Below are 115343 nucleotides of genomic sequence, written 5' to 3'. Positions count from 1 at the left end.
GCCGCCGCAGCTCGTCCCCGTCCAGACATTCCACGGCATAGCCCAAATCCGCCAGCTTTTCCGCCAAAGCCAGAGCTGTTGTGGTTTTTCCGGCGCTGGGCAGCCCTGTCATCCAGATTGTCCAGCCTTGCTGCTTTTGCTGTTCTCCGCGCTCTTGCTGTTTTCCCTGCTCATGCTGTTCTTGCGGTTCTCCATGCCGTTCTTGCTGCTCTCTCTGCTCTTGCCGCTCCCTTGCCATGAGTCCGCTCCCCCTTGCCTTACTCCGCCTCGCCCTGCTCCGCTGGTTTCGGTTCCGTTCATCCGGTTCCGTTAATTCCGGCTCCGCGCAGGTCCCGGCCCGCATCGCTCTTCGCAATCCGCTCCAGCAGCCTCTCCCCATATATATCCGCCAACCGCAGCTCCGGCAGATGGATGTAGCCGATATAGCAGCCGCAGCTTGTCATTCCGCACGGCCGCCGGCGGGACAGCCCCTCCAGCCCCTCCCGGTACAGATGCCCCAGCACCCGGCGGTCCTGATAACATCTCTTTACCAGGCCGAAGCCTTGGACGTAGAAGACGGACTCGCCTGCCTGGCAGGCTTTGCCGCAGCTTTCGTAATCCTTCAGATTCTTTTCAAAATGGGGATCGATTCCGCCTAAAAAAGAACGGTCGGCCTCCAGATAATAATCCGCCTGATCCTTGAAGGCGTTCACCCAAAGATACACGTCGGCGGGCAGCTCCCGGCGTAGCGAAGCAATGGCCTCGAAAGCGCTTTTTACTCCCACCGCTCCCACACTGAAGGGAATCCCCCTGCTGTGCAGCTCGCCGCAACGGGCCAAAAACGCCGCTTCGCTCACCTGCCCCGGATGATAAGTGGCCCAGAAGGCCGCCTTGTCCGGGTTGAGGCCCTCCGTCCAGGCCAGCCCCGCAGAAAGATTGGTCTGGATGGCCACCTTGTCCACATGCTCCATATGGGACAGCTCCGTCATGGCCGTCTGGTACCAACGATGGATCAGCCCTTCCCCATAAGGGTTAAAAAAGATTTTCAGCCGGTGCCCGGCCTTTCCCTGCGCACCCGCCCAATCCACAAACCGGGACAGCTGCTCCCGGTCCCGGGCAAGAGTTTGCGCACTGTCCGTCTTTTTTCCGAAGGGGCAATAGGGGCAATCGTAATTGCAGGAGGACAAGGCCCCCCGGTAATACAACACCGCCCTCATGCGAAAATAAATCCTTCCATACGCTGCCGCACCTCCGGCGAAATCAGCTCGTCTCCGATGGCATCGGAATGGGCCAGGCCCTCCTCCGTCAGACGAACCGTCTCCTCTATCCGGGTAGCCCACTCCGCCTTCAGCAGCACCTGCAGCTCAGGGCAATCCTCCAGAGCGGAGCTGCCGAACCGTTCCTCGTAAGCGGGAAGCGCCAAACCCTCCTGATGCAGAATAGCCTTCAGAATGTAACGGCGCCTTTCTTCCCGGCCGTCCAGCACAATACCGTAGTCTGCAACATCATACCTCCCGGCGGCGATATAATCCCGGATGATCCGTTCCGAGACCACCCGGCTGACGGCATACCGGGTTGCGTAATGAACCCGGCGGGTATAGGAGCGGGCGCCGCAGCCCAGGCCAACCAGCCCCTCCTCCTGACACCCGTAAGGCAGCACCGCCTTGCCGGAGTGTGCCGGGGGTTTGGCGAACCGCCGCATGGACGATTGAATATATCCCTCCGCCAACAGCCGGTCCCTCGCAGCAATATAGCAGGCCATACGCAGGTCGGAAGCCTCCGGCCGCCTGTCTCCGGGCTTCAAGATGGTATGCTCCCGCGTGTACAGGGGATAGAGGAATATTTCCTCCGGCGCAAAAAGAAGCGCCCGCTCCAGGGAATACAGCCAGGATTGAACCGTCTGCCCGGGCAGCCCGTAGATCAGGTCCAGATTCAGCACCGGAAAATCATAGCGCCGCAGCCTGTCCAGCGCCCGCTCCACCTCCAGCGGCTTTTGCGGACGGTAGATGGCGGCGGACTCCGCCTCCACGAAGCTTTGCACCCCCATGCTCACCCGGTCCACCCGCCTCTCACGGAGAATATCCAGGCGCTCAGGCGTCACCGTATCGGGGGAGGCCTCCACGGAAATGGACGCCTGCGACCGCTCCAGACCCATTACCTCTTCGGCGATGCCAAACAATCTGTCCAGCAGCTCTGGCGCCAGCAGTGTAGGAGTCCCCCCGCCAATGGCAAAACGGGCGAAGGGACGGTGACTGACCAAGGGCGCCCATTGCCGGGCTTGGCGCTCCAGGGCATCCACATATTGCCGGTGCAGCTCAGGCTTCCTGTCCGGCAGCGTAAACAGGTTGCAGAAGCCGCAGCGGGCTCCGCAAAACGGGATATGCATGTATAAAAAGAAGCTTTCCGCCGTTTCCTTCGCCCACAGCTCCGCCAACGGCATTCCCGGCGTCAGCTCCCGGTAAGCGGTTTTGTGGGGATACGAATATAGGTACGACCGGTACGGCTCTGCCCGCATCTCATTCTTCCAGCGGGCAATGGCCGCATCGTCCGACGGTTGGGGAAAATCAGCATGGGACATGGGATGCGTCCTCCTTTCTAAAAAACCGCTAGAGAATGAATTCGCGGTACGGCACCGTCCACACCACTTCATGGGCAAGCCGGTGCCCTTCATAGCCGTCTTCTCCGTAGGCCGTTCCGTGATCGGAGAAGGCCAGGCAAAAAGCAGGCCGTTTGCGGGTCCTCAAGGCCGCAAACAGACGGCCAAGCTGGCCGTCCACATAGCGCAGCGCGGCGCGTTGGGATTCCACCGAATCCCTCTTGACCCCCGGCACATAATAATGGTTGGGTCCATGAATGGCCGAGATGTTCATGAACAAAAAAAGCCGTTCATCCTGGGCGGTTTCCTCCAGCAGCTTCAGGGCATGATTCACCTGGTGCTCCGTGGAGCGGGGATTGGTCACGCCGAAGCTCATGCGCCAGTAGCTTTTCTGAAAATAACCGGGCAGCACACGGGCCAAGGGCACTTTTTTGGTGAAAAAAATAACGCCGCCGATGCAGACGGTCTTATACCCCACCTCCGCTAGACCGGATACAATATCCGGGGTGTCGAACAGCCAGGTGTGGGGATGGGTGGGCTTGCCGGTATTTTTGGAATGAAACAGTCTGATGTGTTCAGGCCCGGATTTGTCGGTGGTGGCGGGTGTGGGCAAAAATCCGCCAAAAAAAGCATGATGCGCCGCATACGTGAAGCTCCCCGGTGTATGCCGCTTTTCCCAATGCCCGCCGCCGCACAGGTTCGGACAATTGGCCTCCTCCAGCACCGCCGCATCATAACGAAGGGTATCCAGGGTAATCATAATAATGTCAAAGTCGCCTACAATCCGGTTCATATCCGTCACTTTGCAATTCCTCCTGCAAGGCCGCGTTCCCTCCAGGAACGGAAATCCGGCAGCCGCTTCATTTCCCAGGCATAGGTGCCATAGCCTTGGTGGTCAACCCGGTACAGAAGATCGCCGAAGGGATTCAGCTCCCCCACAACAGGCGTACAGATGCCATTCCTCAGCAATACGTCCACGCCGGCTACCAAGGAGCGCGGAAAGGCGGACAGGGCCCGCTCCGCGCATTCTCCCACCGCCTGCCGGGTCTCCTCCGAAAGGCCGATTTCCTCCAGGCTCATCCGCTCGCTTTTCAAATGCAGGTTGGTAATGGGGGTTTTGCTCAGTCTGGCGATACTGTGACAGGCCTGCCCGTCCACCACCAACTGCCGGACATCGAAGGCTCTTCCCTGGAAGGTGGCCTTGGCCACCCATTGCTCCGCATGGGCCCCGTGGGCGAGCAGCCAACTCAGCAGTTGCCGGATGGTCTTTTGCTCCGTGTAGCGGTGCGGCTTGATGGCGTTGTAATATACCGGCGGACGGGTCAGGTGCTGCTCCACCCCCAGGGTTGTAACCGCCACCTCTGCCCCCGTTCTCGGATTCAACTGGTACGCCACCACACCGCAAGCCCCGGAGCCGGACGCCAGCTTCACAAATACCCGGTGCATCCCCTTCTTAAGCATGACTTCGCGCAAGGCTTCGTAATCGGGGAGCTCCGCAGGCGCTGCCAGCAGCCTGGGCACGGGAACACCCGCACCGGAGAGTATCCGGTGGGTTACCCGTTTATCGAACATAGCGGCAATATCAGGAGGCGCGTTCACCCAGAACGGGGAGGGCCAAAGCGCCTCCGCTTCACGCTCCAGCCTTCCCAACAGCCGCATGAAGCCGCGGAACCATTGGGAGGGATGGTACAGCCGCCCGGTTTGCTCCCGGAGGGAGCGCGCGTCCTGCTCCCCCAGCGGCTGGGGATCGGGGATGGCCCCGTATGCCAGCAGGCGCTCATCCCGGTGCTCTGCCCGGGCATCCGGCGCTCCCAGGGCAATCAGCAGCCGCTCCACCTGGAAGTCCTCGCCGGGAGCGTCAATCCGCAGCATGGGAGCGATACCCGCAGGCAGGTCAAGCTGCCTGGCAGCCTCGGCAAGTGAGGCGGTCCCTTGCAGCAGACCGGCATACGGAACCACATAAGCCGGCTCCAGCCCCAGCTGCCGCCGCGCTTCCTGCAACCCTGCGGTACGGCGGTTGTCCGGGTTTCCGATGAGAATCAGCCGCTCCATTCTATTCCGTCAGCGCCGGATACCGGTATTCGTCATCCTCGCCCTGGGCGTCGCTGACGTCCACATTGAGCCCGGATTGCTTCCAGCGCTTGATCATTTTTTCCGACATATAATGATGGCTCAAATCAAGACGCTGCAGCTTCTTCACGCGGTCGCTGTTTAACAGCGCCTCCGCCCCCGCATCCGACAGCGTCCCCATGGACAAATCCAAGGTATGCAGCTGGTCAAGAATCGGAGCATCCGCAAGGGCTGCGGCAATCTCATCCTGGATTTCGCTGTCCTTCAGGCCAAGGTAAACAAGCTCGGGAAATTTGCCAGATTTGGCTACCTGAAGAACATCCTCCAATGTTCCGTCGAAGCCGTAGCTGTCCACGCCCAGATACAGCTCCAGCTTTTTCAGACGCGGGAAATGGGCTTGGGCGATGCTGTCCAGCACATCCTTGCCCAGGCCGCCGCAAATGATCACCAGCTCCTCCAGCTTCTCATGGCGGGCCGGATTCAGGCTTAAGCCGGTGCTTCCCTGAATCGTCAATGAGATCAGCTCCGGAAATGCCGTGAGCAGGGGGGCCACATCCGATTGCATGATCCAGGATACCTCACACTCCTCGGAATCCATATCCCCGATGAACAGCTTCCGCAGCTTGGGAAACGCCTCCTTCGCCTGCACCAGCGCCTCTACAACGGAACTGGAGTCGTTCTCATAGGAGCCGCCCCAATCGCCGATGACCAGACTTTCCAGCTCTTTGCTCTCCGGCTGCGCCGCCAGCTCCTCAATCAATTGCTTCATTTGGACGCCATTCTCATAATCCTCATAAGCGACTGTCAGTTTCACTTCGGACATGTTCGTTCCTCCCCAAGGGCTTTGCTGCGAGGCAAGCCAACATCGTAAGATAAGCTTGAACTGTATAGATTATCGTCAAATGCATATGACAAGTTTACCATGTTTTGGAGTTTTCATATAGACGGGGCTTCCTCATCGCATCTCCTAGGCTCACCGCACCATGTATCTTTTTGCCCGGACCCTGGTTCCGTTATTTCGCAAAAATTGGCCCTTTCTTCTCCGGAGAGGACACAGAATCCGTTAAGTGTGAAAAAACGTGGGTTCCCCCTGCCTTTGGGGCAAAATAACGAATCGTCAGTCCGCGAAAATCCAAAAAAGGACCAAACGGGCAAAATAACGGACCCTCTGTCCGCAGCCGCCGAGCCGAGGCGAACTGGACCGAGCCAAGCCCAGTTGGGCCGGGCTGTCCAAGGGAATCTGCGCCCGCCCCGCCGCACACAAAAAAGCCGCCGGCTATAAACCGGCAGCTTCTGATGATGGATGAATTATTTATTGAAAGCTGCTTCCGCAACCTTGATGGAATCCGTCGGGCAGCCGTCCTGGGCGTCCTGAAGATCGTCATAGAGATCCTCCGGAATTTCCGTTACGCCTTTGTTGCCGTCGCCTTCATAAATCACTTCAGCCAACCCATCATCGTCATAATCATAAATGTCAGGTGCTGTTGCGCCGCATGCGCCGCATGCAATACAAGTTTCTTTGTCTACCCAAGTATACTTGGCCATCTGTATCTCCTCCTCAAAGTCATCCTCAACTCAAACTATAATATAAATTCATACAAAGTTCAAATAAAGATGGCGACTCTGTTACAGCCGCGGACTTCCCCTGTATTTCTACTCCTCAAAAAAGCCTTTTTCCTTCATATGATCCTTCTGAAGCGAGGTTCCCCGGATCTTGTGATTGCGGATTAGAGCCGACGGATCGTCGCCCAGCATGCCCGCGGTCAGAATCGCGCTTTCGCCGAACCGGTCCCTGAGCTGATCCATGATCCGGTTCAACTCCTCCTTCTTCGGCTGCCTGTTATAGTCGAACAGGTCCAGCTGTACTGCAGCCTCCGATTTGTCCACCAGATTCTGCAGAGTAATGCCCAGAAGCCTTACCGGCTGGTCTTTTTGCCAATGGCGGTGGAACAGCTTGCAGGCGGTATCGAACACCGTATCCGCATCCTCCGTGGGGGTATCCAAGGTCACCGAGCGGGTGATGGTTTTCATGCTGGGGTTGCGGATGGTAATCTGGACCGTGGACGCCATCAGATGCTGCCTTCTCATCCTGCGGCATACCTGGTCGGCCAAATTCAGAAACACCCGCCGGATATCGGAATCATCCGTGAAATCCTTGGGCAGGGTTGTGGTATGCCCGACGGACTTGCTGGCCTCCTGCTCGGCATTCACCGGCGTTTCATCCTCGCCGTTGGCGGCGGCCTTCAGCCACGAGCCCACAACACCGAAGTGGGCCGTCAGGAAGCTCTCCTCCGCATGGGCCAGCTCCCCGATGGTGCGGATGCCCAGCTTGTTCAGCTTTTCCCCTGTGCGGCTGCCGATGCCGTACATATAAGAGCAGGGTTTGTTCCACAGGAGTCCCGGCACATCCCGCTTCCGGAGGATGGTAATGCCGTTGGGCTTTTTCATATCCGAGCCCATCTTGGCCAAAAGTTTGTTGGGAGCGATGCCGATGGAGCAGGGCAGCCCCAGCTCCGTGCGGATTCTCCGCTGCAGGTCCTCCGCAATCTGGACGGGAGTGCCGAACTGCTTGGACCCGGTAATGTCCAGAAAGCATTCATCGATGGACACGGCCTCCAGCTGCGGCGAGTAGCTATAGGCAATGTTCAGAAACCGGCGGGAAAATTGGCGGTACAAATGAAAATCCGGCGAGATCAGAAGAAGCTCCGGACACAGCCGCAGCGCCTCCCGCACCTGCATGCCGGTTCTTACCCCTTTTCCCCTGGCCGCGTAGGAGGAGGTCACCACAATTCCCCGCCGAAGCTCCACGCTTCCGGCCACCGCACAGGGTTTGCCTTTATATTTCTCCGGCTCCACCGCTTCATGCACCGAGCAATAAAAAGCGTTCATATCGATATGGAGGACAACTCTGCCGTTTTTGGGATAATGGGATTCCGCATCCGTTGTGGGCATTGCCGCGCACCTCCCGAAGCTTGATTTGCGGGCCGACGCCCTTTATACCCAGCATACAATTGCCTGCGGGCGGGGTCAAGAAGCCGCAGCCCCTTCGGTTCCCTGGATTGTTTTACACCCGGAAAATACTTCGGACAAGCTCGCTTCTCCGCATTGCTCCATTAAAATCTTTTTTCTACATATCCCTATCCTCCCCGCAACTATATGTTATAATGAACCATTATACATCCCTACGGGTTGTACGTTGAACATTTGCGAAGGGCACAGGGGGCATTGACGGATGAATCAAGTGAGGATTTTTGACACTACACTGCGGGACGGGACCCAGGGCGAAGGCATCAGTTTGACCGTGGAGGATAAGCTGAAAATCGCACGCAAGCTCGATGAACTCGGTGTCCATTATATAGAAGGCGGATGGCCGGGCAGCAACTACAAGGACATTGAATTCTTCGAGCGGGTCAAGGAGCTTCCTCTGCAGCACGCCAAAATCAGCGCCTTTGGCAGCACCCGCCGCAAGGGCATCCCCGCCAAGGAGGATACCAATCTCAACCGGATTCTGGAGACCGGCGTTTCCGTCGCCTCGATTTTCGGAAAGTCCTGGGACTTTCATGTGGAAACCGCCATTCAGACCACCTTGGAGGAAAATTTGGCGATGATCGCCGATTCCGTCTCTTATCTGAAGAGCCATGGTCTGGAAGTTATCTATCTGGCGGAGCATTTTTTTGACGGATTCAAGCATAATGAAGCATATGCCCTGAACACAGTGAAGGCAGCCGCCGCAGCTGGAGCGGACTGCGTTGTGCTCTGCGATACCAACGGAGGAACCCTGCCGGACGGCATCGCCGCCGCGGTCAGCCGGGTATGCGCGGAGCTGAGCATCCCGGTAGGCATCCACGCCCATAACGATTGCGAGCTGGGGGTAGCCAATACCTTGGCTGCGGTCAAGGCCGGAGCCCGGCATGTGCAGGGCACCTTTAACGGGCTGGGAGAGCGGTGCGGCAATGCCAACCTGTGCTCAGTGATCCCCAACCTTCAATTAAAGATGAATTATCGCTGCGTCAGCGACGCACAGCTGGCCGGACTTACCGGAACGGCCCGGTTCATCAGCGAAATCGCCAATACCCATGTTTCCCCCAACCAGCCTTTTGTAGGGACCTCCGCCTTTGCCCATAAGGGGGGCATTCATGTTTCCGCTATTCTGAAATCGTCCAGCACTTACGAGCATATCGCTCCTGAGCTGGTAGGCAACAAGCAGCGGGTGCTGGTGTCGGAGCTGGCCGGGCAGAGCAACCTTCTGGCCAAGGCGCAGGATTTGAACCTGGATGTCACCCGCCAGACGGATAAAACCAAGGCTGTTATTGAGCAAATCAAAACACTGGAGCATCAGGGCTACCAGTTTGAAGGAGCGGACGCCTCCCTGGAGCTGCTGCTCCGGGAAGCCTTCGGCGAGCTGGAGCATATTTTTACCCTGGAATCCTTCAAGCTGCTGGTTGAAAAATCCGGGGACAATCCCTTTGTTTCGGAGGCCTTCGTCAAGGTGCGGGTCCATGGGGAGGCCATCTTCACCGCCGCGGAGGGAAACGGTCCGGTCAACGCGCTGGACAATGCTCTGCGGAAAGCATTGGTCAAGTATTACCCGGAGATCGCCCATATGCATCTGGCGGATTACAAGGTCCGGGTCATCGACGAGAAGGACGCCACCGCCGCCAAGGTGCGGGTGCTCATCGAGTCCACGGATTACAAGAACAGCTGGAACACCGTAGGCGTCTCCGACAATATTATCGAAGCCAGCTGGCAGGCGCTGGTGGACAGTATCCGCTATTGGCTCATCGGCAAGGAATGTTCGGCTATCGCCGAAGAAGCGCCCATCGGCAAAGCCGGGCTCATCAACCACTGAAGGGCATAACAAGTGCACGATAAAGCCTTTTGACCATATTCAAGAAAAACACCGGGATTCTCTCAAAAGGAGAGCCGGTGTTTTTTCATGTCCGCACACATCACATGCCGATAAGCTTCTGCAGCTTTTTTTCCAGCTCTTCGGGTGTAAGCAGATTGATCACATCCGTTATATTCCCGTTTTTGTCGATGAGAAAGCTGGTGGGAATGGCCTGGAAGCGGTACTTTTGCGCAGCCTCCAGCTTGTAATCCAGAAGCACCGGGAAATGGAACTTGAACCGGGCGGCAAAAGCCTTCATCCGCTCAAAATCATCATTCCCCGTCAGATTTACGGCGTACAGATCCAGCTTATCCTTGTATTTGTCATACAAGCTGGCCAGCGCCGGCGCCTCTTCCTCGCATGGATCGCACCAGGACGCCCAGAAGTTCAGCAGCAGCGGCTTATCCCGGGGACCGCCCACCTGATAGGTTGCCCCATCCAGCGCAGTCAGCTGAAAGGACGGCGCAGCCGTATTCAGCCGCGGCGCAGCCTCCGCTGGCAATGCAGCCTCCTGCTCTTCGCGTGAGCCGTTATGATAAAGGAGCGTACCCGCGAGCAACAGACCCACGGCCAGTCCCACAATGCGGTTGCGGTTCATCATGCTGGGCCTCCTGTCTAGAATGATTCTAACATGATTGCCGAGTTCACCACCGATTATACCACGCTTCTCCAGCATGACGGGATTCCGGTTAGGGCAGGTTATGGGTATCACCCACGAGAAGAGGATTGAACAAGATGGAGAAGACCAAACAAAAGCCTCTGCAGGTTGTATTTGAAAGCCTCATGCCGGAAGAGGAGGGGGAGGCCTCCCAACAAAAGTCGCCCAAGCAGACGGAAAAAGGACATGCCTGGGAGTTCGCGGCCATCGCTACCGTTCCGCTGGTGCTGGTTCTGGGCAATTCCATGCTGATTCCGATCCTGCCGGACATGGTCCGGGAGATGCAAATTTCCGATTTTCAATCCAGCCTGGTCATTACCTTGTTCTCGGTTACGGCAGGGCTGTTTATTCCGGTGAGCGGATTTCTGTCCGACCGCTTCTCCCGTAAAGCCGTGATGATTCCCTCCCTCATTGTATATGGGGCAGCAGGAATTTTGGCCGGCTTCGGGGCCATTTGGGGCTCCTATCCGGTGCTGATCGCCGCCCGGGCCTTGCAGGGCATGGGAGCAGCCGGGACCGCGCCCATTGCCATGGCTTTGGCCGGGGATCTTTTTGACGGAGCCACAGAGAGCAAGGCCTTGGGCTTAACGGAGGCCTCCAACGGCACCGGCAAGGTGCTGAGCCCCATTATGGGAGCGGCGCTGGCTTTAATCGTATGGTATCTGGCCTTTTTTGCGCTGCCGGTTTTCTGCGCTATCTCGCTGTTGGCGGTAATTTTTATCCTGAAGGAGCCCGGCCGGGATAAACCGCCTCTGAAGCTGGGAGAATATACCCGGACCACCCTGAAGCTGATCAAGGAAAAAGCCAAGTGGCTCCTCACCAGCTATCTGGCGGGAGCCTTGGCTTTGTTCGTGCTGTTCGGCGTGCTGTTTTATCTGTCGCAGATTTTGGAGAAGCCGCCTTATTCCATTGACGGTGTGATCAAGGGTCTGGTGCTGGCCATTCCGCTTCTGGGAATGGTCATTACCTCCTATACCACCGGCGCAGTCATCAAGAAGGACGGCATTCTCATGCGCAAGCTGATGCTGTCCGGTCTGGCGCTGATGACCGTTTCCTTAACCGCGGCCATTTTCCTGAACGGCAATATTTACTGGCTGATCGGCCTGCTTACGGCCAGCAGCATCGGCACAGGGCTGCTCCTCCCTTGCCTCAATACCATGATCACCGGCTCGGTGGAAAAAGAGCAGCGGGGCATGATCACCTCCCTTTACAGCAGCCTCCGTTTCCTGGGAGTGGCGGCAGGCCCGCCCCTGTTCGAGCTGATGATGGACCGTTCGGATACGCTGGTGTTTATCACCGTCTCCATACTTGCCTTGGCCGCGCTGGGCCTGGTCTTTTTCCTGGTCAAGCCGGAGGCGGAGGTGGCGTAACCAAATAATTGAGCATCGCCTGCGCCATTTCCGCTCTGGTCGCCGGGGCACCAGGGACGAACCGTCCGTCCTCCCTGCCCTGCATCAGACCAAGCTCTGCCTCAACCCGGACGCTGCCGTTGACTGCGCTGCTGTCGGCAACGTTCCATGGACCTGAAGATAAACGAGTCAGGATTACGGCGATTTCCTGACGGCTGATCGCTGCATCGGGCCCAAAGCTGTCTGCCGTCCGGCCATTGATCAGGCCCCGCCTGTACCAGCCGCGACAGTTCATCGCGATACCAGGCATCAGCCGGCACATCAAAGAATGCAAACATACCAAATCCCCCGTTCCTGAATTGGAATGGGGGACACCATTTTATACCATGATCCGTTACGCTTCGCTCGTCCCGCTGTTCTCCAGGGCGTGTCCAATCGTTATCCTCCACCGGTCTGCCCTCTCCCAGTTCGGCATACACCTCTTGAATCTCTCGAAAAAAAGGGTCTCCATCAGCCGGAAATACATGTTCCGCGTTCCAAAACGCTAAGTGACCGCCCGGTCGCAGCCAATCCCAGGCTCGCTGGTAGCGAACCTTCGGATCAATCCAACGCCAAGCTGTCGCGGCATAGATAAGGCCGTACCGTTCTTCTGAGAATGCAGGCTCCCAATCTTCAAAGTTCGCGTGGATGACCGTCGCGTTAGTCTCCGCCAGATTATGGCGGGCCTGCTTCGCCAAGTTACGGCCCAGTTCGATGGCAGTGATGCGGTAGCCCCGATGTGCGAGAGGAAGAGTAGCTTTACCCGTCGCACAGCCGATTTCGAGCAGTCGATCATCGGGATGAAGCCGAGTCGCCCGGATCAGAGAGTCGAACAGTTCTTCCGGATAGTCAGGCCGCGCTTGCTGGTAGCGCATAGCGGCTTGTTCGAAAGTATCACGCAGCTTAATACGATGATTGGTGTGGGTCATTATAGAGCTATACATTGCTCAAGCCGTTCCACTCGCTCCATGGTATCATTCAGATCACTTTCGATTCCTTTCAACAATCGACGGTTCGAGCGTTTGTCGTGAGCAATGTTCCGGTTAAGCTCCTGGAACCTGTCGTTCATTTCCTGCTTATGGCCGCGGATTTCGGCAATGAGCAATTCCTTGTTAATCTGGGCAGTATCTTCAATGGATTGAAAGCGCACAGCGGCTTCAGCTTGGAAAGCAAGCGTACTTGCCTTGAAGCTGGTCATATCTTCCTTGAACTCCAGCATGTCGGCCTTGAAGCTGGTCATATCTTCCTTGAACTCCAGCATGTCGGCCTTGAAGCTGGTCATGTCTTCCTTAAACTCCAGCATGTCGGCCTTGAAGCTGGTCATGTCTTCCTTAAACTCCAGCATGTCGGCCTTGAACGCCATCATATCCTTCTGGAAATGAAGCAGCTGGTCTTGCGTCGAAGTTACCTTGGCATCTGTCAATTCCAGCTTATGCAGTATGGCTTGAAGCAACTCTTTTTCCGTCACGGGCAGCCCTCCCCTTACTTTTTAGAATACGTTATTTGCGCAGTTCTAGCAATCGGAGTTTCGGCACAATCTTTACACGCTTCTCAACCTGAACGAAAAAAAGCGCCAATCCTCCCTTTATGGGGTAGGTTGGCGCATGCTTTGCGCTTCGTCCATATTGTGCTTTCCTCTAAAAAAGATCATACCATAGAATAGAACAGATAGCTACAATGAGAACGTCATTTTCGAACAGCAGGTAAGATGTGCGCATTTCGCGGCAGATGGCGCTATAGCTGAATGGACACAGATCTAAAATCAGTTCGCTTCCGAAACGGTCAATACATAGCTTTGGCGGTTTGCATGGAGCATCTTTAAATGAATACCGAATATCTCATACAGCGTATTCCGGTTTATCACATCTTCCGTTTTTCCATGGATGACGATCCTCCCTTCCTTCATCCCGATGATTTCATCGCTATAATAAATCGATTGGTTAAGGTCATGCAGAACCATCACAATCGTCATCCCGTAATCCCGGTTAAGCCTCTGCAGCAGCTCCAATATGTGGATCTGATGCCGGACATCCAGATAAGTTGTCGGTTCATCGAGAAATAAAATCTCCGTTTTCTGCGCCAAGGCCATGGCAATGAAAACCCGCTGTCTTTGTCCTCCGGACAGACTATCCATTGGCCGGTCCTGCAAGTCGCGGATTTCCGTCGTCTCCATGGCCCAGTCAATCGTAAATTCATCCTCCTGGCTCAATCCTTTGTAAAACGACCGGTAAGGAGTTCTCCCGTAAGCAACCAGATTTTTCACAGAGATGTCTTTGGGCGCTGTGTTGTACTGGTGGACGATGGCGACTTTTTTGGAGAAGCTCCTTAAGCTGATTTCTTTTATGTCTGTGCCCTCAAGATAGATGGCGCCTGCCGAGGGTTTGAGGTTTTTGGTCATCAATTGCAGCAGCGTTGTTTTGCCGCAGCCGTTGGGTCCGATCAGTGTGGTAATCTTTCCCTTTGGAATTCGAGCGGAAACAGAGACCAGAGTTGGCTCACGGCCATATTGAAAGGATACGTTCTTAACCTCCATAGATTCTCTCGCTCCTTCTCAAAAGGAAGATAAAGAACACCCCGCCGACAACGGCCATCACAATAGCCGCCGGAATCTCGAACGGATAAGCAATTGTCCGTCCCACGGTATCCGCAAACAACACTGTAAAGCTGCCAAGCAAGCAGGAAAAAGGGAGCAATACTTTATGATCCCTGCCAATCAGCAGCCGCGCAATGTGGGGAACGATCAAACCGACAAAGCTGATGGTTCCAACAACAGCCGTGGCAATACTGGCCAATAGCACAGCGATTGCCGATATGATAATTCGCACTGCATTTACATTGACCCCCAGGTTGCGGACTGTCTTGTCCTCCAACGCCAGCAAATTGCATTTCCCCGCGGCAAACAGCGATGCCGTCACCCCAAAAAGCACATATCCCGTCAACATCCGCACATCCGCCCAGGTCTTCATGGTCATGCCGGCGTTGACAATGGAGTTGATCATATTGCGGGAGCTGCTGCCGCCAATATATTGAAGGGCACTTAGCAATCCTGTAAACACCGCATTAATGGCAATGCCCACCAGGATGATCCGCAATGGACTGAGCCCCGATTTCCACGACAATGTATACACCAGCAGACAGGCAACCATGCCTCCGGCGAAGGCGAACATGGGAATGAAGAAAAATAACGCCGGAAAAAGCATCACGGCAGCCGCTGAAAAGAAGCCCGCACCGGCAGAGATTCCGATAATCCCGGGATCGGCCAGAGGATTTTTCATGACCGCCTGCAGCAGCACGCCGGAAACAGCCAGAGCGCCCCCCGCCATCAAGGCGATGAAAATTCTTGGGAACCGCAGATCAAAAATAATCTCCACATCCCGGTTATATTCGATGAATAACCCTTTGTATAAGGCGAGAACGGAAATTTTGATTCCCCCGGTGTTCACCGCCCAGAAAAACAGGCCGGCCAGAAGAACACTCACCACGATAAAAGACAGCCACCTTCTGCTCAACATGTCTCAGTCCTGTTCATATAGAATTTCGCGCAGCTGATTAAGCCCTTCCTGATAGTTCAGGTTGGCGCTCATCCCGAATATCTGGTTGCTCAAATCAAATACCCGCTCCTCCTGAACAGCGCGAAAGTGGCGCCATATATCATTGTCTCTGAATTCCTGCTCGAATGCGGCCATAACCGCCTCAGGCAAAGCGTGGGAGGTGCGCAGGATGATATCCGGGTCCCGCTTGATCAGCTCTTCCGTATTGACGCTGAGCAGCGCCTCCGGGTCATCAAACACATTGACGCCGCCGGCCAGCTTCACAAGGCTGCCCACGTAGGAATGCTCCGTAGCAATCATATACATGCCCGGCAGGCCGAACAAAATGAGGACGGAGGGCTTGTCTTTTCCTTGTACAGAGCTGGCATAGGCATCCATAAATGTCCGGTATTCGCTTATCAGCGCATCCGCCTGCTTCTGCCGGTCATATTTCTTCCCAAGACCGTCAATGCTTCTGAACATGCCGTCCAGGCTCAGCAGGTTGACGAATGTGGACGGTACGCCAATCCGCTGGTAATGGGGCTGCAGGTCCTGCTGCAGGGCGTTGGGCGACAGCACATCTGTGGGATTTAAGGCTTTGACAATCTCGAAGTCCGGCGTCATGGGAGCCCCGACAATCTTCACATTTTTATAACGCTCCGGAATGGCAAAGGCTGTATCGGGTATCCCCACCAAGTCCAAATCCAGCTTATCCAAAATGGTGCACAGGGGCGCCGAGGTGCTGATAATCCGCGGCTCCCCTGTCTGCTCTGTCACCGGGGCGGAGGACCTGACGGCACAGGCGTTGGCCGCCAATAGAACCGCCATGCACAATACCCCGATTATGCTCTTTCTCATATGGCGCCTCCTCATCAGACTCTTTTTGTGCTTCTGCGATACAGATAATAGCTGGCTGCAGCCGCAAGAATGACTGCCGCTCCACCGATGAAGCGGAGGACATTGTCGGAATGTTCAACAAGGGCAGGCGATTCAAGGCTATTCCCTGCGCTGTCAAATTGAGTCAGCCCCTGGTCCGCCAGCCGGGCGGTGCTGCCTGCCATTACTTTCTCTTCTGCCCCGTTGGAGGCCATAGATGCAGCAGCGGCTGCACTCGGAGCAGGAACTTCTTTGGGCTGATTGCCCTGGTCTGCACCGGCCGGCTTGGCCTCTCCGGAGGCTGCCGCAGCAGCCTGTTCCTTGCCCGCTCCGGCGTCTGCCGTGTTTGCGGGAGCTGCCTTGGGCTCCGCCTTTTCCGCTCCAGCCTGGGACTGATTCCCGCCATCCCGCAGCTGGGAGGGGGATTGAACTGGTGCAAGTGGCGGCGTTTCTTCCTTCGTCTGCTGCCCGTTCTCTTCCGGCGGAGACTCGGCTGCCGCGGAGGAGGGGGTGGCCGCTTCGGGAGCGGTCTTGCCGGGAGCATGGGTCTGCTTCCCGGTCTGCTCCTGTTGGCCGGCCTGTTCCCCGTCCGCTTCTACTTGCTTCACTCCCGTCAACTGCTCCACCAGGGCAGGCATTTTGCCCTTCTCCGCATTGCCTCCCGTCAAGCCTGCGGCGAACCCGGAGCCATAGCCGCTGGCTGCTTTGTCCGATGCGGCAAAAGCTCCTTCGTCGGATTTGACCGAGGATACGTCCGGTGTAATAAAGAATATGACATCACGATTCATGGGGCCTACAAAAAAAGTCAGCCTTACCCGCAATTCAAGGGACTCCACTTCAAACCGGTACTCGGTTGTATCGGTTTCCTTGTTTTCCTTGGTTACATCAAAGGGAACCGGCTGATATCCCGTTCCCTTGTTCTTTTCCGCTTGTGTGCTGATGCGCATATCGGTTATATAAGAGCTTAAACCGATGCGGATGGTCAAGTATTGCTGTCCATCCTTCACTTCATATAACATCAATGGCTGGGTTAAGCTTCTGGCCATGGGTTCCCCAATATCCAGATTGGAGCCGCCGTCATCTGTCTTGCCTGTATCCGGGTTCGTATACGAGGTGGAATTGCTCACACTGTAGACACCGTCTGCGAGAGCAAACGCAGGAGCTGCAGCAGCCAGCAATGTGATTACCGAGGCCAGAATAAGGACGAGAAATTTCCCTTGCATTCTATTCACACTCCAATTTTGCAATTGAAAAGACGTTTCACCGCATCTCTCATAATCAGAGCTGCGGTGACTCGTCTACTGCCCATATTTTATTGCATATACTTGCCGTCTGAAATTCCGGTTACTTCGCTTGCGAGGCAAAAAAATCAAGCGCACGTGCGATAATTGCCGTTACCTCAGCTCTGGTAGCCGTTCCCTTCGGGTCAAACCGGTTGTCCTCCCTGCCCTGAACAATACCAGCCTGGCGGGCCAGCCGAACGCTGTCCGCAGCCCACGGGCTAATAGAGTCCGCATCGGCAAATTGCTCTGCAGCGGCATCGGCATACAGCAAAGTCAGATCAATGCCGGCAAATTTGATATAGTTGGCGAAGATCACCGCCAATTGCTCCCGGCTAATCGCCTGATCAGGAGCAAAGCTTCCATCCTCAAATCCGCTGACGATCCTGTTATCCGCCGCCCACGCCACATACTTGGCATAGTATTGATCCGGGTCAACATCCGCAAACGGTACAGTGGTGTAGCTGTCCACCTTCACCTTGGCCAATCTGCCCAGCACGGTCACAAGCATGCCTCTGGTCATGGTCGCATCGGGAGCAAATTGCTTATCGCTTACTCCTTCAAACAACTGCTTGGACACCGCCAGTTGAATCGATTTCTCGGCCCAGTGGCCTGCCGTATCCTCGAACACAATCTTCGCAAGCTCTGCCTCCAGATCAGCCTCTGTTTGCTTTGTTCCCTCTGCGGCAGACTTGATCTTCTCAAAGGAAACACTGATGGTGGCGGCCTTTTGGACCTTTTCGAAGGTATAGGTCTCCTCTGCGCCGACAGACTTGCCGTCCACAATAACATGCTTGATCTTATAGCCTTCATTGGCCTTGATTTTGAACTCCTGATCCTTGCCCTTCTCTACCTTCACCTCGCCGCTGGGGGTAATGGTGCCGCCTTCCCCTGCCTCTGCCTTGATGATAAAGGAAGTGGCAGCAGGCGCTTGAGGAGTTGTAGGCGCAGCCGGAATGGAGCCGCGTTCCAGGGTAGAGGTATTGAACACCAGCCGGAAAATGGGCAAGGACGGCATGGAATCCGTCACCATCGGGACTTCCACCTGCATAAATTGTTCCTTTGTAATGGATTCTACAGGGAACCGGAACACAATTGAATTGCCGCTTTCTATAAATTCCTTGGAGGCTTCAATATAGCTGCCGTTGGCATCGCGGTACCACAGGGTCTTTACTTCCTTCATCGGCAGGGTTTCGGTGCCCTGCATATTTAACGTTACATTAATGACGCCGGAGCTTACGGTAAGCCCCAATTTGCCCGAAATCAACGGATCGCACATGGACGCCTCATCAAGAGCTTCCTTCAGAGCCCTGGCGCTGATGGTGTAGGTGCCGTCAGGCAGATTGTCCGGGTTCAATGGCAGATTTCCTCCGCCTCCGCCCCCGCCGCCTGGAGTCGTAGTCTCCGTCACCGCAATCACATACACGCTAAGATGCTCGGTATAGAAGGTTGCTGTTCGGGCTGTCGGATTGAAGACTGCCTGCACAACCTCCAGCTCCTTCGTGTCCGGATTGTAGTAGAACAGCTTCGCCGTGCCCTTAGCAATTGCTGTCACCTGCGTTTCTGTCAGAGCGACAGCAATCTTAATCTTGCCGCCTAACTGATGGACATCCTTTACGTCCCCATTGGCAAAAATCTGCTGCAGCTTCAGATCAAAATTGTCCACAAGGCTTGTTTTGGTTGTGGAGGTTGTCTGGGCTGACAATGCGGCTGTTACACCTTGTCCGTCCGCATTCTGAACGGATTGCTTGACCAGCTGAAGGCCTGCAATTCCCGCTTCCTTGATCTGCGCCTCCAGCACAGCAACGGGGATGACCACAGCATTCTGCACACTGTTCGCCGCATCCGCCAGCTTGATTTCAACCGCCGCTGCCGCTTTGACCTCTTCCGCCAGTCCAGCCAGCCAAACCTGCAATTTCCCTGCATCAACTTTCGCTTCATTCGGCGTTGACGATTCAACAATTCCTTCCGCAAGCTCAACCGGATTGTCTAAATCCGGCTCTGTCGGATCGGTTGGCTCAGTCGGATCTGCATCCCAGTTGAACTTCAAATGTATTCTTTGAATGGAGTTATCCATCGGTACCACCGTCATTGCCAGAACCGGCAGCTCCAGGGAAGGAATCACGAAGGTGTACTCCTGGCTTTGGTCATTCTCATTGTATTTCCCCTTGATGCCATTGCCCTGCTGACCGTCCAGCGGCTGCTTTGATTCCGGCTCAGTCCATATTTCCGCTACTGCTCTGCCATCAACCTGCTGAGGCTGCTCGCTGTCCTTAAACAAGGTTGCCTTCACAAATCTAATGGTTGCGGTAATGACTCCATCCTTTATTTCCAGAGTTGCCCGCGGGTCAAGAGCATCGGCCATAGCAGAACGAACATTGTTTGTTCCATGTCTGATCGCCTCCACCTCTACCTCATATACCCCGTCTTCCATATCTGCCGGGTTAGTAGAGCCTTTTTTCACCACAGTAATATCCTGCACAGCTGTTTTGCCGCTGGCCACATGGGTAATGGTCACCCGGGTATCGGCCGTGGTCAGAATTGTTCCGTGTGCCGGACTAACTGCGATTCCTTCAGCCGCAAAATCAGTGAAGCCTACCTCAACCGCCGTTCCGTCTTCCTTGGTCAAGGAAACAACCAGCCCTGTCAAATCCAACGGCTCATCAGCCTTATAGCTGATTTTGGCCGGTGCTTGCTTCACAGCAATGGCTGCTGCCACCGGTTCCGCTACCGTAACCGGAATTTTCAAAACAAGGGGTTCTTCTCTCCCAAATTCATATTGAAGTGTGATCTCATGAAGCGCACCCACGTCTTCCTTTGTCAAGACCGTTCCCACTGCCGGGTTGACAGCTACGCCATATGAGGCTTGATACTTGATTAAATTGGCAATCGTCATTTCTGAAGTTAATCCGGTATATTTGCCGTCAGGCCACACCAAATCAACGGCTAAACCATCCAATAACGCCGCATTAATTTGCTCGCCTACGTAATATGCCGTTCTCTTTGGCAAGGTTTTGAGCCTTATTTCCGCTAAATCGGACCGAACAATATTCAGGTAGATGCTGGCGCTGGCAATCTTTGATTCCGTATGGGTAATATAAAGAGTTGTCGTTCCGATGGACTCAAACACTTTTCCTTGGTCATGATTGGGCGCCAATCCATAAGCAGCCAATTGAGTATAATCAAGGTTTTCCGTTTTTACGCCATTTTGCAGCTCAAGCGTAACCTTCAACCCCGTCAAATCCAACGGTTCTCCTTCAAAAAAGGTGGTTCTTGCCGGATTTGCCGAAATTGCAACTGCTTTGACGGTATTGCCGGACTTGATCTCCATTTCAGCTTGAGCTGCTTGGCCTGACAGTTTGTGCACGATCCTGACAGGCACCTTTGTGCCTACTGCCGACTCCGGCAGGATATCCTTGTACCCGTCTGGAATTTCCGCTTCCAATCCGGCGGCTTCCCATTGGTTGGAGGGAATCGCAGCGACCACTCCGTCTGCATAATGGATATGGACAACCATCCCGGTGAAGTTCAACTTCTGACCGGCAAAGCTTGCAGCAGGTTGACTGCCTATGGAAATACTCTCGACACCATCGGCTGCTTTGTAATCCTTGACGGCAATCGGCAGCACAACTTGTGTGCCTGACTTAAGATGCTTGAAGGTGATTTTATCCAAGCCCACATGTTCCGCTTTCAGAACATAATCGGTGCCTTCCCACCAACTGATTAAATTAGCAGGCCATAATTGTGTTAGGGTAGCATCCTTGGTGGTATTATCGTCATACACGATTGTAAAGGATATTCCGCTTGCTGCATTTGTACCCAAGCCCGTTTGGATATTATCTCCCACAGTAAAGACTGTTTTTGCCGGCGGTGTTTTGATTCGGATTTCCTTAACATCCGCTCTAACCACTACAACTCCGTCAATTTGCGTATTGATGCCGGTGCCTGGGGAGGTGACGTAGAGTGTTCCTGCATCCGTCAGGGTCAATTCCTTCGCTTCCAGCTCCGCTGTGACCGGCACATTATTGATCGTGGCGACTAAGCCGTACTGGCTGAAGTCAGCGTATGGAATTTTCTCAACCTTTTTGCCGTCACGGTATGTAACCGTCACTTGCAGGTTTGCCAAATTGAGCTTGTCTCCCACATTATAATATGCGCTTGCCGGGAATTGAGCTCTTGCAATGGTTTGAATAACGTCCTTGGCTGCTTTTACTTCCGCATCGAACGTGGCTGTTTTTCCTGTTGATTCATGTTTGATTGTGAGCTGCAAGCCGCCAATGTCATTCTCCTTTAATTCGGTGTTAAATGGCGGTTCAATGGTCAGCCCGGCATTCGCCAATTGTGCAAGGGCGAAATCCTGTTCACTGCCATCGTCGTATCCCACAGTCACAACCAAGCCCTTTAGCACGGTCGTATTGATGGTTTCTCCAACAACATACAAGGTTCTGGCCGGCTTTGTTTTAACAGTCAGCTTCTCGACTACCAACACATTCTTTACAGTAAGATTGAAGGCCGCTTGTTGACTGATGTTCGCATGGCTTAATGTAATCGTCTTCGTTCCAACTTCATCAAACACAGTACCCATGGCCGGGCTGATTGAAATTCCCGCATCAGCCAATTGTGCCGCGCTGTATGCTGCAGAAACTCCGTTGTCATATCCGAGCTTCACACTTAAACCGGCCAATTGGGCGCTTGTCATTGCTTCTCCCACGTTGTAAATCTTTTTCGCCGGCTCTTGCGCCAATTCTATTGAGGCAACGTTGGCATCCTTGATCGCCTCTGCCAAGGGCAGCACGCGAACCGGCCATGCTGCATGAGCCTGCGTTCCATCGTAGTTTGAATAAGCAATGGTAATATTCTGGTAGGCTGTCAGCATCGCCAGGTTGTTCCATGGCCACAGGTGGAAATCTCCCGATTCACTGTATTGGGCATATGTCAGTGTTTCAGTGGTTCCATCGTCCTTGCTGAGCTTCAATTCCGTACCGCTCAAATCCAGCTTTTCATCTATCACATAAGTGGACTTGGGCGATTTGCCTTCCACAAACTCGACCTTGGTCACTTTGGCAGGCGTGCCGGAAATCGGCGTTATATTTTCAATCTTGAATCTCCCTGCCGTTACCATGCCGACAGCTACAACATTGTATACCACCGGTTGATAGGTTTGCTCTTTTATGGGCTCCTTTAATTCAATTTCGAATACACGGGATTTATCGGGATAATCGACGCCTTTTATCCCTGTTCCCAACCCCGCCTTGTACGGATCGTTCCAAATATCATCCCCGATTGAAACCTCAAATACTTCGGCAATGGCTCTTCCATCAATCAGCATTCCGAATATGCTTGTGGGCACGAAGCGGACTCTGAGCTTGGCTTTGCCGTCCTTCACTTCAATATACGCTCTTTTGGCAAGGGAACTCGACATCATGGATGCCGCATTGTTTGTGGCATGCCATCCGTAAACGTCCGCTTTATAAAGGCCGTCTGTCAAACCCACCGTGATGGGCTGCTCAACAGACACACCGCTTGCCGTATGGGTAATCGTTATTTTATCGGTTCCAGGGACAAGCTTTGCCCCATGGGCAGGATTAACCGCCAGTCCGGTGGCTGCGAAATCGGCAAATTCTACCTCTTCCGTTTCCCCATAGGGTTTTATTAACGTCACCGCCAGACCCGTCAGGTCCAGATTTTCTCCGACAGCATACGCTGTTTTGGGTTGGGCTTTGACCGTAATTTCAACCGGCTGATTCTTTTTCACCGTAATCGGCAATTTTACAACCCTTGCTTCTCCATCAAAATTGCCGTAAGAAACCGTAACGGATGTACCGTTATTTTCCTCCTTCAGTACAGTTCCATTACGCAGCCACATGGTGATGCCGTTAATAATATTGAAGTCATCTGCAGTATTATAGGCCACCTCGCGCGAGGTTCCATCCGCTTTTTTCAAGATCAATTCCAATCCGGTAAGGTCCAAAGGCTGGTTAACATAATAATCAAGCTTCGGATTTTTCTTCACGGTGATTTCTGTTATATCCTCAGGTCCATTATCCAGCCTGGTGATATTTTCAAATTTTAACCGCGCCTCCACCTTCATGGGAGCAATTTGATCAACGTTGAACACCACCGTGGGATAATTCAGCGAAGACAGCTCAAATTGGAATGTTTTGCTTCTGTCTTCTTGGTTTTCCTGTCCTTTGATACCCGTTCCCCATTTCTGCCCTGCCTCTATATCAGCAAGGGAAGCTTCAGGAAACAGCTCTGCCAGCGCACTTCCGGGTACTTCAATTGGGAGATCGAATAACCCGTTAGGCCTGGGATATCCGACAATAAACCGGGCTGTCACTTCTGCCTTTCCGCCCACCACATTGATATATGCTCTTTTGGAAAGCAAGTTGACCATTGCAGACGCCTTGTCCGAGGTCGCATGCCACGCATAAACATCCGCGGTGTAGAAGCCGTCTGCCAACCCATGAGTTGGCGGAGATGGATTATAGACGGCTTCCACAACAGAGGCCGGCGCATAAACGGCTCCACTAACCGAGACCTCTGGATTAGGATCAGACGGCAGCGGCTCGGAGGCCAAGGCTCCTGCAGGAAAGCCGGAAAGCAGCATGATAAAAATCAATACAATGCTTAAAAAGCGGTTCATTCTATGGCTGATCATTTTTCCTCTCCCTCTCGTTTTCTCCTATTATTGCTTCATTCCGGAAGTGACGCTTCGCCGCCGCTTTTCTCATGGCGAGGACGCCAAGGTCCGATACTTGCGCATCATTCATGCTCCCCCCCTCCAAGCGTAATAAAATCCGCCGTCAAACCTTCTTTTGCCGCAGTTCCTCCTTGCGCTTCCTCTGCCGGTATATGGTGCTGGATATAAGATGCTTCACCGCCAGCAGCGGATGGTGCACCAGCATCCGGGGACCGGCATAACGCATCACCGCCTTGATCCGGGCGCGCATTTCCCTGTTGTAGCAATGAACCGGACATTGCTCGCAGAAGGTCTTCTCCTCCCCGAACCGGCAATGATCCAGCCGCTTGCGGGCATATTCGAGAAGGGCCAGGCATTCGGGGCACAGCCCCCCTTTGGGATGTCCTTGGCCCCGGCAGTAAACGGCAATCATCTTCTCGACAACTTCCTTTTCGGCGGCGATTCTGCTTTTGGCCATAGCTTATGTCAGCCTTCCGCTTTCCAGCTTGTAGACCTCGTCGGCAATACCCAAAGTGGAATGGCGGTGGGATACCAGCACCACCGTTTTGCCGGCGCTCTGCTCCCGCAGGGACTTCAAAATGATAGCTTCATTGAGACTGTCCAAATTGCTGGTGGGTTCGTCAAGAAGCATAAACGGTCCCTCATGGAGGAAAGCCCTGGCCAGTCCCAGCCGCTGCCGTTCCCCGCCGGAGAGCCGGTCGCCCAGCTCGCCTACGGGAGTGTCGTAGCCCTGCGGGAGGGCCTGGATAAAATCATGCACAGACGCCTGCCGGGCCGCTCCCTCCACCTGGAGGCGGGAAGCGCCGGGATTGCCCAGTCTGATGTTCTCCTCAATGGTTCCGTGCAGCAGGAAGGTATCCTGGGTCATATAGCTCTCCATCTCCCGCAAACATGCGGTATTCAGCTCGCGGATGCCTCTTCCCGAGACGCGGATTTCCCCCTCCCGCACATCCCAGAACCGCATGAGCAGCTTCAGCAGACTGGACTTGCCCGACCCGCTCCGGCCGGAAATTCCTACAATCCGGTTTGCAGGCAGGCTCAGGCTCGCCTCCTTCAGCACCTTTTCCCCCTGATAGCCAAAGGAAATGCTGCTGCATTGGGCCCCCTGGAAGGGCACCGACACCCCGTCGGCAACCTCTGCCACTTGAGGAGCTTCATCAAGAATGTCCAGCACCCGTTCGCCGCTGGCCAAGGTTTGCTGCAGGCTGCTGGAGAGACTGCTGAGTGCGGCCACAGGACCGAAGGAGCTGATCATGGCAATGAAGGCCAGGAACATCTCTTCAAACCCAAGCTGCCCCTGCCGCTTCAGATGAAGGCCAACCAGCAGGACGGTGAAGGAGAAGCCCAGCACCGCCGCCTCTGTCAGCGCCCGGGTCACACCCTCATGGCGCTTCAGCGCCTTCTGCCTGTTGTCCAACTGCTCCGTCATCCGGTTGATGGCGGCCTGGCGCTTCTCCCCGCAATTGTACTGGATGCACTCCCCCATCCCTCTGAGGCTGTCCAGGAAATATCCGCTCAAAGCGCCGAAGCGCTCCCGGTAGGCGGCGGCCTGGCTTTTGGCCGTAGGGGAGGCAGCCAGCGGAATCAGCACCGCCACAGTCAGATAAGCGGCAGCAGCTATTGCCCCCAGCAGCGGATGAAGAAGGGACATAAAGCCTGCCATAATTAAGGAGGTGCAAAATCCGATTGCCACAGGTGCAATAGTATGGGCATAAAATACCTCCAACAGCTCAATGTCGCTGGTAATGACGGCGATCAGATTCCCCTTGTCCTTGCCCTCCAGCTTGGCGGGGGCCAGTGTGCGCAAGGCGCGGAAGAGCCTGTCCCGCATAACGGCCAAGAGCCGGAAGGCAATATAGTGGCCGCTCATCTGCTCTCCGTAGCGGAGGATTCCCCGGGAGACGGCGCATACTCCTATGGCGGCGGCAATGGCGCCCAGTCTGTAGCCGGTGTCCACGCCTGCTCCTTCCAGAAGAGCCAATCCGCCCAGCACCGGAATCCCGATAGCCGCCAGATAGCCCAGAATGCCCAATACAATTGCAGCCGCCATCACCGGCATCAGGGGGCCTGCAAGGGCCATCAGCCGTACCATGACAGACAGCGGACTTCTACGCATAAACGCCGCCTCCTTGCACATATTCTTCAATACTGCGCTGCCCCAGGAACAGCCGGGCATACAGCCCCTCCCGCTCCATAAGCCGGGTGTGGGTGCCGCTCTCGGCAACCTCTCCTCCCGCCAGCACATAGATGCAGTCGGACTCCACCACATTGGCCAGACGGTGGGAGATCAGCACAACGGTTTTTTTGCCGGCAAGGGAATGGATTACCTTCAAAATGCTGTTTTCACTCTCCACATCAATATTGGAGGTGGCTTCGTCGAAGATATAGACCGGGCTGTCATGAAGCAGCGCCCGGGCCAGGGCAAGCCGCTGCCGCTGTCCGCCGGACAGATTGCTTCCTTGATCCTCCAGCACACAGGAAAGTCCCCCCTGCATCAGCACGAACTCCCGCAGCTCAACCTGCCCCAGCGCCTCCAGCATATCCGTTTCGCTGGCTTGGGGAGCGGCCATCCGCAGATTCTCCTCCACGGTTCCCCGGAAAATATAGCTGTTGTGGCCGATCCAGGTGACATGCTTCATGATGCTTTCTCCCGCAGCAGCGGACAGCTCGGTGCCCCCGATGGCCAGACCTCCCGTATAGTCCCGCTCCCTGCCTGCCATAAGAGCGGCCAACGTGCTTTTGCCGGAGCCGGACTCCCCTACTATGGACACCAGACTCCCCCGGGGAATATGAAGACTGACATTGCGCAGAACGGGCCTGTCCGGCTCATAACCGAAGGACAGCCGCTCCAGCCGGATATCCCCCTCCGAGATCGGTGCCGCCCCTTCCTCCTCCGCCTTCATGTCCAGCAAACGGAAAATATTGTCGCTTGCCGCCATGCCGTTCATAGCGATATGGAAGAAGGAGCCCAGGAGACGCAGGGGGATGAAGAACTCCGCCGACAACAGCACAATCGCCAAAGCGCCCCACAGTCCGATCCTGCCCGCCGCAAGCTCATAGGCGGCAATTCCCGCACCCAGCCCGGCGCCGCCGAAGGCGATCAAATCCATAATGGCTACGGAGTTAAGCTGCATGGTCAGCACCTTCATGGTCACCTTGCGGAAGTCCTCCGCCGCCCGGTTCATCTCCTCATGCCGGCGTTCATCGGCCCGGTAAATTTTGAAGGTGGTCAGCCCCTGCAGATTTTCCAGAAAGCTGTCCCCCAGATTTACATAAATGCCCCAATATTTGCGGAAAAGCCGCTTGGCAATGCGCATAATTGCAATGATGGAAACCGGAATCAGCGGAACGCATACCAGCAGAATGACGGCAGCCTTCAGGCTGATGAAGGACAGCACGGCGAACAGCGTGGCCGGAGCCAGAAGACTGTAGAACAGCTGCGGCATATAACGGCCGAAATAATGCTCCAGCTGCTCCACCCCGTCCACCGCCACCTGCACCACCTCCGAGGTGGAAACCTTGCTCCTGTAGGAGGAGCCCAGCTTCAGCAGCTTGCGGTAGATTTGCGAGCGGAGGGATTTTTTGGCGTTGACGGAGGCCCGGTAAGCCAGCATGGTGGCCAGATAACTGCACAACAGCCGCACCGCCAGAGCAAGAGCCGTTATGCTCCCGGCAACCAGAACCAGCTTCCCGGTTGGCCGGCCCTCCCATACCCTCTGCAGCAGAATGGCGATGGAGATAACCGCAGCGATATTGGCCAGCAGGCCGATCCAGTTTACTGCCACTCCCAGAAGGATATACCGCCGTGAATGCTCCACCAGCGAGAGCAGCCTGCCGTTCATCATCTTGGAGGGCTTGCGCGGTTTGTCCGGGGCGATGGTTTTGATACGGGTTGCGAAGTAATAGTATTTATAAACGGCTACCAGCAGAATAAACAGCCGGAGGTACAGCAGCTCCGTTGCAATGAAGGCTATGGCCAGCATGGAAGAGGCGAAGCCCAAGGTCAGAACCTTGGAGGCGCGGGTCATGGAGCGGGAGCGGACAAAGGCCTCCAGATGCTTTTTGTACAAGGAGGTGGACAAGAACCAACGGTTGAACCGCTCTGATCCCCTGGCAAAAAAGAAGGCCGCCAGCAGCAAAAACGGCGTGGTCGGAAGCACCGGCACAACCGCTCCTATCGCCCCCAGGGCGAAGAACAGGAATCCGAGCAGAATATATAAGTATTTCATTTCCACCATCCTATCGATATTGATTATCATTATCATTATAAAGGAGAAAAATGAGAAAACGCTGTGAAGCCCACATTATTTTCCTGATGCCAGCGCCGGAAGGATGATGGTGACTGCGGTGCCCTCCCCCTCCTTGCTGCTGATGGCAATGGAGCCGTTATGGCGCTCCGCCAGGCGCTTGGCGATGGATAAGCCCAGCCCGTTGCCTCCCTGCCCCCGCCGCCTGACCTTATCCACCCGGAAGAAACGGTCCATGACGTAAGGCAGATCCTCTGCAGGAATTCCGGTTCCATAGTCCCGGATGCGGATATGGGCTTCCCCCGAGGCGTTGACAACCCCCGATATCTCCACTATTCTCGCGTCCTCCGAATATTTCACGGCATTGTCGAGAATGATCAGCAGAATCTGCTCCAGATGCTGCACGGAAATGTCCAGGGAGATGCCCGACAGCTCCTCCACTCTCATCTGGAACCGGAAGGCCGGGTACAAAAGCAGCATATTGCGGATGATCTGCCGGATCATTCCGGCGGGATCGGCCACTCTGCCCATTTCCTCCAGCTCCCCGCATTCCGCATTCATCAGCGCCAGCAGCTCCTGGACCAGCCCCTTCAGCCGCAGCAGCTCCTGAAGGGAGGCCTGCAGGGATTCCTCCAGCACAGCGGGATTTTCCTTGCCCCATCTGTCCAACAGGGCCAGATGGCCTTCAATAATAGTAACCGGCGTCCACAGCTCATGGGCCGCATCCTGAACGAACTGGCTCTGCTGCTGGAAAGCCCGCTCCACCTCATCCATCATGGAATTGAACAGGCTGCCCAGAGTGGACAGCTCATCGGTATTGGAGCCCGGAGGCATCCGTTCCTGCAACCCCCTCTGACGGATATTCTTAATGGTAGCCGTCAAGGCTTGCAAGGGCCTGAGCAGCTGCCGGGCCAAGGCCTGCCCCCCCAGAATACTCAGCACGGCGGCGCTGGCGGCGAATGCAACCATTACATGGATGAGCCTGACCTGAAGCTGCCGGTATTCCTCTCTGCTTCTGGCAATCTCAATGGTACCCTTAAAGCCTGCCATATGCAGGGGGCTGCGCAGCACCATCAGGGAATGCCCCCCTTGGGAAAGCGCCGTTACGCCTGTAGTTGGCACATTCAGACCGTCGGTCCAGGACTCGGGAATATCGTTGCTTACGATCAGAAGCCGGCGGTTCTCCCCGTCGAACAAACGGATCAGCTGGTTGGATTTGTTCACCCGGTACAGGTAGTTGCGGACCTGAAACAGCTCATTTTCCTCCAGAAGCCTTTCGTTCTCCAGGAAATAATCGAGAATTTCCCGCATCTCCTGCTCCATGTCCATCTTCTCCTGATTGACAATCCAACGGCTCATGAGCATGTATTGAGTGACGTTGTAGGCTGCAAAAAAGAAAAACAGCAGAACAGCGGCCCACAGGGTCAGCTTCCATTTGATCGGTATCCGGGCATGGGCGTATTGGATTCCTTTAAGCATCTTCATTTTCTCATCACGTAACCGATCCCCCGCTGGGTTTGGATATAACCGGCTTCCCCCGGCCGGTCAATTTTATTGCGCAGATACCGGATGTAAACATCCACCACATTGGTATCCACAACGGCTTCGAAGCCCCATACCAGATCCAGCAGCGCCTCTCGCGTCATCACACAATTGGCGTTCTTCATCAGCGCCGCCAACAGGTCGAATTCCCTGCGTGTCAGATCAAGGAGTTGTCCGCCCCGGTGGACAGTCCGCGCCGTTACATGGAGAGCCAGTTCCCGCACGGTCAGCAGCTCGCCCTGGGCTTGGGCAGCCTCATCCTGTCTCCTGAAGATGACTCTGATCCGGGCCAGCAGCTCCTCAATGGCAAAGGGCTTGGTCAGATAATCATCCGCCCCGCAATCCAGTCCGGCCACTCTGTCGGCCACGCTCCCTCTGACCGTCAGCATGATAATCGGGGTTCTGCGGAATGCCCGAATACGCCGGCAGACCTCCACCCCGTCCAGCCCAGGCAGCTTCAAATCCAGCAGAATCAGATTCCACTCCTCTGTCTCCGCCAGCCTCAGCCCCGTCTCGCCGTCGAAGGCGGCGGACACCTCAAAGCCTTCATGCCGAAGCTCCAGCTCAACAAAACGGGACAGATTGCGTTCGTCTTCAATAAGCAGTATCCGTTTCATGCCAATGATTCCTTTTCGCGTAATAGATGCCCGCTCCGCTCGGACAGAAAGCAGCAGCCGCCTGATCCGTCCTGGGGTGGAGACGGTTATTTTGCTTGGATTTATACTTATTGATAATGATAATCATTATCAATCAAATAAAATCGATACTTGTCAGTCTATCATTATCATAGTAAAATGTGGCCATAAAGTCGGTTGTTTTTACAACGGAGTGATAAAAGTTGAAGAAATATTATCCTGTTTTAATGTCCGTTCCCTTATTTAGCGGCCTGTGCCAAGAGGAGCTGGAGCTATTGTTCGGCTGTCTCGGGGCAGTGGTCCGCCATTATGAAAAGGACGAGCCCATCACCCTGCCCGGCGATGATATCCGCCATATCGGGATTGTGCTGGCGGGCAGAGTCCAAGCCGTGGAGGCGGATGCCAACGGCAACCGGAATATTTTCTCCTACTTCGGCCCTGCCGAGCTGTTCGGGGAGGTATTCGTCTGCGCCGGATTGGTCAAGAGCCCTCTGGCCATCACCGCCGTCTCCCGTGCTTCCGTCCTGTTCCTGGAATTTCACAGAGTGCTGGCGCGGTGCACCCTGAACTGCGCCCTTCATACCCGCCTCATCGAAAATATGCTGCGTGTCATCGCCTCCAAAAGCATGAGCCTGAACGAAAAGCTCAGCTGCGTCGGCTGCCGGAGCATCCGTGAGAAGGTGGAGGCCTTCCTGACTCTCCAGATGAAGCATGCCGGGCAGCGCTCCTTTCAAATCCCGTTCTCCCGGATGGAGATGGCCGATTATCTGTGCGTGGACAGAAGCGCCCTGTCGGCCGTACTGTGCAAAATGCGGGATGAAGGCTTTATCGCCTTTCACCGCAACCGGTTCGAGCTTCTGGCCGACTTTACCTACCGGACTCATTCCTTCCAGCCTTCCGACAAATTCCAAAAGAAGCATCCTGACCAGTATACCGGATCAAAATGAGAATACGGTGAGAAAAACAGGATTCCGGCTGCGGCTTCCGAGGAGCATCCGGCGAATCCGCAGGTCCATGCAAAAAAACGCCGGGCGGTTTTGCCTGCTCCGGCGCTTTCGGGACTAACTCTTTTTTTAACGGAGGTACCTTAATGAAGCTATTCTTCAGCGAGCCGCTGTTCCGGGACCATTCCCGCCCGGACAGTCTGGCGGCAGCCTGCAGAGAAGCTTTGCCGCATGAATGCTGCGGCATTCTGACAGGGCGAAGCGGACCGGGCTTCCTTCATGTGGACGGCTTCGTGCTGCTGCGCAATGCCGCCTCCCATCCGGAAGCCGCCTTCTCCTTCGATCCGGCGGAATGGGTGGAGGTTCTCTACCATTACGGCAATGCAGCCAATCCCGAACAAATGGTTGGCATCTTCCATTCCCACCCGGAAGCCCCCGCCATTCCTTCCGCCGCGGATATGGATACCCTGTGGGACACGCCGCTTCATTTGATCGTTTCCCTGCGCCACAACAAAACGCCCGAACTCCGCTGCTACCTTCCCCGGAGAGGCCGTTCCTGGGAGGAACAGGCCATCAGGTACCATAGTGGCTGAGATGGGCGTATAAATCGCCAAGATTGGTAATGTCCTTGGCTGCAATATCCTTGAGCATTTTGGCCCACAAATGAGCCGTCATAATGGAGTCCTCCAGCGCATGATGGCGCTGCAGCACCTCCACCTGGTACAAATCCAGCATGGAATCCAGATCATAGTGGCTTTGCTTGGGATGGAGCCACATGCCGATCATCATGGTATCCAGCAGCCTGTGGGAAAGATTCACCTTGGAGGTTTTCCACAGTGCCGAATTAAGGAAATGCTTGTCATGGCCGCTCCCATGGGCGATGAGCACCCGGTTGCTGACAAATTCCAAAAAACCCTTCAGCCCGTCGATGAGATCCGGAGCTTGGCCCGCCATTTCGTTGGTGATTCCGGTTAAGGTCACGATCTCCTCCGGCACCTGGCGTTTGGGATTGACCAAGGTATAGAAGGTTTCCTCACACACCTGATTCCCTTTCACCAGGATGGCGCCGATGGAGAGAATTTCATCCCCGTTATAAGGGGAGAACCCTGTGGTTTCCAAATCAAAAACCACCGCCTCCAGCGTATCCAGCTGCACATCATACAGCGAATTTTTCCGCTGCTCCTTCATGACGGACCGGATAAAGGCCATTTGCTGCGCATTCCGCGAATCGAACATGGACGTGATGGCGGGCGTCAGCCCCCCCATCTTATACAGCCGCCACATTCGGCCTGCAGGTCCCGGGTCCTTCATCCGTATCCCCTCTTTCCTTAAACGATTCCCGTTCCTTTACATCTCCTCGTCCTGCATCTCTTTCTCTACATATTTATGGAGCTTTTGTCCGGCCTTCAACACGAACTTCAGCTCATTTTTGCGCTCCTTGGTCAATTTGGCCCCGGGCAGAATGCCTCCGGACTGGTAGAAGCCGTCTTCCAGCTTGGAGGTGGTCAATGAACGGAGCTTGAGCACCGTCAAAACCGCCTGCCGCCATTGTTGGATCGCTTCAGGGTCCTCCGCCTTCCGGCGCTCCATCTCGGCAATCCGGTCCAGGGTATTGGAGCCGGCGATGCCGTGGCTGATGGCCAAAAGCCGGATTCCGTTCACCAGCGGAATGTAGGCGCCGTATTTAATGTCGATGCCCCCCATATCCTCGCCAAAACGCTCGGGAATCAGATTCCCCAGCACCCCCAGGGATACCTTGCGCCGGAGAGTGTTGCGGAGCATATGCGCCAAAAGCCTGCGGTCGGAAGCTACCCGGTCGAGAAGCAGGCGCTTCAAGCTTCCGCCCAGCCGTTCATCTCCGCTGATGCAGCGGGAGTCGGCAATAATGAGGGTATAGCGGATATTCTCCCAGTTGGGCTCATCCAGCCAGGCATTGATGGTGGCAAACCAGCCGGATTCGCTTTGCGCCCAGGAAGGATTATTGCACATCACATCCCCTTCGCAGGGCGGATAGCCCAACTGGAACAATACCTCCACAATCTCCGCACCCAGCCGTTTAAAAAAAACATCCGCCGCTTCCTTCCCTTCCGCTTCCGGCTCCTTATAGATCAGACCGTTATCCTGATCGCTCCATAGGGTTTGCTCGCGGCGGCCGCCGCTTCCGAACAGAATCACGGCATACGGAAGAGGCGGCGGGCCAAGACCCGACTGCAGCAGGTTGTCCTCCGCTTTTTTGACGGCAAATTGAATCAGAGCATCATGCAGCGTATTGACCCAATCGTTCCAATCCCCGGGAAACGCGTCAAGGGGTTGCGCCAGGAGCTTCTCATGGATTTGGTCTCGCAATCCGCGCAGTGTATTCGGGTCCGAGCTTTGCGCAATGGTCTTACGAATCTCCTCCAGGTGGAGTTCCATAGACATTGTCCCCTTCCGTCTTTTTAGCCCCAAAATGTAAATCAGAAGGCTACGGCTCCAGTTGGGGGCCACCTCCTGATTTACATTTTAACATAGGTGATCAGTCACTTGCGGCCCAAACATTGCGGTTTGCTCGTAAGCCTTAAACCCGCTTAGCCTGCCACATTGTAGCCGGAGCCGGCTTTCTTCATTTGTTCCGGATAACCGTAGGAACCATGTTCGCTCAAGTCCAGACCAATTACTTCTTCCTCTTCGGTTACGCGGAGGCCGATGACCTTCTTGATAGCCCAGAGAACAGCGAAGGCTACCACAAAGGCGAATACGCCGGAAGTGAATACCCCGTAGATTTGCACCCACAGTTGGTCGAAGCCGCCGCCGTAGAACAGACCGGCCTTGCCAACGCCGACCTTCTCAGCCAGCTCGGAGGTTGCGAAGAAGCCGGTGGAGAGAGTGCCGACAATACCTGCCACGCCGTGTACAGAGAGAACGCCAACCGGATCGTCAATCTTAACCTTGTCAAAGAACTTCATGGTGAAGTACATCAGGCCGCCTGCCACCAGACCGATGACCACTGCCGCCCAAGGCTCAACGAATGCGCAGGATGCGGTAATGGCCACAAGGCCTGCCAACGCGCCGTTCAGCATGGTCGGAATATCTGCCTTGCCCAGGAAAATCCAGGATACGATCAATGCGGCTACCGCCCCGGCGCCTGCAGCCAGTTGGGTGTTGAATGCCACATACCCGAAGAAGCCATCGCCTACTGCAACAGTAGAGCCTGCGTTAAAGCCGAACCAGCCTACCCACAGAAGGAGTACGGATACGGTAGAAAATACTTGGTTGTGCCCTTGAATCGCATTCACTGTGCCGTCCTTGTTGTACTTGCCGATACGGGGCTTCAGCAGAATGGTTGCCGCCAGAGCCGCTGCCGCGCCGGTCAAGTGAACAACGGTGGAGCCGGCGAAGTCTTGTTTGCCGTGGTCGAACAACCAGCCGCCGCCCCAGATCCAGTGGGCGATTACCGGGTAGATAATAATGCCGAAGATTATGGTGAAGATCAGGTATACGGACAGCTTGGCGCGTTCAGCGAAGCCGCCCCATGCGATGGAGAGGGATACCGCGGCGAAGGCTAATTGGAAGATGAAGAATACGGTGGAGCCGGAAATGCCTTCTACTATAATACTGGGGTTAAAGAACGCATCGGAGAGACCGCCCAGAAAGGCATTGCCGTCCGAAAAGATCAGACTGTAGCCGACGGCCCAGAATACCAAGGTGCAAAGGCCTGTGGCAAAAATGGTTTTGCCGGCCACATGCCCGGCGTTCTTCATGCGGGTGGAGCCCACTTCGAGAAGGATGAATCCGCCTTGCATCAGCAGAACCAGAACGGCTGCCACCATCACCCACAAGCTGTCCAGCGAGAGGTTCACAGCGGCCATCGGATCATCTGCCGCAAAAGCCAAGGTCGGGAATAATAAGCTCATGATACCTGTTGCATAAAGCATTTTCTTTACCATACTTACCAACACCCTTTCTTTAATGTGATGTTTTTTAACATCTTATGAAATTCTTAATGTCATTATATACGGCTGTTTAGCGTTTGACAACAATTAATTTTCTAAAAAACGAAAAATTAACGTACAAATTCTAGTGATAATTCGTGTTTTGTTAGCATATGGGATGTTATGGTACATAAATTGTATCATTTTCCGTATGTTCGGGGATTTGGAACCTTCCATAGCTGATAAACCTAACATTAGGTTCTGTATTAATAAATGTTGCTCCCCCCTATCTTCATGTCAGGTTTTCGCTTATAATTAGATTTTCAGCCGGTTATGCCGATATATAATGTAACCCGAACACAAAGCATAACGTTTTACTGTATGGTTTTTGTAGTGTACAATAGAAGATGGAGGTGATCCCAATGGAAGAACGGACTCTCTACCGGGTAGGGGAACTGGCCAAGCTGACCGGCGTCAGCCAGAGAACCATCGATTATTACACGCATTTGGGGTTGATCCATCCGATCAAACGGGCCGATAATAACTACCGCTACTATAATAATGAAACCATCCACCGTTTGAGGCGTATAGAATCGATGAAGCAGGAGAAGTTTACCCTGGAGGAAATCAAGGAAAGCCTGGATCGTGTGGACCGGATTACCGGAGAAGACAGCGTGGCAGATAAGCTAACAGATCTTCAGCTTCATATGCAGCAGCTTCTGAAGGAAGTCAAGGAAATCGAGCCGATCCTGGAGCAATTGAAGCCCAATCAGGCCAAGAACCTCTTCAAACTGATTACACCCGCCGGACTCGCCTGTTTGGAAGCCCTGTTGGTCCTTTTTGGTAAAGATCCCTTCTAATTGGTTTACCGAATCTACAGCAAAGATAAAAAAGGAGTGAGGCAAGATGCTGTTTACCCCATGGACGCCCCTGATACTGCTGGCTTTTGGCCTCAGCATTTGGGCGCAGTTCCGAGTCAAAGGCACATTTTCCCGGTTCAGCCAGGTCCCCGTCAGCACGGGCGTGACCGGCCACGAGGCGGCAAGACGGATGCTGGACGACAACGGTCTGTACAACATCCCCATTGAGCCGATTCCCGGCCAACTGTCCGACCATTACGATCCCATCGCCAAGACGGTGCGCCTCTCCGAGGCTGTCTACTATGGAAACTCCATGTCTTCCGTCAGCGTCGCCTGCCACGAGGTAGGCCACGCCATCCAGGACAAGGTCCGCTACCCGATGCTGGTAGCCCGCCACCGGATGTTCCCGGTGGTCAACTTCGCCAGCGGCATTGCGCCGCTCCTGTTTATCGGAGGCTTCCTTTTCAAATTCAGCGGCCTGATTCTCTTAGGCATCATCCTCTTCAGCGCCGCGGTGCTGTTTCAGGTCATCACGCTGCCGGTAGAGTTCAACGCCTCCGCCCGGGCCAGAGACAATATGGTTGCCCTGGGCTTCATCCGCAACGATGAAGAGGGCTTCGCCGCCAAGGTTCTCAACGCCGCGGCACTCACCTATGTGGCCGCAGCGATCATGAGCATCCTGCAGCTGCTGGAGTACATCTGGATCTTCAACCGCTCGGATGATTGATGGGCGGCGTGCAAGGCCGAACTGGAAGCTGTACTTCCGGTTCGGCCTTGTTTTTTGTGCACGGCGCATTTCACTCGGGGGCTCCCTGAAAAATACCCGGATTTCACTTCGGAGCTTCTCTACAGCAAACGCAAGTACCTGTCTATGCCACCCCGGGGATTAAACCGGTACTTGCGAACCCGCTGATTACCTGAAGCCGGAGCAAAAATTTCCTTGGCCGTTAAAGCTGCCAACCACCTCCTGGCGGTTCTGCCGCTACATTTCAACTCTTCTGCCACAACTCCCGGAACCAATTCCCCTCTTGACACCATCAATTGAACAATTTTCTTTTCCACAAGTTTCAGATTATGCTTAACCGGTTTATGCGCAAACCACTTCCCTTGCACCTGCTGCAACGTCCGTTCGCACACCCTCGGTCTCTCCTTCACCTCATCATAGGAAAACCGGATCACAATCCAATCATCCAGCACCAAATCATTCTGACGCTGCAGATGATCGGCATACTGCCACCGGCTGACGTCCCGCTGATGAGGACCATAACCGTCAATCTCGATGCAGATCCGATAGGGGCTCCGCACCCACGCAAAATCCAGATAACGGCAGCCTCCCTTATAGTCTGTCACCTGATACTCCGGAATCAAATCGTCAAAATGCCCGATAGCAGGCCACCACACTTGCTCCAAAAACAGCTTTTCCGCATGGCCGTGCCCCTCTTGCAAACGCCGCAGGTCCTCACCTGTCCTTCCTTGTTTGTGGCTATTGATAAAGACTTCGTATGCTTCCTGAAACGCCATTCCTGCTTCCTCCTCCCCGTAAAAAACAAAGCCGCTGCATCCCCTTCACAAAAAGGAGACCAGCGGCGTGTGCTTCACGACTTATTAAGTTATATCTTCATCATATCGCGGATAAAGATGATGCGCAAGAGCAACGTGGAGAGCCGCCCCCCGCGGCAGCCAATAGCGGAACCCCAGTTTCCGCTATTGCGGCAAAAAGCGCCTATCGGCGGCGATAGCGGCATATAAGTTTCCGCTATTCAGCACCAGTGGCGCTAATCCGGCTCTTCTCGAGGCCAATAGCGGAAACTACCCTTCCGCTATTGCCCCCCCTTCTGGTTACTCAAATAATGGACACTCCCTTTCCGCTATCCGCCCACCAGCTCCAGTAGCCCATTACGCCCAGCACCAGAAGCCTCGTTACGTCACCGCAGCAGCACCGCCACAGACGCTATTCGTCGGCCAACATCCCCGCGGCAGCCAATAGCGGAACCTCATTTTCCGCTATTGCGGCAAAAAGCGCCTACCGGTGGCGATAGCGGCATGTAAGTTTCCGCTATTCAGCCCCAGGGGCGCTAATTCAGCTCTTCTTGAGGCCAATAGCAGAAACTCCTCTTCCGCTGTTGCCCCAACCCCCTTCTGGTTACTCAAATAACGGACATTTCCTTTCCGCTATCCACCACCCACCAGCAGCCCATACGCCCAGCACCAAAAAGCCTCGCATCACCCCAGCAGCACCACCGCGGACGCTATTCGTCGGCCAACATCCCCGCGGCAGCCAATAGCGGAACCCCAGTTTCCGCTATTGCGGCAAAAAGCGCCTACTGGCGGCGATAGCGGCATGTAAGTGTCCGCTATTCAGCACCAGTGGCGCTAACCCAGCTCCTCCGGAGGCCAATAGCGGAAATTCCCCTTCCGCTATTGCTCCAATCCCTATCTGGTTACTCCAATAACGAACAATCCCCTTCCGCTATCCACCCAGCTGTCCAGCAGCCAGCACCGGCGCCACCCATACCAGCATCATCCGCCAGTCCACCACCGGCACCGTCCATGCCAGCACCATCCGGCCGGTTCTGATCCCCGGCCGCCCCGCCAAACCTTACATCGACTTAAAATAGTCGATCAAAAAGCTGCGGAACCGCTCCGCCACCGGTGTCAGCTTTTCTTCCTTGCGCCGGGCCAGGCCGATGGTGCGCGTCACCTTGGGCTCGCTGATCCGGATCTTGGCCGGCTCCAGTGGGCTGATCTCCGTCAGCGCCATCTCCGGGAGAAGCCCCACCCCCAGCCCCGCGGCCACCAAACCGCGGATTGTATCCGTCTCTTCCCCCTCGAAGCCGATCTGCGGCACAAATCCGGCCGCCCGGCAGCCGTCCAGCACAATCGAACGCAGCGAATACGCCTCGCTGAACATCACAAACGGATCGCCGCTCAGCTCATCCAGCCGGATCTCCTCCCGCTCCGCCAGCGGATGGCCTATCGGCACAACGGCGTACAGCTCCTCCGTAAGCAGCACCTCCCCGGTAACCAGATCATGGGTTTCGGGAAACGGGGAAACAAAGGACAGGTCAATTTCCCCGCTGACCAGATCCCGCAGCAGGCTGGAATACGTTCCCTGCCGCAGCCGGAACTTCACACCCGGGTGCTCCTTCCGGAACTTGGCTACCACTGTGGGCAACAAGCTGATCCCCATACTGTGGGGGAACCCGATCCGCACCTCCCCCAGCTCCGGATCAAGAAACTCGCGGACCTCCCGAACCGCCCGGTCCAGCTCCGTAAAAACATTCTCCACCCGGTCCAGGAAAAGCTTGCCCACCGGAGTCAATTGCAGATTGCGTCCCTTCTGCACAAACAAGGAAACCCCCAGCTCCTGCTCCAGCTGATGAATCTGCCGGCTGACGGCGGACTGGGCCACATGAAGCTCCTCGGAAGCCTGGGTAACATGCTGCTTTTGCGCAACCTTGATAAAATAGTGCAGTTGTCGAAGCTCCACGGCAGCGATCCTCTCAAAAAAAGTTTTGTCGAACTGTGACATTTATCATTTCTAAATTGGACAATCTCATTCTAGCCATATTATAATGAAAAAAACATTGCAATGATACAGGAGGAACGAACTTATGGCACAGGCTACCTTTAAAGGAAATCCCCTTACTCTCGCAGGCAATCACGTCAAGGTTGGCGATAAAGCCCCTGATTTCACCTTAAACAAGGATCTGGTCACCGAGGTTTCCCTCAAGGACTATGCGGGCAAAATCAAGCTTATCAGCGTCGTCCCCTCCCTGGACACCGGCGTATGCGACGCCCAAACCCGGCGCTTCAACGAAGAAGCGGTGAAGCTGGGCGACCAGGTAGTGGTCCTTACCGTCAGCGTGGACCTTCCCTTTGCCCAAGCCCGCTGGTGCGGAGCAGCCGGCATCGAGAATGTTGTCACCCTCTCCGACTACAAGCATCTCTCCTTCGGCAAATCCTACGGCGTGCTGATCGAGGAGTTCCACCTGCTTATGCGTTCCATCTTCGTCATCGATGCCAACGACACGGTGCAATACGTCGAATATTTGGGCGAGATGACCAACCACCCCAACTATGAGGCGGCAGTGGAAGCCGTCCGCAAGCTCATTTAACCGCCGGTTCTGCCGGCAGGCAAGGTAACCTCTATAAACGGACACAGAAAAACAGCGGGGGAATCTCAATTCTTCCGCTGTTTTTATTGTGGAGCGTGCCGGACCAGGCCGCTGTATCCGCTTTATATTTTGTATGGAGCCAACTTCCGGTCAAGCTCCCTGTAAATTTCCAGAATTATGCGATAATTGGAGCCAAGGTCTCCCATGGAACCGCGGGAAGCGGAATAAATATCCACCGCTGATTTGGTGGGCCCCAGATCGAATACAGTCAGTGTAATATCTTGCGTCCGGCCTGTAATGGTCCTGCGCTCCAATACAATCTCGCCCACATTGGGAACCTCATGGAGAAGCTTGTACCCGTTCATTTTCTTCAGAGTCGATACGACTTCATCCCATGCCTTGGCCTTCGGCAGCTTGTAGTGCTTCGTCTTCAGGGCCGGGTCCTTGGCCTTCTCTCCGGTCAGCTCATGACTGCGGATGATGCCGATCAAGGTTCTCTTAAGCAAAACGCGAATCCCCCTTTTGGTAAATCGGAATGAAGCAATTTCCTGAAATGCTGACCATTCTATATTACCACTCTTTTGGACACAGCAAAAGAGGTGATTGAAAATGCTTATGAAAACTCTCTTTAGGATAAGGGATCAATCCGAATTTCTCCCAGCAGCGCCCTCATATCGTTCAGATTGACGTTGCCGGCCTCCTCAGTCAGCGCACTGGCCGCCGCTGTAGCCGCCGCCATCCGGATGATCTCCTCCTCCGGCATTCTCCGGTAGTATCCCGCGCACATGGCGCCGACGAAAGCATCTCCGCAGCCAACCACATTCACTGCCTCAAGGGCGGGAACAATCACCCGGAACAGCCGTCCGTCCATGCCCACCACTGCGCCGCGTTCGCCCAGCGTTGCCGCCACACAGGAAATCCCTTTATCCAAAAGACGCTGAACAGCTTCATACACATCCTCATCCTGCTCGGGTTTCTTGCCGAGGACGGCTTCCAGCTCATCCTCATTGGGCTTCACGCAGGTAGGGCGCGCCTCGATTCCCGCCAACAGAGCCTCGCCGCTGGCATCCAGAATGGAAACAATCCCCTCCTGGTGGGCCATTTCGATAAAATCGGCATACAGGTTCACCGGCGTTCCCTCCGGCATACTGCCGCAAATGGCCAGGACCGAAGAAGAAGTCACCGCCGAGCGCACCTTGTCCCGGATTGCCAGCACATCATCCGCCCCAATTTGGGGGCCGCGCTCCAGAATCTCCGTGGTTTTCCCCGTAAACCGGTCAATAATGTTCAGGCTTACTCTGGACTCCCCGTCAATGCGGGCAAAATCGTGAAGGAGCCCCCGCCTGGAAAGCTCCGTCTCGATAAAAGAGCCGTTAAAGCCGGCAACAAATCCCGTTGTCAGAACAGGGCAGCCCAAATCATGGGCTACCCGCGCCGCGTTAATGCCCTTTCCGCCGGGAAAACAGCGCATGTCGGGAACCCGGTTGACCATACCGATGCGAAGATCCCCTACAAAGCAGGTTTTATCCATAGTGGCGTTTAATGTGACTGTGGTAATCATAGGGACGGCCTACCCTTTGAGAAAATGCTTCATTTCCCTGTTTAACTGCGACTCCTCGTTAAGGGGAAGCTCAACGGTGCGGAACAGGTTCCAGGTTTCGGAATGAACGGTTGCTTCTCCCGGAGCAAGCTGAACCAGCGGGCCAAGGCTCTCCAATTCGAGGAAATGATTATTCACATAAGCCTCAAATGAAACGCCGAAATCGGGGTAGGCTGCCTCAGGCTGATGGGTGTAATACTTCACGAACAGGTTGCCTTCATTGTAATAAGCGGCCCATCCGTTTTCGTTGTTGGTTCCCACCTTGAACGGAGTCGAACCGTCCGCCTGCCGGAGCAGAATATAGTCCTCTCCCCAGGTGACGCGCGGGTCATTCATCCGGCTATAAGGCCATAAGGCCAAAATCCGGTTGCCCAGCAGGCCGGTTTCCCGTTTGACCTGGGGAATAACGGCTGTGCCGCCCTTGGCCATCACGGAAAGCGCCCAAGGGGCCAGCTCTACAGTCCAGGCGCCGGTATTGGCAATCCGGTGAAGAACAGTTACTTCTCCGCTGTCATCCATAGAGATTTCTATTTCCTTCTGCAGATGGTTCCACTTCTCGGCAGGGGGGGTCAGCACCGCGCCGGTTTCCGTCGCCCGCCAGGTCACCGGCTCATTGTCCGGATAATAGCTGCGGGGATGGGCCTCCGGGCTGGTCCACAGGCGGTGTCCGCCGTAAATATGCCAGGTATCCTCAGTTCCTTCGTACTGCACCGGATTGGTGATGGAGCGCTCTGCATCCTCCTTGAACAGGTTAGCCTGGCCCTTGAAGCCATAACGGATAATGCGGGGCCCCAGGTCCACAGTCGCGACCACATCCACAATGCCGTTGGATATCTCAACGCAATTGCCCCAGCCGCCGTAAGTGATTGTCTTCACCGTAATTGCCATGGTTATCTTGTCTCCTTTTAAGGGAAAGAGAATTACACCCTGCGAAAGCCCATGTGTTCCATAAACCGGTCATAAGCGGCTATTCCCGCTTCCGTGCGCTTATACACGCCTGCATCGGCCAGCACCGCGGCGAACTTCAGTCCGACCTCGCGCTGCATGGCCCCGGCAGCCTCCTGCCCGGTCAGAGAGGAGCCGTAGCGGGTAAGCAGCTCACCGATCCACTCGGCATGTTTCGACAATGGATGCTCATTCTTATTCCATTCGCCATCGGCACCCCATTCTCCTTTTAAAATTCCGGCAATTTCATCAAGCTCCTGAAGAAGCCGTCCCGGCAGCACTGCCAGCCCCATCACCTCGATGAGGCCGATGTTCTCCTTCTTGATGTGGTGCAGATTGGCATGGGGGTGAAAAATACCCATCGGATGCTCTTCCGAGGTGCGGTTGTTGCGAAGCACCAGGTCCAGCTCGAACTCCCCGGCGCTGTTGCGGCGGGCAATGGGGGTAATCGTGTTATGGGGCACAGGCGCTCCGCCCTCGGCCGCGGATTCCGCCAGAATATCGGCCGCTTCGTCGGTGTAGCCCCGCCAGGCGTCCAATAAGGCGCTGGCCAGCGCAACCAGCTGCTCCTTGTCCTGGCCGGAGATGCGCACTACGGACATGGGCCACTTCACGCGGCCGATCTTGATACCGGGGTAAGCGTCGGCCAGGTAAACCTGCTCCACGGCCGCTTTTTCCATGGGGAACACATGCCGTCCGCCCTGGAAGTGGTCATGGCTTAAGATGGAACCGCCGACAATGGGCAAATCCGCGTTGGAGCCGATGAAGTAATGGCCGAATTGTCCGATGAAGTCCAGGAGCCGCACGAACGTCCGCTGCGAAATTTGCATGGGCGTATGCTCGGCATTGAAGATAATGCAGTGCTCATTATAATAGACGTACGGCGAGTATTGGAAATACCAGGGGTTGCCCTCCAGCGTCAAAGGAATCACCCGGTGATTCTGCCGTGCAGGATGATTCAGGCGTCCGGCGTAGCCGATGTTTTCCACACAAAGCAGGCACTTGGGGTACTTGCTCTGGGGAAGGGCCCGTTCGGCGGCAATTTCCTTGGGGTCCTTCTCCGGCTTGGAGAGGTTGATGGTAATCTCCAGATCGCCGTATTCCGTAGGCGCCGGCCAATAGCTGTTCTTGCGGATGCGGTCCATGCGGATATAGTTGGAATCGATGGACAGCTTGTAGAAGCGGTCCGTCGCCTCCTCCACCGAGCGGTTCCGGGCGGTTTCCCAGAAGGACCGGGCCACCTCGGACTGGCGGGGCATCAAAAGCCCCATGATCCGGGCATCCAGCAGATCCCGGTAGCCGCTGGTGTTATCGGGGAGAATCCCCTTTTCTGCGGCATAGTCGAGAATCCGGCCAAGAATGGCCGGGCTCTCCTCCCGCTCTTCAGGCAGGAGCCCGTCATAGGGCTCCGCCACCTGAAGCAGATCCAACAGGCCATTGACGGCTACAATGTCGTCGCCTTCGCCCAGCATGCCGTTTTCAACTCCGAAACGGACCAATAATGCAATATCCTGCGCAATGTTGTGGGCCATGGATGCTCTCTCCTTATTTGGCGTATCCGTTAGGATGGGCTTCATGCCATTTCCAGGCGGTGCCGATGATATACTCCAGATTATCGAACTTCGGCGTCCAGCCCAGCACATCCTTGGCCTTCCGGGAGGAAGCGATCAGCACAGCCGGGTCGCCGGCGCGGCGGCCTTCCACCTTCACGGGGATGGGGTGTCCGGTTGCCTTGCGGGCAGCCTCGATCACCGCATTGACGGAGTAGCCGGTGCCGCTGCCCAGGTTGAACACATTGCTTTCGCCGCCCTCGCGCAGATATTTGACTGCCTTCAGGTGGGCATCCGCCAGGTCCGTCACATGCAGATAATCCCGGATGCAGGTGCCGTCCTCGGTGGGATAATCGTCGCCGTAGACCGAGATAAACGGCCGTTGTCCCAGGGGAACCTGGAGGATCAGCGGAATCAGATGGGTTTCGGGATCATGGGCCTCGCCGATTTTGCCGCTTTCATGGGCGCCGCAGGCGTTGAAATAACGGAGGGACACATATTTTACATTATGGGCCACGTCGAACCATTTCATCATTTTTTCCATGGCCAGCTTGGTTTCGCCGTAGGTGTTGGTGGGGAAGGTGCGGTCGGATTCGAGAATCGGCACATTCTCCGGCTCGCCGTAGGTAGCTGCCGTGGAGGAGAAGACAATCTTGCCCACGCCGTATTCATTCATTTTTTCCAGGAGGCAAAGGGTGCCGTAAACGTTGTTGTGATAATATTTGGCCGGGGCCTTCATGCTCTCGCCCACCAGGGAATTGGCGGCAAAGTGAACCACTGCGTCAATGGTATTTTCCTTGAAAACCGTATCGAGAAAATCCTTATCCCGGATGTCGCCCACATACAGCTTGCCGCCCAGAACCGCTTCACGGTGCCCCTGGTACAAATTATCGATAATCACAACTTCCTCGCCTGCCGCGATCAGCTCCGCCACTGTATGGGAACCGATGTATCCGGCTCCTCCCGTTACCAATACTGCCATTGGAAAACACTCCTTTTTTCTATATAAAATGTGTTTTTACCTGCACTTAATTAGAGAACTGTTTTCGGGGGCCTAGTATTAACCCTTGTACTCGTTGGCGCCGTCCCCGATATCGGCCACGTAGAAGTCCGCTTTGTAATCGGTGCGTTCGGCGTAGGCTTTGCCCACCTTCTCGATGAACTCCTCCACCTTGTCCTCGCGGACCAGGGAAACCGTGCAGCCGCCGAAGCCTGCGCCGGTCATCCGCGCTCCCAGCACACCTTCGATCTTGAGAGCTTCCTCCACCATCACATCCAGCTCCTTGCAGGTAACCTCGTACAGCTCCCGCAGGGAAACCCCCGAAGCGGTCATCAGCTCGCCGAATCGGACCAGATTGTTGGCCTTCAGGGCCTCCACGGATTTCAGCACCCGGTCGATTTCCTCCACCACATGCCGGGCCCGCATCAGCACGATGACATCCTTGATCAGATGGGCATTGGCCTCGAACTGCTCCAGGCTAAGCTCGCCCAGCAGCTTCAGGTTGGGGAATGCGGCCTGAAGATCGGCAACCGCCTGCTCGCATTGGGCCCGGCGGGTATTGTATTCGGAATCCACCAGCCCGCGGCGCTTGTTGGTATTGCCCACAACAATCTTGTAGCCCTTGGCCTGGAAAGGCACCAACTGATACTCCAGCGTGCTGCACATCAGAAGCACCGCATGATCCTTTTTGCCGTTGGCGATGACGAACTGGTCCATAATGCCGCACTTGACGCCCATGAACTGGTTTTCCGCCTCTTGGGCGGCCAAAGCCAGCTGCACCCGGTCAATGGGATGGCCTTCCATGGTCATAAAGCCGATGGCCGTAGCCAGATGGATGGAGGCGGAGGAGGAAAGTCCGGCTCCGTTGGGGATTTCGCCATGGTACAGCACGTCGTAGCCGCCGAAGCTGAAGCCCCGCTTTTCCAGATGGACCAGAATGGATTTGGGATAGTTGGCCCAGTCATGCGCTTCTTCATATACAGCGTCCTTCAGTTGAAACTCCACCTTCAGCTCGAAGTTGGTGGAGGCCAGACGAATGGTATCGTCCTCCCGCTTGCGGATCAGCATAAAGGTGCCGAAGGTCAGCGCCGCCGGGAACACATAGCCGCCGTTATAGTCCGTATGCTCGCCGATCAGGTTAACCCGTCCGGGGGCGAAGAAAACCCGGATATCCGCCGCGCTGCCGCCGTGCAGCCCGACAAACTGTTCTTTCAATTGTTCCACATTTGCCATTGGATGATCATCCTTTTTTTGTAGTATTTTTGAGGGATGGTTCTAGGTACTGTATTGATTGGGATTGCTGAAAACACTGCGCAGAATCAGGGTGGCGGCGCCGATAATGCCGCAATCATCCCCCAGCCCGGCCGGGCCGATATAGATGTGCTCGATGTTATGCTGCATGGACCGGTTGGCGATCTCCTCTTTGATGCCCCGAAAAATGAAATCCCCTCCGTTGGCCACCCCGCCGCCGATCAGCACCATCTCCGGATTCAGCAGATTGATCACCAGGGACAGCGCGTCCCCGATATGCCGTCCCGCCTGATCCAGCAGGCGGATGGAAAAATCATCGCCCTGAAGGGCGGCCTGGTGGATCAGCTCGCCGGTGATAGCCTCCAGCTCGCCATTGCTGAGCTCCGCCAGCATGGGCGCCTGGCCTCTGGCAGCGGCCTTCCGCGCCATATCCTCCAGGGCGGGCCCGGAGGCTGCGGTGGACAGGCAGTCTGTTTTGCCGCAGAAGCAGGGTTTTTCCTGATGGCTGGCGATGCGGATATGCCCGATCTCCCCTGCCCCGAAGTGGGCTCCCTTCAAAAGCTCTCCGTTAAGGTAGATACCCGAGCCGATTCCTGTGCCGATATTCAGGAAGAAAAAGTTGGAGACGGCCTTGGCCTTGCCGAACCATTTCTCCCCCAGCGCCATCACCCGGGCGTCATTGTCGATGGACACGGGAAGCCCGAATTGCTCGCTGAACAGTTGGGCCACATGGACATTCTTCCATTGGAATGCCGGAGCAAACAGGGAAACGCCCTTGTCCGGGTCCACCAGCCCGTGAATGCCCATGCCGATGCCGAGAAACCGCTCGGTGTCCATTCCCGATTCATCCAGCACCATGCGGATCGCTTGCCCGATGATGCCCATAATCTCTTCCGGCTCTGCCGCGCCTCCAAAAGGAAGCGTAATCTTGCGGTGAATATGGCCTTCCAAATCCGTGATGCCTACAGCTACGTCGGTGGTGCCCATATCCACGCCGACTACATAATACGCCTCCGGATTCAGCTCCAGCAGCAAGGGCTTCCGCCCGCCGCTGGACACGCCGATCCCGGTCTCCCTGACCAGCCCCAGCTCCATCAGCCCCGCCGTATTGCTGGATACGGTAGCGGGATTCAGTCCCGTGAGCTTGGAGATTTCCGCCCGGGAAATGGGCCCCTTGGTGCGCACAATCTGCAGAATGGTGGAAGTGTTCATGTCCTTGATCAGACTTTTATTGGCGGTATGAAATATTTCCATAAGCACCTACTTTCTTTATTTACTAAATAAAGTATCTGATGAGTTTATTTTAGCAGTCTCTGCGAAAATATACAAGAGTCCTTTTTGCCCCAAAGCCGATTTTTTCTGGCGCGGCACAAAGAGGACATCCGCCCGCGGAGCCTCCGGCCTTCTGCCGGATTTTTCGCATGGTTGGATGTCCTTTTCTTGGCGAATGGTTCAGCCCTACTTCTGCATGGCGGCGTACCATTCGGCCGCTTCCTTCTCCAACTGCTCTCCACCGCTTTTTCTCCACTTGGCCACAAATTCATCGAAGTAATCAACGGGCTTGTCGCCCACAATGATGGAGATGAACGCCTCGTCCTGGATTTTGTTCAGCTCGGCCAGATACTTGGCATTGGAGGGCAGATTGGAACGCAGCTGGTCATACACCACATTTTGGTCAAACTTGCGCTCCACCGCCCAGTCCACCCGCTGCTGGGTCCGTTTGGTGGTCCATTCCGGCAATTGGAAGGAATTGAGCTGGGTATGGCCGCCAATTTGCGAAATCTCCTTGTTGGTCAGCCCGTTCAGCATCACCGGAACCTCCGCTGCATTCAACTCCCAATGCTCCCCCTTGATGCCGAACAAGGCGGTCATGGCGCTTTCGTAATCCGCATTCATGGCGTCAAAAATTTGCAGCAGCTTGGCCATTTTGTCCGGCTCCTTCTCCAGCTGCTTGCCGAAGCTCACATAGCTGCCGGAGAGCAGATTGCCTGTGGAGGGAACACCCGACTTGCCTTCGGGCCCCTTCACCGGAGTGCCATAGACCAGGCTCTCTGCAGCCTGGGGGTTGGCCTTTTGCAAATCCAGGTAGCTGTTGGAGGCTGTGTCTCCGTCAAACAGCAGAGGCTTCCAATGATAATAAGAACCGATCTGGGTAAAGCCGATTTTGGAACCATTGAAGGCATGGGATATGGAGAAATACCCGCCCTTGTTCTCCCCGGTAATAAATTCGGGATCGATGATCCCGTCCTTGTACCATTTGGCCAAGGTGGCCAACGCCTGCTTGGTTTCCGGCTGAATGCCTCCATATACCAGCTTGCCGTTCTTTTCCGCCCAGAAGCGGGGAAGATAGCCATATGCCCCGTAGACCATGTCCAAACCGGTGGCCGACAGCCCGTAGGTATCCTTCTTGCCGTTCTTATCGGGATCTTCATTGGCAAACTTGTACATCAGCGTCTCCAATTCCTCCAGGGTTTGGGGGGCTTGGTTCACGCCAACATTCTTCATCCAATCTCCGCGGTACACAATCGGCACATGGTAGCGGTTCTCCGCGCTGACCATGGGGATGCCGTAGATTTTTCCGTCTATCTTGGTGTACTGGAAGGCCTTGGGCTCAAAATTGATCAGACTTTTGTAAATGATGGGGGCGTTCTTTTGCAGCATCTCCAACGGTATTTCGGCAAGCAGATCCTGATCCGCATATTTTTGCAGATCCACCGCGGACTTCACCACCATCTTGTCCGGAATCTCTCCCCCGGCAAAGCGGAGATTCAAAAGATCATTATACTTGGATGAGTCCAGATTCCACACATCAAAATCAACATTGAACTTATCCTCCCAATATTTCACCAACTCCCCGTCGGCCTCCAGCGGCGCCATTTGCTCGGATGTCATCGTGAAGGTATACCGTTTGTTCTGGTCCGGCGTCTCCCCGCCGCTTCCCGTGGCCTCGTCTGCTCCGCCGCAGCCGGCCAAGGCGCCTACGCTCATCCCCAACGCCAGCACGCAGGCAGATGCTCTCTTCCATTTTTTCATCTGAAAACGACCTCCTGTTTTGTTTATACCATCTATCGGCAAGACAGCCAAACTGTCATTGCTCCTTCGTCAGCCCTTCAACGACCCTACCAGCATCCCCTTGACAAAATATTTCTGCAGGAACGGATAGAACAGAATAATGGGCAGGGTGGCCACCATAACCGTCGCCGCCTTGATCGTATCCGGATTGGAGCTGACTCCCTCCGCTCCGATGCTGGTTGTATCCACCAGCTCCTTGGTCCCCTCCAGCACAATTCGCCTCAGAATAACCTGGAGAACCTGGTGTTTGGGGTTGGCAATATAAATGAGGGAATCAAACCAGGCGTTCCAATGATGCACCGCCGTCCAGAGAACCAGAGTGGCAATAATCGGCATGGAGATGGGAACGACAATGCGGAACAGGATGACAAACTCATTGGCTCCGTCAATCCGCGCCGATTCCTCCAGACTCTCCGGCAGGGACATGAAGAAGTTCCGGGCAATAATCATCGAGAAGGTAGGAATCAGACCCGGAATCAAAAGCGCCCAGATGGAATTCATCATGCCCAGGCTTTTGACCAGCAGGTAGATGGGAATCAAGCCGCCGGAGAAAAACATGGTGAAGACAATAAATGCCGTCCAGAAGCTGCGGTTGGGAAAATAAGGCTTGGCCAGGGGATAGGCGGTCAGAATGCAGGCCATAACCGTTAACACTGTGCCTAAGCCCGTCCGCAGCAGAGTGCGCAGAAACCCGTCGACAATCGCTGAGTCGGTCAACACCTTGACGTAATTGGACAGGGTCAGTTGATCGGGAATCAGGCTGAGATCCGCCATGGAGCCGCCTAAGCTAAAGGACAGCTTCATCATGAACAAAAATGGATACAGCGTGGCAATCCCCAGCAAAGTCAAGAGAAACAGATTGGCCACATCAAAAAGCCGTTCGGAAAATGTTTGGTGCTTCACGCAAATGCGCTCCTTTCATCATTGGGGATGGATGGCTTACCATAAGCCGTAATCATTAACCTTCTTGGCAATGGTATTGGCAATAAGCAGGATAAGGAAGGCAAGCACGTTCTTGAACAATCCCACCGAGGTGGCAAAGCTGTACTCCATGCCCACCAGTCCCTTGCGGTAGGTGTAGGTGCTGATCACATCGCCCACGCTGTAAACGGCCGTATTGTACAGGTTGAACACCTGGTCGAAGTCATCATTGATGATGCTGCCCGCGGCGAAGATCAGCATGATGGTAATCACCGGCACCAGGGACGGCAGGGTAATATAGCGGATGCGGGCAAACCGCCCTGCGCCGTCCACGGTAGCCGCCTCGTACAGCTCGGGATTAATGCCCGTCAGCGCCGCCAGATAGATGATGGAGCTCCAGCCTGCGCCTTTCCAGATATCGGTGATGACCAGAACCGGCCGGAACCAGTTCACATCCGCCAGGAAATAGATGGGCTTCATGCCCAGCATTTGCAGCACTACGTTCACGGGGCCGCCGGAGGGCGAGAAAAATTGGATGAACATGCCGGAAACCACGATCCAGGACAAAAAATGTGGCATATAGGTAACCGTCTGAAACACCCGCTTGAACGCAACCAAACGCACCTCATTGAGCAGGATCGCCAGAATAATGGGAGCGGGGAAGCCGAAAACCAGCTTGTAGAAGCTGATGATCATGGTATTGCGGAATACCTGCCAGAAGCTCTCCAGGGCAAAAAGATCGCGGAAGTGCTCCAGCCCCACCCAACTGCTTCCCCAGATGCCCTGACTGAACTTGTAGTTTTTGAAGGCGATGAGAATGCCGTATATCGGCATGTAATGAAAGACAATGTAGTACACAATGGCGGGAATAAACATCAGAAGCAGATAGCGGTATTTCCAATAGCGGTACAAAGGCCTCTTTTTCAAAATTCGGGGGAATGCAGAAGGTTTGGCGGCAGCGGCATGCTGTAAATCTGCCATGGTGAATTCAATCCTTTCGTGATGGCTTCTCTTGCCCCTTAACCATAGGCCGCGGCAGCCGGGTGTTCAATTGCAAGATTTCACGATCATGCCAAAAAGCGAAGATGGGCAATAGGAAAGACCGACGCTGATTGCAAGATTCGGATAAAGCGCTTTCTTGAAAGAATTTGGTGCTATAATGGGAAAAAGACATGTAAAAGGGGCCAGCAACATGAAGAGATTGTCCCGCTTCAACACGGTATACTACAAGCTTGTCACCTCTTACGCGATCCTGATCTTCGTATCCATCTCCGCTCTTGGCGTCAGCTCGTACTGGTATTTCTCCAAGAACTTCAATGAACAGATCGAAAAGGTCAACGTCCGGATGCTTCATCATCTCTCCGATATGATTGACCGCAACGCCATCCGCAGAACCGAGCAGCTTTATGTGGATATCGTGATGGACCAGCCGCGCAACAGCGACCTGATGATTTTCTTCGACCAGCCTCTGGCCGGCAATCACAGCAAGCTTCTGGAGGCCAACCGCTATTTGACCCAGATGGTCACAGCCAATGATGATCTGGTGGAATCCATCGAAATTTTTTACCGCAATACCAAGGCCGTGCTGTCCTCCGGCGGGCGGGGCTATAGCCAATTAAACGAGGAGCTGGCAGGCAATAACGCCTGGATCGAGCAGATGGAGCGTTCAGGCATCAATACCCTATGGCTGCGTGCCGACGGACAGGATACAGCCGATTCCGCAGAAACGGAGCAATTGCTGTTTGTCCGCGCTTATCCCTTCGCAGCCACGGCGGGGAAAGCCAGCGGGTTCGTATCCATCCGCCTGAAGCCGGATGCCATAACACGCTATTTGGAGCCGGAGGGAAGCAGCGACCGGAGCACCTTTTTCCTGCTGGACCCCCATGGAAACCTGATGGTCAAAAGCAAGGGAGACGGTCGGCTGGCGGCGGAGCAGGTGGACAGCCTGAATATGCGGATCAACGGCATGGACGAAAGCGAGGGGAATTTCCTGGGCAATTACGGTACAAGCAGCATCGCTTCTTATACCACCTTGGGGCAAAGCGGCTGGCGGCTGGTCAATCTGACACCGGTGGACCAGTATTACCGGAAGTCCATCGCCATCCGCAATACCTTTCTCATCATCTGTTTGGCCGCCATATCCATCGGCATGCTTCTCTCCAATATTTTTACACTGCGGATTTATAACCCTCTGAAGCTGCTGATGCACCGTCTGCGAAGCAGCGCCCAGACCGCTGTGCCCGCTTTTGGGAACAAGGGGGAAAATGAGCTTCAGACTATTGACCATGTCATCAACCATCTGACCCTGAAGGTAACGGAGCTGGAGCGAACCTTCGAGGACAATATGCCGCTAATCAAGCATCATCTGGTTACAGGCCTGATGCAGCAAGCCTTTACCCGGCAGGAGGAATACGAGGAGATGCTCCGGCTTTTGAAGCTCAACTGGCAGGGCTCTTATTACACCGCTTTGATCATGGAGCTTGATCCGGTACAAATTTCCTCATTGAGCGCAGAGAATGCCCAGTTTATCCAATACAGCCTGGTGAGCCAGATTGAGGAAAATTCCGGAGGCGGGGCGTCTTTTCTGGCCACGGCCTTATCCCATTACCGGGTGGGCGTCATTCTGGCGACGAACAGCGGCGACCTGGCTCGGGTGCACCGGATCGCGCAGCAGGTCACCGCCTATATCCGTGAAAACTATATGCTGAGCGCAACAGCTGCATTTGGATCATGGGTGATTTTCCCGCTTGATCTGCATCTGTCCTACACGGAAGCGCAAACTGCCCTTTCGTACAAATATTTTCTTCCGGAAAACGGCATTCTGTCCGGACCGGAGCTGATGGAGCGTGAGCACAGCGGCGCGGTGATCGACGAGGCTGTTTTCGCCGGGTTTTCGCAGCTGCTGAAGTCAGGCTCCTATCCCGATGTCAAAGCCTTCGTGCGTAATTTCCTGGCTCAAGTCAGCTCGGGCCCTTATTCTGCCGAACACGGACACCAGCGCATCCGGGAGCTGGTGGGGGAATTCAGAGGTTATCTGCGGGAGCTGCATATTCCGTACAAGGAGCTGTTTCCCGCGGAAGCGTGGGAAAGCTTCCGCCATATCCGCCACATCCGGCAGATGGAGGAGTGGCTCCTGTCCTGTGTGCAGGCCGTCTTCCTGTACCTGGAGAGCAAGCAGAAGGCCAGGGGCAGCGATGTCATCGATGAGCTCCGCCGCTACGTGCAAGACTGCTACAGGGCGGATATCTCCCTGGAATCGGCAGCCTCCCATGTTTCATTAAGCCCCAGATACTTAAGCAAGGTATTCAAGGACGAAACAGGCATGAACTTCACCGATTACGTAACCCAAATCCGGCTGGCCAAGGCCATGGAGCTGATTACGGGAACAGATGATACGGTGGAGCAGATTTCCCGGCTCTGCGGCTTTAACAGCTCCGGCTATTTCATCAAAAAGTTCAAGGAGCATTACGGCGTTACTCCGAAAATGTACAAAAGCCTTGAAGCCGCGGCACAAAATCCAAAGCAGTCCTAAACAGCACCGCCAGGATGTGCCAGGACCATCGGGCAAGTCTTTTTCACAGAGGTTGGAATTGCGCCGCATCCCGGGATTGCCCTTCCGGGCTCCGGCCTTCCGGCGGCGGTGTCCGCGGCGATCAGACCTCAAAATCTAAGTTTATTCATTTAACAAACTATGTTATAATAAAGCTGGAAACAAGGATTTTCATACGGGAGCGCCCCAAAAGCACTTGGATTTCATTTCGGGGCAACCGTCACTTTTGAGGGATAATCTTACAAGGGAGCACGATAGGATGAATTATTTCTTGGGCATTGATCTCGGCACTTCTGCCGTAAAGTGCATTCTGGTGGCGGAGGACGGCTCGGTGGCCGGCAGCCACAGCGAGGAATACCCGCTTCTGCAGCCGCATCCCGGCTGGGCGGAGCAGCATCCCGAGGATTGGTGGAACCAGTCCGCCGCCTGTATCCGCGGCCTGCTGGCCAAAACGGGAATTTCCGCAGCCCAGGTGGCGGGTGTTGGACTGTCCGGCCAGATGCACGGTTCTGTTTTCCTGGATGAGGAGCTGAAGGTGGTCCGCCCCGCCCTGCTGTGGTGCGATCAGCGGACGGAGGCCGAATGCACCTGGATTGAAGAAACCATAGGCAAGCAAAAGCTGGGTGAGCTCACCGGCAACAAGGCGCTGACCGGTTTCACCGCGCCGAAGGCGGTGTGGCTGAAGCGGCATGAGCCGGAGCTGTTCAACCGGACGCGGCATCTGATTCTGCCCAAGGATTATGTAAGGCTTCAATTGACCGGGAAGCTGGGCATGGATGTAGCCGATGCCAGCGGCACCCTCCTGCTGAATGTAGCCAAACGGGCCTGGTCCCAGGAAGTGGCCGGCGCATTGGAGATTCCTTTCGAGTGGCTGCCGCCGCTCTTCGAGAGCAATGATATTGCCGGCCATCTGCTGCCGGAAGCGGCGGAGGCCACCGGCTTGGCTGCCGGCACCCCGGTGGTTGCCGGCGGCGGCGACCAGGCCTGCGGCGCAGTGGGCGTGGGCGTGGTCAGGAAGGGCATCGCCTCGGTGGCTCTGGGCACCTCCGGCGTGGTGTTCGTCCATGATGAGGAATGCCACATGGACAGCGAGTTCCGCCTGCACTCCTTCTGCCATGGCGTTCCCGGCAAGTGGCACCGGATGGGCGTGATGCTCTCCGCCGGCGGCTCCTTCCAATGGTGGCGCAACCAGTTCGGCTATGAGGAGCTGGAGAAGGCGGCCAAGGAAGGCCGGGACGCCTACGAGTATCTTACTGCCCTGGCGGAAACAGCGCCTTTGGGCAGCGAAGGGCTGCTGTTCCTGCCGTATCTCACCGGTGAGCGTACGCCCCATCCCGATCCGCGGGCACGGGGGGCTTTTGTGGGCTTGAACCTGCGGCATACCAAGGCCCACCTAACCCGCGCCGTGCTGGAGGGCATCACCTTCGGCCTGCGGGATTCCCTGGAGCTGATGAAGGAATCCTCCGTGGAGATCAGCGAGCTGCGGGTCAACGGCGGCGGCGCCAGAAGCCCCTTCTGGCGGCAGATGATCGCCGACATCTTCGGCTATCCGGTGGTGACGGTGAACTCCACCGACGGGCCGGCTTACGGCGCAGCCGTTATGGCAGCCTCGGGCGTACTGGGCCGCGAAATCTCCTCGCTGTGCGAAGAGTGGATTCGCGTGGAGCACAGAACGGAGCCCAACCCGGAGAACAGCGCCCGCTACGAGGCGTATTACCGGCTTTACCGCAGCATGTACCCGACCCTGCGCGATTCTTTCCATCAGTTAAGCGCGCTGGCGGTCCAGCAATAATGGCGAAGCAAGCCCGGCGTCCTCCTTTTTGGGGGGACGCCGGGCTTTTTTCTCTGCTTGAGAAAAACGAACTCCTATCGGAGTATCTCGAGGATGAGCGACCGCGCAGCTCCTCCTCTATCATAAGTATCCTATGCCAATGGTTCACCGGGAAACGGAAACGGCCTGCGCTCATCCCCCCTCTCTGCGCCTAAAAGAGCGTAGCGGAACTGAGCGACTCTTAAAGCGGCTTTTGCCGCTTATTCCCACCTTTGCGGAACTGAGAAGCGCTTATTCCCCGTTGAAGCCTCATTTTCTCCCTATTTTCGCCGCATCAGGGATACAACGGTTTCTGAGTTCCGCTAATCCTCCACACTCCCGTTTTCCCCGCTATAAGAGTCGCTGAGTTCCGCAACAGCAGCGTACCTGCCTGACCCATACTCCGTTTAACAGAGGCCCATCAGGCTTACGTTGCTTGCAAACCAGGTCAGATAATGATTCGCGAGAGACTCCCATCCCCCTCCCCACCAAACACCAAAAGCTCCTTCCGAAGAAGGAGCTTTTGGGTGACCCGCCTATGCCGTCCGGTCCTCTATGCTTCAAACCCGCTCTCGCAGGTGGGTGATCGCAGCTGCGCTTTTGAAGTCCCCCGCATCAGGGGGGCGGGTCAGCCGCGCGGCAATCTAGATCTCCCTAGAAACATTCATTGGTTCAAAACAACGGAGGACTGTTACGCACATCGCAGGAATGTGTCTTTATTATATGCCTGCCGAAAGCAAAAGTAAATTGTCAGAATATACCGTCTGAAAACTCCGGGGGAGGGGGTTATAAGACAGCCCCTACAGCTTTGTCGGCGCGTTCAGCTCATCCTCTTCCGCTTCCTCCAGCTCGCCGGCCTTCTCCTTGGCCTTCTCCGCCTTGTCCTGAAGCCGCTGGAACCCGCGGTAGAAATACCAGAAGGTGACGAAGGCGCTGACGCTGCCCATAAAGAACGGAATCAGGAAAGTGTACCGGGTGCTGATGTAAACAATAACCGCATTGGTTGCCAGAATCCCGATGGAGGTGAACGGTTGCCCCATGGTCATAATAAACGCATTCTTCAACAATTGAAACAGCTTCATGTGGAAATGGACAATCAGCGAAAAGAAATTCAGCAAAGCGCCGATGAACACCACACCAAAGGAGATAAACAAAAAGGAAAGCCAACGCAGCGCATTCGTCTGGGAGGAATAGAACCGGATGCAGACGATCAAGAGAACGCCGATGGCCAAAAACAAAAGACCGCCCAGCATGGCTTGCTTGTAGTTCTCTTTATAGCAGCGGAAATAGGTTTTGAACAAAGGAACATCCGTGTCCCCCATGACCCACTTGCGGGCAACGCCGTACATGGCGGCTGTAGCCGGGATCAATGTAAACGGACACAAGATCGCGATCATCCATAACGAAGACAGCAAAAGATCAGTGGTCATTTCCGGTGAAGCCAACATGGTCAGCAACATGAAAAAGACCGGGATGGAACAAATTACCCACAAAAGATTGATGGCGGTCAACCGCATGATCCATTCCGATATCCGGTAGAATCCGCCCATAAGGCCCCGCATTTCCAAAAGAAGCTCCTCCTTAACATTGTGCCAGAATCACATCATGCCTTTATTATAGCCTATTTGCAGCAAAATCGGTAGCGACTGCCCCAGGCCGACAAGTCGGCGAAGCTCCGAAGCCAACCGCACCCAAATTCAGAGCTTTCTGATGGCCCGCTATTCCGCGGCCGCACCCCGCAGCTCCTTGTACTGCTCGGCAATTTCCCGAAAGCGGTGCTGGCATTTCAGGAACACCTGAATAATGTCCGGGTCAAAATGGGCGCCCGACTCCCGCGCAATATGCTCCACCGCCTGCTCATGGGAGAAGGCTTCCTTGTACACCCGCTTGCTGGTTAGGGCATCGTACACATCCGCTACCGCCATCAGCCGCGCCGACAGGGGAATCTCCTCCCCCGCCAGCCCTTCCGGATATCCGGTGCCGTTCCACTTCTCGTGGTGGGAATATACGATTTCCTTGGCGAAATGCAGGAAGGTCTCCGTCTTGTCCATAACCCGCTCGGCCCGGTCAATGGCCTCCTTGCCCAATACAGTATGAGTCTTCATAATATCGAATTCCTCAGAGGTCAAGCGGCCGGGCTTCAGCAGGATGTGGTCGGGAATGCCCACCTTCCCGATGTCATGGAGAGGGGAGGAGGTAACGATCAGGTCGATATTTTCCTGATTCAGGTATTTGCTGTATTTGGCTGTTTTGGCCAGCCAGGTGGCCAGCTCATGTATGTACAGCTTGGTGCGCTGGATATGGTTGCCCGTATCCGTATCCCGGATTTCTGCCAGCGCCGCCATGGACATGATGGTCGCTTCCTGAATCCGGGAGATTTCCTTGATCCGCCGCGACACTTCCAGCTCCAGAAACTCGTTCTGGTTTTTCAGAAAATCCTTGGTCTGCTTCAGCTCCAGATGGGTTTTCACCCGGGAGAGCAGAATGGCGGAGCTGATGGGCTTAATAATATAATCCACGGCGCCGCAGGCAAATCCCTTGTTTTCATCCTCCGTATCGCTTTTGGCCGTCAGGAAAATCACCGGAATATCCGCTAAGTCCTCATCCTCCTTAAAGCGACGGCAGGTCTCATAACCGTCCATCACAGGCATCATAACATCCAGCAGCACCAGATCGGGAGGCGCGGCTTTGGCGATCTGCAGGGCCTTGCTTCCCGATGTGGCCACCTTTACCTTGTAGTGCTCCTTCAGCAGACCGCTCAACAGGGACAAATTGTCCGGTGTATCGTCAACCACCAGAATAACCGGCTTGATATTCATAGGCTGTCATCGCTCCTTTCCTTCATGGCCGGATGGCGGGCGAGAACGGCTTCGATAACGGCGGCCGCCTCCTCCAGCTCATAATGCTTGAGGCAATTTCCCAGGTGACTTTGTTCGTCCGGCAAAAGAAGCGGGGCCAGCTCATGCTTGATGGCTTCATAATAGTCAACAGCTTCGCTGTCGCTGTCCCGCAGCATATCCGACAGCTTGCGGAGGGTTTGTACAGTAGGCTCCGCGCGGAAGGTCAACTCCGGCTGGACCGCGGCGGCCGCCGGAAGCCGCTCCTTGATCTCCGCTGCAATCCGGCGGAGAAGCCGCTCCAGCTCCTCGGCCTCCCTGGCGATATCCTGCTCATCCCCATCCTGCTGCAGCTTCCTTTCGATCCTTTCGCATAAGCTGCTGATTGCCCAAATGCCCAGGTTGGCCGTTACACCCTTCAGGTTGTGAATCAGCCGCCGGATCGTCTCCAGGTCTCCTTGCCGGAGCGCGTAGCGGATCGGTACGGCAGTATCCGTCTGGTTGTCGGCAAAATTCAGCAGCAGCCTGCGGTACAGCTCCGCATGATGCCCAACCCGGCGGAGGCCGTCCTCCAGATCGATGCCGTCGATGCCGGAAGGCCAAAGCTCTTGCCTGCCCGGTTCCGGAACTCGGGCTCCCGCCGGATTGTCCTCCCCGGCAGCAGCCGCCGCTTCGGGCAGCCCGGCCAGCGCAATCCGCCGGATGGCGGCAAACAGAATATCCGGATCAATGGGCTTGGCCACATGGTCGTTCATCCCGGCTGCCAGACACATCTCCCGCTCCTCCGGCAGAGTGCGGGCCGTCATGGCGATGATAGGCAGCGTATGCCCCATGGCTCTGATCCGGCGGGCCGCTTCAAAGCCGTCCATCTCCGGCATCTGCAAATCCATCAGAATAAAGCGGTACGGAGCGGCCGAAGAAGCATTCCTCATTTTTTCCACCGCAATGGCCCCGTTGCCTGCAATATCCACCCGCAATCCCCTGCTTGTCAGAAGCTCCGCGGCAATCTGCTGGTTAATCTCATGATCCTCCACCAGCAGCACATCCCCCTCCATATCGGCGGCGCCGGACTGGGGATGGCGGCCCTCCAGCTCCGTCGGCGACGGCGCGAAAATCCGCACCACCGCATCAAACAGCATGGATTCGCTGACAGGCTTCACCAAAAAATCATTGACCATGGCCTCCTCCGCCTGCTTCTTCAGACTGTCCTCACCGAAGGCGGTAACGAGAATAATGGCGGGCTGGCTGCGGACGGACGGGTGGTTCCGGATCAAAATGGAGGTCTCCAGACCGCAGATTCCTTCCATCTTCCAGTCGAGCAGAACCAGGTCGAAGGGGTGGACCGCATCCGCCTCGGCAACGGCGCGGACAGCCTCCTCCCCGGATTCCGCCGTTTCCACACGGCAGCGCATCTGGGCCAGGTAATCCGACAGAATTTCCCGGGCTGTCAGGTTGTCGTCCACCACCAGAACCCGCAGGCCGTCCAGCCGCTCCGGCACAATCCGGCTCTGGACGAGAGCCGCTTCCGGAATCGCAAACCAGGCCTTGAAGCTGAACACACTGCCTTCCCCTTCCACACTTTCCACCCATATGGACCCGCCCATCATTTCCACCAGCTCCTTGCTGATGGCCAACCCCAGACCGGTTCCCCCATACTTCCGGGTTGTGGAATTGTCCGCTTGCATGAAGGCCTGGAACATCCTGGATCTGGCTTCCTCGGACATGCCGATGCCCGTATCCGACACGGAGAATTTCAGCTCCGCCTTATCCCGGTATGCGGACAGCTTCTCGATCCGAAGCTCCACCTGGCCTTCCTCGGTAAACTTTACAGCGTTGCTCAGGAGGTTCACCAGAATTTGCCCCAGCCGCAAGGGGTCTCCCGTCAAGCTCCGGGGAATGTCCGAACCCAGCCGGAACAGAAGCTCCAGCCCCTTGTCATGGGCCTGCTGGGTGACCAGAGCGATGGTATGGCCGATAACATCCTCCAGCACAAAATCAACCTGCTCCATTTGCAGCTTTCCGGATTCAATCTTGGATATGTCGAGAATATCGTTCAAAACACCCAATAAGGATTTTCCTGCGTTATGTATTTTGGAGATGTAATCCTTCTGCTTGCCGGTAAGCTCCGTGCGCAGCGCCAGATAAGCCAGCCCGATAATGGCATTCATGGGCGTCCGGATTTCATGGCTCATATTGGCCAGGAACTGGGACTTGGCCTGGGCGGCCTCCTCGGCCAGCCGCAAAGCCTCCTTCAGCTGCTGTTCCTTTTGCATCAGATTGCTGATATCAGTCATGATCCCCATATGGCCGCCGACGCTTCCATCCGACAGCCGGTAGGCCGAGACGGTATAGAGAATATCCCGCTCCAGCCGGTCGGCGAACATCCGCTTCATCTGGATGGTAACCGGCTTGCCCGAAGCCTGAACCTGCTGCTTGGCCCAGCTGAATTCCCCATAGCTCTTGGCGGATACATGGGCGAACTCCTGGAGCTTTATGCCCAGCAATTGGCCGCGGCTGACCCGGAAGGCATCCTCGTACGCCCGGTTGCAGCCGACAAAACGCTCCTCGCAGTCTACATAAAACACGGGGTTAGGCAGAGTGTCGATCAGCTGGTTAATAAAGTAAAGCTGGTTGGACAGCTCCTTGCGAATCCGCTTGTACTCGGAGACATCCTCCTTGATGCCGACGAAATGGGTAATCCGATTCTGCGCATTCTTGATGGGCGAGATAATCACGGCTTCTTCGTACTCCAGGCCGCTTTTTTTCCGGTTGATAAATTCGCCCTTCCAGGTTTCCCCCTTCAGAATCGTCTCCCACATCTCCCGGTACACATCGGCGCCGGTTTGCCCTGTCCGCAGGATTCTCGGATTTTTGCCAAGCGCCTCTTCCCTGGGATATCCGGTCACCTCCGAAAAATAGGGATTGGTGTATTCGATATTGCCGTCCGTATCCGTAATGACGATGGATAAGGGGGATTGCTCAATGACATTCAGATAAAGCTGCAGACTTTCCGTATATTGCCGCTCCGCATCCAGAAGCTTCTTCGTGGCGCGGTTTTGCTTGGCGTACAGGCGGACCAGAAAGTAGGACATGATGATAATGGAAAAATAGAGCAGCACATTGGCGGACACCCCCGTTGTGAACAGCACCAGGAGAGGGTAAGCCGCAAACAGGACGCCCGCTTTGAGGGAGCGGTCTCCCAGCGCCAGCCAGCTCCACCGGGAGCCGCAGGACGGCTGCCGCACAGGCCGGTGGTATGCCAATACCCCCGCAGCCAGCAACAGAGCGGCGGACCTGTAAGCAATGTTCGCCGAAGTGCCGGTGAACATCCGGAAGTGCAGCGTTTGCACCAGATCGGCGCAAGCCGAAATGCCCACGCCCAGCAGCAGCAAAACAAACCCGGCGGTACGGGATTTGTTGTCGGCATACAGGGAAACCAGCAGAATCAGAGACAGGGTGGACAGGGAAAGCACCGTATACGCCAGCACAACGGCGGTCTTCAGGTCAAATCCGGAAACGTCAAGCAAATTGCCCTGGAGAGAGATAAACCAGACCGTGCCGACAACACATTCCAACAGGGTGATCCAGTCCCAGAGCAGCTCCATCCTGGTGTGGCCGCTCATGAATTTGCGGGCATAGCCGATCAGGTACATAAGCATGCACAGCCTGGGAACAAGGTAAACCAGGAGTTTTACTGCGGTAAAGCCGAAGCCGCCGGCTTCACCGGAGGCAAGGAATAAGGGCTCGGCTGCCGCAAGCAGATCGCCGGCCAGCTGGGACAGAAACGCGGCCAGCAGCAGTCTTCTCCATTTCTCCGACCCTGGAGGAAACCGGGAAAAGAAGCGGCAGGCCAAGTAGGCCAGCAGCGGAGGGACGGGCAGGGCCGCACTCAGCATCGCCGGATTTTGGACGATAAGCAGGATCACATACAGCACCGTATAAACAGCCAAAGCCGCCCACATCCATGATGATGAGCAGCGTCGTGAAAGATCCCCCGTTGATGATGTCATAATATTCGACAACCTTCTATGTTTTTACTACACATTCTACCATGATTCGAGCTTTATTTCAGCAAAAGTTGGAAGTAAAAAGAAAGCATGCACCTCATCCCCTCCGGGAGTCGGTGCATGCTCTTGTCATTGCTTAACGATTGGCGAAATCTTCCTCGCGGTTGGAGCCTGAGGAACCTTGCGGACGGTCGTTGCGGTTGCCTTTGTAGCCTTCGCCGCTTCTGTTGCCCTTATAGCCCTCACCGCTTCTGTTGCCGCCGTAAGAACGGCCTTCATATCCGCTCTTGCCTTGGGAGGAGCGGTAGCCGCCGGGACGGTCGCCTTGTCTTCCGCCGCTGCTGCGGTTTCCGCCGTTGTAATAACCGCTGCCGGTGCCGGGACGGCGGCCTTGGGAACGAATATCCCCGCCGGGACGGCGCTTCACGCGGATCGGGTCCTCCGGAGTCAGCTCGATGGGCACTTCCTTGCGCTCGCCGGCCATCAGCTTCAATGCAGCGCTCAGAAGCGCTACGGAATCATATTGCTCCAGCAGTTGGATAGCCACTGCCTTGAATTCATGGCTTTCGCCGTTTTCCACAACCTCCAGCACCTGCTGGGCCAAAATCCGTTGTTTGCCTTCCAACGCCTCGGCAATGGTGGGCAGTTGGCGCTTGGTGATGCGATGGCGGGTAACCCGCTCAATTAAGTGAAGATGATCGATTTCGCGGGGCGTTACGAAGGTATAGGAAGTGCCTTCCTTGCCTGCGCGGCCGGTCCGGCCAATCCGGTGCACATAGCTTTCCGGGTCCTGCGGCAGGTCAAAGTTGATCACGTGGGTTACGCCGGATACATCCAGTCCGCGGGCAGCCACATCGGTAGCAACCAGAATGTCGATGCTACCGTCGCGGAACTTGCGCATGACGTTATCCCGCTGGTTCTGGGAAAGGTCGCCGTGCAGCCCTTCCGCAGTATAGCCGCGCTTCTGGAGAGCCTCGGAGAGCTCATCCACCCGGCGCTTGGTGCGTCCGAAGATAATGGCAAGCTCGGGGGCTTCCATGTCCACCAGACGGCACAGGGCGTCGAACTTGGCCTTTTCCTGAACCTCGATATAGCTTTGTTGGATCAGAGGAGCGCTGACTTGCTTCGGAATCACGGATACATGCTCGGGGTTCTTCAGGAACTGCTGCGCCAGCTTCTGGATGTTGGGCGGCATGGTTGCGGAGAACAGCATGGTATGGCGGGTTTCCGGAACCAGGGACAGGATGCTTTGGATATCCTCCATAAAGCCCATATCCAGCATTTCATCGGCTTCGTCCAGAATGACGGTTTGCACATCATCCAGCTTGATGGTCTTGCGGTTGATATGGTCCAACAGCCGTCCGGGTGTTCCGATGATAATCTGCGGGCGCTTCTTCAATGCGCGGATTTGCTTCACGATATCCTGGCCGCCGTAGATCGGCAAGGAGCGGATGCCCTTGAACCGGCCAAGCTTGCTGATTTCTTCGGCCACCTGGATAGCCAGCTCGCGGGTGGGACACATAATAAGGGCAACAATGCGGTCTTCGCTGACATCGATCTTGTGGATCAGCGGCAGGCCGAATGCGGCGGTTTTACCGGTACCGGTTTGCGCCTGGCCGATCAGGTCGCGGTCTTCCATAGCCAGAGGAATGGCCTTTTCCTGAATCGGAGTGGCTTCCTCGAAGCCCATCTCCGTAACGGCGCGCAGTACCTTTGGCTCCAAGCCAAATTCGTTAAATGTTTTCAATACGTTCGATCTCCTTTTTCGCGTGCTGCTTCAACGCTTTTCGTTCGTTCAAAGCTCACGTCCTGATGATTTACCCTTAAGCGCGACTAAGTATAATAATGAAGCAATGGTTTCGATCATGCTTCTTCGGGGGAGGCGGGGCACCAGCCCTCCAAAGCAGCGCACGCAATCTATGCCGCGGATACACGGGAAGTATTCCCCCATCCAGACAGATCTATATGGACTGTTGTCGATGTTATGCCATGGTAACGGCATATCCTGGAAACCAAGGAAAATACAGCCGAACTTAAGAATATCTCTAATATTGTAGCATATGTCCGTTCCACTTCGCCACTTTTATGAAAGCCATCGCAGATTATTTTCATTTCCGAAACCGGCGCCCGCTTTGCCGCGTATAAGGGAGCATCGGAATGAAATGAATTCATGAATGAGGAGCGCGACCTTCCATGTCCATATTCAAACGGATCGGTTCTATCATGCGCAGCAACAAAGAGCTTCCCGCCGCGCCAAGCCGCAACCCCTACGAGGATTCCCAGGTTGGGGATATTGTCAATGTCGACCTGGAGCAGTACGTGATCACCGGCAAGGTTATCTATTTTGACCGCGGATTTGCCCCCCACCGCTTCGCTTATTATCTCCAGAACGGGCGCAACATTTCCTGCCTGCTGGTGGAAAAGGGACGAAGCTACGAATGTTTTCTGTGCGATTTCCTGGAGGGTTCGCTGAGCGATCCCCATGATGTGCCCAACCGCCTGGATATTGACGGTGATTCCGAGTTTCAGCTGGACCACCAGCGCACCGATCTGACCCGGGTTGAAGGCAATACGGACTTCCGCAGCGGCGATGACCTGATGTTCTGGCGGTATTACGGCATCAGCAGGCCCGACGAATACTTTTTCCTGCAATGGCAGGACAGCAAGTTTGTGGCCATGCGCGGGGAACAAACCTCCGCCGCACAGGTGAAATTCATGAGCAGCCGGTAATTTTGCGAATCCCTCCTTCATCCACTATACTGGCAGTAGCAAGATGGAGATTTGAGGGGGCATTCGCACTTGACAAGAAGTTTTTGGATCAAAAATATTTCGGATGTGCTGGTTTCCGTGGCCGGAGCCGCTTTGGTGGCGGCCGGCTTCAATTTGTTTCTGATTCCCCACGGGCTCTTAAGCGGCGGAATTTCGGGCATTGCCATGATTATCGGTTACGTGACCTCATGGAACATCAGCCTGTTGTACCTGCTGTTTAATCTGCCGGTTATTCTTTGGGGCATGATGGTGTTGGGGAAACGGTTCATTACCCTAAGCGTCATCAGCGTGGTGTGCACCTTCTGGTTTATGCAGCTGGTTCCGGAGCATTCGGTGACCCAGGACCCGATTATCGCCGCTATTTTCGGCGGGGTTGTGGTGGCGGCGGGCACGGGGATTTGCCTGCGGATCGGCGGGTCTACAGGAGGCTTCGACATCATCGGCTCCATCATTACCATGAAGAGCGATTTTCCGCTGGGCATGCTGCTGTTTGCCTTGAACGGCTTTGTCATTATCGCTCTGGCCTATGTGCAAGGGGAATGGACCTCCGCCCTGCGTTCCATGCTGTGTATTTATATTTCCGGCAAAATAGTGGACACCATCCATATCCGCCACGTGAAGGTTACCCTGTTCATCATCACCAAAAACAAGGATGCCCTTCTGGAAAAGATGCTCCGGCATCCCCGCGGCGTGACGCTGCTTAAGGTGGAAGGCGCTTATTCCCATCACGAAAGCGATATGCTGATGACCGTTACCACCCGTTATGAGCTGGGGGAGCTGCGCAAGCTGATCCGGGAAACGGACCCCCAGGCATTCGTCAATATTGTGGAAACGGTTGGCGTTCTGGGCCAATTCCGGCGGAGCAAGGATTAATCAAGCCTTTCCCCATATGCACACGCGTCCCTGCATTTTTATGGAAACGGATGTACAATCTTGCCCGGTGTGGTATAATGGGTTGTATAATTTCATATCTGTTCTGGTGTTACGAGAATGATCGTGCAGCTTCTATTCCTGTCGCAATCACAACGATAAGGGAGGATGATTCACGTGGAGACCGTCAAATTATCCAGGATCGTAATGAAATTAACGCCCGAGCTTCATTCCTTTCTCAAACCGGGTGAGCTGGATTCCGACATCGTGCTGATGAACGGATTCGACGCGCTTTTGGAAGAGGACGCCATTGAAATTATTCAGTTCAGCATATCCCAGCATCAAAAAAACGCCTATCTCCAATAGGCGTTTTTTATTTGTCCCATTAATCGGCAGATTTCCACAAATTCCGTCCTTTTGCCCTGTACGCCTTTTTCCCTCTTGGCTTATAATAAACAGAGTGCACAGAAAAGAGACAGGGAGAGATTTAAAATGGAATTGCTGATTGCCGCCATGCTGATGCTGTGGGGGAATGTGACAGATGGAAATCCGGAGCTGACGCTGGACCAGATCGCCCAGATTGCGGAGCTCCCCCCGGCCGCCATCGTCGTGCAGCCCGACGGCACCAAAACCGTCGACCCGCTGGTTCCCGCCGGCAAAACAGATCCCCAAGCAGGCGAAGCCCCCGTGGTGAAGGGCGTTTACGCCACGGCCCACAGCGCCGGAGGAGCGCGGCTGGAGACCTTGCTGAAGCTGCTGGACGAAACTGAGCTGAACGCGCTGGTCATTGATCTGAAGGATGATTTCGGGTACATCACTTACAAAACGGGCAACCCCGAGCTGGAAGCCATGGAGACCACCAAGAAAATCATAACCGATATGCCGGCGCTGATGAATAAGCTGAACGAGCACAAGGTGTACCCCATCGCCCGGATTGTGGTGTTCAAGGATACGGTGCTGGCCAAGAAAAAGCCGGAGCTGTCCTTCCTGAATCCCGACGGCACCTTGTGGAACAATGGCAAAGCCACCCCGGACAGCTTCGTCAATCCCTACAGCAAGGAAGTGTGGGATTACAACATTGCCGTGGCCAAGGAAGCGGTAAAGGCCGGGTTCAAGGAAATCCAGTTTGATTATGTACGCTTCCCGGAAGGCTTCGAAACCCGGGCGGATAAGCTGCAATACACCAAGGATGAGCGTTCCCGGGTGGATGCCGTCACTTCCTTCGTCAAGTATGCCCGGGAGCAGCTGGCCCCGTTGGGCGTGCGGACCTCTGTGGACATCTTCGGCTACGCGGCGTCGGTTCCCGCGGCTGAGGGCATCGGCCAGGATTTCGTGAAAATCGCCCAGAACACCGATGTGCTAAGCCCGATGATCTATCCCAGCCACTACAGCACAGGCTGGTTCGGCCAGAAGGTGCCTGACGCCGCCCCTTACGCCACGATTAACGGCGCTTCTGTGGACACCAATAAGAAGCTGGAGCCGCTGGAGACGCTCAAGCCGATTGTGCGCCCTTGGATTCAGGATTTCACCGCCTCCTGGGCGCCCGGCTATGTCAAGTACGGCAAGCACGAGGTGGAGGAGCAGATCCGTGCCCTGAAGGACAACGGCGTGGAGGAGTTCCTGCTGTGGAATGCAGTTAACACGTATACCGCGGGAGTGGCGTATTAGGGGTAACTTTTAGCGTCATTATTTTGTAACTACTCAGCTATTGCCCATAACACCCTCACAACTGTCTTGAGCGCCGCGGCGTAAGCAATACATTTCCCACCTGCGCTAACCACCTGGCTGAGGCGAGGCTCCGTGTTCAGAATAGCGGACAGAGATTGTCCGCTATTTGGGTTGCGCCGCCATGTTCGCATAGATAGCGGAAGCTTTCTTTCCGCTATCTTCCAGTATGCGGGGGTTTTATAGGGGGGGAAGGAGGCGATAGCGGACAATATCCTTCTGCTATCGCTCATTTTGCTTGCTTCCGCTTAAAATAGCGGACAAAGCCCTTCCCTTATCTGTTCCTTTGTGTGGTCGGGCCCGTGTTGGTTGGCCGCGATGCTCTCGAGGGGACGGGCTTAGGGAACTCAGCGACTCTTAAACCGGCTTTTGGAGCAAATTAGCGTTTTTGCGGAACTGAGAAGCCCTTATCTCCCGCTGCAGCCTTATTTCGCCCCATTTTCGCCGCTTTTGCCATCGTTAGAGCCGCTGAGTTCCGTAAAACCTCCAAGTTACCGCTTTTGCCATCGTTAGAGCCGCTGAGTTCCCTAGCGGAAGAGGCTAAACCTCCAATACAGATCCATGGCCGCAACCCTCCCGAGACCACTGGAATAGCGGAAGTGTTTTTCCACTACCCTGAAATAACACTGGTCCTTGCCGCTGGCCGGATAGTGTTATGGAAGCCTCGAAACCGGCAAAGCCGGTTTGAGGGCCTTTCCGACATTTCATCGGTCTAAAGGTGCGGCGGGAAACGCAGCATGAATGACTATTTCCCTCTTCAGACCGCATATCCAAGGATTAGCGGCACGTTAAAGGAAAAGTGTTTTCGTTATTCGGATCACTCAGCTAAGTAGTCACCATTATTTGGGCAAGAATACCACTTTTGAATAGATCATTTTGGAGGGAAGGAATAGCTATGAAAAAATTCGCAATCGGCGTAATTTCAGGCATGATATTATCTTTTACTACCGGCGTAATTGCAGCGAGCTCAGAAGTCAAAGCAATTTTGTTTCCAAGTACCATTCAAATTCATCAAGACAATGAAACTAATACTTTGAAGGGGAATAGTAACATACTGAATTATGAAGGCAGCATTTACATTCCCTTGCGTTCTTTTGCTGAAAATCTGGGATCGACTGTTTCATATAGTCCCCCAAATTCAGAGCCGGGTTCTTTACCGCTCGTTGACATCTATACCTCTGCAGCATCATGGAAATCTATATGGATGTCCCAAGGAAACCTACCGACTGCCCCCCTTTCCCTAAAGATAGGCACGGTTAGTAAAAGCACCACATCCCAATCCAATGCTGTAGGAATCTTTGCGGAGCTATATAATACAAAGGAAGATACGCTCCTTATTTCTGAAGTTGCGATGAAAATCAAGGTTGAAAAAATAGAAGAAGGTAGCTCCCCCGAGCTTGTATGGACTGGAACGATTCATTCTCCAAATCAAAACTCTTCTGGAGAGTGGATTCCGGGAACCCATAGCAATATGGTATGGGGGATCAGATCTCCCGTACTGTTTTGGGATCAAAAAGATAATGAAGGAAACCCGGTTTCACCTGGTCAGTATCAAATTTCATTAACGAACTCTGCAACAATTGAGTATAGTACCGCTTTTGCCACTGAAAATAACGGGGGTTCTCAAGTTATTGAGCCGGATTTATCCAATACCATCATGATCTATATTCAGTGAGAGAAACAGCGAAAAAACTGCCGAGATATCTCAGCAGTTTTTTCTGTAGATTGGCAGTCTATAAAGATTGGTTCATGAGATTAGTCTAGCGCCAATAGCTATCGGAGAGCTAGAAACAGCAGGTACAACAACTTGGAAGGTTTCCGCGGATTCTTGGAGGAATGACAGGGGAAGCATCGCTAGGAATTCCTGCCAACTAGAATTCCCCCGTCTCCACCACGTACCCGCTTCCCTTTTCTACCCGCTTTTTCTCCACAATTACCGTCTCCAGAACCTCCGGCTTCTTGATGTAATGCCGGACCAGATGGCCCTCCACGTAACCGAAGGCCGCCTCGTCGGAATCCGCCAGAACAATCAGGCAGGCGTTGGTTTCGCTTAATTTGATCTCCAGCTTATACATAAACATCGTATATATTCCACCTTTCGGGGTAAAGAATTAGACAGCCGCTTGCACGCCCGGAACACTTTAGCCGGATAAACTTGAGTTTAATCTTACCAGAAATCGCGTTATGATGAAAAGAAAAGGGGGAATTCGATATGAAAATCATCGTTTATGCGCCAAAGAATGCCGAGTCCCTTCTGTCGCAGCTGGAAGTGGCCCTGCCCCATGGCATCAAGCTGGTTCATTGCCAAAGCCGCGAGGATGTTGCGTCCCGCGCCCCGGATGCCGCGGGGTTTATTGCCGCCGGCGGCGGAATGCCCGATTCCGCCATGCTGGAGGAGCTGCCCCAGCTCCGCTGGGTGCAAATTCTGTCCGCAGGCGCAGACAAGCTGCCCCTCGCCGACTTGCGCAGAAGAGGCATCCGCCTGACCAATGCCAAGGGCGTCCATCAGATTCAAATGAGCGAGTTCGCCATGCTGCAGATGCTGCAATGGGCCAGACGGGCGGACCTGCATTTTTCCAATCAGCTGGATAAAAGATGGGGCCGACGGGTGCCATCGGGAGAGCTCCATGGGCAAACGGCGGGGATTCTGGGCACAGGCAGCATTGGCCAGGCCATCGCCGCCAAGGCCCAAGCCTTCGGCATGCGCACGTTGGGCTACAATACCAGCGGGCGGACCGAGCCGCATTTTGACGGGATTTTCCACGGTGAGGACGGGTTATTAAGCTTGCTCGGGGAAAGCGATTATGTCGTGGTCATTGTGCCCTCCACCCCCGACACCCAGGGATTGATCGGCAAAGAGCAGCTTCAGGCCATGAAGCCCTCCGCCTGCCTGGTCAATCTGGCCCGGGGCACCGTGGTTTCGGAGCCGGAGCTGATCGCCGCCCTCCAGAACGGCACCATCGCCGGAGCGGCGTTGGATGTGTTCGAGGAAGAGCCGCTTCCTGCGGAATCGCCCTTATGGGAGCTGCCCAACGTGCTCATAACGCCCCATGTGGCGGGAGCCAGCCCCCGCTACAATGAACGCGCCGCCCACATTGTCCGGGAGAATCTGCGGCGTTTGGCGGAGAACCCCGATGGCCCCCTTCATAATGAGGTGGATTTGAGCCGGGGATATTGAGGCTTCGAGGCAAACAAAAACCCCGGTCATCCGGAGCGTCTGCGCCGGTTAACCAGGGATAGCCGATATATATCCGATTATTGGGAGAGGCGGGAAGCCAGCTCGTACATCTCCATGTTGAAGGGCTTCTTGGTGGTGATTACCTTGTGGAGGTCGGTAGCCACCAGTTGGCCGTTAATGACGCCGCAGCCCTTGCCGGAATCGCCTTCGATCAGCCGGCGCACGGCGAAGTCGCCCAGTTGGCTGGCAAGAATGCGGTCCTTGTGGGTCGGCGTGCCGCCCCGCTGAATATGGCCCAGCACAGTCAGACGGGCATCGATGTTCACCCGGGAGGTAATGGACTTGGCAATATCCTCGCCGCTGCCTACGCCCTCTGCCACAACCACAATGGAGTGTCGCTTGCCGTTGACGAAGTTCTCCTTCATCCGGTCGGCGACCTCTTCCACATTGAAGGGGATTTCCGGAACCAGAATACTTTCCGCGCCGCTGGCCAGCCCTGCATGAAGGGCGATGTCGCCGCAGTGGCGGCCCATTACTTCAACGATGGAGGCCCGCTCGTGGGAGGACATGGTATCCCGCAGCTTGTTGATGGCGTCCACTACAATGCCGACGGCGGTATCGAAGCCGATGGTATAGTCGGTGAAGGAAATATCATTGTCGATGGTGCCGGGCAAACCCATGGTTTTGATGCCCAGCTGAGCCAGCTTGTCGGCGCCTTGGTAGGAGCCGTCGCCGCCAATGACCACCAGCCCGTCGATGCCCCGCTTGCGCAGATTGTCCGCGGCCAGCTTCTGGCCTTCCAGCGTCATCATTTCCTTGCAGCGGGCCGTCTGGAGGATGGTGCCGCCCCGTTGGATAATGTCGCCCACACTGCGCAGATCCATCTTGCGCACATCATCGTGAATAAGTCCATAAAAGCCCCGTTGCACGGCATAAACATCCAACCCGTAATAGATGGCGCTGCGCACCACTGCGCGGACCGCCGCGTTCATTCCTTGGGAGTCGCCTCCGCTGGTAAGCACTGCAATTGATTTGACTGCACTCATTGTTATTAGCCTCCTTAGATTAATTCAATGAAGAGAACCTAATCCAAACGCTGTTTACCCAGAAAAAAAGCCGTGTCATCGGGCTGTTCCGCATAAGCCGGCGCTTGATTTTGACCACGTCCGCCTGGGTCTTGACCTTCGGGTCGGACAAATACAGGGCAATGAGGCCCTCAATCACCAGCCGGTGAAATTTGGTTGCCGCCAATTTGTCTACCTTCGTCCGGGCAGAGTCTACCACCATGGAAATTCGCTCCAGCGCTTCTCCCTGGCTGTAATAATTGCAGAAATTCAAGTCGCCGCCCTGCCGGTCCTCCTCCTGGTCGATGAGATAATCCAGCAGAATATGCAAGCCGCATACATACGGGAAATACGCCTCCCGGATGGACGCCACCTCCCCCTGCTCCAGACTGGGATCGGATGCGGCAAGAAACAGCATAAACATCCCCAGGGTGGACCCGGTGGCTGCGGCAAACTCATTCCAGCGGATTCCCGGATACCGTTCCCGGTGCAGCTCCCACCAGCGGAGCAGCTCCCCTTCCCTCAGGTCCTTGCGGATATGCTTGTACACCTGGAGATCGCAATAGTAAGAAACCAGCTCCCTTACCTGCACTTCCACCAGAGAATAGGAGGGCAGCATCAGGATGCAGCTTTGGCAGGTGCGGACCAGCTTCTCCAGGTAGCCGCCGTCTTCCTTTTCCTGGCGGAAAGCATAGTAATCATGTATGGGCGAGGCAGGGTCGACGGCATCCAGCATGGCTTGGTGGAGCATCCGGAAATCCTGGGGGTCCAGGGAGGTGCTGCGGTCACACAGGTTGTCGAGATAATCGCTGATGGTTTGAAGCGCCACAACCAGCGGAATCAGCACATGCCGCGCATTCACATTCGCCGCCGCATAGATGGAGCCGCCGATGCAATGGAACTCCTTGTCCCGCATGCTGGCCAGCGCCTGCTTCCGCAGCTCCGGGTCCGGCATACGCTCCGCCTGCTCCCGCCACTGGCCAAGCTGTCCTTTGACCTCCGGCAGCACAAAGCGGTACACCCGCCGCATCATGGCGAAGGGCCCCTCCGGATAAACAAATGTGTTATCGGTTAAATGGCTCAATAGTCTGTCCCCCACAGGCATTGCGGTAGGAATACTCCAGCAGCGTAATGATCTCCTGCTTCTGCAGTGCCGTAAGAATTTTCTCAAGTTTGGTTTCGTAGCCGGTGGTAACAGTGCCCTGAACCAAATCCACAAACAGAATCGGATCCCAGGAACGCTGGACATACAGCTGATGCAGCCCTACCCGCAGCTCATGGCTGGCAGCATACTCCCAGTCGCCGTCATAGACGATATCCTCCTTAATAAACTGGAGGCGGCTAAAAATGGGATGCCGGCCGGCCTTTTCAAACCAATATTTCGAATTGTCGTAATCGCCCTCCATACGGTGCATCAGCCCGTGCCAGTAGCATCCTGTGGAATTCAGAATATCCTGGCTGAGCACATGGGAACGGTGCAAGCTTTCATTCCACAGGTGAAGTCCGGCCTTAATAGCCATTCCGTAACCGAGGTCAAATTGGGAACGGTCCTCTGCGAGACTGGATGTCACCAGATCCATAATCTCCCGATCCAGCTCCTCGTTCCAAATACCTGTCGGAAACAATCCCGGATCGTGGTCGCGCAAACGTTCCACCAATACGGTGAACGCCGGTCCCCTCATTATCCCTTCCTCCATTTCCAATGCCAATTTCGATTATACCGTAAAGCCGGGCAATCCCAAAGGACAAATCCCGAACTTTGTGTGGCTCAAGTGAATTTTTTCTCAAGCAGCCTGCGCCTGTATCATTGCTTGCATTATATTTTATTTTATCTCCTAAGCACAGTCAATCGTGTTATACTAAGCAATAATCCAATTCGACCATCACGCCAGACAGGAGCACGCATCATGAATCCACCCGAAACCGGAACCGTCCCGCCTGAAAAATCAGGCATCAGACTGTCCCAAATGTTCGCTTTTTTCGTTCCCTTGAGCCTTTCGGCCAGTCTCGTCACCATCTCCCATGTGATCATCAACGGGACCCTGACCAGAGCCGAACGCCCGGAGGAGATCATCGCCAGCTACGCCGTAGCCATGAGTCTCCTGGGGATTACCGAGAAACCCGCTATTCTGCTGCGGCAAACCTGCTCCGCCCTCGTGCGTGACCGGATCTCCTTCCGGGCCGTGGCGCGGGTGGCTTTCTATTTATTGGCGGCCATCTTCACTTTCGGCGTCCTGGTCTCCTACACCGCGCTAGGCGACCTTATCTTCGGCACCCTGTTCGGCGCCAAGGGGGAGGAAGTTAAGCCGATTATGCATGTGTACCGGGTGCTGATGTTCGTCAGCATCTTCTCCGGCATCCGCTGTCTGTTCCACGGCATCATCATTTTCAACAAACGGACCTTTTGGCTGACCATCGGCATGGTGATCCGGCTATTGGGCATGTACACCCTGTCCCAGTATTACATTGCCAGAGGCGTGGACAGCAGCCAGGTGGGAGCGGTCATTTTCCTGTCGGGCATGATCATTGAGGCGGGGGTGGCCTTTGCCGAAGGGCTGCGCCTGTACCGGCGGTCCCTTCCCGAAAAGGCAGAGAACCATCCCTACGAGCGTCCCGGGCAGATTTTTTCCTTCTACCGGCCGCTTTTGTACTCTTCCCTTATTGCGGTGATCGTCGGTCCTGCCATCAATATCGCCCTGGGCAAAACTCCCGATGCGGCCCGCTCCATTGCCGCTTTTGCGCTGGCGGGGAGCGTCTGCCAATTGGTGCTGAGCATGTTTTCGTATCTGCATCAGATTGTGCTCAATTTCTACCGCACCGATCCGCAGCAGGTGAAGAGGTTCACCCTGCTCCTTGCTTTTATACCCGGACTGCTGCTGGCGCTGCTTAGCTTCACTCCGGCAGGCGCCTGGGTCATGACCCATCCCCTGGGAGCCAAGGAGCTGCTCCTGGAGGAGAGCCTCCGGGCGCTCCGCTTATTTGTCATTATGACGGTGGCCTTCACCTGGCTGGACTTCGCCAACGGTCTCCTGATGCTTAAGGGGCAGACCAAGGTGATGATCTGGTCGCAAACCGCCAATGTGTCGGTTACCCTGCTGACTCTGGTGATTTGCCTGACGGCCGCTCCCGGCCTGAACAGCCGCGTGGGCGCTTTGGCCCAATCCCTGGGCGTAGCCGCCGAGCTGATGTTTGTGCTGTGGGCGCTGCGTTCCGTTTTCCGGGGAGAAAAGACTGCTTCGCCGGGGCAAACATTGCCTGGCTGACCTCATATGAATACCGACAGAAAGAAGGCCGCATTTTGAAGAAGCAAGAAGTCGTGATCAATTCTTTTTCCTTTTCTTTTTTTATGACGATGGCCCTGGTGGTCTCCTTTTTCCCGCTTTATTATGATTCATTGGGCTACAGCAAACTGCAAATCGGCGCCCTCTATTCCATCGGTCCGGCGGTGGGGATTGTGTCCAACCTGTTCTGGGGCTTGATCAGCGACCGGTTCCAAACCCTTAAGAAAACTATCATCGTCATCCTGTTCGGCCAGTTGGCCATGGTTTTGCTTTTGTTCAGCACCGATGTGTATTCCGTGCTATTCGTGATTGTCACCGGCTTTTACTTCTTCCAGACGCCGCTGAACGGGCTGAACGACAGCCAGATTCTCCTGTACACCCGGGAAAGCGGCAAAAGCTATGCTTTCTTCCGCATGTGGGGCTCCCTGGGCTTCGGCTTTGCCGCGGTGATGGTGGGCCTGGTGCTGAACAAGCTGGGTGTCGAGGTGATCAGCATATTGGCCGTGTGCAGCGTCACGCTGTCTTTGTGCCTTGCGTTTCTATTGAAGGATACCCGGGCGGGCATGAAGAAAATGGATCTCTCCGGGGTGGTGAAGGTTATTTTCAACCGGAAGCTGCTGTGGTTCCTTGGGCTGATCTTCTTCATGTCCATTGCCCACCGCTCCAATGACGGCTTCCTATCCACCTATCTGAAGGATCTGGGCGGCAAGAATCTGGTGGGCGTAGCCTGGATGACCTCCGCCCTTAGCGAGGTGCCGGTGTTCTTCTATCTGAACAAACACGGGCACAAATACAAGGAGCTGCCGCTTCTGGCCGTGGCCTGCAGCGTCTACGTGATCCGCTTCCTGCTGATGAGTCTGGTCAGCGGTCCCGGCTGGATCATCCCCCTGCAGGCGCTGCACAGCCTGTCCTTCGGCATCTTCCTGGTAACTGCCCTCCGTTATCTCCAGCAGTTGGTGCCCGATGAATACCGAGCCACCGGCCAGGCCGTGTTCAACATGACCTGGAGCGGGTTCTCCGGGCTGGTCAGCGGCTTCGTGGGCGGCCGGGTGTATGATGCCTGGGGCGGAGCCACCCTATACCGAGTTGCGGCGGCCTCCGCGCTGATTGCCTTTGTTGGCTTCTTAGTTACCCATCTGTATACGCGCAGCAAGGAAGGGCAGTTGGATACGATGATGAAAGGAGCATCCCGATGAATCAGGAAATCGAACGCAAATTTTTTCTGTCCGTCTATCCCCAGGCTCTGCTGGACAGCGGCGCATTGAAGCTGGCCGGACGGGAGACCATTGAGCAAACCTATCTGGCTCTGACGGAAACGGAGGAAATCCGCATCCGCCGGCTGGCTTCCGCTGATGGAGGCCCGGCTCATTACACCCACACGTACAAACGGGGCCACGGCCTCTCCCGCGGCGAAGCGGAGTATGAGATCAGCGAAGAAATTTACAAGCAGCTCCTGGAGGGTTCAGGACGTCTGCCCCTGATCAAAACCCGCACCAAGGTGCAGGATGCCGCGGGCAGGCTGCTCGAAATCGACGATTACCACCAGTTTAACCTTAAGACGGTGGAGGTGGAGTTCGCTTCCGTGGAGGAAGCGGAAGGGTTTGCGGCGCCGGACTGGTTCGGCGAGGAGGTCGGCAGCCAGCAGGAGTACCGCAACAAAACCCTGTGGCGGGAAGTGCAGGGCATCGGGGACTAAAGCGGTGGCAGCGCCCAGGCGGGGATGCCGCCGACCGGGCGCGGGACGAGCACGGGCCCTGCCGGGCGGAGGCGGAGGCGGAGCGGCGAGAGGGGCGTTGCCCACGGCTGAGCAGCCCCTGCTGGGCGACCACATGCACGGCTAAGCGGCCCAGGGGCCGGACTCAGCCCCCCTTGCCACGGCCGGGACGCCCATGTAAGCGCCAAACAATGTACGCTATTTGGCTGTCACGCCCCTTTTTCACCGAATAGCGTACACAAAATGTCTGCTATTCGCCGTTTTCAGGCAAAACAGCAGCCCATTTCTGCCAATAGCGTACATTTTATGGATGCTATTTCGCAAAACCACAGCCCTTTTCCGAAATAGCGTACATTTGTTGACCGCTATCATCCCGCCGCGACTCGCCAAACCCTGCAAACCCCAAAAAAGGACCTTCCGATCCGCAAAACTGCGGACAGAGGGTCCTTATCTTTTTCACAACTGGGCGGTCTTCGACAAAATTGGAGCGCTCCCTGTCGGCCCCCCTAAGAAACAGCCGCCCTCACCGGGCCGGCTTCCGGATAACCAGCAACTGCTGTGAGCCAGGAATAAAAGCAAGCGACGATTCCTCCAGAGCCGGTGACAGTCCGCAACCTTCAAGGAAGGTCATCAGCACCTCCAGTCCTCCGTACCGGTCCCACTTCAGATCCAGCAGCGGGTAAATCTGGACCTCCCCTCCCTTTCGGGTCACCCGGACCAGCTCCACAACCGCCTCCCGGTGAAACGCCTCTCCAAACTGTTCCCCGTACAAAAACAGAAAATGACTGCACAGCACCCGATCAAAGCTTTCATCCGCAAAAGGCAGTCGAGGCAACGCGGCGGGAACATAAGCCTCCGTCCCGCACAAACGCCCGTAATCCTCCAGGAACTGCTCCAGAGATTGGCGCCGGAGCGCCTCGTGCCGTTCAGCCGAACCATAATAGCTCCAGGTATACACATGCTGCAAGACCGCCAGCTTGGCGGAAGCCTCTTCCAGTTCCCGCAACCCGCGACTTGCCATCTCTTCGGGCTTCAGAGTATACAGCGGATCGGCGGCCACCGCCTGAATCCCCTGCCTGCGGGCATAAGCGCCAAAGGAGGAAGCGCCTGCGGCCACATCCAGCACCCTGTCCCCCTGCTTGAATTCGCATGAAAACATACGTCCGTACTCCTCAAAACTCCGGCAGGTCATGGCGACCCCGACTTGAGGATACCTGTCTTTCTCCATCTCACTCATCTAAGCTCAGCTCTCCTTATCCCTTAACTGTCCCTTCTGCCGCGGGACCTGGCAGCATCCGGCCTCTGCCGGAAGCTCCCTCCATCTTACTACGAATCAGCCTGCATGAACATGCGGAACAAGATGTTTGCATTAAGATTAACGCTGAACCAAACTATCCATGGCCCCTAATGACGGATCAAGATCCGTTTTGCGCGGTGGGGGTAAAATCATGCTCCTGCCCCTGCAAAGGAATGGTAATGGTCATATGCGTGCCTGGGCCGGGATGCTCGTCCATCCTTAAGGAGCCCTGCATCAGCAGAATGCGGCCCTTCATCTGCTCCATGCCAATCCCGGAGCCGCCGATCTCCCGCGTCCCCGGCTCTATCGGCCGAATGCCGATCCCATCGTCCTCATAAATCAGATGAAATTCCCGCGGCGTAGCGGAAATCCGGAAGCTTACCCGCGAAGCCTCGGAATGCTTTTTGGCATTGTTCAACAGCTCCTGGACAATCCGCAAAAGATGCCGTTTAGTAGGCAAAGGCTCCTGCTCAATCCGCCCCGCCCCGCTGCCCGGTTCAAAGTGAATGTGGAAAGGTGCCATATATGCCTCCTTCTCCAGATATTGGCGCAAAGTCGCAATCAGTCCAATTTCCCGCAGCAGGTGAGGATTCAACTCAAAACAGCTTTGCCGCAAACTGGCATTGATCAGATCCACAAATTTAAGAATATTGTCCAGATGCTCCTTGTCCTCCCGGTTCATCACATACTTCTCCATCAAAGCGGCAAACCGGCGTTTCAGGAAAAATAAATCCTGCATCGTCGTATCATGCAAATCCGAAGCAATTCGGATGCGTTCCTCCTCCTGCAGCTCGAACATCACCTTGCGGAACCATTGGAACTCCGCCGCCGATGTTTCATCGCTGAAGCGGGAGGACAAATCCTGCAGCTTCACCGTCAGAGTCCGGATCAAGTGGACATTCTCCAGACTAACCTCCAGATAGGAGGTAATGAGGCCAAGCCATTGCTGCTCCTCTCGGCTCATCAGCACATTGGTTCGCTTCCGGGTCATGACCAGATAATGGGTAAATTCCTCAGTACGGCTAATCTCCAGGCAAGTGTACTGGTCGCTCTCGAACAGCTCCTTTTCAGCCAAAAGAGACTGGACTTCCTCCACATCCACTTCTCCCGCCGCGATAGTTTCCACACCATCCGGATACTGGCTGACGATAGCGCCGCCCCGCACCTCCAGCGTTTGCACAATATCCGCCAGAAAAATATCCTTCATCTCCCGCATCGTCGAAACGGTACTGAGATTCTTGGAAATTTTCTTGAGCGAGTTCTTCAGCATAGCCTTCCGCGGAAAGAAAGTCGGCTCCAGCCGGGTAATAATATATTCCATGGAATACAGCATAAGCGCCAGAACCACTAATGAACTGCCGAATACGAAGAGAATCATTTGTTTGGTAGCCGACTGATAGAACAAAGCGCTGAAAAGACCAGTAACAATCGAGGCAGGAACCACGGCCAACAAACAACCAAACAGGAAGCGCCGGAAAACCAAGCCAATATCGTAAAGCTGGTCGGACGCAATCAAATAGGCAAAGGATGCCGGGAAAAGCAGCAGGAACCAACTGGTGTGGACAGAATTAATGAGGTGGCTTCCAGTAAACAGAATCGGAACAAATGACAGACTTATGATAGGTAAAAACGAAACAAAAAGGGAATACCAAATTGATTTTATAATGGACGCTAAATAGCTTCGAGTTCTTCCGTGTTTAAAGTAGAAATATATCAAAAATATCATGTTGTAGAATACAGTGATAACAAATAATGCTAGGGAAGCATTAGGTGAGAATGCATAAACGAAAGAGGTCCATTCATTTGAAAATAAATAAGGAATTCTAAATACAAATTCAATAATTGCAAAAACATAGAACAATTTTAAGGGTTTTAGAGAGAGAGAGACGCCCCCTTTTTCTTCAAAAAAAGAAAATAGGAAATGAAGAAATAATATTGGCAAAATGGTCAAAACCGTTTCAATAGAGAGCTTTCCTAGACCTTCTCCTCTAATGGAAGCCCCTTGACTTATATATATGACTGCACCTGCCAAAAAAACGGCAGCCAAAAGTTGTGCGGAGGGAGAGTTGGGGATACGGAAGAAAACAATTCCAGCTAACAAAAGACAAACAAGACTTTGGATAATAGGAGTAAAATCATACAGAGTCATCCTCTGATTATCGAGAGAAATATTTAGAATTTCTTGATTGCGCATTATTTCAAAACTTTTGCCTTGATCAATCCTGCTCCAATTTTTTACGAATTGGTTTTCCTCCGGCAACTGACCATCAATAGACAGAACCACATCTCCTACCAAGAAAAACTGTTTAGCAACTCCTTTTTCTTCCAATTCGGAAATCATCCATTTTTGTGAATTCTGTTCAAGATAAACTCCGAGGTAAGGACGGGTAACTGTTATATATGTAAACCAGCCCATAACAAGGAAAAGAACTGACAAACTAAGATAAATTCTCATGTTTTTCATCTGCATTCGCCTCATCCCCTGTTTCAAAATCTCTTAAAATTTGATATTCTTAGAGTTAGAAAGCACAAAATTAAAGGAGTTGTTGTGGATGCATTCTGTTCGGATAACAGACAATCTTTCCAAAGCAATTCGGACTTCTAAGGTTGGACAGATTTCCAAGGCCGATCTTCATGATTTAGTAACTCCCAACGAAAGCGACAAAATCACCAAAGTTTTCAGCAGCAACGTAGTTCTGGGTGACTATGTAACACAAGGCGGAGATTGGTCCTAATCCCCCACTTAATTTTACCAAGCGTTGAAGGAATTGTCTATCAGCCAATTGGTTGATAGGCAATTCTTTTTCATTCTTCTTTTGGAATTTATTGCCGAATGGTCGAAAAGGCGCGGGAGCAGCCGGATGCCTGTATCCTAGAATCAGCGATCCCCTTTGCGAGCTGCGTAAATCAGAGGGCAGTTTGCACGCAAAACAGGGCGATTACTTTTTCATAGAATCGCCCTGTAGCTGTATCGATTATAAAACAAATAAAAACAGGCTCGCGGCTTTCATGGAAAAAAGTGGAGATATCGTTATAGCTGTTACGCGGGTCTGTACTGGATTTTACATTTGGCATAGCGCTTACCTCGGAGGAGGAATCTAAAGATATTATTCACGAATTTCTTTAGATAGTCAATCGTATTTGACTGTGGACAACGTGTCCTCCACGTTCGTTGCGTAATATATATTTTTATCCGCTTGATTCCTCAAGTGCGTGCTTTGTTTCTGAACGGGAAATTTCTATGTTAATATGGAATTACTTGGCTCACCAAAAGACATGCGGGAGGTTTCGATAATGGAAGATTGCTTGATTTGCAACCGAATTAGCATGATTAAGGAAGGCACAAATAAATATTTTGTAGCTGAACTTGAAACGGGCTATGTAGTAATTGGAGATCATCAATATTTCGAAGGATACACGCTATTTCTTTGTAAGGAACACAAGAATGAACTTCACGAATTAGAAAGTGATTTTAAGCAGAAGTTTCTGGTTGAAATGAGCAAAGTAGCTGAAGCTGTTTATAGGGCGTTCAAACCTGACAAGCTTAACTATGAACTTCTTGGCAATGGCGATTCGCATATACATTGGCACATATTCCCAAGGAGATTGACCGAACCTACCCCCAAATATCCTGTTTGGTGGACACCAAGAGAAATCATGTATTCAGAAAGCGTAAAACCAACTAATGATGCATTGGAAGAATTAAAGAGCAGGTTATTAGAGGAATTGAAGAAAATTGTATAGTGCCTTTACAAGCCAACCTGAAAGCTTGTGCTATTGTAAAAGTGGCGTTTTGATAACCTCAAGCACCATCGTTTCTATCTACCGTTAAAAGGAGTATATATTTTAATGAAATGTTTGAAACGTACTTTTAGCCGCTGTAAGCCGGAGATCATAAACAGCGATCAAGGCTCTCATTTTACCAATCCCGATTATCCGCAGTTGCTCGAAAAGGAAGGCATCAAGGTATCGACAGACGGAAAAGGCCGGGTCTGTAAAATAAAAGGCGGAACCTATGATATCGAGACAAGATGGCAATACTACAACCAAAAAAGAGAACTCGATTCGGAGGAGATTCCCCATGACAGAAAAATTTTGGACCAAGCAAGACAGCATCTCCTCCAAACACATGCAAGTCTGTGAGGAAAGGGAAAAAGGAAAACCACAAGCGAATGATCTGCTTGTGGTTACCATTACATGTATAAATATAACCCCTGGTCTTTTGGCAAGCGGTTTAATTGGCTTTCGGAACAACCCTATTGATCTTCAGTCCCTGCTGCAGCATAGATCATTTTAGTAAAACGGATCACCTCTCTCCCGAAATCCCCCGCTACACGGACTTCACCTTTGCCCCGCACCGCATCGACAAAGCTTCCTGCCTGATTTCGTGTTAAAGACGGCAAATATTCCTGCTCAACGATAGCAGGCTCTTCTCCGTGCATATGCAGGATCACCTTGCCGTTATCATAATGGAGAACACCTTTTTCTCCGCAAAACGTATAGGTTTCAAACCAATCGGCCGCATTTCCGATGATATTGATTCCAGCGATGACTCCTTCGGAGAATCGGACGACCGAATACGTATTGATTTCCACCGGAGTTCCCCGGAAATCGCTGATGGCTTTTGCTTGCAGGGGCTCAAGTCCCGTTAACCACAGGATCGCAGCCAATGCATGACTGCCCGAATCGAAAAGCGTTCCTCCCCCGGACAATTCCGGAATCTGTCTCCAAGTGCCGATTGTAAGCTGTTCCCAGTTTTGATATAAGCACGCTGTCAAGGAAGTAAGCTTTCCCAGTTTGCCGCTATCTAGGACTTGCTTGATATATACAAACTCCGGCATGAATAAGCGCTGGTAACCGATTTGCAGCACTTTACCTGATGCTTTCGCAGCTTCTTCCAGCTTTTCCGCTTCTTCGACCCGGACCGTCATGGGTTTCTCAAGCAGCACATGGTGTCCGCTTTGCAATGCAGCGGCAGCATGTTCATAGTGCATCGAATGCGGCGAACAGATGATAACGGCATCTGCAAAGCCCTCATTTAACAAATCACGATAGTCAGTATACTCTTTGACATCCGTCAAATCGAATTTTGCTTTGAATTTATTCCTGTTCAGTTCATTTGGGTCCGCCAATGCGGTAATGACTGCATCCTCCAACGTTTCGATCATTTCTCCGTGGAAGTTGGAAATGCCGCCAGTTCCGATAATTCCAATTCGCAATGGATTCATCCTGAATCCTTCCTTTCTGATTAACCGGATTATTTCGGATTGGGAACAAAATCGCCGCCTCTGCAGTTCTTCAAATACCAGAGCGCATGCACCTGGCCGGTCATCTCCAAATCGTCGCGATAAACAGGATCATGCCAACCTTCAATATCGATGGTGCCTTTATAACCTCCCTGCATGAGAATGGTGATGATATCCGTCCAGTTCGTATCTCCGAAGCCCGGCGTTCTGTGCCAAGCAAAAGATTTGGAACCGTATACCCCATACTCCTTGACCAAATCCCAGGCGACAGTGGCGTCTTTGCCGTGTACATGAAACACTTTGTGGACCCATTTTCTGAGTTGGGGAATCGGATCGATCAGACTGACCCATTGATGGCACGGCTCCCATTCCAGACCCAGGTTATCGGCCGGAACGGCATTGAACATCATCTCCCAGGCAGCGGGATTATGGGCGATATTCCAGTCGCCGGTCTGCCAGGTGCCGTCCATGCTGCAGTTCTCGAATGCGAGGCGCACTCCTTTGTCGGCAGCGCGTCTGGACAGCTCACTGAAAACCTCCTTGAATTTAGGAAGCGATTCGTCTATTGGACGATCCGTGATTCTTCCTGTAAATCCCGTAACGATATCCGTACCGAATAAATGCGCAGCATCGATCAACCGTTCCCAACTGGCCAAAGTATCCCTGTTGTCTCCGGTTCCCGTAAGCGGATTGCCGAAAATGCCAATTGTAGATATAACGGCATCATGTCCGGATAAAATTTCGCGAACTTGCTTGGCGGTTTCCGCCAAATCCATGCTGCCGGTAGTCTGCCAGAAGTTGAGGCTGAACGATTCGAACCCCAACCCGACAATTTGCGGGATTACTCTTACGGCGTCGCTGGCTCCGATCAAGGTGCCAATTCGCATCAGCTTTTGGTTCATTTTGTAATCACCCCGATATTGTTATAAAATAGTGTTGATATCCTCATTATATTGGCTATTTTCTGTATAATCTCTACCGGATATTGTGATATAATTCTCTTATATTGTGAAAGGAGAGTTAGGCGTGTCCTATTCCAGAGAGCTTTGGGAAGATACGTTGTTAGACGACCCGTATTATCCGATTAATAGTTTCCGAACCCGAATTCCGGATGTGAAGCTCGATCAGAACGTACTGTACTTGCATTGGCACGAGCACTTCGAGATGATAATCATGCAGTGCGGGCAAGCCGTCTTTCACATCGATAACCGGCCTTATGAGGTCATTCCGGGTGACATCCTTATTGTGCCCTCCGGCAGCCTCCATGTCGGCTACAGTCTTTGCAACGGACTTGTTGATATGGAGGCGATCGTATTTAATGCCTCTTTGTTTGGTGGCATCGGCCAAGATCCCGCCCACGCTCAATTTGTCGCTCCTTTTTTGGATGGTCGGGCCAATTACCCAGTTAAGCTGGATTCGCAGTTGGAATCCAACAAGGAGTTCCGTACTCTCTTGGCGCAAATCCTCCTCGATTTCAAGGAACAGAAGCCGGCATACCAGCTTACCGCTAAATCCCGTCTCCATCTGCTGCTGGTCTTGCTTTCCCTTCATTTTATGCCGAAAATGCAAAAAAACGCCTTATCCAAACCATATATCTCCAATTTGGATCAATTCAAGGACTTGATCCGAAATATTGAAGCAGAAAGCGGGAAAAAATGGACCATTGAGCTTGCTGCCAAGCATGTGAGCATGAGCTCCTTTCATTTCTGCAAAACCTTCAAGAAGCTAACCGGGCGAACCTTCATCGATTATATCAATATGGTCAGAATGAATGAAGCTGAGAGGCTACTGCTGGACAGCGATCTTACGATTACTGAGATATCCGAAAGAGTCGGATGCGGCAATCCCAATTATTTGACCAAATTATTCAAGCGGTACAAGGGGGCAGCACCTTCACAGGTACGAAAAAAGTTGTAGTGTGGAGTATTAATCGTAGAATTCCGGTAATCGTCATGGAGTGAAGCTTGCCCGGCACGGCAAAAAGGACCTGTCAGAGAGAACATACTCTCCGTCAGGTCCTTTTTTTACGGGTTCACCGGCTCAAAGCGGAAATCGAACCGTCGAACGATACAATCAGCCGCATAGCGCAGAGGAACCGTTCGGTTATGGAGCCGCTTTTCACCCAATCCCACCGGCGGATCAGAGCGGTTAGCCTTCCAAGCATCATTCATTTCTTTCATGTTTTGTTCGCCGCCTCTTGAGTTGCATTTTGTTTTCTCAGTCTGACGCGAATCCGTTTTGGTTGCCCCTCCAGTGAGAACCGCAGGAACAATATTTTATTCTGAATCAGCCTGTATTCGATCCCCGGCTCGATTCCGGCAACTTCAAATCCGCCAAGTTCGTCCCAATAGGCGATGCCGAACGGTTTAGGCGCCGTCATGCCGACATTGAATTCGAGATCGATTTGCGAATCCGATTTGACGTAATTCTCCAGAACGACCATCGGTATGGATTCCGTGAAATCTTCATCCATTCTCGCTTTTCCGACATAATTGCGCAGCAGCGCCGGTTGGGTCCTTCCCTCCGTGAAAACCATCTGACATTCCGAGTCGTAATAGAAGAAGGTTTTGGGCCAAGGACCGAACGGGGTTCCACCTTGCATGAGGGTATACGCGTTCATTTCGGGATGAATTCCGGAATCACCCGTTAACATGCTGTTTGGCGCAGTCCTGGGATTTATCGTTTTATAGGTCCGGATCGCATCGGGCAAATTCGTCCGCACTACGTCGAACTTCCTGACACATCCAAAGAACCGGTCCAACATTTCCTCACTTTGTTCCACATCAGTCAACGGATACACGGAGTAGTTGTAAGATACTTCCATTTCATGCGCTTCCTGGTGCTGAATAAAAAATACGGCATCATTAGATTCCGTATTAACCAGATACTGTTGAAACAGGTGCTCCCAATAACGGATATCCTTGCCGGAGCAAAGCCCCGCACGAAGGACATCGTTAGGGTCCGTCGAGAACAGACATGGATTTCCGGAATGATAAGCAGCGTGCAAATCCCTCGAGGTCCACTCGCATGCAACAACCGTTCCGCCTTCGCGATGAGGAGCTTTATACCGCGAGCTGTCGATGTACCACATTCCCCACGGGCAGCCCCGATGGGAAATTCCGTCCCACCAAACCTGCTCCCAGCAGTACCCCCATACGCCATCGAAACCGAGATCTTCCAGCACCTGCACCATTTCATTGTTTACATAGCCGGAGGCAACGACCTTCGTTTGCACCCAAGGGAATTCATGCGACAGGATATTCCATTCCCGCTCCAGCTCCCGCTTTAAGGAGTGTTTCATTTCCCCTTTGTCATAATCGCATATGAAAGAAGGGCAATTCAGAATGACGCTGTCTCCGAATTGATCATGCCAGTCCCGGATTTGGTTGCCCAATTCGGCAATGGAGCCACTGTTTACGATCCAGGTAACGGGAATACCATGCTTGTGGGCAACCGCCGCGGTTCTCTCCACTCCAGCAACGGGAGTGCCTTTTCCCCATACTTTATCCAGGTAGCTGGCAAAACTTACAAAAGTATAAATTAAACGTTCCGGTTTCATGAACATACCTCCGGTTTGCGAATTTTACCGCTGTCTCTTTCGGAAATATCGGTTTTGATTTTAACGGTCTGCGGTTCTCTGCCCGGGTCTTTGATTCCATCGGTCAGCACCCGGACCGCTTCAACTGCCAACGGTTTGCTTTATTGGCAGACCGTCGTCAACGAGTCGGGAATCAATTGAGATAAGCTTATTTCGGAAAGCCTGTTTGTTTCCCGCCGCTTACACCTTGATCATAGTCCAACCTTCCCCCCTCATCAATCTTCACTTTATGCGAAAAAGACGTGAGGCTGAAACCCAGTAAATCCGGCATTTCTTGCATGCACAGACTCAAAGATCGTGTATTCCTTGCAAAAAAAGTGTATCGTTCCGGCACTGTTATAGCGGAGGAACCGCTGCCAATCCCGCCGGTTAGCCTGCAAAATGATGCCCCGAAAAAAATAAAAACCGCAAGCTTAAATTCACCTGCGGTTAAGGTTATAGACTTGGCTTTCTTCAGACTGCCCTCCGTTTTTACTTAACGGATTTAATTCACACTTCCCTTATACATATTGCCGGAGGGGCTGCGGGTGTTGTTTGATGCGGTGGCTGTAGCGCCGCTATCCGCATTGACGACATAGGGGGTAGCATTGTCCAGGTACAAGGTGTTGCCGGTAAATTTGGCGTTCTGCCCCCAACCGCTTGAGCGCTCATGGACTTGGAAGGCGTCTACGATCTTGCTGTTTCCGTTGCGGTAACCGGTGTTATTGCGGATGATGTCATTATTCCCCTTCACATCGATAAAGCTGTCCGCATAATTGGCGCCGGAAATACCCGTTCCGTCGAAGATACAATTCTCAACGATGGTGCTGCTCGATCCTTCCTTAATATCGATATGCTCAGCCCGAACATTGGGACCGAATGATACAGCCGAGATCCGGTTATTGTTCGTCTCCTTCTTGTAGCTTCCCCATTTGCCGACATCCGACCCGACATATACGCCTTCCCCATACTCCGGGTTCAGTTTTCCTGTGTCATACACGTTAGAATTTTTGATCACGTTGTTTGAGCTGCCGTCTCTGAAATGGACGCCTTCTTCCCCGATGTTGTACACATCCAGGTATTCCAGCCAATTGTTGTTGGCATGATCAAGCATAATGCCTTTTTTCGCGTTGGTTATTTTCACATTGCGCACATCATAGTAGTCGCCGGTAATATACAGCGCGTAGCCGCTAGAGGTAGTGCCGCCGTTCAAAATCGGCTTATTCGTGGAGCTTGCTCCTTTAATCGTAATTTTGGCAGACGAGGTGCCGTTTTTTGCCGCTACGAAGTTTCCTGTAAAGGTTACTCCTGCCGCAAGGGTGATCACATCTCCAGGCTGCGCATTCGCAAGGGCTGACGTGAAGCACGCCGCCGTGCTGCAAGTTACGGACGCCGCCTGAGACGGTGTTGGAATCGACAATGATGTGGCAACGAGCATTGCCGCCAATACTACGAACTTGAACATTTTCGATACTGTGCTTTGAGCTTTGTACAAAATAACACCTTCCCTCTCATTAATATGGATTTAATCGTTTAACAGACAGGTAAACCGATCCCTCCTTATCATCTTAGTCGCCCTTATTTAAGCGCTTACAAAAAATATACAAGGATTTCCTTTTTCCGTCTTGTGGTAATCCTATGTGGTCTTGTTGTTTTTCAATTTGCGGAAAGAAAAGAGACAGCGGAAATCCGCCGTCCCTTCCTTTTATCATGTCCGAGGAGGAAAACAAAGCACCACTTGAAGCTCTGCCTCTCCCTGGCTCACCCATGTTGCTTCCGTAACCCCGGCCGGCATAAAAAATTGATCCGCCTGTTGCACCGGAATAAACTGATCGGCCCAACGCAGTTCCCCTGACCCTTGCACAACAATAGCAATATGGAAGCAGTCCTTATGCTTCTTCACATAGGAGCCGGAAACCTCCAGCACATTCATAAGAAACCGGTCGGTATCCTTTTCTCCAATAAGCTCATATTCTCTGCTCCCACCTGCCGAAACGACGGATCTCTTCTTCTTGTAACGTTCCATCGTCTTCTCAAGCCCTCTGGCTTCATACTTAAAGCAGTCCAGCATCGCCTCAAAGCCGATATGTTGATGGCAAGCTTCATCAGGCACCTTGCGCCCTCTCGGCGTCGTCCTTTCCACACGCAGCGTCAGATCGGTAGGCTCCTGAATTTCGATCAAAAAACAGCCCGCCCCAATGGCATGCGGAACGCCGCCTTCAATCAGATAAACATCTCCTGTGTTGATGGGAACGCGGTGAAGGGCATTGAGCATTTCGTCAATCGCTTGCTTTTCAAATAGCTGCTTCCAAATTTCTTTCGTTATGCCGGGCTTAAATCCCATATATATACAAGGCTGCTCACCGTCTATCTGGCGTCCGCCCAAGACATACCAAGCCTCCGTCTTGCCAAAGCGGGACTGAAACCTTTCCATGGCATCCTTGCGGTCCGGATGGACTTGAATGGTTAGCCGCTCGCTGGAATCGAGCACTTTCACCAGGACGGCCAGCTGTTCCTGATAACAGGCTGCATGGGCTGCGCCCAGAAACGATGCCGGATCTGCTTCAACCAAGCTTTTCAACGTCATCCCTTCGCTGCTGTCCGGCAAGTCAACCTGGCTCCAGCCCTCATGAATATGCTCTCTGCCTGAGTTTTGGGCCTTCACCGTGGATGCAACCCATTCCTCGGGAAATTCTGAATCGACTGCATCCCTCTTCTGCTGCCAGCTGTCGATCAGCTTGCCTCCCGTATACGTTCTCCACACTCGATTGCTCTTTAGCTTCAATGGTCTCCGGCTCAGATCAGTTCTTCGACTTTCAGTAGACATCGTTTCAACCTCCATAGATTCCATCCGGGATAAAATGTCTTGTTTCTCTTATTGCATGTAAACTCATTTTTTGAAAGCGCTTCATTATAGCTTATTATAAAATAATCACCGACTTTGATGTGATGTGCTAAATACAGGGCAGGTTATGTTTCTTTTAGGTTGTTTCAACTTTCGCAGCATGAAATAGGCAGCCTTGATCCTGAAACCGTGACATGACATTCCCAAAGAAGCGGCAGATCACAGAACATTTCAGAATCCAAAACAAAGACCGTTCAGGGAGCGCCTACTCCTCCCGCGGCTTAGGCTTCGCCACCCCATCCATAAACGGGTCTTTTCAAATTGCTTATAAGGATGACTTATATTTCTGCTCTAATCCACTTTTGGTATCCTAAGGGCCATATCCGTTTGGTAGTCAATCGACTGATAAAAATAGTGAGGGCGGGATTGCTCCCGCCCGTAAGTTTAGTCTATATGCTGGTGTTGGTGCCTCAATGACTCAATATAACAAATTTGCTGGCATAGCCTCTAATACAACAGCTATTTTCTGCTCAATCTTGCGAACCAATTCAACCTTATAACACTTCGTTTCTTCTTGGGTAAAATGAAGGCTTCGGATTTGACGCAACTCTTGGACAATGTTTTTCAGCGGCTTGACTAAATAATGTTTGCCTTCAATATCTACAATTGTATCTTCATTATCGTGAACCCACAGTTTAAACAATTCTGCGTGATTACCTTCAAGCTTTTTCAGCATATGGGAGTGCCCTCCTTGAACGGGTTCTTATAGAACCATTATATCACCCAACCTGTTGCTCTGATACGCCATTTGATACTCCGTATTATATTTCAGCATTTTATAGACAGTACAGATATACGGAAATCGCCAGTTTCCGCGTCGCGATATGCGTATAGCAGTCTATATCCGCGGAGGATGAAAGCGCTGGTTATAGAGCCAGAGGAACGTGAAGCCAACGGAACTCAGCGACTCTTAAAAGCGAAATTCGGCGTTCACGGAAAATTAAGGGAACTGTACGCCCCTTAAGAGGCCGAATTGGTGTCAAAAGGGGCCAAAAGGTCGCTGCTGGACCCGCTAAGGGTGTCTCAGTTCCGCAAAAATCCGGGCAGACGAATTTTCGGCGCGTAAGAGTCTCTCAGTTCCGTTAGCCGAGGCCCCCCTCCCTCCCCACACCGCTTGGCCCGTTCCCCTTGAACGGGATTTTCATCGAATCATCCTTATATTTTAGAAAAGCGGGCTTTTTGGCGATTGCCTCTCTTTTGCGAACCAGCCTATAATAAAGCTATTTAGAGTTTTATTCTATTAAGCTATTAGGAGGACTTCTGTTGAAACGGGCATTGATCGTTGACGATACGAAATCCATCCGGCTGCTTCTGACCAAGGCTCTGGAGCTTAAAGGGTATACGATTGCTCTGGCGGGCAACGGCCCGGCGGCGATGGAATTGTTGGAATCCCAACCCTATGATGTGATTTTTCTGGACATCAAGATGCCCGGCCTAAGCGGCAAGCACGTGCTCAGCTGGATGGTTCAGCGGGGGATCACCGCTCCTGTGGTGGTGATGACCGCCTTTGCCACGGTCAAGAGTGCAGTGGAATGCACCAAGCTGGGGGCGTATGCCTATCTGCAAAAGCCGTTCACCGTGGAAAAAATCCACCGGCTTCTGGAGGGACTGGAGCCCTCCCGCTTTTCCCCTGCCCAAGAGGCCAGCCTTCTGCTGAAGGCAGGGCATTGGGAAAAGGCGCTGTCCCTGCTCTCCTCCGCTCTCGCGGCTTCTCCGGCCAATCCCGAAATTTACCGGCTGATGGGCATGGCCTACCAGCAATCCGGACAAACAGAGCAAGCGGCCAAGTTCCAACAAACCTACGAGATTATGAAATAACCCGAGAAGAGGTGCTTGCAATATGGATTCACGGTTATCCCAGGAGCAGATCGTGCAGCAGGCGGAAACGCTTGCCCGGAGCGGCGCCATTCAAGAGCTTTTCCACATTCTTCCCTACCTTGTGCTGGTGCTCAACAAGCAGAGGCAGATCATTTATTCCAACAACGGGCTGCTCCAGGTGTTGGGCATTGTGTCCCTTCATGAAAGGCTGGGCTGCCGTCCCGGCGAGATGCTCCGCTGCATCCACTCCTGCAAAACACCGGGAGGCTGCGGCACTACAGCCTATTGCAGCGTATGCGGAGCCAATGCGGCCATTCTGGAGGTGCAGCAAACCGGACAATCCGTTTACCGGGAATGTCTTATGACCTCGTCTTCCGATGGGCAAACCACACATAGCCACGAATTGTCCATCCATGCTATGCCCGTAGGCCAGGCCGCTCCGGAATCTATCCTGTTTATGATCCGGGACATCAGCGAGGAGAAGCGCAAAAAAGCGCTGGAGCAGCTGTTTCTCCATGATCTGTTGAACAGCGCGGGGGCGGCCAAAGGGTTTATGGAGCTGATCCATATGACCGAGAGTCTCCCGGATCTGCAGGAGCTGTGCGGCTGTGCCAAGGAAGCGGTGGATCTGATTATCGGCGAGATTGAAAACCACCGGGACCTGGTGAATGCCGAGAAGGGCGAGCTGGCTGTAAATCCCGAGCTCATCAGCCTGAACGCCATGATCCGTTCAACGGCGGATGCAGTGCGGAATGCGTCGGAGCCCCCTATTGAGATGGACTACCAGTGGGATGAAGAACTGGCCCTTGTCAGTGATCAGATACTTCTGCGGCGGGTGATCACCAATATGCTGAAAAATGCAGCCGAGGCGTCCGGCGGGCAGCCTGTCCGCATCCGCACCGGCAGGCAGGGGAGCAAGCTTTTCATCGAGATTCGCAATAGCGGCTATATGCCCAGGGAGGTGCAGCTTCAGCTTTTCAAACGCTCCTTTAGCACTAAGGGAGAGGGACGCGGATATGGGACTTATGGCATGAAGCTTTTCGGAGAACGGTACCTGAAGGGACAAGTCCGCTTCTTTTCCAGCCCTGAGTCGGGAACAACGTTCACTTTTTGGCTTCCGCCGGATTGGCGCCAGGGTCCGGAAGACGAATCCGCAAGCAAAATGGCGATAGAAGTCGAAATTCTTTGAATGAATCAGCTGGGCTTCCAAAATCGGGTGTAGATAAACCGGATAAAACGGCCTGAAATCCTTTCCCTCATTTTTCAAACCGCCTTCTATTGCGGTATGATTCTTTATAATTGAGCGGACAGGGGTGTCGCAAGTGGCATTGGTATTTGCCCGGCAGCCGATTTTGGACAGAAACAACCGGATTTACGGATATGAGCTGTTGTACCGGGACGGGATGGGACAATCTTACCAAAGCAAGGACGGAGATGCCGCCACCTCCCAGGTAATGGCAGCGAGCTTTCTGTCCATGGGTTTTGAGGAAATCTCCGGCACCAAAAAAGCGTTTATCAACTTCACGGACCGCATGCTGCAGAACAAAATTGCCACCTTATTTCCCAAGAAGCAGCTGGTGGTGGAAATTCTGGAAAATGTGGAACCGACGGCGGAGATCATTGAGGCCTGCCGGAAATTGAAGGCCCGCGGATATATGCTGGCCTTGGACGACTTCATTTTCCGGCCGGGATATGAAGCGCTTATAGAGCTGGCGGATATTATTAAGGTCGATTTCCAAAGCACCCGCCTGCCGGCGGCGCGGCTGGAGATTATCCGGAGGTTTGCCAACGGAAAAATCCACTTTCTGGCGGAAAAGGTTGAAACTCACGAGGACCATCAAATGGCGATGAGGATGGGGTATGGCCTGTTTCAGGGCTATTACTACTGCAAGCCGGTGCTGGTTCATTCCCAGGGCGTCCCTCCATCCAAGATGAACCATCTTCAGCTGATCAAGCTTCTGAAGCAGGAGGAGCCGGGCTTTGATGAACTGGTTGACCTGATTGAGAAGGACGTAGCATTCAGCCTTGAAATTCTGAAAATTGCGAATTCGGTTTATTACTACCGCGGCAATCAGGTAACCTCCGTCCGCAGAGCGGCGCTGACCATGGGCCTAAAGGAGCTGAAAAAATGGGCGTTTATCACCGCCCTCCGCAAAATCGGCGACAGCGATCACGATGCGGTTATTAAAACCAGTGTGGAGCGGGCCAAGTTTCTGGAGCTGCTCTGCGACCAAAGCGGCCGCATCTTTTACAAAACGGAAATGTTTACCCTGGGGCTGCTGTCCATGATCGACGTGCTCACCGGCTGCGAAATGTCCGAGCTTCTGCCCGAGCTGCCCCTGTCCGAAGAAGCCAAACGAATCCTGCGGTCTTCATATGACGATAGTGTAATGTCCATCTTCTTCCGCCTCATGCTGGCATTTGAACAGGGAAACTGGGAGGAGCAGGAAAGCTTATCCGGCCTGTGCGGAATTGCGCCGGAGCAGGTGGCGGAGGCATATACCGGAGCCGTCATATGGGCAAACCGCTGCGATTTGGTCTGAAAAACCCTTCGGAGGTAAACGAATTGAGTGTTTTGCTGCATTTTTCACCTTTTCTTTACGCCAGGATATTCGAGCAGGCTCCTTTTGCCTTGTTGACGGTAACCGGCGACGGACGTCTCTTGAAGGCCAACCGGCAGGCCATAGCCCTGCTGGACAGCCTGGCGGAGCCGTCGCTTCTGAAGAACCGCCGGCTGCTGCAGAAGCTTGCGGACGGCCAAACCTTCAACAGGCTGAACATCTCGGTTTTCCAATCGGGCAGAAGGCGGGAATTCCGGGTGGAGGGTTCTCCTATCCGGAGCCTGTTCCGGTCCATGTTCCTGTTGTCCGTCGAGGATACAACCGCTGCCAACCGGTATCTGCGCAAGCTCTCTTATCGCGCCTCCCGGGATTCCCTTACCGGCCTGTTGAACCGGGGAGCATTCCTGGAGCAGTTGGATTTCTCCATCGCCCGGGCGGAGAAGCAAGGCGGCACATTGACGGTGCTGTATATCGATATCAATGATTTCAAAAGGATCAACTCGGCTTACGGACATGAAGCAGGAGACGCAGTCCTGAGCGGCATTGCCAGGATCATTGCCCGCATTGTCGGCAGGAGGGGGACGGTCGGGCGGTTGGGAGGTGACGAGTTGGCCGTTTTTATGTATCCGGTTCCCTCCTATTCGGCCATTAGTGAAATCGTTCTCCAGTTGGCGAATACGATCCGCGCCGTCGACATCCCGTACAAAGAACATCTCATCCGGGTAGAGGCCAGCTATGGGGCAACCCTCTATTCCGAGTACGGGGAAACCGCAGCGGCCATACTGAGCCGCGCCGACAAAGCCATGTACCGGATGAAGGGCGGACTCTCCTTTGATTAATGCCCCGCTTCGTGCTAAAGTGTTAGGAAGAAATGACTAACCACATAAGCGGGGGAAACACGGTGAAAAGCAACAGAATTAAGACGGTTCAGGTCTACAAGCGGGACAAGTGGAACATGTTGAATGTGGAGATTAACGGCAAGACCCTTATTCTCCGGGAAATTTCCGAGGAATGGGGCGAGGAATGCCACACCTTCCTAAGCCGGCCTGCCATGATGCATTGGGCGGAGGAGCGGTTTTCGCCGGAGCGCTTCAAGGGGACGGAGGAGGAACGGAGGCAAATATTGGAGAACTTCCGCAACATATAATAGTGGCGGTGTATGAGCCTCAATAGCAGGCTCAATTGTCAAGGAGTGCTGAGGATATGTCCATTTCGAGAAAGACGATGCTGATTGTTACAGTCTGTACTCTTCTTATTGTAGGCTTCGGAACAGCACTGACGTACATCCAAATGAGAGAGACCGTTATTTCCAGCCAAACCCGTTATGCCGCTCTTGTGGCGGAGGGGGCGGAGGGAAGCTTTTCCGTACAGGGGGAGCTTACCCGCTTAAACAATACCTTCCTATTTATTTCCGGGGCCGGGTTTGTGGTGATGGTCCTTTCTCTCGCCGGGGTGTGGTTCTTTTCCAACCGCTTTATGGTCAAACCCCTTCAGAGGCTGAACAGGATCGCCGCAAAAGTGGCGGCGGGGGATTTGACTGTTGTGGACCTTGAAGCCGGCTCCGGCGTTATCCGCTCCAAGGATGAAATCGGAGAACTCTATCAGGCGGTTACAACCATGACCGCTCAGCTGAAGCTTCTGATCCATAATGCCCAAGGCGCGTCGGAGCAGGTTCATACCCTTTCGGTTCGGACGGAGGAAACCAATACTTCCGCCTATGAAGCCAACCGCAAGGCGGTAGCCCTGGTCAGCGAGATCAATGGCCATGCCCGCGCGGAGAAGGACAATATTCAAAATATCTATGCAGCCATAGAGGGAATCTCCCAAGGCATTGAGCAGGTGGCGGCAAAGGCCGAGGCAGTCTCCTCCGGTTCCCGGATCATGGAGGAACGAGCGGATCTGGGGGAACAGGTGGTGGACAGAACGTTAAACGCCATCGACGCCGCGGCGGACAAAATCAACCAGACCTCCATAAAAGTGGCCCAGTTGGCCGCTCGGACGGAAGAAATCAATGAGATTGCCGGGATGATCACAGGCATTGCCAACCAGACCAATCTGCTGGCTCTGAACGCTTCCATCGAAGCCGCACGGGCAGGAGAAAGCGGACGGGGCTTCTCGGTGGTGGCCTCGGAAATCCGCAAGCTGGCGGAGCAGGCCAAAGAGGCCGCAGGCTCCATCTCGTCCATTCTGGAGCATATCAGGCCCGAAATGAAAAGTGTTGTCGCCAACATTGAGCAGGCCGTCCAGGAGGCGGATACGGGTCTTGCGGCCACGAAGGAAACAACGGATACTTTCCAGGCCATCCGGGAGCAGATCGGTGCCGTCAGCCGGCAAATTGCCGATGTGACCTCTCTTGCCGAGACCATGACGGCCAATTCCCAGGAAGCCGTCGCCGCGATGGCGGAGATCGCCAGCTCGGCGGTGTTTACCTTCGATTCCACCGATGAAGTAGCCGTCCATCTGCAGACGGAAGAGGAAAGCCTGAGCAAGACGGTGGAGATGTCCCATGCGCTGTCTTCCCTATCCGTTTCCTTAAATGAAGAATTGAGGAAGTTCAGGACATAGGCATACATACATAGAGAAAACAGGAAGGACACCATGTCCTCCCTGTTTTTTTATGAAAATGTATGACTGTCGCAGTTTCATTCGGGGGCTCCCCCAAAAGTACCCGGATTCCGCTTCTGAGAGCTTTTCGTCACTTTTGGGGGATGGGTTTCATATAGCTTGGACCAAAGCGGCGTGCCGCCAAGCTTGTTTTTGGATAAAATCAACCCATTTGCTTTTCCAATTCGGCTCCGGCTGCTTTGGATTTGGAAGCGGCTTTGCCGCCGCTTAAGAACCAGCCTGCCGCGGCAATCCCCACCAGGACAACATAGAAGCTGAGCTTCCACGCAGTGCTGTGGGCGAAGGCTTCGGACAGAATGCCGATGTCAGGATGCGCCAGAGTAATAACGGCCAGCTTTACCCCCACCCAGCCAACGATGACAAATGCGGCGATTTCCAGACTGGGACGGGCATGCAGCAGCTTAACAAACAGGTTGGCCGCGAAGCGCATAATGATAAGTCCGATAAAGCCGCCTGCAAAAATCACCAGGAATTGTCCGCCGTCCATGCCGCCGATCTTCGGAAGCCCGCTGGGCGGAAGAGCAACGGCCAACGCTACAGCCGCCAGAATGGAATCGATGGCAAAGGCGATATCCGCCAGCTCCACCTTTAATACAGTCATCCAGAAGCCCGGTTTTTTATCCTCCACCACAACGCCGGTGGTTTCCTCAATCTTCTTGTTCTTGAACATCACTTTTCTGAAAATGTGGTTGGCAGCGATAAACAGCAGGTACAGCGCGCCGATGGCTTGAATCTGCCAAATGTCCACCAGGAAGGAGATCACAAATAACGATAGCGCGCGGAACACGAAAGCTCCCGCCAATCCATAAAACAAAGCCCGCTTCCGGTCCTGCTCGGGAAGCCGTTTCACCATAATCGCCAGCACCAGCGCGTTGTCCGCCGCCAGCAGTCCTTCCAGGGCTACCAATACCAGCAGCACCCACCCATATTCCAAAAATAATTCCAAACTCCACTCCTCCTTATTTATCTGTAGATTGAAAACAATAAAGACCCTTACCGCTAAAAGTATCCCCCCTTCATAGAAGAAGTAATACTTTAGGGTAAAGGTCTCGCTAACAGGTGTAATATTGCCAATAAAACCGGAGCAAAATGCCTCGTAATGACGATTTTATTGTACAGCTACTCCCCTTTACAGGAATATTCAGTTGGTCCAGCGGTAAGGTTCTTGTATTGAGGATAAACGAACCGCGGGGATATTGTCAATACGAAATGAAGAATTCTTAGAAATCGGCATGGCCGACTTATAAATTCTTCGCGCGTTACAAATAAACCCGGGTTTGTGGTAAAATAATGAATCAAACAGCTCTTCCCTGCTGCCAAGTAAATATGTTAGGTGGTTCGTCATGGTTGATCCGCAGATTGTCGCAACCTTTGTCATCATTTCCTTTTGCTTCGCATTGGTGCTGCTTATGAAGAAAGATGCCATCGCCCCCAGCTTCAAACGGGGTCTTGCCATTATGGCTGTGGTGATGGTCAGCTTTTCATTTTTTCTGATTTTGTACAGTCTTTTTACAATGGGACGGTAATGCAGGAATAAACCGCAGGGACAGCCGCGCATACTAATAGGCAAACTTTGGCGAAACGTATGCGGAAGGTGGTTGTTGCCTTGTCCCTTAAGCGACTATTGTCCCTTACTCTGTGTGCCGGACTGCTTGCGGTGAGCGCAGCCCCTGCCACAGAAGCCGCCGCCCGCCAGGACGGCTATTCCAAACCCGACAGGAGGATACCCATGAGCCAGGTGAAAAAACGTTCCGAAACCGCCCCCGAGCATCATTGGAAGCTGGAAGACATGTTCCCCAGCCAGGAGGCTTGGGACAAGGAGTATCAGGAAACCAAGGAGCTGCTGAAGAAGGCGGAGGATTTCCAGGGGAAGCTCTCCACCCCCGCCGCCATTAAAGTCTGCTTTGAGCTGGAGGATAAAATATCTCTTCATACGGAACGTTTGTATGTGTACGCAAACATGAAGCACCATGAGGATACGGCGGAGCCCGCATATCAAGCCCTGTCGGAAAAATCCAAGAAGCTTTCGGTGGAAGCAGGCGAGGCCTTATCCTTTATTACGCCGGAAATTCTGAGCTTAAGCGATGACGAACTGAATAAGCTGGTGCAGGCTCCGGAATTGGCCTTTTACAAGCTGACCCTGGAGGAAATGCTGCGGCAGAAGGCCCATGTGCTGTCCAAGGCCGAGGAAGCGCTGCTTGCCCAGGTCGGCAATATTTCCAGCGCCCCCAGCACCATCTTCTCGTTAATCAACAACGCAGACATGAAGTTCCCCAAGGTCAAGAATGAAAAAGGCGAAGAGGTGGAGCTGACCCACGGCAGCTACATTACCTTCCTGGAAAGCAAGAACCGGGATGTCCGCAGAAACGCCTTCAAGACCATGTACGAAACCTACAGTAAGCAAAAAAATACTCTGGCCGCCACGTTGTCCGCCAATGTGACCAAGAACCTGTTCTACGCCCGGGCCAGAAAATACCCGTCCGCGCTGGAAATGTCCCTGTTCGGCGACAATATCGACAAGGCCGTGTACACCAACCTGATCGATACCATCCATGAGTCCCTGCCGCTCTTGCAGCGGTACATGAACCTCCGCAAGAAGCTGCTCAAGGTGGATGAGCTTCATATGTACGATCTCTTTGCGCCGCTGGTGGAAGAGTTCGATATGAAGATTACATACGACGAAGCCAAGGAAATTGTAATCGACGCCCTGAAGCCCCTGGGTCAGGAATATCTGGATGTGCTGAAGGGCAGCTTCAACAGCGGCTGGATCGACATTTACGAAAATGAGGGCAAACGCAGCGGCGCTTACAGCTGGGGGGCGTACGGCACCCATCCTTACGTGCTCCTGAACCATAAGGACAACCTGAACAGCATGTTCACCCTCGCCCACGAGATGGGCCACGCCATGCACAGCTACCTGTCCGATACCCATCAGGAATACCGCTATGCCCAATACACCATTTTCCTGGCGGAGGTGGCCTCCACCCTGAACGAGGCTCTTCTGATGGATTATCTCCTGAAGAAAACCGACAATCCCAAGGAAAAAATGTACCTGCTCACCTACTATGCCGACCAGTTCCGGACCACCGTCTTCCGGCAGACCATGTTTGCCGAGTTCGAGATGCTGATCCACCAGCGGGCTGAAGCAGGCGAGTCACTGACGCCCCAGGATTTCAGCAAAATCTACTACGACCTGAACGTGAAGTATCACGGCACGCAGATGGCGGTAGACAAGGACATTGAGATGGAATGGGCGCGGATTCCCCATTTCTACAACAGCTTCTATGTGTACAAATATGCCACCGGCTTCTCCGCCGCCACCAGCTTCTCCAAGCAGATTCTGGACGAAGGCCAGCCTGCGGTGGACCGCTATCTGGGCTTCCTGCAATCCGGCGGCAGCGACTTCTCCCTCAACATCCTGAAGAAGGCCGGGGTGGATATGTCCTCCCCCGAGCCGATCCGCCAGGCTATGGATGTCTTCAAGAACCTGATCGAACAAATGGAAGCGCTGGTGCAATAAGCCGCGGCGCTCTGCAAGCCCCGCCTCTCCGGTAAAAGCGCCGGATGGGCGGGGCTTTTTTCATTTGAGCCCCAACAGAGGCCCCATGTCGGCAATAAACACGCGCCTGTCCCCATCCACATACCCGTTGAACACCACATGCCGGTTGTCCGGCGCCCAGGCGGGATGCGGGTCCACCCGCAGGAAGGATTGGTTCCGGGACCCCTGATGAGCCACATTGATGCGGACGGCGGCCACTTCAGAGCCTGCCTGAAGATCGATCCAGCGCAGCGGAACAGTGCCGTCGCCGTAGGCGACAGGTTCTTTTTCATAGGTATCGGTCAAAATATGGCGCCCGTCCGGATGGACAGTGGGATGGCCGGAGCCGGGCACCGCTTCGGTGATGGTCCGCAGGCCGGTTCCATCGTACCGCACCTGGACAAGCAGCAGCCGGTTATCCCCGTACAGCTTCAGGTTCATGGACAGATGCTCCCCGTCGGGGCACCAGTTGATGTGATGCCCGCCCTTGATCCATTGCTCCGGTCCCACGGCCAAGTGGATATCGGTGCCGTCCGGCCGCATGGTGACCACCCAGAAGCGGAGTCCCTCATTAATTTTGTTCCAAGGCTCCCCGGGCGTCGAGGGAAACCAGCGCATGGTGAAAATCAGCCTGTCCCCTTGGGGATTGAACTTGCAGTGGAAGCCGTACAGCTCTCCGTCTTCATATTGGCGGCGCTCCGCGGGAGGCACAACCTGCTCCATAACGTGGCGGAGGGAAACCAGCAGCTTCCGCTCCCCTGTGGCAACATCCGTTGCATACAGCCCGTCATCTGAAGCGAAGCCGCGGCGCCGGGGCACCCGCTCATCCGGCACGACGACGCCGTAGCCGAACTGGGTGCGTCTCATGGCAGCTGCATCGGCGCAGATAATGGTCCGGCCGTCGGGGGAAATCCGGTAGATGGAGCCCTCATACAGCCGACGCTCTCCAGTAAGAGGATTGATGCGCACCACCTGGGGCTGCCAGGACTTAGGGTCCACATCGTTGAAGAACAGCGACTCGTCGTCCGCCCCCCAGTTGATATTGGCCCCAAGCTGGTACTCCCAGCCGATTGTGGCGGCCAGAACCTGCTCCTCCGCCGTATGCAGATCCACCAGCACAACCTCCGCCGCTTCGCCGGGAAGATTGGCCCGTTCCAGCTGCGGCATCCGCAGCACGGCCAGATACCGCCCCGACGGGCTGACCGGCGAGGTGTCAAAAAAGCGGTGCAGCCCGCCCCCGGCGGGGGTGACGCACCAAACGGGCACAAGGGGATTGTGCTCCTTATAACGGGGAAACAAGGAACTGATGATCATGTGTAACATCCTCCTTTTTTCATGGCCAAACCAATAAGACACGCCCTAAGTATATTCCTGTGCCTAAGCTGCCCGGTTATCCGGTATAATGATGTTATGGTCCAAACCGATGCCCGGGAGGCGTTGACGAATGGGATTAGACGGAGTGAATATTCTTTGGACGGCCAGATATGACTATGACAAGGGCAAGCGGCTTTTGCCCCATGCCCATTCCTTCTATCAGGTAATATGGATTGCCGAGGGAAAGGGCCTGTTCCAGGAGGACGGCCAAATCAGCGAGGCCATGCCCGGTGCGCTGTACTGGATCAGGCCGGGAGTGAGCCACGGGCTGAAGGCCTCGCCCCGGTCCCCGCTGAAAACGCTGGACCTGAAGTTTGAGCTTCGCGACCCGGAGCTGGAGCGGCTTGTGGCCCGGGTTCCGTCCCGCCTGCTGCCTGCGGGGGCAGATCTGGTCCGGCTGCTGGATCAGATCCGCAAGGAGGGCACGGAGCAGGAGGCCTACTTCAGGGAGGTGGCCAAGTTGCACCTGCTGGAGCTGCTGTACCGGCTGGCCCGGGCGGCTGCGGAGCCCCTGCCTGCGGAGTTGTCGGCTGCCTCCCCCTCTGTCAGCGTCCGCGGGGTGGCCCTGGACAATGCCAATCAGGCGGCCAGGCTGGCGGAGGCCTGGATCGAGGCCAATGCCGCCGGAGACTGGACCGTCGGGGAGATGGCGGCTCGGCTGAATTACAGCGAAAGCTATTTGCGGCAGCTGTTCAAAGCCTACAGGGGCTGCACCATCCCCGCTTACCGGATGCAGGTGCGGATCGGCGCGGCCAAGGAGCGGCTGGCTTATTCGGACGCACCGCTTCAGGAGATTGCGGAGGCCTGCGGCTTCAAAACCGTCCAGCATTTCATCCGGATCTTCAAGCGCCTGGAGGGAATCACACCGGGGCAATGGATGATCCGGGAGCGCCGGGGCATCCGCAAAAGCATCGTTTTTGGGGAATAGGACGTTGCGGTCTGCAACTTTTTCCAGCCTGCCTCCGTCTGAAGGGCAACTTGACAAAATCAGATGGAAACGAAGGAGGAATCTCCCATGAAACGAAAAGCGGCTGCCGCTCTTGCCCTGGGCGCCCTGTTGGCCGCCGGGGGCCTGACAGCCATTCTGCTCCAGAACGCTTCCACGGCAACGGCGGAAGCGGACAATGCGCCGCCGCCGGCACTCTCGGCCCAAGCGGCTCCTACCCTTCTCGATGGATTCACTGTGGAGGTAAATGGACAGGCTCTTGCCCTTGACACCCCGCCCCGGCTGGCGGACGGCACCCTGCTGGTGCCCCTGCGGAGCATTGCCGAAGCCCTGGGAGCGACGGTGGACTATGACGGAACGGCGGGCTCCATTACGGCGGTCAAAGACGGAAACCGGGTTGATCTCACCCCCGGGAGCGTCAACGCCGAGAAAAACGGCAAAGCCGTCCAACTGGCGGCGGCTCCCGTCCGGGACGGGGACACGGTGCTGGTGCCTTTGCGCTTTTTTGCCGAGGCCTTCGGCACCGCAGTGAAGTGGGACGGTGCAGCCAAGCGAGTTACGGCGGAGTCGGAGGACTATCTGCTGCCGGCCGTAGGCAGCTATGCCAAGCTGAAGGAGCTTTTGGCCGCCGCCCAGGATGAGGGCATTGTCATCGGACCGACAGACCGAGGCTCGCTGCAGCTTAAGGGAGACATAGCAGTCCAGGACCAGGCCGGGTCCGTCTCTGTCCAAAAAAGCATGGCGGCGGCCGATACGTCAGGGAGTCCCGACTACTCCGCCACCAATGTGCAGGTGGAGGGTGTGGATGAGGGCGATGTGGTGAAAACCGATGGCCAGTTTATTTATCAGGTAAACGGCAAGCGGATTATGATTGTCCGGGCCGCTCCCGAGGACGGCATGGCGCTGGAATCGGTTATCTCTCTGGAGGATGCGGCCTTCACCCCCCGGGAGCTGTATGTGGACGGCGACCGCCTGACCGTCATCGGCACCTCCCGGGTTGTCCGGCAGGAAACCCGGTCCGAGGTGTCCCCGGCAAAGGACAGCCTGCCTGTGGAAAGCAGTATCGCCGCCAAGCGGCTGATCGCTCCTTTTGGCGACGCTACGGTGAAGATCCGGGTCTACGACATCGCCGACCGCAAAGCGCCCAAGCTGATGAAAGAGGTGGAGACGGAAGGCAGCTATGTCACCTCCCGCCGGATTGGGGAGGAGGTCTATGTGATCGCCAACCGGTACCTGAACCGGTACGCCATCCTTCAAGACAACCAAGAGACACCGGCCGTCCCCTCCTACCGGGATTCGACCCAATCCGGGCAATGGACGGAAGCCCAATACGGAGATATCCGCTATTTCCCCGAGTCTCTTTACAGCGCATACCTGATGGTGGCCGGAATCGATACGGCTTCCTCCGGCACGCCTGCGGAGGTTTCCGTGTACCTGGGCTCCGCCGACAATGTGTTCGCTTCCGCGGATCATCTCTACGCCGCCTTCCCCCGGCGCCAGGTCAGCGAGGAACGGGTGAAGCCTGCTGAAGGAGACGCGGGCGGCATTGCCGTCGAATATGTGGGCATCAAGGTGGAGGAAACCACGGAGGTTTACAAGTTCCTGCTGGACAACGGCAAGGCCCGCTTTGCGGCCAAGGGCAATGTGCCGGGAACGGTGCTGAACCAATTTTCCATGGATGAGCATAACGGCTACTTCCGCATCGCCACCACCAAAGGCAAACAATGGAGCCGGGCGGGCGAGAAGCTCACCAACAATGTTTACGTGCTCAACGAGGATATGGGAGTAACGGGGCAAATTGAGGGAATCGCTCCCGGCGAGAGCATCTATTCCGTCCGGTTTATGGGCAACCGGGGTTATATGGTCACGTTCCAGAAGGTGGACCCGCTGTTTGTGCTGGACTTCTCCAACCCTGAATCCCCGTCCATCCTGGGGCAGCTGAAAATCCCCGGATACAGCGACTATCTGCATCCGTATGACGAGAACCATCTCATCGGCTTTGGCAAGGATGCGGTGGTGGTGACTGACGAGCGCTACGAAAAAAGCCTCCAGCCCCCGGAAGGCACCGCCTATTACCAGGGCATGAAGGTATCCATGTTCGATGTGACCGATGTCTCCCAGCCCAAGGAGCTGTTCCAGACGGTTATCGGCGACAGGGGCACAGATTCGGAGCTGCTGCGCAACCACAAGGCGCTCCTCTTCTCCCGGGACAAAAACCTGCTGGCCTTCCCTGTTACTGTAGCGAAGGTGCCGGAGGGACAAAAAAACAGCCCCACGGCATATGGCCAATTTGCCTTCCAGGGAGCCTACGTGTACCATGTGGACCTGCAGGAGGGCTTCCGCCTCCGGGGAACGGTCACCCACCTCAGCGACGATGAAATAAACAAGACGGGAAATGCCTTCTACGGAAGCAAGCATCAGATCGAGCGGCTGCTGTATATCGGCGACACCCTGTACAGCCTGTCGCAGGGGCAAATCCGCACCCAGAGCCTGGATACGCTGGCGGAAACAGGGCGGCTGGAGCTGCCGTAATGGGCGGGGCATAGCCGCCGCGCCGTGGCGGCAGATGATGAAAATCGCCGCCGCGCCGCCAAAGCAAGGTGCAGGATAGATAGCGGAAACCAGCTTTCCGCTAATCCTGCCTAATCGCCAGGAGCGGCCCAATAGCGGAAGGGTAACTTCCGTTATTCCCGCCAACCTCTTCAATACACCTCCCCAAAACGGGTAATAGCGGACAAAAGGGTTCCGCTATTACCCGTTTGTCTCTGCTCCCAAGTAAATAACGGACATCCCCCTTCCTCTATTCCCAAATCTGGACGCAAACTAATGGAATGACTCTGCGCTCCCAGCCGGCATCTGCCAAGGCCAACTTCCTCCCGCCCCCCATTAAAGCGCATCTTCGCTGGAAATAGCGCAACCTTTTTTCCACTATCCGCCGCCCTACGGCAGCCAATGACCCAATAGCGGAAGGCAACTTCCCGGCCCAGCTACATCGAAAGTTCAAAAAAGGGACAGTCCCGGCAGAATCATCTGCTTGGGACTGTCCCTTTTTGGGCGATGCCCGGCGCGCCGCCGGACAACGGTTATTGCAGGCTTACGGTAAAGGCGCCTGCCGGCTCCTCTCCCCAGAACAGCTCCAGGCGGTCATTGTCCTTCACCGGACCAACGCCTTCGGGAGTTCCGGTGAAGATAATATCCCCCTGCCCCAGGCCGTAATGGGCGGCGCAAAAATCAATGATCCGCTGCAGATCGAAGATCATGCGGGAGACATTGCCCCGCTGGGCCTCCTCGCCGTTCTTCCGCAGCGTAAAGTCCTGCCGGGCCAGCTGGGCTGTGCCCAGGAACTCCAGCCACGGTCCCAGCGGCGCGGACCGGAGAAAGCCCTTGGCCGGCAGCCAGGGCAACCCCTTGGCCTTGATGCCCGATTGCACATCCCGCAGAGTGAAGTCAATGCCGAAGGCCATTCCGTCGATCAACTCATCGGCGGTCAGCCCCGGCTCATAGCCGCGCCCGATGCGGATAACCAGCTCCGTCTCGAAGTGGAGCTCTCCCCGCAGCCCCGGCAATGCGATAACACTGCCGTCGGCCGGCGTCAGCGCATGGCTGGGCTTCATGAAAATCATCGGCTCCTTGGGCAGCTCATTCCCCAGCTCTTCCGCGTGAGCCTTATAATTTCGTCCTACACAGTATACATTGCGGATGGATGAGAACATGGCAACCTCTCCTTTTTTTTCTGTAGCGGTATGTACCTGAATTTACTCCAAAAAATGGATGGAAAGGCTATCCTTATGCAGCACATCAAAGCGGAAGCCCATCTCCCGCAGGCCGCGGATCACCTCGGGCAATGCCTCGACGGTGGTGGTTTTGCCCTGGGCGTCATGCATCAGCACGATAATGGTCCGCTTCTTGGCCGCGGCGGACAGCACCGCGCCGACAATCTCCTCCTTGGGCTGCACCGCCTGGGCGGCGTCCGTGGAGGAGACGTTCCAGTCAAAATACTGGTACCCTTCCTCCTGTACCCGCCGGACCAGCCGCGGCATCATCCATGGGCTTCCTTTTGCCCGGCCCAGCCTGGTGTTGGAGCCTCCGGGGAAGCGGATCAGCTCAGAAGCCGTGCCGGTAAGCTCAAGAAGCGCCCGGTCCAGCTTGCGCACATCCTCCATAAAAGCTTCCTCGCTGCGGTACAGACGGGCATAATTATGGGAATAGGTATGGTTCCCCAGCACATGCCCTTCCGCCGCCATCTGCCGGATCAGCTCGCTGTGCTGCTCCAGCCCGGCCCCGATGACGAAGAAGGTAGCCCGGATGTTCTCCCGGCGCAGGATGTCAAGAATCCGCGGCGTCAGTCCCGAAGGGCCGTCGTCGAAGGTCAAGTAAGCGGTGCGCATGGCATCCGCAGCACCGCCGGGGGCCGGGGCGGCAGCGCCCGCCCCGCGCAGCTCTCCGGGCCCCGCCACAGGGGGCCCGGCGGTAGCGGCCGGCGGCTCAGGCTCCGCCGGCCGGTCCACTGCAAGCCGGTCCGCCTCCATGGGCCGGACCGCATCCCCCCGCCCGCCTGCTGCGCGGAACCAGGCGGGCGATGGCCCGGGCACGGCCGCGGGCGGCTCCGCCGCGGCCTGCCCTTCCCCGGAGCCGGGGCGGCCTGCAGGCCCGGCTCCCGTCTGCCCGCAGCCGGCCGCCATGGCGGCGCACAAGCCCACACTAACAGCAATCCTCAGGAATCGTGATGTCCACATCTGCAAGTCTCCTCCTGATGAAGGTCTTGCTGTTAGTATGGATTGCCGCTTGAGGATTATGGCTGCCAAATGATGCAAGTTCTCCCATCAGCCCAAGCCCCCGTCAGGACCCGGAGCCGGCCTTCTCCTGCACCCGGCCGTCGGCGGTGATGCCAACGCCGTAAGAAACCTTTTCCAGCCGCCGGAACAGCGTTTGGGCGTCGGCGTCCTCCATTTTTTTCAGATGGGCATATTGGTTCCACAAAGGGGTAAGGGTAATGCCGCAGGCCCCCTCCTTGCTGCAATCCGCCTGGAGCACCGCCGTCTCCCAAGAAGGCGCATGGTCATTGGTGGTAAACAGGAAATTGCCCAGACTGTAGGCAATCCATTTGCCCTGATAGGTTTCTAGGCCCTGCAGCACATGGGGATGGGTGCCGATGATCAGATCGGCCCCGGCGTCGATGAAGGAACGGGCCATTTTGCGGTGCTCCTCCAAGGGCTTCTCCGCCCTTTCCTCTCCCCAGTGGGCCATCACCACCACCAGATCGGCCTGCTCATTGGTTTCCTGAATGGTCTTGATGGCCTGCTTGGGATCATAAAGCTGGGTGGTGCCCGGATGGTTCACCCCCGCTTTCCAGGAATTATCCGGCACCTTGTGGCTGAAGCCCAAAAAAGCAATCTTGATGCCGTTCTTCTCCACAATAACCGGCCGGTATGCTTCCTCCAGGTTTTTTCCCGCCCCCGTATGCAAAAGCTTCGCTCCATCCAATGCCTTCAGCGTATCCAAAAGGCCGTCCTGGCCGTAATCGAGAATATGGTTGTTGGCCAAGTTCACCACATCGAAGCCCGCCTCCTTAAAAGCCGGAAGGGCATCGGGGCTGGAACGGTAGGTGTATTGCTTCTGCTGCTGCTCGCCCCGGATGGTAATGGGGGTTTCCAAATTGGCAATGGTGAAATCCGGCTTCTGGAGCAGCTCCGCGATCTCCCGGTAAGGGTAATCATACCCGTTGGTTTTGAGGATGGTCTCTACATTTCCGGCGAAAATAACATCTCCTGTAAAGGCCAAACTCACCTTCGGCCCCGTTCCGGGAGAGGGGGGCGCCGTGGCCCTGCCGGAAGCCGTGGAAACAGGAGCGGTTGCCGCTCCTGCGCCAGCCCCCGCCGCAGATGCCGACGGGCCCGCTTTGGGTGATGATGTGGCTTGGACAGTTGGCGGAGCAGCGCTCTTTCCGGGGGCGCCGGATGGAGCTGCAGACGCTCCTACAGCGGACCCAGTGTCCGCTGCGTTCCGGCGGATCAGTCCCTGCCCCAGCCAAACCGATGCGCCTAAGAGCACAAGCGCAGCAGCGGCAATAGCTCCCGTTTTCATCCGTTTCTGCTGTGCCTTGCGCCGCTGGCGCTGCTGTTCAAGACGTGACTTTTCCAATTCTCCTTCCAGCTCCTTCTGCTAAAACGCGCTTTACTCTGAAAAGCAGGAATTTTGGCCGCAATGGCCGGATTCTTCCATTATATCAAAAGCGGAACCGATTGCGGGACTTCCGCCGGCAAAAGCCAACGCCAAAAATCAAACTACGGCTTTATTGCCCTCGTTGCAATATACTGCTTAAGAATCAACGTATTCCATGATTTCTTTTGCATATTTCTCCCATTCTCTGGCATCGGTATTAAGCTCCATTGTGGGCACCTTCGATATCCGGGCCTGTTCTCTTAACAGGTTTTGAGTATCAATTAAATCCCGGCACGCTTTGGTAATCTCTTCCTGTGATTTTCCCTTCCATAAGCCGGCGTCCCTGCTCATGATCCGTTCCTCAACAATCGCGTCAGAAACGGTCAACAGTACGCATTTCGCCCCCAGCTCAATTAAACTCTGCTCCAATGCTTCAATGGTTTTGTCCAGCGAATTGCTGAAGGCCGCTCTGTGGTTTAAATGAAATCGTTCAAGGATGAAAAACAATCCCCGGGACCGGCGGGAAAAGGGACCTAACCCGACAGCCCATTCGTTTAACTTTTTCAGCATATCCGCTCTTTCTTGCAGCAGCTTAACATGCTCAAGCCTGCCTAAGGAAACAAATTCGCCATTTACATCATTTAAAATCTGGGAATAATGCTCTCCCAGTACAACAAGGCTTCGTTCTGCACCCTCATCCTGGGAAAGCATCAGCTTTAATGCTTTCAACAATGAGGTTTTCCCCGAATTGGAATACCCCTCAAGAATAATTCCTCTGATGTGCATTTCAGCTTCTCCTCACACCCTGGCTCAGGCAAAAGATGGATTGCAAGCCCCTCCAGTATACCTGAATAACCATTTTTTGAATACGAAGATTCCCTTCGCAATAATAGGGATTAAGGAAGAAGGGGAGAGCGCAACGGAACTCTGCGACTCTTAAAAGCGGCTTTTGCCGCTTTTTCCCGCTTTTACGGAAATGAGAAACCCTTATTCCCCGCCGCCGCCTGATTTCCGCCCTATTTTCGCCCAATCAGGAATGGAACGGTTTCCTAGTTCCGTTATTCCCTCCACACTCCTGTTTTCACCCCCATAAGAGTCGTACAGTTCCGTAACAACAGCCTGGCCAGCCTATCCCCGGCAACCCCTCGCAGACATCACGGCGGAAGGACGAAAAAAGGAGAACGGATTCCGGTTGAACAAAAAAACCTTCACCCTGAGGATGAAGGCTTGCGCGGGAGAAGCGGATCAGGCGGTGACATCCCGCTTGGTAAATAGGCTCCAGGCGACAGCCATGAAGGCGGCGAAGTATAAAACGAGCATCACGATGGAAAAGCCCATGGTCATCCCTTCCACCACCGGTGTCTGCCCTGCCGTATATTGCCGCAGGTTCAGGTTGGAGAACAGGAAATATTTGATCCAGTCGTAACGCTGCAGTATAGCCGTAATCATGTTGCCCAGGAACATCAGGCCCAGGGACAGGCCGATGGCCATGGATGAGCTGCGGAATGCCGACGAAATCATAAAGGCGAAGGTAACCATCATAATCAGGCTGACACATTCATAGCCGTAGTTCACCAAACTTTGCAGGAACATGCTGCGCTCCACCACAACCCCGTTCTTCACCGCCAGAAACGGGATGCTGAAGCCATCCACGCCATAAGCCGCCGCACCGATGATCATGGCGCTCACCAGCATCAGCAGGAGTCCGAACAGGGCGAACAATAGGGTGGATAAATATTTGGACAAAAGAATCTTCCAGCGCCTGACGGGACGGATCAGCAGCAGCTTGATGGTCCCTCCGGCAAACTCCCCTGCCACGATATCCGCGGCAATGACAATGGTAAAAATGGACAAAAGCTGAATGAGATTGGAGGAAAACATCACCGTGCTCCACAGGGTCTCTTTTTCCGTATCCCAATTATGCTCCAGCGCATATTTGGCGACCAACACCGTATCCTTCAGGTATTTGGTGTATTCCGCATCCGCAGCGAAATTGGCGTCATTGAGCTGGGATTCCATGCTTGTAATCCGCTGCTCCAGCCGCTGGCGGTAATCCTGCCCCTCCTCGGAGGAGGGCCGCTCATAGATTTTGTTGATCACCACGGAGGCCAACAGAATCGCCAGCACAATTCCCAGCATGACCCAGGTCCGCGGGCGGCGGTAGATTTTCATATTTTCATTCATCACCAAAGGGCGCATTCTACTCAATTTGTCCACTCCCCGTCATTTCCAAGAATTTATCCTCCAACGACCTGCCGCTGGCCTTCACGCCGTATATGCGGAAGCCCTCCTTCACCAGGTGCTCGATAATGACCGGAATTTCCTCCCGTTCCAGAATGGCTTCGAATCCGGCGGTGTCCGCCAGCACCTTCGCCTCCGGATACAGGCGGCCAACCGCCGCCGCCCCTTCGGCCGGCAGGGAAATCTCGAACCGGACATGCCCTGCGCCCTCCGCCCGGGTAATATCCCCCATCTCCTGAATATCCACCAGCTTGCCGGTCTGGATCACCGCCACCCGGTCGCACATCAGCTCCATCTCGGACAGCAAGTGGCTCGAAACCAGCACCGTAATCCCCTCATCCTTGGCCAGCCGCCGCAGGTAATCCCGCAGCTCGCGGATACCCGCAGGGTCCAGGCCGTTGGTGGGTTCATCGAGAATCAGCAGCTTGGGGCGGTGCATAATCGCCTGGGCCACCCCCAGCCGCTGCCTCATGCCCAGGGAATACCGCTTCACCTTATCGTGAATCCGGTTGCCCAAACCCACCAGATCAATAACCTCCTGCAGCCTGTCCTTGCTGATCCCCTCATGCATCCGGGAAAAGTGGATCAGGTTCTGATAGCCGGTCAAATATTTGTACATTTCCGGATTTTCCACAATGCCGCCCATCAGCTTCATGGCTTCCTCAAAGCGGGAGTTTACATCTAATCCGCCGATCTTCACAGAGCCTTCGGTCATGGAGATCAGACCGGTAATCATTCGGATGGTGGTGGTTTTGCCGGCGCCGTTGGGACCCAGCAGGCCAAACACTACCCCCTGGGGAATATCGAAGCTCAGATGGTCCACAATGGTCTTGCCGCCAATGCGCTTGGTCAAATTGCGCAATTCAAGAATCGCTGCAGAATTGGACATAGTTCCTCCTTCATAGGATTACATTGCCGCCTGCCAATACGGCATATTCTTAGAAGCCTCTTCCATTTTAGTGAATCTTCCACATGGTGGAAAGGAATTTCTTCTTATCTTTTCCTTAAACCATGTTAAAATGAAACAAACACATTCATCATGAAGGAGCCCCACTCACATGTCCGCAACCGTTTCCCGGCTGGAGCAAAACCGGCCGCAAAGCGCTGTCAGCCGCCGCAGGCTGTCCATATTTTGCGCTGCAACCATTCTGTACTGGGTCAGCATGTATACGTATGTGCCTGTCCTCTCCCCTTATCTGGAGGGCAAAAGCTACTCCTTCAGCGTCATCGGCATTATTCTGGGCAGCTATGGGTTCATGCAGATTCTTATCCGGCTGCCCCTTGGAATATACTCGGATAAGCTGGGCAAACGAAAGCCATTCTTGTTTCTTGGCTTTGCCGCAGCCACCGCCAGCTGCCTGATGTTTCTCATCCCCGGCCATTGGCTGTGGCCGCTCCTCGCCCGCTCCGTGGCGGGAGTTTCCGCCTCCGCCTGGGTAGGCTTCACCGTGCTGTTCGCCGCCTACTATCCGCCGGAGCAGGCCACCCGGGCCATGGGCACCATCAGCTTCCTGACCGTCACCGGCCAGCTCATCGGCATGGCCCTCTCCGGGTTCCTGGCCGACGGGTTGGGCTGGTCCTCCGTCTTTCTGGCCGGCGGAACGGCGGGGGTTGCCGGCTTCGCCTTGGCTTTTGCCGTGTATGAAGCGCCTGCCCAACAGAGCCGCGCGCCCATGCGGGTGAAGGATCTGGGCAGCGTGATCAAAAATCACATGCTGCTGAAGGTATCCGCCTTATCCATTCTGGCCCATAGTATCCTTTTTATTACCATGTTCGGGTTTACGCCGTCCCAAGCGCTTCTTCTGGGGGCCAGCAAAAGCGGGCTTACCTTCCTAAGCGTATGCTTCATGATCCCCCATGCCGTAACCTCCATTTTGTCCGGGAAGGTTTTGGCCCCCCGGTTTGGTCCATGGAATGTGGCCTTTGCCGGCTTCGCTTTAAGCGCCGTCTGTACCCTGGCAATTCCCTTCGTGCCCGGATTCGCCCTTTTATGCCTGACTCAGGCGGTGAACGGCTTTGCCCAGGGTCTGCATTTGCCGCTTCTCTTGGGGCTGGCCATTCAGGAGATTGAGCCGGCCAAACGGGCCACCGCCATGGGCTTCTACCAGGCTGTTTACGCCTTGGGCATGTTCGCCGGCCCGTTTATCGCCGGATGGCTGAACGAAGGTTTTGGTCTGGACGCAGGGTTTTATCTGGGAGGGGGCATTGGCCTTTTTGCGGCGGCGCTTGCTCTGTGGTGGAGAAAAGCCGCCTCTCCCAGGCAAATCTGAAGCAAACGAAAGAGACGGGACGGGAGGTTATGTTCATGGCCGCAGAAACCTGGTGGGAGCTGGCTCCGGTGCTGGAGCATCATCATTATTGGCACCAGAAGGAGAAATTCCTGCTGGATTCCGACCGGTATGCCCACTGGACCATGTTTGCCGTTACAGGCGGAAAATTCGAGTATGACATTCTCGGCTGCCGTGGGTCCGCCAAGCTGGCGGAGCTTGTTTTATGCCCGCCGGAAACGGATTTTGGCAGGCGGGTCACGGAGCCCTTAAGCTTCCACTTTTTGGCCTTCTCCTTCATTGGAGCGGACGGGGCCAAGGTGATGGAGCTGCCGGGTTTGGACGGATACAAGCTGGAGGTTGTGGATACTCAACGTCTCTTCAATACCTTCGGGCACCTGCGCAGCGCCGTCATGTCCTCGGGTCCTTGGGCGAGGCCCTGGGCGGACCATCTGCTGAAGGATCTCTGGAAGCAGGTAGCGTACGAGGGTCTCCAGTCCGCTCCCGCGGGCCTCAACCAGGGCGGTCCCCGTTTTCCCGATGATCCTGTCATGGATCTGGCTGGCCGCATCATCCAGGAGGAGGCCTGTACACCCCTTAGCCTGGGCCGCCTGGCGGAACGGCTGGGTCTGACCCCTGTGCAGCTGACCCGCCGCTACAAAGCGGTGTTCGGAGTTAGCCCCTCGGAGCATGTGCTGGAGCTGCGGATGCGCCATGCCTGCAGCCTGCTGACCGGCACCACCTTCAGCCTTGAGACAATAGCGGAAGCCTGCGGCTATGAAACCGGCTTTTACTTAAGCCGGATTTTTACCAGAAAGATGGGCATGAGTCCCTCCGCGTACCGCAAGGCGTACCGGATTTAGGGCTTATGCGGAAGGAGCAAAAGACAAAAATCGGCGCAGGGATAACCCTCGCCGCGATTTGCTTGTTTTCGTATAATTAAGGTTGAGATCTGTATAATACCTTTGAATCTATGGTTTGTTGCTCTTCTGGTGCTGGAGTGCAGCCGCTGACTAAATGAAATAATATGACCATCACGATCAGCAAGATGTTTTTTTTCACAATATCTCCTCCCGGGTAAAGAATTAATCGAAGCCAGAAAGGGGCTGTCCGAAAAGTACGCCAAGGTGAATACATATTCGGAAGCATACGTCTGAGGACAAGCCGAATCTGGCTAACGAATCTCTCTCACGCTATTTCGCGAAAACGGGCATGAAAAAAAATCTAACGAATCTATATCGCGTTATTTGCCCGTTTGAACGCATTTCGGCGCAAATTCGGACAAATAGCGGTGCCACGATTCGTTAGATTTAAAACATGCTCACCTATAGTCAAATAGCGATACATAGATCACTAGCGTTGCATCGAGCTTACCACGGGAAATCCGTGTACATGAGAATAAAAAAAGAGTAGCCAA

General features: G+C 54.5%; 94 protein-coding genes, 1 other RNA gene and 1 pseudogene (1 of these 96 running past the window's edge). 33 read left to right on the top strand and 63 right to left on the bottom strand.

Features of this window, described 5'->3' with window-relative positions; translation table 11 throughout:
• The 8 genes from cysC to DQG13_RS15380 form a co-directional block, all read right to left on the bottom strand.
• A protein-coding gene (cysC, locus tag DQG13_RS15415) for an adenylyl-sulfate kinase (RefSeq protein WP_113020667.1) crosses the window boundary here: on the bottom strand, window positions 1-238 show its 5' end (the start). It extends 413 nt beyond the left edge of the window; only the first 238 of its 651 coding nucleotides appear in the window; it begins with the start codon at window positions 236-238; its stop codon lies off the left edge, out of view.
• A 58-nt stretch (window positions 239-296) separates the two neighbouring features.
• Complete coding sequence (locus DQG13_RS15410; RefSeq protein ID WP_113020666.1) at window positions 297-1196, bottom strand: STM4011 family radical SAM protein; 900 nt, start codon at window positions 1194-1196, stop codon at window positions 297-299.
• Window positions 1193-2557, bottom strand: a complete 1365-nt coding sequence (locus tag DQG13_RS15405; RefSeq protein WP_113020665.1) for an STM4012 family radical SAM protein — start codon at window positions 2555-2557, stop codon at window positions 1193-1195. Before DQG13_RS15405 ends, DQG13_RS15410 begins: the two co-directional genes overlap by 4 nt.
• Window positions 2558-2585: 28 nt before the next feature.
• Window positions 2586-3377, bottom strand: coding sequence for an STM4013/SEN3800 family hydrolase (locus tag DQG13_RS15400; protein ID WP_113020664.1), 792 nt, complete (start codon window positions 3375-3377; stop codon window positions 2586-2588).
• The gene (locus tag DQG13_RS15395) at window positions 3374-4627 is read right to left on the bottom strand and encodes an STM4014 family protein (RefSeq protein WP_113020663.1); all 1254 of its coding nucleotides are present in this window, start codon (window positions 4625-4627) and stop codon (window positions 3374-3376) included. Before DQG13_RS15395 ends, DQG13_RS15400 begins: the two co-directional genes overlap by 4 nt.
• Before the next feature lies 1 nt (window position 4628).
• Window positions 4629-5468 (bottom strand): STM4015 family protein, encoded by an 840-nt coding sequence (locus tag DQG13_RS15390; protein WP_113020662.1) that lies wholly within the window; start codon window positions 5466-5468, stop codon window positions 4629-4631.
• Between the two features lie 485 nt (window positions 5469-5953).
• Window positions 5954-6190: a ferredoxin gene (locus tag DQG13_RS15385; protein ID WP_113020661.1), complete on the bottom strand. Its 237-nt coding sequence runs from the start codon at window positions 6188-6190 to the stop codon at window positions 5954-5956.
• Window positions 6191-6298: 108 nt separating this feature from the next.
• Window positions 6299-7597 carry a DNA polymerase IV gene (locus DQG13_RS15380; protein ID WP_113020660.1) on the bottom strand — a complete coding sequence of 433 codons (1299 nt, stop codon included), beginning with the start codon at window positions 7595-7597 and terminating at the stop codon, window positions 6299-6301.
• A 280-nt stretch (window positions 7598-7877) separates the two neighbouring features.
• Here DQG13_RS15380 and cimA point away from each other — a divergent pair, with 280 nt between their 5' ends.
• Window positions 7878-9494, top strand: a complete 1617-nt coding sequence (cimA, locus tag DQG13_RS15375) for a citramalate synthase (protein WP_113020659.1) — start codon at window positions 7878-7880, stop codon at window positions 9492-9494.
• Between the two features lie 100 nt (window positions 9495-9594).
• Here the strand turns inward: cimA and DQG13_RS15370 are convergent, their stop codons facing one another.
• Window positions 9595-10134 (bottom strand): TlpA family protein disulfide reductase, encoded by a 540-nt coding sequence (locus DQG13_RS15370; RefSeq protein WP_258525690.1) that lies wholly within the window; start codon window positions 10132-10134, stop codon window positions 9595-9597.
• A gap of 134 nt (window positions 10135-10268) precedes the next feature.
• Between DQG13_RS15370 and DQG13_RS15365 the strand changes: the two genes are divergently transcribed.
• Window positions 10269-11561 carry an MFS transporter gene (locus tag DQG13_RS15365; RefSeq protein WP_113020658.1) on the top strand — a complete coding sequence of 431 codons (1293 nt, stop codon included), beginning with the start codon at window positions 10269-10271 and terminating at the stop codon, window positions 11559-11561.
• Here the strand turns inward: DQG13_RS15365 and DQG13_RS31870 are convergent.
• From DQG13_RS31870 to DQG13_RS15300, 13 genes and pseudogenes are all read right to left on the bottom strand, one after another.
• Entirely contained in the window at window positions 11536-11835 is a 300-nt protein-coding gene (locus DQG13_RS31870) for an S-layer homology domain-containing protein (RefSeq protein ID WP_181592767.1), read from the bottom strand. The genes DQG13_RS15365 and DQG13_RS31870 overlap by 26 nt on opposite strands.
• A 256-nt stretch (window positions 11836-12091) precedes the next feature.
• Window positions 12092-12454, bottom strand: a pseudogene (locus DQG13_RS31865) (class I SAM-dependent methyltransferase); the annotation flags it as partial.
• A gap of 53 nt (window positions 12455-12507) precedes the next feature.
• The gene (locus DQG13_RS15350) at window positions 12508-13047 is read right to left on the bottom strand and encodes a hypothetical protein (RefSeq protein WP_113020656.1); all 540 of its coding nucleotides are present in this window, start codon (window positions 13045-13047) and stop codon (window positions 12508-12510) included.
• Between the two features lie 294 nt (window positions 13048-13341).
• Complete coding sequence (locus DQG13_RS15345) at window positions 13342-14112, bottom strand: ABC transporter ATP-binding protein (protein WP_113020655.1); 771 nt, start codon at window positions 14110-14112, stop codon at window positions 13342-13344.
• On the bottom strand, window positions 14102-15088 hold the full coding sequence (locus tag DQG13_RS15340) for a FecCD family ABC transporter permease (RefSeq protein WP_220094383.1): 987 nt from the start codon (window positions 15086-15088) through the stop codon (window positions 14102-14104). The genes DQG13_RS15345 and DQG13_RS15340 overlap by 11 nt, the downstream gene beginning before the upstream one ends.
• Window positions 15089-15094: 6 nt before the next feature.
• Window positions 15095-15967 carry a heme ABC transporter substrate-binding protein IsdE gene (isdE, locus tag DQG13_RS15335; RefSeq protein ID WP_220094381.1) on the bottom strand — a complete coding sequence of 291 codons (873 nt, stop codon included), beginning with the start codon at window positions 15965-15967 and terminating at the stop codon, window positions 15095-15097.
• A gap of 14 nt (window positions 15968-15981) precedes the next feature.
• Entirely contained in the window at window positions 15982-17208 is a 1227-nt protein-coding gene (locus DQG13_RS15330) for a heme-binding Shp domain-containing protein (protein ID WP_113020652.1), read from the bottom strand.
• 121 nt (window positions 17209-17329) lie between these two features.
• On the bottom strand, window positions 17330-23926 hold the full coding sequence (locus DQG13_RS15325; RefSeq protein WP_113020651.1) for an S-layer homology domain-containing protein: 6597 nt from the start codon (window positions 23924-23926) through the stop codon (window positions 17330-17332).
• Between the two features lie 145 nt (window positions 23927-24071).
• Window positions 24072-24425, bottom strand: coding sequence for a nitrous oxide-stimulated promoter family protein (locus DQG13_RS15320; RefSeq protein WP_113020650.1), 354 nt, complete (start codon window positions 24423-24425; stop codon window positions 24072-24074).
• 3 nt (window positions 24426-24428) lie between these two features.
• The gene (locus tag DQG13_RS15315) at window positions 24429-26084 is read right to left on the bottom strand and encodes an amino acid ABC transporter ATP-binding/permease protein (RefSeq protein WP_113020649.1); all 1656 of its coding nucleotides are present in this window, start codon (window positions 26082-26084) and stop codon (window positions 24429-24431) included.
• Window positions 26077-28197, bottom strand: a complete 2121-nt coding sequence (locus DQG13_RS15310) for a DUF454 family protein (protein WP_113020648.1) — start codon at window positions 28195-28197, stop codon at window positions 26077-26079. The genes DQG13_RS15315 and DQG13_RS15310 overlap by 8 nt, the downstream gene beginning before the upstream one ends.
• Before the next feature lie 75 nt (window positions 28198-28272).
• The gene (locus DQG13_RS15305) at window positions 28273-29694 is read right to left on the bottom strand and encodes a HAMP domain-containing sensor histidine kinase (RefSeq protein WP_181592766.1); all 1422 of its coding nucleotides are present in this window, start codon (window positions 29692-29694) and stop codon (window positions 28273-28275) included.
• A 2-nt stretch (window positions 29695-29696) separates the two neighbouring features.
• Window positions 29697-30374 (bottom strand): response regulator transcription factor, encoded by a 678-nt coding sequence (locus tag DQG13_RS15300; protein WP_113020646.1) that lies wholly within the window; start codon window positions 30372-30374, stop codon window positions 29697-29699.
• A gap of 221 nt (window positions 30375-30595) precedes the next feature.
• On the opposite strand from DQG13_RS15300, the gene DQG13_RS15295 reads away from it, so the two are divergent.
• Together DQG13_RS15295 and DQG13_RS15290 are read left to right on the top strand one after the other, a co-directional pair.
• Window positions 30596-31339, top strand: coding sequence for a Crp/Fnr family transcriptional regulator (locus tag DQG13_RS15295; protein ID WP_113020645.1), 744 nt, complete (start codon window positions 30596-30598; stop codon window positions 31337-31339).
• A gap of 143 nt (window positions 31340-31482) precedes the next feature.
• Window positions 31483-31929 carry a M67 family metallopeptidase gene (locus DQG13_RS15290; protein WP_113020644.1) on the top strand — a complete coding sequence of 149 codons (447 nt, stop codon included), beginning with the start codon at window positions 31483-31485 and terminating at the stop codon, window positions 31927-31929.
• Here DQG13_RS15290 and DQG13_RS15285 read toward each other — a convergent pair.
• From DQG13_RS15285 to DQG13_RS15275, 3 genes are all read right to left on the bottom strand, one after another.
• Entirely contained in the window at window positions 31910-32647 is a 738-nt protein-coding gene (locus tag DQG13_RS15285; RefSeq protein WP_113020643.1) for an exonuclease domain-containing protein, read from the bottom strand. The genes DQG13_RS15290 and DQG13_RS15285 overlap by 20 nt on opposite strands.
• A 36-nt stretch (window positions 32648-32683) precedes the next feature.
• Window positions 32684-33751, bottom strand: a complete 1068-nt coding sequence (locus DQG13_RS15280; RefSeq protein ID WP_181592765.1) for a DUF294 nucleotidyltransferase-like domain-containing protein — start codon at window positions 33749-33751, stop codon at window positions 32684-32686.
• Window positions 33752-33903: 152 nt separating this feature from the next.
• Window positions 33904-35262, bottom strand: coding sequence for an ammonium transporter (locus tag DQG13_RS15275; protein WP_113020641.1), 1359 nt, complete (start codon window positions 35260-35262; stop codon window positions 33904-33906).
• Between the two features lie 407 nt (window positions 35263-35669).
• On the opposite strand from DQG13_RS15275, the gene DQG13_RS15270 reads away from it, so the two are divergent.
• Both DQG13_RS15270 and DQG13_RS15265 read left to right on the top strand, forming a co-directional pair.
• Window positions 35670-36107 (top strand): MerR family transcriptional regulator, encoded by a 438-nt coding sequence (locus DQG13_RS15270; protein ID WP_113020640.1) that lies wholly within the window; start codon window positions 35670-35672, stop codon window positions 36105-36107.
• A gap of 46 nt (window positions 36108-36153) precedes the next feature.
• The gene (locus tag DQG13_RS15265; protein ID WP_113020639.1) at window positions 36154-36834 is read left to right on the top strand and encodes a zinc metallopeptidase; all 681 of its coding nucleotides are present in this window, start codon (window positions 36154-36156) and stop codon (window positions 36832-36834) included.
• Between the two features lie 119 nt (window positions 36835-36953).
• Here the strand turns inward: DQG13_RS15265 and DQG13_RS15260 are convergent, their stop codons facing one another.
• Together DQG13_RS15260 and gltC are read right to left on the bottom strand one after the other, a co-directional pair.
• The gene (locus DQG13_RS15260; RefSeq protein ID WP_113020638.1) at window positions 36954-37628 is read right to left on the bottom strand and encodes a DNA-binding response regulator; all 675 of its coding nucleotides are present in this window, start codon (window positions 37626-37628) and stop codon (window positions 36954-36956) included.
• 1078 nt (window positions 37629-38706) lie between these two features.
• Window positions 38707-39597 (bottom strand): glutamate biosynthesis transcriptional regulator GltC, encoded by an 891-nt coding sequence (gene gltC / locus DQG13_RS15255; RefSeq protein WP_113020637.1) that lies wholly within the window; start codon window positions 39595-39597, stop codon window positions 38707-38709.
• A 124-nt stretch (window positions 39598-39721) separates the two neighbouring features.
• Here gltC and tpx point away from each other — a divergent pair, with 124 nt between their 5' ends.
• The gene (gene tpx / locus DQG13_RS15250) at window positions 39722-40225 is read left to right on the top strand and encodes a thiol peroxidase (protein WP_113020636.1); all 504 of its coding nucleotides are present in this window, start codon (window positions 39722-39724) and stop codon (window positions 40223-40225) included.
• Window positions 40226-40347: 122 nt separating this feature from the next.
• Here the strand turns inward: tpx and DQG13_RS15245 are convergent, their stop codons facing one another.
• The 10 genes from DQG13_RS15245 to DQG13_RS15200 form a co-directional block, all read right to left on the bottom strand.
• A complete protein-coding gene (locus DQG13_RS15245) occupies window positions 40348-40731 on the bottom strand; it encodes a DUF1499 domain-containing protein (protein ID WP_113020635.1) in 384 nt (127 codons plus the stop codon).
• A gap of 122 nt (window positions 40732-40853) precedes the next feature.
• Window positions 40854-41786: a 1-phosphofructokinase family hexose kinase gene (locus tag DQG13_RS15240; RefSeq protein WP_113020634.1), complete on the bottom strand. Its 933-nt coding sequence runs from the start codon at window positions 41784-41786 to the stop codon at window positions 40854-40856.
• A gap of 9 nt (window positions 41787-41795) precedes the next feature.
• On the bottom strand, window positions 41796-42713 hold the full coding sequence (locus DQG13_RS15235) for a hypothetical protein (RefSeq protein ID WP_113020633.1): 918 nt from the start codon (window positions 42711-42713) through the stop codon (window positions 41796-41798).
• A gap of 32 nt (window positions 42714-42745) precedes the next feature.
• A complete protein-coding gene (locus DQG13_RS15230; RefSeq protein WP_113020632.1) occupies window positions 42746-44302 on the bottom strand; it encodes a UDP-glucose--hexose-1-phosphate uridylyltransferase in 1557 nt (518 codons plus the stop codon).
• A 13-nt stretch (window positions 44303-44315) separates the two neighbouring features.
• Window positions 44316-45302, bottom strand: a complete 987-nt coding sequence (galE, locus tag DQG13_RS15225) for a UDP-glucose 4-epimerase GalE (RefSeq protein ID WP_113020631.1) — start codon at window positions 45300-45302, stop codon at window positions 44316-44318.
• A gap of 78 nt (window positions 45303-45380) precedes the next feature.
• Window positions 45381-46553, bottom strand: a complete 1173-nt coding sequence (locus DQG13_RS15220; RefSeq protein WP_113020630.1) for a galactokinase — start codon at window positions 46551-46553, stop codon at window positions 45381-45383.
• Between the two features lie 42 nt (window positions 46554-46595).
• Window positions 46596-47825: an ROK family transcriptional regulator gene (locus tag DQG13_RS15215; RefSeq protein WP_113020629.1), complete on the bottom strand. Its 1230-nt coding sequence runs from the start codon at window positions 47823-47825 to the stop codon at window positions 46596-46598.
• Window positions 47826-48029: 204 nt separating this feature from the next.
• On the bottom strand, window positions 48030-49604 hold the full coding sequence (locus DQG13_RS15210; protein WP_113020628.1) for an extracellular solute-binding protein: 1575 nt from the start codon (window positions 49602-49604) through the stop codon (window positions 48030-48032).
• Window positions 49605-49673: 69 nt separating this feature from the next.
• Window positions 49674-50546 carry a carbohydrate ABC transporter permease gene (locus DQG13_RS15205; RefSeq protein ID WP_258525687.1) on the bottom strand — a complete coding sequence of 291 codons (873 nt, stop codon included), beginning with the start codon at window positions 50544-50546 and terminating at the stop codon, window positions 49674-49676.
• A 36-nt stretch (window positions 50547-50582) separates the two neighbouring features.
• The gene (locus DQG13_RS15200) at window positions 50583-51545 is read right to left on the bottom strand and encodes an ABC transporter permease (RefSeq protein WP_113020627.1); all 963 of its coding nucleotides are present in this window, start codon (window positions 51543-51545) and stop codon (window positions 50583-50585) included.
• A gap of 211 nt (window positions 51546-51756) precedes the next feature.
• On the opposite strand from DQG13_RS15200, the gene DQG13_RS15195 reads away from it, so the two are divergent.
• Window positions 51757-54096, top strand: a complete 2340-nt coding sequence (locus DQG13_RS15195) for a helix-turn-helix domain-containing protein (protein ID WP_181592764.1) — start codon at window positions 51757-51759, stop codon at window positions 54094-54096.
• A 277-nt stretch (window positions 54097-54373) separates the two neighbouring features.
• Window positions 54374-55906 (top strand): xylulokinase, encoded by a 1533-nt coding sequence (gene xylB, locus DQG13_RS15190; protein WP_113020625.1) that lies wholly within the window; start codon window positions 54374-54376, stop codon window positions 55904-55906.
• A 543-nt stretch (window positions 55907-56449) separates the two neighbouring features.
• Here the strand turns inward: xylB and ssrS are convergent.
• The 5 genes from ssrS to cshA form a co-directional block, all read right to left on the bottom strand.
• A non-coding RNA gene (gene ssrS, locus DQG13_RS15185) (6S RNA) lies at window positions 56450-56636 on the bottom strand.
• 88 nt (window positions 56637-56724) lie between these two features.
• Window positions 56725-57486 (bottom strand): YesL family protein, encoded by a 762-nt coding sequence (locus DQG13_RS15180; RefSeq protein WP_258525691.1) that lies wholly within the window; start codon window positions 57484-57486, stop codon window positions 56725-56727.
• A gap of 156 nt (window positions 57487-57642) precedes the next feature.
• Window positions 57643-58743, bottom strand: a complete 1101-nt coding sequence (locus tag DQG13_RS15175) for a response regulator (protein ID WP_113020623.1) — start codon at window positions 58741-58743, stop codon at window positions 57643-57645.
• Entirely contained in the window at window positions 58740-62771 is a 4032-nt protein-coding gene (locus DQG13_RS15170; protein ID WP_113020622.1) for a response regulator, read from the bottom strand. Before DQG13_RS15170 ends, DQG13_RS15175 begins: the two co-directional genes overlap by 4 nt.
• A 133-nt stretch (window positions 62772-62904) precedes the next feature.
• Window positions 62905-64515 (bottom strand): degradosome RNA helicase CshA, encoded by a 1611-nt coding sequence (gene cshA / locus DQG13_RS15165; protein ID WP_113020621.1) that lies wholly within the window; start codon window positions 64513-64515, stop codon window positions 62905-62907.
• A 446-nt stretch (window positions 64516-64961) separates the two neighbouring features.
• Between cshA and DQG13_RS15160 the strand changes: the two genes are divergently transcribed.
• The 5 genes from DQG13_RS15160 to DQG13_RS15140 all read left to right on the top strand — a co-directional run bounded on the left by DQG13_RS15160 (window position 64962) and on the right by DQG13_RS15140 (window position 69807).
• Window positions 64962-65498, top strand: coding sequence for a DUF4178 domain-containing protein (locus DQG13_RS15160; protein WP_113020620.1), 537 nt, complete (start codon window positions 64962-64964; stop codon window positions 65496-65498).
• A gap of 69 nt (window positions 65499-65567) precedes the next feature.
• Entirely contained in the window at window positions 65568-66410 is an 843-nt protein-coding gene (locus tag DQG13_RS15155) for a YitT family protein (protein ID WP_258525686.1), read from the top strand.
• Window positions 66411-66578: 168 nt separating this feature from the next.
• Window positions 66579-66773 (top strand): hypothetical protein, encoded by a 195-nt coding sequence (locus DQG13_RS15150; RefSeq protein ID WP_113020688.1) that lies wholly within the window; start codon window positions 66579-66581, stop codon window positions 66771-66773.
• Between the two features lie 126 nt (window positions 66774-66899).
• Window positions 66900-68075, top strand: a complete 1176-nt coding sequence (locus tag DQG13_RS15145) for a putative glycoside hydrolase (protein ID WP_113020619.1) — start codon at window positions 66900-66902, stop codon at window positions 68073-68075.
• 952 nt (window positions 68076-69027) lie between these two features.
• Window positions 69028-69807 (top strand): hypothetical protein, encoded by a 780-nt coding sequence (locus tag DQG13_RS15140; protein WP_113020618.1) that lies wholly within the window; start codon window positions 69028-69030, stop codon window positions 69805-69807.
• 196 nt (window positions 69808-70003) lie between these two features.
• Here DQG13_RS15140 and DQG13_RS15135 read toward each other — a convergent pair whose 3' ends face one another.
• On the bottom strand, window positions 70004-70213 hold the full coding sequence (locus tag DQG13_RS15135) for a DUF3906 family protein (RefSeq protein WP_113020617.1): 210 nt from the start codon (window positions 70211-70213) through the stop codon (window positions 70004-70006).
• A 131-nt stretch (window positions 70214-70344) separates the two neighbouring features.
• Here DQG13_RS15135 and DQG13_RS15130 point away from each other — a divergent pair, with 131 nt between their 5' ends.
• Entirely contained in the window at window positions 70345-71310 is a 966-nt protein-coding gene (locus DQG13_RS15130; RefSeq protein ID WP_113020616.1) for a D-2-hydroxyacid dehydrogenase, read from the top strand.
• 77 nt (window positions 71311-71387) lie between these two features.
• Here the strand turns inward: DQG13_RS15130 and pfkA are convergent, their stop codons facing one another.
• Genes pfkA through DQG13_RS15115 form a run of 3 tightly spaced genes read right to left on the bottom strand, consistent with a single transcriptional unit; the run spans window position 71388 to window position 74056 of the window.
• On the bottom strand, window positions 71388-72356 hold the full coding sequence (gene pfkA / locus DQG13_RS15125; protein WP_113020615.1) for a 6-phosphofructokinase: 969 nt from the start codon (window positions 72354-72356) through the stop codon (window positions 71388-71390).
• Window positions 72357-72375: 19 nt separating this feature from the next.
• Window positions 72376-73458 carry a tetraprenyl-beta-curcumene synthase family protein gene (locus tag DQG13_RS15120; protein ID WP_397333975.1) on the bottom strand — a complete coding sequence of 361 codons (1083 nt, stop codon included), beginning with the start codon at window positions 73456-73458 and terminating at the stop codon, window positions 72376-72378.
• Entirely contained in the window at window positions 73439-74056 is a 618-nt protein-coding gene (locus tag DQG13_RS15115) for a hypothetical protein (RefSeq protein ID WP_113020614.1), read from the bottom strand. The genes DQG13_RS15120 and DQG13_RS15115 overlap by 20 nt, the downstream gene beginning before the upstream one ends.
• A 225-nt stretch (window positions 74057-74281) precedes the next feature.
• On the opposite strand from DQG13_RS15115, the gene DQG13_RS15110 reads away from it, so the two are divergent.
• The 3 genes from DQG13_RS15110 to DQG13_RS15100 are packed head-to-tail and all read left to right on the top strand — an operon-like array spanning window position 74282 to window position 77351.
• Complete coding sequence (locus DQG13_RS15110; RefSeq protein ID WP_113020613.1) at window positions 74282-75637, top strand: multi antimicrobial extrusion protein MatE; 1356 nt, start codon at window positions 74282-74284, stop codon at window positions 75635-75637.
• A 35-nt stretch (window positions 75638-75672) separates the two neighbouring features.
• The gene (locus DQG13_RS15105) at window positions 75673-76851 is read left to right on the top strand and encodes an MFS transporter (protein WP_258525685.1); all 1179 of its coding nucleotides are present in this window, start codon (window positions 75673-75675) and stop codon (window positions 76849-76851) included.
• Window positions 76848-77351, top strand: coding sequence for a CYTH domain-containing protein (locus DQG13_RS15100; protein WP_113020612.1), 504 nt, complete (start codon window positions 76848-76850; stop codon window positions 77349-77351). The genes DQG13_RS15105 and DQG13_RS15100 overlap by 4 nt, the downstream gene beginning before the upstream one ends.
• A 541-nt stretch (window positions 77352-77892) precedes the next feature.
• Here the strand turns inward: DQG13_RS15100 and DQG13_RS15095 are convergent.
• Window positions 77893-78528: a class I SAM-dependent methyltransferase gene (locus DQG13_RS15095; protein ID WP_258525684.1), complete on the bottom strand. Its 636-nt coding sequence runs from the start codon at window positions 78526-78528 to the stop codon at window positions 77893-77895.
• A gap of 256 nt (window positions 78529-78784) precedes the next feature.
• Window positions 78785-80110: a sensor histidine kinase gene (locus DQG13_RS30795; RefSeq protein ID WP_181592763.1), complete on the bottom strand. Its 1326-nt coding sequence runs from the start codon at window positions 80108-80110 to the stop codon at window positions 78785-78787.
• A gap of 1850 nt (window positions 80111-81960) precedes the next feature.
• On the opposite strand from DQG13_RS30795, the gene DQG13_RS15075 reads away from it, so the two are divergent.
• Together DQG13_RS15075 and DQG13_RS15070 are read left to right on the top strand one after the other, a co-directional pair.
• Entirely contained in the window at window positions 81961-82410 is a 450-nt protein-coding gene (locus DQG13_RS15075; RefSeq protein WP_113020609.1) for an HIT family protein, read from the top strand.
• A 105-nt stretch (window positions 82411-82515) separates the two neighbouring features.
• Window positions 82516-82809, top strand: a complete 294-nt coding sequence (locus DQG13_RS15070; RefSeq protein ID WP_113020608.1) for a hypothetical protein — start codon at window positions 82516-82518, stop codon at window positions 82807-82809.
• Between the two features lie 113 nt (window positions 82810-82922).
• Here DQG13_RS15070 and DQG13_RS15065 read toward each other — a convergent pair whose 3' ends face one another.
• Both DQG13_RS15065 and DQG13_RS15060 read right to left on the bottom strand, forming a co-directional pair.
• Entirely contained in the window at window positions 82923-83894 is a 972-nt protein-coding gene (locus tag DQG13_RS15065) for a Gfo/Idh/MocA family protein (protein ID WP_113020607.1), read from the bottom strand.
• 29 nt (window positions 83895-83923) lie between these two features.
• Window positions 83924-84814, bottom strand: a complete 891-nt coding sequence (locus DQG13_RS15060; RefSeq protein WP_113020606.1) for a sugar phosphate isomerase/epimerase family protein — start codon at window positions 84812-84814, stop codon at window positions 83924-83926.
• A 124-nt stretch (window positions 84815-84938) separates the two neighbouring features.
• On the opposite strand from DQG13_RS15060, the gene DQG13_RS15055 reads away from it, so the two are divergent.
• Complete coding sequence (locus DQG13_RS15055; protein ID WP_113020605.1) at window positions 84939-85829, top strand: helix-turn-helix domain-containing protein; 891 nt, start codon at window positions 84939-84941, stop codon at window positions 85827-85829.
• Window positions 85830-85936: 107 nt separating this feature from the next.
• On the opposite strand, the gene DQG13_RS30790 is transcribed toward DQG13_RS15055, so the two are convergent.
• The 5 genes from DQG13_RS30790 to DQG13_RS15035 form a co-directional block, all read right to left on the bottom strand.
• A complete protein-coding gene (locus tag DQG13_RS30790) occupies window positions 85937-86092 on the bottom strand; it encodes a hypothetical protein (protein ID WP_181592762.1) in 156 nt (51 codons plus the stop codon).
• On the bottom strand, window positions 86089-87471 hold the full coding sequence (locus tag DQG13_RS15050; RefSeq protein WP_113020604.1) for a hypothetical protein: 1383 nt from the start codon (window positions 87469-87471) through the stop codon (window positions 86089-86091). The genes DQG13_RS30790 and DQG13_RS15050 overlap by 4 nt, the downstream gene beginning before the upstream one ends.
• Before the next feature lie 523 nt (window positions 87472-87994).
• Complete coding sequence (locus tag DQG13_RS15045) at window positions 87995-88984, bottom strand: right-handed parallel beta-helix repeat-containing protein (RefSeq protein ID WP_258525683.1); 990 nt, start codon at window positions 88982-88984, stop codon at window positions 87995-87997.
• Between the two features lie 213 nt (window positions 88985-89197).
• The gene (locus tag DQG13_RS15040; RefSeq protein ID WP_181592761.1) at window positions 89198-90316 is read right to left on the bottom strand and encodes a type I phosphomannose isomerase catalytic subunit; all 1119 of its coding nucleotides are present in this window, start codon (window positions 90314-90316) and stop codon (window positions 89198-89200) included.
• 496 nt (window positions 90317-90812) lie between these two features.
• On the bottom strand, window positions 90813-91070 hold the full coding sequence (locus tag DQG13_RS15035) for a hypothetical protein (RefSeq protein ID WP_113020602.1): 258 nt from the start codon (window positions 91068-91070) through the stop codon (window positions 90813-90815).
• A 587-nt stretch (window positions 91071-91657) separates the two neighbouring features.
• On the opposite strand from DQG13_RS15035, the gene DQG13_RS15030 reads away from it, so the two are divergent.
• The 6 genes from DQG13_RS15030 (at window position 91658) to DQG13_RS15005 (ending at window position 97338) form a co-directional block, all read left to right on the top strand.
• Complete coding sequence (locus DQG13_RS15030; protein WP_113020601.1) at window positions 91658-92212, top strand: response regulator; 555 nt, start codon at window positions 91658-91660, stop codon at window positions 92210-92212.
• A gap of 22 nt (window positions 92213-92234) precedes the next feature.
• Window positions 92235-93401, top strand: a complete 1167-nt coding sequence (locus DQG13_RS15025) for an ATP-binding protein (protein WP_113020600.1) — start codon at window positions 92235-92237, stop codon at window positions 93399-93401.
• Window positions 93402-93534: 133 nt separating this feature from the next.
• On the top strand, window positions 93535-94755 hold the full coding sequence (locus tag DQG13_RS15020; protein WP_113020599.1) for an EAL and HDOD domain-containing protein: 1221 nt from the start codon (window positions 93535-93537) through the stop codon (window positions 94753-94755).
• 23 nt (window positions 94756-94778) lie between these two features.
• Window positions 94779-95612, top strand: a complete 834-nt coding sequence (locus tag DQG13_RS15015; RefSeq protein WP_181592760.1) for a GGDEF domain-containing protein — start codon at window positions 94779-94781, stop codon at window positions 95610-95612.
• A 32-nt stretch (window positions 95613-95644) separates the two neighbouring features.
• Window positions 95645-95920 carry a hypothetical protein gene (locus tag DQG13_RS15010; RefSeq protein WP_113020597.1) on the top strand — a complete coding sequence of 92 codons (276 nt, stop codon included), beginning with the start codon at window positions 95645-95647 and terminating at the stop codon, window positions 95918-95920.
• A gap of 56 nt (window positions 95921-95976) precedes the next feature.
• The gene (locus DQG13_RS15005; RefSeq protein WP_113020596.1) at window positions 95977-97338 is read left to right on the top strand and encodes a methyl-accepting chemotaxis protein; all 1362 of its coding nucleotides are present in this window, start codon (window positions 95977-95979) and stop codon (window positions 97336-97338) included.
• A 202-nt stretch (window positions 97339-97540) separates the two neighbouring features.
• Here the strand turns inward: DQG13_RS15005 and DQG13_RS15000 are convergent, their stop codons facing one another.
• Window positions 97541-98344, bottom strand: coding sequence for a TerC family protein (locus tag DQG13_RS15000; RefSeq protein WP_113020595.1), 804 nt, complete (start codon window positions 98342-98344; stop codon window positions 97541-97543).
• Window positions 98345-98741: 397 nt separating this feature from the next.
• On the opposite strand from DQG13_RS15000, the gene DQG13_RS14995 reads away from it, so the two are divergent.
• On the top strand, window positions 98742-98924 hold the full coding sequence (locus DQG13_RS14995) for a hypothetical protein (protein ID WP_113020594.1): 183 nt from the start codon (window positions 98742-98744) through the stop codon (window positions 98922-98924).
• Between the two features lie 203 nt (window positions 98925-99127).
• Window positions 99128-100918, top strand: coding sequence for an oligoendopeptidase F (gene pepF / locus DQG13_RS14990; protein ID WP_113020593.1), 1791 nt, complete (start codon window positions 99128-99130; stop codon window positions 100916-100918).
• Window positions 100919-100978: 60 nt separating this feature from the next.
• Here the strand turns inward: pepF and DQG13_RS14985 are convergent, their stop codons facing one another.
• A complete protein-coding gene (locus DQG13_RS14985; RefSeq protein ID WP_113020592.1) occupies window positions 100979-102250 on the bottom strand; it encodes a TolB-like translocation protein in 1272 nt (423 codons plus the stop codon).
• Window positions 102251-102380: 130 nt separating this feature from the next.
• On the opposite strand from DQG13_RS14985, the gene DQG13_RS14980 reads away from it, so the two are divergent.
• Both DQG13_RS14980 and DQG13_RS14975 read left to right on the top strand, forming a co-directional pair.
• Window positions 102381-103238, top strand: a complete 858-nt coding sequence (locus DQG13_RS14980) for an AraC family transcriptional regulator (protein WP_113020591.1) — start codon at window positions 102381-102383, stop codon at window positions 103236-103238.
• A gap of 87 nt (window positions 103239-103325) precedes the next feature.
• On the top strand, window positions 103326-105788 hold the full coding sequence (locus DQG13_RS14975) for a beta-propeller domain-containing protein (RefSeq protein ID WP_181592759.1): 2463 nt from the start codon (window positions 103326-103328) through the stop codon (window positions 105786-105788).
• 551 nt (window positions 105789-106339) lie between these two features.
• Here the strand turns inward: DQG13_RS14975 and DQG13_RS14970 are convergent.
• The 6 genes from DQG13_RS14970 to DQG13_RS14945 all read right to left on the bottom strand — a co-directional run bounded on the left by DQG13_RS14970 (window position 106340) and on the right by DQG13_RS14945 (window position 112548).
• Window positions 106340-106969, bottom strand: a complete 630-nt coding sequence (locus DQG13_RS14970) for a fumarylacetoacetate hydrolase family protein (RefSeq protein ID WP_113020589.1) — start codon at window positions 106967-106969, stop codon at window positions 106340-106342.
• A 42-nt stretch (window positions 106970-107011) separates the two neighbouring features.
• Window positions 107012-107992, bottom strand: a complete 981-nt coding sequence (locus DQG13_RS14965) for a polysaccharide deacetylase family protein (RefSeq protein WP_113020588.1) — start codon at window positions 107990-107992, stop codon at window positions 107012-107014.
• Between the two features lie 103 nt (window positions 107993-108095).
• Window positions 108096-109397: a CapA family protein gene (locus DQG13_RS14960; protein ID WP_113020587.1), complete on the bottom strand. Its 1302-nt coding sequence runs from the start codon at window positions 109395-109397 to the stop codon at window positions 108096-108098.
• 177 nt (window positions 109398-109574) lie between these two features.
• Window positions 109575-110204, bottom strand: a complete 630-nt coding sequence (locus DQG13_RS14955) for a hypothetical protein (RefSeq protein ID WP_113020586.1) — start codon at window positions 110202-110204, stop codon at window positions 109575-109577.
• Between the two features lie 459 nt (window positions 110205-110663).
• A complete protein-coding gene (locus DQG13_RS14950) occupies window positions 110664-111617 on the bottom strand; it encodes an ABC transporter permease (RefSeq protein WP_113020585.1) in 954 nt (317 codons plus the stop codon).
• A 1-nt stretch (window position 111618) separates the two neighbouring features.
• The gene (locus tag DQG13_RS14945) at window positions 111619-112548 is read right to left on the bottom strand and encodes an ABC transporter ATP-binding protein (RefSeq protein WP_113020584.1); all 930 of its coding nucleotides are present in this window, start codon (window positions 112546-112548) and stop codon (window positions 111619-111621) included.
• Between the two features lie 169 nt (window positions 112549-112717).
• Here DQG13_RS14945 and DQG13_RS14940 point away from each other — a divergent pair, with 169 nt between their 5' ends.
• Entirely contained in the window at window positions 112718-113929 is a 1212-nt protein-coding gene (locus DQG13_RS14940; protein ID WP_113020583.1) for an MFS transporter, read from the top strand.
• A gap of 35 nt (window positions 113930-113964) precedes the next feature.
• Window positions 113965-114789 (top strand): AraC family transcriptional regulator, encoded by an 825-nt coding sequence (locus DQG13_RS14935; RefSeq protein WP_181592758.1) that lies wholly within the window; start codon window positions 113965-113967, stop codon window positions 114787-114789.
• The last annotated feature ends 554 nt before the right edge of the window (window positions 114790-115343 follow it).

The sequence above is a fragment of the Paenibacillus sp. YN15 genome (genome assembly GCF_003285005.1).
Classification (GTDB): Bacteria; Bacillota; Bacilli; order Paenibacillales; family NBRC-103111; genus Paenibacillus_AR.
The sequence above is the reverse complement of the archived record's forward strand: the minus strand, read 5'-3'. Positions and strand labels throughout refer to the sequence as shown.

Coding starts and splice junctions, on each gene's coding strand:
- DQG13_RS15410 (WP_113020666.1), bottom strand. CDS start 1,196: ATGAGGGCGGTGTTGTATTACCGGGGGGCCTTGTCCTCCTGCAATTAC.
- DQG13_RS15405 (WP_113020665.1), bottom strand. CDS start 2,557: ATGTCCCATGCTGATTTTCCCCAACCGTCGGACGATGCGGCCATTGCC.
- DQG13_RS15395 (WP_113020663.1), bottom strand. CDS start 4,627: ATGGAGCGGCTGATTCTCATCGGAAACCCGGACAACCGCCGTACCGCA.
- DQG13_RS15390 (WP_113020662.1), bottom strand. CDS start 5,468: ATGTCCGAAGTGAAACTGACAGTCGCTTATGAGGATTATGAGAATGGC.
- DQG13_RS15385 (WP_113020661.1), bottom strand. CDS start 6,190: ATGGCCAAGTATACTTGGGTAGACAAAGAAACTTGTATTGCATGCGGC.
- DQG13_RS15380 (WP_113020660.1), bottom strand. CDS start 7,597: ATGCCCACAACGGATGCGGAATCCCATTATCCCAAAAACGGCAGAGTT.
- cimA (WP_113020659.1), top strand. CDS start 7,878: ATGAATCAAGTGAGGATTTTTGACACTACACTGCGGGACGGGACCCAG.
- DQG13_RS15370 (WP_258525690.1), bottom strand. CDS start 10,134: ATGATGAACCGCAACCGCATTGTGGGACTGGCCGTGGGTCTGTTGCTC.
- DQG13_RS15365 (WP_113020658.1), top strand. CDS start 10,269: ATGGAGAAGACCAAACAAAAGCCTCTGCAGGTTGTATTTGAAAGCCTC.
- DQG13_RS31870 (WP_181592767.1), bottom strand. CDS start 11,835: ATGAACTGTCGCGGCTGGTACAGGCGGGGCCTGATCAATGGCCGGACG.
- DQG13_RS15345 (WP_113020655.1), bottom strand. CDS start 14,112: ATGGAGGTTAAGAACGTATCCTTTCAATATGGCCGTGAGCCAACTCTG.
- isdE (WP_220094381.1), bottom strand. CDS start 15,967: ATGAGAAAGAGCATAATCGGGGTATTGTGCATGGCGGTTCTATTGGCG.
- DQG13_RS15330 (WP_113020652.1), bottom strand. CDS start 17,208: ATGCAAGGGAAATTTCTCGTCCTTATTCTGGCCTCGGTAATCACATTG.
- DQG13_RS15325 (WP_113020651.1), bottom strand. CDS start 23,926: ATGATCAGCCATAGAATGAACCGCTTTTTAAGCATTGTATTGATTTTT.
- DQG13_RS15320 (WP_113020650.1), bottom strand. CDS start 24,425: ATGGCCAAAAGCAGAATCGCCGCCGAAAAGGAAGTTGTCGAGAAGATG.
- DQG13_RS15315 (WP_113020649.1), bottom strand. CDS start 26,084: ATGCGTAGAAGTCCGCTGTCTGTCATGGTACGGCTGATGGCCCTTGCA.
- DQG13_RS15310 (WP_113020648.1), bottom strand. CDS start 28,197: ATGAAATACTTATATATTCTGCTCGGATTCCTGTTCTTCGCCCTGGGG.
- DQG13_RS15305 (WP_181592766.1), bottom strand. CDS start 29,694: ATGCTTAAAGGAATCCAATACGCCCATGCCCGGATACCGATCAAATGG.
- DQG13_RS15300 (WP_113020646.1), bottom strand. CDS start 30,374: ATGAAACGGATACTGCTTATTGAAGACGAACGCAATCTGTCCCGTTTT.
- DQG13_RS15290 (WP_113020644.1), top strand. CDS start 31,483: ATGAAGCTATTCTTCAGCGAGCCGCTGTTCCGGGACCATTCCCGCCCG.
- DQG13_RS15285 (WP_113020643.1), bottom strand. CDS start 32,647: ATGAAGGACCCGGGACCTGCAGGCCGAATGTGGCGGCTGTATAAGATG.
- DQG13_RS15280 (WP_181592765.1), bottom strand. CDS start 33,751: ATGGAACTCCACCTGGAGGAGATTCGTAAGACCATTGCGCAAAGCTCG.
- DQG13_RS15275 (WP_113020641.1), bottom strand. CDS start 35,262: ATGGTAAAGAAAATGCTTTATGCAACAGGTATCATGAGCTTATTATTC.
- DQG13_RS15270 (WP_113020640.1), top strand. CDS start 35,670: ATGGAAGAACGGACTCTCTACCGGGTAGGGGAACTGGCCAAGCTGACC.
- DQG13_RS15265 (WP_113020639.1), top strand. CDS start 36,154: ATGCTGTTTACCCCATGGACGCCCCTGATACTGCTGGCTTTTGGCCTC.
- DQG13_RS15260 (WP_113020638.1), bottom strand. CDS start 37,628: ATGGCGTTTCAGGAAGCATACGAAGTCTTTATCAATAGCCACAAACAA.
- tpx (WP_113020636.1), top strand. CDS start 39,722: ATGGCACAGGCTACCTTTAAAGGAAATCCCCTTACTCTCGCAGGCAAT.
- DQG13_RS15240 (WP_113020634.1), bottom strand. CDS start 41,786: ATGATTACCACAGTCACATTAAACGCCACTATGGATAAAACCTGCTTT.
- DQG13_RS15235 (WP_113020633.1), bottom strand. CDS start 42,713: ATGGCAATTACGGTGAAGACAATCACTTACGGCGGCTGGGGCAATTGC.
- DQG13_RS15230 (WP_113020632.1), bottom strand. CDS start 44,302: ATGGCCCACAACATTGCGCAGGATATTGCATTATTGGTCCGTTTCGGA.
- galE (WP_113020631.1), bottom strand. CDS start 45,302: ATGGCAGTATTGGTAACGGGAGGAGCCGGATACATCGGTTCCCATACA.
- DQG13_RS15220 (WP_113020630.1), bottom strand. CDS start 46,553: ATGGCAAATGTGGAACAATTGAAAGAACAGTTTGTCGGGCTGCACGGC.
- DQG13_RS15215 (WP_113020629.1), bottom strand. CDS start 47,825: ATGGAAATATTTCATACCGCCAATAAAAGTCTGATCAAGGACATGAAC.
- DQG13_RS15210 (WP_113020628.1), bottom strand. CDS start 49,604: ATGAAAAAATGGAAGAGAGCATCTGCCTGCGTGCTGGCGTTGGGGATG.
- DQG13_RS15200 (WP_113020627.1), bottom strand. CDS start 51,545: ATGGCAGATTTACAGCATGCCGCTGCCGCCAAACCTTCTGCATTCCCC.
- DQG13_RS15195 (WP_181592764.1), top strand. CDS start 51,757: ATGAAGAGATTGTCCCGCTTCAACACGGTATACTACAAGCTTGTCACC.
- xylB (WP_113020625.1), top strand. CDS start 54,374: ATGAATTATTTCTTGGGCATTGATCTCGGCACTTCTGCCGTAAAGTGC.
- DQG13_RS15180 (WP_258525691.1), bottom strand. CDS start 57,486: ATGCGGGGCCTTATGGGCGGATTCTACCGGATATCGGAATGGATCATG.
- DQG13_RS15175 (WP_113020623.1), bottom strand. CDS start 58,743: ATGAATATCAAGCCGGTTATTCTGGTGGTTGACGATACACCGGACAAT.
- DQG13_RS15170 (WP_113020622.1), bottom strand. CDS start 62,771: ATGACATCATCAACGGGGGATCTTTCACGACGCTGCTCATCATCATGG.
- DQG13_RS15160 (WP_113020620.1), top strand. CDS start 64,962: ATGTCCATATTCAAACGGATCGGTTCTATCATGCGCAGCAACAAAGAG.
- DQG13_RS15145 (WP_113020619.1), top strand. CDS start 66,900: ATGGAATTGCTGATTGCCGCCATGCTGATGCTGTGGGGGAATGTGACA.
- DQG13_RS15140 (WP_113020618.1), top strand. CDS start 69,028: ATGAAAAAATTCGCAATCGGCGTAATTTCAGGCATGATATTATCTTTT.
- DQG13_RS15135 (WP_113020617.1), bottom strand. CDS start 70,213: ATGTTTATGTATAAGCTGGAGATCAAATTAAGCGAAACCAACGCCTGC.
- DQG13_RS15130 (WP_113020616.1), top strand. CDS start 70,345: ATGAAAATCATCGTTTATGCGCCAAAGAATGCCGAGTCCCTTCTGTCG.
- pfkA (WP_113020615.1), bottom strand. CDS start 72,356: ATGAGTGCAGTCAAATCAATTGCAGTGCTTACCAGCGGAGGCGACTCC.
- DQG13_RS15115 (WP_113020614.1), bottom strand. CDS start 74,056: ATGAGGGGACCGGCGTTCACCGTATTGGTGGAACGTTTGCGCGACCAC.
- DQG13_RS15110 (WP_113020613.1), top strand. CDS start 74,282: ATGAATCCACCCGAAACCGGAACCGTCCCGCCTGAAAAATCAGGCATC.
- DQG13_RS15100 (WP_113020612.1), top strand. CDS start 76,848: ATGAATCAGGAAATCGAACGCAAATTTTTTCTGTCCGTCTATCCCCAG.
- DQG13_RS15095 (WP_258525684.1), bottom strand. CDS start 78,528: ATGTTTTCATGCGAATTCAAGCAGGGGGACAGGGTGCTGGATGTGGCC.
- DQG13_RS15075 (WP_113020609.1), top strand. CDS start 81,961: ATGGAAGATTGCTTGATTTGCAACCGAATTAGCATGATTAAGGAAGGC.
- DQG13_RS15070 (WP_113020608.1), top strand. CDS start 82,516: ATGAAATGTTTGAAACGTACTTTTAGCCGCTGTAAGCCGGAGATCATA.
- DQG13_RS15065 (WP_113020607.1), bottom strand. CDS start 83,894: ATGAATCCATTGCGAATTGGAATTATCGGAACTGGCGGCATTTCCAAC.
- DQG13_RS15060 (WP_113020606.1), bottom strand. CDS start 84,814: ATGAACCAAAAGCTGATGCGAATTGGCACCTTGATCGGAGCCAGCGAC.
- DQG13_RS30790 (WP_181592762.1), bottom strand. CDS start 86,092: ATGAAAGAAATGAATGATGCTTGGAAGGCTAACCGCTCTGATCCGCCG.
- DQG13_RS15050 (WP_113020604.1), bottom strand. CDS start 87,471: ATGAAACCGGAACGTTTAATTTATACTTTTGTAAGTTTTGCCAGCTAC.
- DQG13_RS15040 (WP_181592761.1), bottom strand. CDS start 90,316: ATGTCTACTGAAAGTCGAAGAACTGATCTGAGCCGGAGACCATTGAAG.
- DQG13_RS15035 (WP_113020602.1), bottom strand. CDS start 91,070: ATGCTGAAAAAGCTTGAAGGTAATCACGCAGAATTGTTTAAACTGTGG.
- DQG13_RS15025 (WP_113020600.1), top strand. CDS start 92,235: ATGGATTCACGGTTATCCCAGGAGCAGATCGTGCAGCAGGCGGAAACG.
- DQG13_RS15010 (WP_113020597.1), top strand. CDS start 95,645: ATGACTAACCACATAAGCGGGGGAAACACGGTGAAAAGCAACAGAATT.
- DQG13_RS15005 (WP_113020596.1), top strand. CDS start 95,977: ATGTCCATTTCGAGAAAGACGATGCTGATTGTTACAGTCTGTACTCTT.
- DQG13_RS14995 (WP_113020594.1), top strand. CDS start 98,742: ATGGTTGATCCGCAGATTGTCGCAACCTTTGTCATCATTTCCTTTTGC.
- pepF (WP_113020593.1), top strand. CDS start 99,128: ATGAGCCAGGTGAAAAAACGTTCCGAAACCGCCCCCGAGCATCATTGG.
- DQG13_RS14985 (WP_113020592.1), bottom strand. CDS start 102,250: ATGATCATCAGTTCCTTGTTTCCCCGTTATAAGGAGCACAATCCCCTT.
- DQG13_RS14980 (WP_113020591.1), top strand. CDS start 102,381: ATGGGATTAGACGGAGTGAATATTCTTTGGACGGCCAGATATGACTAT.
- DQG13_RS14975 (WP_181592759.1), top strand. CDS start 103,326: ATGAAACGAAAAGCGGCTGCCGCTCTTGCCCTGGGCGCCCTGTTGGCC.
- DQG13_RS14970 (WP_113020589.1), bottom strand. CDS start 106,969: ATGTTCTCATCCATCCGCAATGTATACTGTGTAGGACGAAATTATAAG.
- DQG13_RS14965 (WP_113020588.1), bottom strand. CDS start 107,992: ATGTGGACATCACGATTCCTGAGGATTGCTGTTAGTGTGGGCTTGTGC.
- DQG13_RS14955 (WP_113020586.1), bottom strand. CDS start 110,204: ATGCACATCAGAGGAATTATTCTTGAGGGGTATTCCAATTCGGGGAAA.
- DQG13_RS14950 (WP_113020585.1), bottom strand. CDS start 111,617: ATGCGCCCTTTGGTGATGAATGAAAATATGAAAATCTACCGCCGCCCG.
- DQG13_RS14945 (WP_113020584.1), bottom strand. CDS start 112,548: ATGTCCAATTCTGCAGCGATTCTTGAATTGCGCAATTTGACCAAGCGC.
- DQG13_RS14940 (WP_113020583.1), top strand. CDS start 112,718: ATGTCCGCAACCGTTTCCCGGCTGGAGCAAAACCGGCCGCAAAGCGCT.
- DQG13_RS14935 (WP_181592758.1), top strand. CDS start 113,965: ATGGCCGCAGAAACCTGGTGGGAGCTGGCTCCGGTGCTGGAGCATCAT.